Annotated in this window: 99 protein-coding genes and 2 riboswitches (1 of these 101 running past the window's edge); of the genes, 36 read left to right on the forward strand and 63 right to left on the reverse strand. The window is 72.2% G+C overall.

The window, feature by feature from the left end; genetic code table 11:
- Positions 1 to 162: 162 nt before the first annotated feature.
- A complete protein-coding gene (locus tag ADK86_RS21900; protein ID WP_053698118.1) occupies positions 163 to 1,470 on the reverse strand; it encodes an NYN domain-containing protein in 1,308 nt (435 codons plus the stop codon).
- 273 nt (positions 1,471 to 1,743) lie between these two features.
- On the opposite strand from ADK86_RS21900, the gene ADK86_RS43860 reads away from it, so the two are divergent.
- Positions 1,744 to 1,920, forward strand: coding sequence for a hypothetical protein (locus ADK86_RS43860; RefSeq protein ID WP_199834452.1), 177 nt, complete (start codon positions 1,744 to 1,746; stop codon positions 1,918 to 1,920).
- A 167-nt stretch (positions 1,921 to 2,087) separates the two neighbouring features.
- Here ADK86_RS43860 and dnaE read toward each other — a convergent pair whose 3' ends face one another.
- Positions 2,088 to 5,630, reverse strand: a complete 3,543-nt coding sequence (gene dnaE / locus ADK86_RS21905) for a DNA polymerase III subunit alpha (RefSeq protein ID WP_053698119.1) — start codon at positions 5,628 to 5,630, stop codon at positions 2,088 to 2,090.
- Positions 5,631 to 5,820: 190 nt separating this feature from the next.
- On the opposite strand from dnaE, the gene ADK86_RS21910 reads away from it, so the two are divergent.
- From ADK86_RS21910 to ADK86_RS21935, 6 genes are all read left to right on the forward strand, one after another.
- Positions 5,821 to 7,164, forward strand: coding sequence for a DUF2252 domain-containing protein (locus tag ADK86_RS21910; protein WP_053698120.1), 1,344 nt, complete (start codon positions 5,821 to 5,823; stop codon positions 7,162 to 7,164).
- Between the two features lie 127 nt (positions 7,165 to 7,291).
- The gene (locus tag ADK86_RS21915; RefSeq protein ID WP_030371873.1) at positions 7,292 to 7,951 is read left to right on the forward strand and encodes a hypothetical protein; all 660 of its coding nucleotides are present in this window, start codon (positions 7,292 to 7,294) and stop codon (positions 7,949 to 7,951) included.
- A gap of 62 nt (positions 7,952 to 8,013) precedes the next feature.
- Positions 8,014 to 8,856, forward strand: coding sequence for a thioredoxin domain-containing protein (locus ADK86_RS21920; RefSeq protein ID WP_053698121.1), 843 nt, complete (start codon positions 8,014 to 8,016; stop codon positions 8,854 to 8,856).
- 126 nt (positions 8,857 to 8,982) lie between these two features.
- Positions 8,983 to 9,684, forward strand: a complete 702-nt coding sequence (locus tag ADK86_RS21925; protein WP_053698122.1) for a hypothetical protein — start codon at positions 8,983 to 8,985, stop codon at positions 9,682 to 9,684.
- Positions 9,685 to 9,728: 44 nt separating this feature from the next.
- Entirely contained in the window at positions 9,729 to 10,607 is an 879-nt protein-coding gene (locus ADK86_RS21930) for a thioredoxin domain-containing protein (RefSeq protein ID WP_053698123.1), read from the forward strand.
- Positions 10,608 to 10,701: 94 nt separating this feature from the next.
- Positions 10,702 to 12,366: an alkaline phosphatase D family protein gene (locus ADK86_RS21935; protein ID WP_053698124.1), complete on the forward strand. Its 1,665-nt coding sequence runs from the start codon at positions 10,702 to 10,704 to the stop codon at positions 12,364 to 12,366.
- 25 nt (positions 12,367 to 12,391) lie between these two features.
- Here the strand turns inward: ADK86_RS21935 and ADK86_RS21940 are convergent, their stop codons facing one another.
- Positions 12,392 to 13,006 (reverse strand): dienelactone hydrolase family protein, encoded by a 615-nt coding sequence (locus tag ADK86_RS21940; protein ID WP_050503464.1) that lies wholly within the window; start codon positions 13,004 to 13,006, stop codon positions 12,392 to 12,394.
- Between the two features lie 104 nt (positions 13,007 to 13,110).
- On the opposite strand from ADK86_RS21940, the gene ADK86_RS21945 reads away from it, so the two are divergent.
- A complete protein-coding gene (locus ADK86_RS21945) occupies positions 13,111 to 14,226 on the forward strand; it encodes a mechanosensitive ion channel family protein (protein WP_053698214.1) in 1,116 nt (371 codons plus the stop codon).
- A 22-nt stretch (positions 14,227 to 14,248) separates the two neighbouring features.
- Here ADK86_RS21945 and ADK86_RS21950 read toward each other — a convergent pair whose 3' ends face one another.
- From ADK86_RS21950 to ADK86_RS43865, 4 genes are all read right to left on the reverse strand, one after another.
- Positions 14,249 to 15,850: a Na+/H+ antiporter gene (locus tag ADK86_RS21950; RefSeq protein ID WP_053698125.1), complete on the reverse strand. Its 1,602-nt coding sequence runs from the start codon at positions 15,848 to 15,850 to the stop codon at positions 14,249 to 14,251.
- Between the two features lie 137 nt (positions 15,851 to 15,987).
- Positions 15,988 to 16,929, reverse strand: a complete 942-nt coding sequence (locus tag ADK86_RS21955; RefSeq protein WP_030592999.1) for an RluA family pseudouridine synthase — start codon at positions 16,927 to 16,929, stop codon at positions 15,988 to 15,990.
- 93 nt (positions 16,930 to 17,022) lie between these two features.
- Positions 17,023 to 17,667: a signal peptidase II gene (gene lspA, locus ADK86_RS21960; RefSeq protein ID WP_053698126.1), complete on the reverse strand. Its 645-nt coding sequence runs from the start codon at positions 17,665 to 17,667 to the stop codon at positions 17,023 to 17,025.
- A 157-nt stretch (positions 17,668 to 17,824) separates the two neighbouring features.
- Entirely contained in the window at positions 17,825 to 18,712 is an 888-nt protein-coding gene (locus tag ADK86_RS43865; RefSeq protein ID WP_053698127.1) for a TraR/DksA family transcriptional regulator, read from the reverse strand.
- Between the two features lie 604 nt (positions 18,713 to 19,316).
- On the opposite strand from ADK86_RS43865, the gene ileS reads away from it, so the two are divergent.
- Positions 19,317 to 22,457 carry an isoleucine--tRNA ligase gene (gene ileS, locus ADK86_RS21970; RefSeq protein ID WP_053698128.1) on the forward strand — a complete coding sequence of 1,047 codons (3,141 nt, stop codon included), beginning with the start codon at positions 19,317 to 19,319 and terminating at the stop codon, positions 22,455 to 22,457.
- Between the two features lie 389 nt (positions 22,458 to 22,846).
- Here ileS and ADK86_RS41195 read toward each other — a convergent pair whose 3' ends face one another.
- The 16 genes from ADK86_RS41195 to rsmH all read right to left on the reverse strand — a co-directional run bounded on the left by ADK86_RS41195 (position 22,847) and on the right by rsmH (position 41,214).
- Complete coding sequence (locus ADK86_RS41195; RefSeq protein WP_030180128.1) at positions 22,847 to 23,974, reverse strand: DivIVA domain-containing protein; 1,128 nt, start codon at positions 23,972 to 23,974, stop codon at positions 22,847 to 22,849.
- Positions 23,975 to 24,023: 49 nt separating this feature from the next.
- Positions 24,024 to 24,317: a YggT family protein gene (locus ADK86_RS21985; RefSeq protein ID WP_003986336.1), complete on the reverse strand. Its 294-nt coding sequence runs from the start codon at positions 24,315 to 24,317 to the stop codon at positions 24,024 to 24,026.
- A gap of 71 nt (positions 24,318 to 24,388) precedes the next feature.
- Complete coding sequence (gene sepF / locus ADK86_RS21990) at positions 24,389 to 25,009, reverse strand: cell division protein SepF (protein ID WP_030371863.1); 621 nt, start codon at positions 25,007 to 25,009, stop codon at positions 24,389 to 24,391.
- A 124-nt stretch (positions 25,010 to 25,133) separates the two neighbouring features.
- A complete protein-coding gene (locus ADK86_RS21995) occupies positions 25,134 to 25,865 on the reverse strand; it encodes a YggS family pyridoxal phosphate-dependent enzyme (protein ID WP_053698129.1) in 732 nt (243 codons plus the stop codon).
- Complete coding sequence (pgeF, locus tag ADK86_RS22000; protein ID WP_053698130.1) at positions 25,862 to 26,617, reverse strand: peptidoglycan editing factor PgeF; 756 nt, start codon at positions 26,615 to 26,617, stop codon at positions 25,862 to 25,864. Before pgeF ends, ADK86_RS21995 begins: the two co-directional genes overlap by 4 nt.
- Before the next feature lie 13 nt (positions 26,618 to 26,630).
- Positions 26,631 to 27,860, reverse strand: a complete 1,230-nt coding sequence (gene ftsZ, locus ADK86_RS22005; RefSeq protein ID WP_053698131.1) for a cell division protein FtsZ — start codon at positions 27,858 to 27,860, stop codon at positions 26,631 to 26,633.
- 275 nt (positions 27,861 to 28,135) lie between these two features.
- Positions 28,136 to 29,005, reverse strand: a complete 870-nt coding sequence (locus ADK86_RS22010; RefSeq protein ID WP_053698132.1) for a cell division protein FtsQ/DivIB — start codon at positions 29,003 to 29,005, stop codon at positions 28,136 to 28,138.
- A 60-nt stretch (positions 29,006 to 29,065) separates the two neighbouring features.
- On the reverse strand, positions 29,066 to 30,151 hold the full coding sequence (gene murG, locus ADK86_RS22015) for an undecaprenyldiphospho-muramoylpentapeptide beta-N-acetylglucosaminyltransferase (protein WP_053698133.1): 1,086 nt from the start codon (positions 30,149 to 30,151) through the stop codon (positions 29,066 to 29,068).
- A gap of 6 nt (positions 30,152 to 30,157) precedes the next feature.
- The gene (gene ftsW, locus ADK86_RS22020) at positions 30,158 to 31,498 is read right to left on the reverse strand and encodes a putative lipid II flippase FtsW (protein WP_030180131.1); all 1,341 of its coding nucleotides are present in this window, start codon (positions 31,496 to 31,498) and stop codon (positions 30,158 to 30,160) included.
- A gap of 61 nt (positions 31,499 to 31,559) precedes the next feature.
- On the reverse strand, positions 31,560 to 32,978 hold the full coding sequence (gene murD, locus ADK86_RS22025) for a UDP-N-acetylmuramoyl-L-alanine--D-glutamate ligase (protein ID WP_030593034.1): 1,419 nt from the start codon (positions 32,976 to 32,978) through the stop codon (positions 31,560 to 31,562).
- Complete coding sequence (gene mraY / locus ADK86_RS22030) at positions 32,975 to 34,039, reverse strand: phospho-N-acetylmuramoyl-pentapeptide-transferase (protein ID WP_003986880.1); 1,065 nt, start codon at positions 34,037 to 34,039, stop codon at positions 32,975 to 32,977. The genes murD and mraY overlap by 4 nt, the downstream gene beginning before the upstream one ends.
- A 5-nt stretch (positions 34,040 to 34,044) precedes the next feature.
- Positions 34,045 to 35,478, reverse strand: a complete 1,434-nt coding sequence (locus tag ADK86_RS22035; RefSeq protein WP_053698134.1) for a UDP-N-acetylmuramoyl-tripeptide--D-alanyl-D-alanine ligase — start codon at positions 35,476 to 35,478, stop codon at positions 34,045 to 34,047.
- Positions 35,479 to 35,540: 62 nt separating this feature from the next.
- Positions 35,541 to 37,244, reverse strand: a complete 1,704-nt coding sequence (locus ADK86_RS22040) for a UDP-N-acetylmuramoyl-L-alanyl-D-glutamate--2,6-diaminopimelate ligase (protein WP_053698135.1) — start codon at positions 37,242 to 37,244, stop codon at positions 35,541 to 35,543.
- Between the two features lie 17 nt (positions 37,245 to 37,261).
- A complete protein-coding gene (locus tag ADK86_RS22045) occupies positions 37,262 to 39,547 on the reverse strand; it encodes a peptidoglycan D,D-transpeptidase FtsI family protein (protein ID WP_078952178.1) in 2,286 nt (761 codons plus the stop codon).
- Positions 39,548 to 39,655: 108 nt separating this feature from the next.
- Positions 39,656 to 40,258: an FtsB family cell division protein gene (locus tag ADK86_RS22050; protein ID WP_053698136.1), complete on the reverse strand. Its 603-nt coding sequence runs from the start codon at positions 40,256 to 40,258 to the stop codon at positions 39,656 to 39,658.
- On the reverse strand, positions 40,255 to 41,214 hold the full coding sequence (gene rsmH, locus ADK86_RS22055; RefSeq protein ID WP_053698137.1) for a 16S rRNA (cytosine(1402)-N(4))-methyltransferase RsmH: 960 nt from the start codon (positions 41,212 to 41,214) through the stop codon (positions 40,255 to 40,257). The genes ADK86_RS22050 and rsmH overlap by 4 nt, the downstream gene beginning before the upstream one ends.
- A 494-nt stretch (positions 41,215 to 41,708) precedes the next feature.
- On the opposite strand from rsmH, the gene ADK86_RS22060 reads away from it, so the two are divergent.
- The 4 genes from ADK86_RS22060 (at position 41,709) to ADK86_RS22075 (ending at position 47,688) form a co-directional block, all read left to right on the forward strand.
- On the forward strand, positions 41,709 to 42,266 hold the full coding sequence (locus tag ADK86_RS22060) for a beta-class carbonic anhydrase (protein ID WP_053698138.1): 558 nt from the start codon (positions 41,709 to 41,711) through the stop codon (positions 42,264 to 42,266).
- Positions 42,267 to 42,623: 357 nt separating this feature from the next.
- Entirely contained in the window at positions 42,624 to 43,682 is a 1,059-nt protein-coding gene (locus ADK86_RS22065; protein WP_053698139.1) for an AAA family ATPase, read from the forward strand.
- Complete coding sequence (locus ADK86_RS22070) at positions 43,682 to 45,148, forward strand: DUF58 domain-containing protein (RefSeq protein ID WP_078952187.1); 1,467 nt, start codon at positions 43,682 to 43,684, stop codon at positions 45,146 to 45,148. Before ADK86_RS22065 ends, ADK86_RS22070 begins: the two co-directional genes overlap by 1 nt.
- Entirely contained in the window at positions 45,145 to 47,688 is a 2,544-nt protein-coding gene (locus ADK86_RS22075) for a transglutaminase TgpA family protein (RefSeq protein WP_053698140.1), read from the forward strand. The genes ADK86_RS22070 and ADK86_RS22075 overlap by 4 nt, the downstream gene beginning before the upstream one ends.
- Before the next feature lie 488 nt (positions 47,689 to 48,176).
- Here the strand turns inward: ADK86_RS22075 and ADK86_RS22080 are convergent, their stop codons facing one another.
- The 3 genes from ADK86_RS22080 to ADK86_RS22090 form a co-directional block, all read right to left on the reverse strand.
- Positions 48,177 to 48,590, reverse strand: a complete 414-nt coding sequence (locus ADK86_RS22080) for a DUF3040 domain-containing protein (RefSeq protein WP_030593063.1) — start codon at positions 48,588 to 48,590, stop codon at positions 48,177 to 48,179.
- A gap of 259 nt (positions 48,591 to 48,849) precedes the next feature.
- Positions 48,850 to 49,605, reverse strand: a complete 756-nt coding sequence (locus ADK86_RS22085; RefSeq protein WP_003983729.1) for a methyltransferase — start codon at positions 49,603 to 49,605, stop codon at positions 48,850 to 48,852.
- 124 nt (positions 49,606 to 49,729) lie between these two features.
- Positions 49,730 to 50,215, reverse strand: coding sequence for an SAV_6107 family HEPN domain-containing protein (locus ADK86_RS22090; protein WP_003983728.1), 486 nt, complete (start codon positions 50,213 to 50,215; stop codon positions 49,730 to 49,732).
- 227 nt (positions 50,216 to 50,442) lie between these two features.
- Between ADK86_RS22090 and ADK86_RS22095 the strand changes: the two genes are divergently transcribed.
- The 5 genes from ADK86_RS22095 to ADK86_RS22115 all read left to right on the forward strand — a co-directional run bounded on the left by ADK86_RS22095 (position 50,443) and on the right by ADK86_RS22115 (position 56,720).
- On the forward strand, positions 50,443 to 51,222 hold the full coding sequence (locus ADK86_RS22095) for an ATP-binding cassette domain-containing protein (RefSeq protein ID WP_053698141.1): 780 nt from the start codon (positions 50,443 to 50,445) through the stop codon (positions 51,220 to 51,222).
- Complete coding sequence (locus tag ADK86_RS22100; protein WP_053698142.1) at positions 51,194 to 53,401, forward strand: YhgE/Pip domain-containing protein; 2,208 nt, start codon at positions 51,194 to 51,196, stop codon at positions 53,399 to 53,401. Before ADK86_RS22095 ends, ADK86_RS22100 begins: the two co-directional genes overlap by 29 nt.
- Positions 53,402 to 53,436: 35 nt before the next feature.
- Entirely contained in the window at positions 53,437 to 54,048 is a 612-nt protein-coding gene (locus ADK86_RS22105; protein ID WP_053698217.1) for a TetR/AcrR family transcriptional regulator, read from the forward strand.
- A 369-nt stretch (positions 54,049 to 54,417) separates the two neighbouring features.
- Positions 54,418 to 55,053, forward strand: a complete 636-nt coding sequence (locus ADK86_RS22110) for a DUF4126 domain-containing protein (RefSeq protein WP_053698143.1) — start codon at positions 54,418 to 54,420, stop codon at positions 55,051 to 55,053.
- 80 nt (positions 55,054 to 55,133) lie between these two features.
- Positions 55,134 to 56,720, forward strand: a complete 1,587-nt coding sequence (locus ADK86_RS22115) for a phytoene desaturase family protein (RefSeq protein ID WP_078952179.1) — start codon at positions 55,134 to 55,136, stop codon at positions 56,718 to 56,720.
- 43 nt (positions 56,721 to 56,763) lie between these two features.
- Here the strand turns inward: ADK86_RS22115 and ADK86_RS22120 are convergent, their stop codons facing one another.
- The 5 genes from ADK86_RS22120 to ADK86_RS22140 form a co-directional block, all read right to left on the reverse strand.
- Positions 56,764 to 57,816: a hypothetical protein gene (locus ADK86_RS22120; protein ID WP_053698145.1), complete on the reverse strand. Its 1,053-nt coding sequence runs from the start codon at positions 57,814 to 57,816 to the stop codon at positions 56,764 to 56,766.
- A 51-nt stretch (positions 57,817 to 57,867) separates the two neighbouring features.
- Positions 57,868 to 58,785, reverse strand: a complete 918-nt coding sequence (gene metF, locus ADK86_RS22125; RefSeq protein WP_030593089.1) for a methylenetetrahydrofolate reductase [NAD(P)H] — start codon at positions 58,783 to 58,785, stop codon at positions 57,868 to 57,870.
- Between the two features lie 129 nt (positions 58,786 to 58,914).
- Positions 58,915 to 59,565: a thiamine phosphate synthase gene (thiE, locus tag ADK86_RS22130; protein WP_053698146.1), complete on the reverse strand. Its 651-nt coding sequence runs from the start codon at positions 59,563 to 59,565 to the stop codon at positions 58,915 to 58,917.
- Positions 59,566 to 59,705: 140 nt separating this feature from the next.
- Positions 59,706 to 60,071 (reverse strand): Rv2175c family DNA-binding protein, encoded by a 366-nt coding sequence (locus tag ADK86_RS22135; protein WP_053698147.1) that lies wholly within the window; start codon positions 60,069 to 60,071, stop codon positions 59,706 to 59,708.
- A gap of 102 nt (positions 60,072 to 60,173) precedes the next feature.
- A complete protein-coding gene (locus ADK86_RS22140; RefSeq protein ID WP_078952180.1) occupies positions 60,174 to 61,454 on the reverse strand; it encodes an FAD-dependent oxidoreductase in 1,281 nt (426 codons plus the stop codon).
- A 175-nt stretch (positions 61,455 to 61,629) separates the two neighbouring features.
- Positions 61,630 to 61,743, forward strand: a riboswitch (TPP riboswitch).
- Here ADK86_RS22140 and thiO point away from each other — a divergent pair.
- The 6 genes from thiO (at position 61,741) to ADK86_RS22170 (ending at position 67,730) form a co-directional block, all read left to right on the forward strand.
- Positions 61,741 to 63,018 carry a glycine oxidase ThiO gene (gene thiO / locus ADK86_RS22145; protein WP_078952181.1) on the forward strand — a complete coding sequence of 426 codons (1,278 nt, stop codon included), beginning with the start codon at positions 61,741 to 61,743 and terminating at the stop codon, positions 63,016 to 63,018. It overlaps the preceding riboswitch by 3 nt.
- A complete protein-coding gene (gene thiS / locus ADK86_RS22150; protein WP_053698148.1) occupies positions 63,015 to 63,233 on the forward strand; it encodes a sulfur carrier protein ThiS in 219 nt (72 codons plus the stop codon). Before thiO ends, thiS begins: the two co-directional genes overlap by 4 nt.
- Before the next feature lie 9 nt (positions 63,234 to 63,242).
- Positions 63,243 to 64,037, forward strand: a complete 795-nt coding sequence (locus ADK86_RS22155) for a thiazole synthase (RefSeq protein ID WP_053698149.1) — start codon at positions 63,243 to 63,245, stop codon at positions 64,035 to 64,037.
- A gap of 184 nt (positions 64,038 to 64,221) precedes the next feature.
- Positions 64,222 to 66,228, forward strand: coding sequence for a Stk1 family PASTA domain-containing Ser/Thr kinase (pknB, locus tag ADK86_RS22160; protein ID WP_053698150.1), 2,007 nt, complete (start codon positions 64,222 to 64,224; stop codon positions 66,226 to 66,228).
- A gap of 113 nt (positions 66,229 to 66,341) precedes the next feature.
- Positions 66,342 to 67,232, forward strand: a complete 891-nt coding sequence (locus ADK86_RS22165; protein WP_053698151.1) for a deoxyribonuclease IV — start codon at positions 66,342 to 66,344, stop codon at positions 67,230 to 67,232.
- A 21-nt stretch (positions 67,233 to 67,253) separates the two neighbouring features.
- Entirely contained in the window at positions 67,254 to 67,730 is a 477-nt protein-coding gene (locus ADK86_RS22170; RefSeq protein WP_053698152.1) for a DUF4396 domain-containing protein, read from the forward strand.
- Positions 67,731 to 67,782: 52 nt separating this feature from the next.
- On the opposite strand, the gene ADK86_RS22175 is transcribed toward ADK86_RS22170, so the two are convergent.
- A complete protein-coding gene (locus tag ADK86_RS22175; RefSeq protein ID WP_003983711.1) occupies positions 67,783 to 68,415 on the reverse strand; it encodes a sulfite oxidase-like oxidoreductase in 633 nt (210 codons plus the stop codon).
- Between the two features lie 146 nt (positions 68,416 to 68,561).
- Between ADK86_RS22175 and bfr the strand changes: the two genes are divergently transcribed.
- The gene (gene bfr / locus ADK86_RS22180; protein WP_003983710.1) at positions 68,562 to 69,041 is read left to right on the forward strand and encodes a bacterioferritin; all 480 of its coding nucleotides are present in this window, start codon (positions 68,562 to 68,564) and stop codon (positions 69,039 to 69,041) included.
- Between the two features lie 61 nt (positions 69,042 to 69,102).
- Here the strand turns inward: bfr and ADK86_RS22185 are convergent, their stop codons facing one another.
- The 3 genes from ADK86_RS22185 to ADK86_RS22195 form a co-directional block, all read right to left on the reverse strand.
- Positions 69,103 to 69,414 (reverse strand): (2Fe-2S)-binding protein, encoded by a 312-nt coding sequence (locus tag ADK86_RS22185; protein ID WP_053698220.1) that lies wholly within the window; start codon positions 69,412 to 69,414, stop codon positions 69,103 to 69,105.
- 145 nt (positions 69,415 to 69,559) lie between these two features.
- A complete protein-coding gene (locus ADK86_RS22190; RefSeq protein ID WP_053698153.1) occupies positions 69,560 to 70,909 on the reverse strand; it encodes a class II 3-deoxy-7-phosphoheptulonate synthase in 1,350 nt (449 codons plus the stop codon).
- Positions 70,910 to 71,024: 115 nt separating this feature from the next.
- Positions 71,025 to 72,407 (reverse strand): PLP-dependent aminotransferase family protein, encoded by a 1,383-nt coding sequence (locus ADK86_RS22195; protein ID WP_053698154.1) that lies wholly within the window; start codon positions 72,405 to 72,407, stop codon positions 71,025 to 71,027.
- Positions 72,408 to 72,533: 126 nt separating this feature from the next.
- Here ADK86_RS22195 and ADK86_RS22200 point away from each other — a divergent pair, with 126 nt between their 5' ends.
- Both ADK86_RS22200 and ADK86_RS22205 read left to right on the forward strand, forming a co-directional pair.
- Complete coding sequence (locus tag ADK86_RS22200) at positions 72,534 to 73,355, forward strand: alpha/beta fold hydrolase (RefSeq protein ID WP_078952182.1); 822 nt, start codon at positions 72,534 to 72,536, stop codon at positions 73,353 to 73,355.
- Between the two features lie 163 nt (positions 73,356 to 73,518).
- Positions 73,519 to 75,444, forward strand: a complete 1,926-nt coding sequence (locus tag ADK86_RS22205) for an anthranilate synthase family protein (RefSeq protein ID WP_053698155.1) — start codon at positions 73,519 to 73,521, stop codon at positions 75,442 to 75,444.
- Here the strand turns inward: ADK86_RS22205 and ADK86_RS22210 are convergent.
- The 5 genes from ADK86_RS22210 to ADK86_RS22230 all read right to left on the reverse strand — a co-directional run bounded on the left by ADK86_RS22210 (position 75,410) and on the right by ADK86_RS22230 (position 80,665).
- Complete coding sequence (locus ADK86_RS22210; protein WP_053698156.1) at positions 75,410 to 76,426, reverse strand: 2-hydroxyacid dehydrogenase; 1,017 nt, start codon at positions 76,424 to 76,426, stop codon at positions 75,410 to 75,412. The genes ADK86_RS22205 and ADK86_RS22210 overlap by 35 nt on opposite strands.
- A gap of 189 nt (positions 76,427 to 76,615) precedes the next feature.
- Positions 76,616 to 77,644, reverse strand: coding sequence for a 6-phosphofructokinase (locus tag ADK86_RS22215; protein WP_030593133.1), 1,029 nt, complete (start codon positions 77,642 to 77,644; stop codon positions 76,616 to 76,618).
- A gap of 242 nt (positions 77,645 to 77,886) precedes the next feature.
- Positions 77,887 to 78,558: a response regulator gene (locus ADK86_RS22220; protein WP_030593135.1), complete on the reverse strand. Its 672-nt coding sequence runs from the start codon at positions 78,556 to 78,558 to the stop codon at positions 77,887 to 77,889.
- Positions 78,555 to 79,793, reverse strand: coding sequence for a MacS family sensor histidine kinase (macS, locus tag ADK86_RS22225; protein WP_053698157.1), 1,239 nt, complete (start codon positions 79,791 to 79,793; stop codon positions 78,555 to 78,557). The genes ADK86_RS22220 and macS overlap by 4 nt, the downstream gene beginning before the upstream one ends.
- A 107-nt stretch (positions 79,794 to 79,900) precedes the next feature.
- Entirely contained in the window at positions 79,901 to 80,665 is a 765-nt protein-coding gene (locus ADK86_RS22230) for a lysophospholipid acyltransferase family protein (RefSeq protein WP_053698158.1), read from the reverse strand.
- 252 nt (positions 80,666 to 80,917) lie between these two features.
- Between ADK86_RS22230 and ADK86_RS22235 the strand changes: the two genes are divergently transcribed.
- The 3 genes from ADK86_RS22235 (at position 80,918) to ADK86_RS22245 (ending at position 83,829) form a co-directional block, all read left to right on the forward strand.
- Complete coding sequence (locus ADK86_RS22235; RefSeq protein ID WP_053698159.1) at positions 80,918 to 81,715, forward strand: alpha/beta hydrolase; 798 nt, start codon at positions 80,918 to 80,920, stop codon at positions 81,713 to 81,715.
- Positions 81,702 to 82,421, forward strand: a complete 720-nt coding sequence (locus tag ADK86_RS22240; RefSeq protein WP_053698160.1) for a hypothetical protein — start codon at positions 81,702 to 81,704, stop codon at positions 82,419 to 82,421. The genes ADK86_RS22235 and ADK86_RS22240 overlap by 14 nt, the downstream gene beginning before the upstream one ends.
- A gap of 130 nt (positions 82,422 to 82,551) precedes the next feature.
- Positions 82,552 to 83,829: a hypothetical protein gene (locus tag ADK86_RS22245; RefSeq protein ID WP_063789057.1), complete on the forward strand. Its 1,278-nt coding sequence runs from the start codon at positions 82,552 to 82,554 to the stop codon at positions 83,827 to 83,829.
- A 4-nt stretch (positions 83,830 to 83,833) separates the two neighbouring features.
- On the opposite strand, the gene ADK86_RS22250 is transcribed toward ADK86_RS22245, so the two are convergent.
- From ADK86_RS22250 to ADK86_RS22275, 6 genes are all read right to left on the reverse strand, one after another.
- Positions 83,834 to 84,631 carry an endonuclease/exonuclease/phosphatase family protein gene (locus ADK86_RS22250; protein WP_078952183.1) on the reverse strand — a complete coding sequence of 266 codons (798 nt, stop codon included), beginning with the start codon at positions 84,629 to 84,631 and terminating at the stop codon, positions 83,834 to 83,836.
- Positions 84,632 to 84,637: 6 nt separating this feature from the next.
- Positions 84,638 to 85,579, reverse strand: coding sequence for an ROK family glucokinase (locus ADK86_RS22255; protein ID WP_053698163.1), 942 nt, complete (start codon positions 85,577 to 85,579; stop codon positions 84,638 to 84,640).
- 99 nt (positions 85,580 to 85,678) lie between these two features.
- Entirely contained in the window at positions 85,679 to 86,230 is a 552-nt protein-coding gene (locus tag ADK86_RS22260) for a DUF5304 domain-containing protein (protein WP_053698164.1), read from the reverse strand.
- A 98-nt stretch (positions 86,231 to 86,328) separates the two neighbouring features.
- Positions 86,329 to 87,537, reverse strand: coding sequence for an ArsA family ATPase (locus ADK86_RS22265; protein ID WP_053698165.1), 1,209 nt, complete (start codon positions 87,535 to 87,537; stop codon positions 86,329 to 86,331).
- A gap of 2 nt (positions 87,538 to 87,539) precedes the next feature.
- Entirely contained in the window at positions 87,540 to 88,016 is a 477-nt protein-coding gene (locus ADK86_RS22270; protein WP_003986813.1) for an SRPBCC family protein, read from the reverse strand.
- 140 nt (positions 88,017 to 88,156) lie between these two features.
- Positions 88,157 to 88,933 carry a metallophosphoesterase family protein gene (locus ADK86_RS22275; protein WP_003986814.1) on the reverse strand — a complete coding sequence of 259 codons (777 nt, stop codon included), beginning with the start codon at positions 88,931 to 88,933 and terminating at the stop codon, positions 88,157 to 88,159.
- Between the two features lie 285 nt (positions 88,934 to 89,218).
- Between ADK86_RS22275 and ADK86_RS22280 the strand changes: the two genes are divergently transcribed.
- Complete coding sequence (locus ADK86_RS22280) at positions 89,219 to 91,015, forward strand: AMP-dependent synthetase/ligase (protein WP_053698166.1); 1,797 nt, start codon at positions 89,219 to 89,221, stop codon at positions 91,013 to 91,015.
- A gap of 85 nt (positions 91,016 to 91,100) precedes the next feature.
- Here ADK86_RS22280 and ADK86_RS22285 read toward each other — a convergent pair whose 3' ends face one another.
- Positions 91,101 to 92,243, reverse strand: coding sequence for a glycosyltransferase family 4 protein (locus ADK86_RS22285; RefSeq protein WP_053698167.1), 1,143 nt, complete (start codon positions 92,241 to 92,243; stop codon positions 91,101 to 91,103).
- A gap of 162 nt (positions 92,244 to 92,405) precedes the next feature.
- Between ADK86_RS22285 and ADK86_RS22290 the strand changes: the two genes are divergently transcribed.
- Positions 92,406 to 93,827: a glycosyltransferase 87 family protein gene (locus ADK86_RS22290; protein ID WP_053698168.1), complete on the forward strand. Its 1,422-nt coding sequence runs from the start codon at positions 92,406 to 92,408 to the stop codon at positions 93,825 to 93,827.
- Here the strand turns inward: ADK86_RS22290 and ADK86_RS22295 are convergent.
- From ADK86_RS22295 to ADK86_RS22315, 5 genes are all read right to left on the reverse strand, one after another.
- Positions 93,784 to 95,055 carry a hypothetical protein gene (locus ADK86_RS22295; RefSeq protein ID WP_078952184.1) on the reverse strand — a complete coding sequence of 424 codons (1,272 nt, stop codon included), beginning with the start codon at positions 95,053 to 95,055 and terminating at the stop codon, positions 93,784 to 93,786. The two genes, ADK86_RS22290 and ADK86_RS22295, sit on opposite strands and share 44 nt — an antisense overlap.
- A 40-nt stretch (positions 95,056 to 95,095) precedes the next feature.
- The gene (locus ADK86_RS22300; protein WP_053698169.1) at positions 95,096 to 96,124 is read right to left on the reverse strand and encodes a C40 family peptidase; all 1,029 of its coding nucleotides are present in this window, start codon (positions 96,122 to 96,124) and stop codon (positions 95,096 to 95,098) included.
- 235 nt (positions 96,125 to 96,359) lie between these two features.
- A complete protein-coding gene (locus tag ADK86_RS22305; protein ID WP_053698170.1) occupies positions 96,360 to 97,394 on the reverse strand; it encodes a C40 family peptidase in 1,035 nt (344 codons plus the stop codon).
- A gap of 462 nt (positions 97,395 to 97,856) precedes the next feature.
- Positions 97,857 to 99,233 (reverse strand): NYN domain-containing protein, encoded by a 1,377-nt coding sequence (locus ADK86_RS22310; RefSeq protein WP_420718873.1) that lies wholly within the window; start codon positions 99,231 to 99,233, stop codon positions 97,857 to 97,859.
- Positions 99,234 to 99,264: 31 nt separating this feature from the next.
- A complete protein-coding gene (locus ADK86_RS22315; protein ID WP_003982413.1) occupies positions 99,265 to 99,504 on the reverse strand; it encodes a hypothetical protein in 240 nt (79 codons plus the stop codon).
- 273 nt (positions 99,505 to 99,777) lie between these two features.
- On the opposite strand from ADK86_RS22315, the gene ADK86_RS22320 reads away from it, so the two are divergent.
- Together ADK86_RS22320 and ADK86_RS22325 are read left to right on the forward strand one after the other, a co-directional pair.
- Positions 99,778 to 100,497: a rhomboid family intramembrane serine protease gene (locus ADK86_RS22320; protein WP_053698224.1), complete on the forward strand. Its 720-nt coding sequence runs from the start codon at positions 99,778 to 99,780 to the stop codon at positions 100,495 to 100,497.
- Positions 100,494 to 100,775: an Lrp/AsnC family transcriptional regulator gene (locus ADK86_RS22325; RefSeq protein ID WP_030593194.1), complete on the forward strand. Its 282-nt coding sequence runs from the start codon at positions 100,494 to 100,496 to the stop codon at positions 100,773 to 100,775. The genes ADK86_RS22320 and ADK86_RS22325 overlap by 4 nt, the downstream gene beginning before the upstream one ends.
- Positions 100,776 to 100,873: 98 nt before the next feature.
- Here the strand turns inward: ADK86_RS22325 and ADK86_RS22330 are convergent, their stop codons facing one another.
- From ADK86_RS22330 to ADK86_RS22355, 6 genes are all read right to left on the reverse strand, one after another.
- Positions 100,874 to 102,256 (reverse strand): aminotransferase class V-fold PLP-dependent enzyme, encoded by a 1,383-nt coding sequence (locus tag ADK86_RS22330; RefSeq protein ID WP_053698171.1) that lies wholly within the window; start codon positions 102,254 to 102,256, stop codon positions 100,874 to 100,876.
- A gap of 172 nt (positions 102,257 to 102,428) precedes the next feature.
- A riboswitch (SAM riboswitch) is annotated at positions 102,429 to 102,546 on the reverse strand.
- Between the two features lie 84 nt (positions 102,547 to 102,630).
- The gene (gene trpD, locus ADK86_RS22335) at positions 102,631 to 103,695 is read right to left on the reverse strand and encodes an anthranilate phosphoribosyltransferase (RefSeq protein ID WP_053698172.1); all 1,065 of its coding nucleotides are present in this window, start codon (positions 103,693 to 103,695) and stop codon (positions 102,631 to 102,633) included.
- A 147-nt stretch (positions 103,696 to 103,842) separates the two neighbouring features.
- Positions 103,843 to 105,480, reverse strand: a complete 1,638-nt coding sequence (locus tag ADK86_RS22340; protein ID WP_053698173.1) for a cytochrome b — start codon at positions 105,478 to 105,480, stop codon at positions 103,843 to 103,845.
- Positions 105,477 to 106,541, reverse strand: a complete 1,065-nt coding sequence (locus tag ADK86_RS22345; RefSeq protein WP_053698174.1) for a ubiquinol-cytochrome c reductase iron-sulfur subunit — start codon at positions 106,539 to 106,541, stop codon at positions 105,477 to 105,479. The genes ADK86_RS22340 and ADK86_RS22345 overlap by 4 nt, the downstream gene beginning before the upstream one ends.
- Complete coding sequence (locus ADK86_RS22350; protein ID WP_003982404.1) at positions 106,538 to 107,347, reverse strand: c-type cytochrome; 810 nt, start codon at positions 107,345 to 107,347, stop codon at positions 106,538 to 106,540. Before ADK86_RS22350 ends, ADK86_RS22345 begins: the two co-directional genes overlap by 4 nt.
- A 79-nt stretch (positions 107,348 to 107,426) precedes the next feature.
- Positions 107,427 to 108,047 (reverse strand): cytochrome c oxidase subunit 3, encoded by a 621-nt coding sequence (locus ADK86_RS22355; RefSeq protein ID WP_053698175.1) that lies wholly within the window; start codon positions 108,045 to 108,047, stop codon positions 107,427 to 107,429.
- Between the two features lie 298 nt (positions 108,048 to 108,345).
- On the opposite strand from ADK86_RS22355, the gene ADK86_RS22360 reads away from it, so the two are divergent.
- Positions 108,346 to 108,747 carry a hypothetical protein gene (locus ADK86_RS22360; protein ID WP_003982401.1) on the forward strand — a complete coding sequence of 134 codons (402 nt, stop codon included), beginning with the start codon at positions 108,346 to 108,348 and terminating at the stop codon, positions 108,745 to 108,747.
- A 31-nt stretch (positions 108,748 to 108,778) separates the two neighbouring features.
- Here ADK86_RS22360 and ADK86_RS22365 read toward each other — a convergent pair whose 3' ends face one another.
- The 4 genes from ADK86_RS22365 to coxB all read right to left on the reverse strand — a co-directional run bounded on the left by ADK86_RS22365 (position 108,779) and on the right by coxB (position 113,245).
- Entirely contained in the window at positions 108,779 to 110,053 is a 1,275-nt protein-coding gene (locus ADK86_RS22365; protein WP_053698176.1) for a L,D-transpeptidase, read from the reverse strand.
- A 107-nt stretch (positions 110,054 to 110,160) separates the two neighbouring features.
- A complete protein-coding gene (locus tag ADK86_RS22370; RefSeq protein WP_030593216.1) occupies positions 110,161 to 110,559 on the reverse strand; it encodes a cytochrome c oxidase subunit 4 in 399 nt (132 codons plus the stop codon).
- Positions 110,556 to 112,286: a cytochrome c oxidase subunit I gene (gene ctaD / locus ADK86_RS22375; RefSeq protein WP_053698177.1), complete on the reverse strand. Its 1,731-nt coding sequence runs from the start codon at positions 112,284 to 112,286 to the stop codon at positions 110,556 to 110,558. Before ctaD ends, ADK86_RS22370 begins: the two co-directional genes overlap by 4 nt.
- Entirely contained in the window at positions 112,283 to 113,245 is a 963-nt protein-coding gene (coxB, locus tag ADK86_RS22380; protein ID WP_030593220.1) for a cytochrome c oxidase subunit II, read from the reverse strand. Before coxB ends, ctaD begins: the two co-directional genes overlap by 4 nt.
- 281 nt (positions 113,246 to 113,526) lie before the next feature.
- Between coxB and ADK86_RS22385 the strand changes: the two genes are divergently transcribed.
- Positions 113,527 to 114,915 carry a cysteine desulfurase/sulfurtransferase TusA family protein gene (locus ADK86_RS22385; protein ID WP_053698178.1) on the forward strand — a complete coding sequence of 463 codons (1,389 nt, stop codon included), beginning with the start codon at positions 113,527 to 113,529 and terminating at the stop codon, positions 114,913 to 114,915.
- A gap of 48 nt (positions 114,916 to 114,963) precedes the next feature.
- On the opposite strand, the gene ADK86_RS22390 is transcribed toward ADK86_RS22385, so the two are convergent.
- Positions 114,964 to 115,343: the 3' end of a carbohydrate kinase family protein gene (locus ADK86_RS22390; protein ID WP_053698179.1), read on the reverse strand. It continues 595 nt past the right edge of the window; 380 of the gene's 975 nt are visible here — the last part of the coding sequence; its start codon lies beyond the right edge, outside the window; the stop codon is at positions 114,964 to 114,966.

Consider the following 115,343-nt stretch of genomic DNA (forward strand, 5'->3'; position numbering starts at 1 on the left):
AGGGGGTGTGCAGGGGGACACTCCCCGCAGGCGACCGAAGCCCCGGTTGCGTCCATACACTTCGGCCGCTCCAGGCGCCGAGGAGATGGCCCCCTGCGCGCCCCCGCCCCACAGACCAGCCAATGCGCACCCGCGCGACAGCGCATGCGCGGGCCAGGCCCCCTACTCCCCCACGGGAACCTCCGCCGCGGTCCGCAGATCAACTTCGCGCCAAAACCCAGCGCGAATCGCATATCGATCATGCTCATCGATCTGATCGTCCTTATGGGCCAGCAGCCCGAACCGAGCCGCATACCGCAGCAGCTCACCGTCGATCCGGTGCGGAATCCGGGGATACTCCGTAGAGATCTGCTGAAGATGCGCCGCATCGGACAACCGCTCCGTCCAGCGGCGGGCGAACACCTGCCCCACTTCGAACGGGTCGCCGCTGACCGCCGTGATGTCCTCCTCGCGATCCGCCCACCGCTGCTCCGCACTCGTGAGCTGGGCCAGGGTCGGCAGGGACGCGGTTTCGGGGGGTTCGCCGACGGGGCCGCCGCGCTCGACCCAGCCCTTGTCGGAGGACCACCGCAGCGTCGCGCTCGGTACGGGTGCCGGCGTCGCGGTGGCCCCGCCGGGCCCGGTGCCGGGGCCGCGGTTGAGGCCGGCGAGGTCCTTCGGCGTGGGGACCGGAGCGCCCCGGCCTCCGGCCGGACCGCTCTCGCCGTCCCGTTCACCCGCGCCCGACCGGGCGCATGTACGTGCGGGCCGAGCCGTACCGTTCGCACCGTTGCGCTCGTGTCCATCGCCCCGCTCCGCCTCGTGCGCGGCGGACGCCGCGGCCGCCGCCGCGGCGGCGACGGCGGATTCGGGCAGCGGGGCCGAGAGGATCGCGGCGATCTCGGGCCGCGGCACGGGCGGCGGCGCGCAGGGTCCGCCGAGTTCCTTCAGGCGTACGGCGCGGGTGATCCATTCCCGGTCGAGCACCCGCCGCTCATCGGCCTCGGCGACCAGGTCCTCGGACTGGTTGTAGTCGCCGTCGGCCGCCTGGACGGCCCACAGGTGCACGGCGACGCCGTGTTCCTTGGCGGACATCAGGCCGGGCAGCAGGTCGCCGTCGCCGGTGACGAGCACGATGTCGGAGCAGGCGCGGTTGCGCGCCAGTTCGGTCAACTCCGCGTGCATCGCGGCGTCGACACCTTTCTGGGCCCAGCGTCCGTCGCTCCGGGTCAGGGCGCCGAGCCGGACCGTGACGCGGGACATGACGCGCAGCCGCCGGTGCTCGGGCTGCGGTACGCGGTCGGGCGCGCCGTCGAACCAGTAGATGCGCAGCAGCGGCCGTTCCGTGTCGGCCTCGGCGCGCTGGCGCAGGCCCTGGATGAGCTCGGCGTGATCGACGGTGATCCGGGAGCGGGTGGGCTCTCCGGCGAGCAGGCTCGCGGCGGCGCCCAGCAAGTATCCGGCGTCCACCAGGACGACGCAGCGATCCACGTTCCACCCTCTTCCCTGAGGTGCTGAAGTCGGACGCCCCCCGGCTCGGCCTGTGGCACGAGGTTTTCCTACGGCTTTCCTTCGAGTCTGCCCGACCGTACGGGGGTTAACTGCCCGAACTCGATCATCGGCGTGGCGGATTCGCCGCCGAGGGCGAACACACCACGTGACGCACCGTATAACTGACGGTAATTGTCCAAAATGCGTCCCTCAACGTCGCGTGTAAGCCTGGTCACGGCCCCGATCCCAGGATCCCCCTCAGGAGGCACGATCATGGCCAAAAACAAGAATCGCGACCGCAATCGGCAGCAGAAGAGTGCGCAGGACGCCGAGCGCGGCCGCGAGGAAGCACAGAAGTCGGCGATGGAGGCCCAGGCGTCGGCCCAGGCGTTCGAGGCGACCCCGAGCGATGTTGCCCGTAAGCACCAGCGCCGTTTTGGTCACAACTGATCGCTGCCGCGCGGCAGTAGCAGTAGAGGGGCGCACCCGTCCGGGGTGCGCCCCTCTTCGCGCTCCATGCGCCACCGGGTCGCGCCGTCCGGTGGACGCCCCCGATTTTGTTCCCGGAGTGAATAAACGGGAGGGGCGGGCAGCCTCGGCCGCCCGCCCTCACCGGCTCACCCCGCCAGGCAGGACGGGCCCAGCAGCACCTTCAGGTCACCGAAGAGCGACGGATCGGGCGTGACCCGGTGCCGGTCGAGCCGGAGCACCGTCGTCTTGCGCGTGCCCTGGAGCTTGATGCGGACCTCGGTCGCGCCGCGGTGGCTGGTGAGCACCTCGCCGAGCTTCTCGACCAGCGGCGGGGTGACCTTGACCGTGGGGATCGTGATCGTCACGGGCGCGTTGGCACCGGCCTCGGAGAGGTCGGGGACCATCATCTCCATGGCGACCAGCCGCGGGATGTCCTCGCGCTTGTCGAGGCGTCCCTTGACGAAGACCACGGTGTCCTCGACGAGTTGGGTGGACACCAGCTGGTACGTCGCCGGGAAGAACATGCACTCGATGGAGCCGGCCAGGTCCTCGACGGTGGCGATGGCCCACGCGTTGCCCTGCTTGGTCATCTTGCGCTGGAGGCCGGAGATGATGCCGCCGATGGTGACGATCGAGCCGTCGGAGTAGTCGCCGCCGGTCAGCTGGGAGATCGCCGCGTCCGCCTTGTCGGACAGCACGTGCTCCAGGCCGAACAGCGGGTGGTCGGAGACGTACAGGCCGAGCATCTCGCGCTCCTGCGCGAGCAGGTACGTCTTGTCCCACTCGATGTCGGAGAACTCGATGTCCAGACCGAAGCCGGGGCCGTCGTCGGAGCTGTCGTCGCCCATGCCGCCGAAGAGGTCGAACTGTCCCTCGGCCTCCTTGCGCTTGACCTGCACCACGTTGTCGATCATGGCTTCGTAGTGCGCGATCAGGCCCTTGCGGGTGTGCCCCATCTCGTCGAAGGCGCCCGCCTTGATCAGGGACTCGGTGGTGCGCTTGTTGCACACGACCGCGTCGACCTTGTCGAGGTAGTCGGGGAAGGAGGCGTACTTCCCCTTGGCCTTGCGGCAGCGGATGATCGAGTCGACGACGTTCTGGCCGACGTTGCGGACGGCGGTGAGGCCGAAGAGGATCACGTCGTCGCCCTGGGCTGCGAAGTTCGCCAGGGACTCGTTCACGTTCGGCGGGAGCACCTTGATGCCCATGCGGCGGCACTCGTTCAGATAGACCGCCGACTTGTCCTTGTCGTCGCGCACCGAGGTGAGCAGCGCGGACATGTACTCCGCCGGGTAGTTCGCCTTCAGGTAGGCGGTCCAGTACGTGACGAGGCCGTACGCGGAGGAGTGGGCCTTGTTGAACGCGTAGCCGGCGAACGGGACCAGCACGTCCCACAGGGCCTGGATCGCCTCGTCGCTGTAGCCGTTCTTGCGGGCACCGGCCTGGAAGATGGTGAAGTTCTTCGCCAGCTCCTCGGGCTTCTTCTTGCCCATGACGCGACGGAGGATGTCGGCCTCGCCGAGGCTGTACCCGGCGATGATCTGGGCGGCCTTCTGCACCTGCTCCTGGTAGACGATCAGGCCGTAGGTCAGGCCGAGGGTCTCCTTGAGCGGCTCCTCCAGCTCCGGGTGGATCGGCGTGATCTCCTGGCGGCCGTTCTTGCGCTCGGCGTAGTTGATGTGCGAGTTCATGCCCATCGGGCCCGGGCGGTACAGGGCCGATACGGCGGAAATGTCCTCGAAGTTGTCGGGCTGCATCTGGCGCAGCAGCGAGCGCATCGGGCCGCCGTCGAACTGGAAGACGCCGAGGGTGTCACCGCGGCAGAGCAGTTCGAAGGTCTTGGGGTCGTCCAGCGGGACTTCCAGCAGCTCCAGGTCGACGCCCTTGTTCGCCTTCACCATCTTCAGGGCGTCGTCCATGATGGTGAGGTTGCGCAGGCCCAGGAAGTCCATCTTCAGCAGGCCGAGCGACTCGCACTGCGGGTAGTCCCACTGGGTGATGGTGACGCCGTCGGTGTGCCGCACCCAGACGGGGGCGTGGTCGATGATCGGCTCGCTGGACATGATCACGCCGGCCGCGTGCACACCCATCTGCCGGACCAGGCCCTCGACGCCCTTGGCGGTGTCGATGACCTTCTTCACGTCCGGCTCGTTCTCGTACATCGACCGCACCTCGCCCGCCTCGTTGTAGCGGGGGTGCTGCGGGTTGGTGATGCCGTCCAGGTCGATGCCCTTGCCGAGGACGTCGGCGGGCATGGCCTTGGTGATGCGGTCGCCCATCGCGTACGGGTAGCCCAGCACGCGCGCGGAGTCCTTGATGGCGTTCTTCGCCTTGATCTTGCCGTACGTACCGATCATGGCGACCTTGTCCTCGCCGTACTTCTCGGTGACGTACCTGATCACCTCGACGCGCCGACGCTCGTCGAAGTCGATGTCGACATCGGGCATGGACACGCGCTCGGGGTTCAGGAACCGCTCGAAGATCAGGCCGTGGGTGACCGGGTCGAGGTCGGTGATGCCCATGGCGTACGCGACGATCGAGCCGGCCGCCGAGCCACGGCCGGGGCCCACCGCGATGCCGTTGCGCTTGGCCCACATGATGAAGTCGGCGACCACGAGGAAGTAGCCCGGGAACCCCATCTGGATGATGACGTCCATCTCGTACTCGGCCTGCTTCTGGCGGTCCTCGGGGACGCCGCCCGGGTAGCGGCGCTCCATGCCGCGGCGGACCTCCTCCTGGAACCAGGTGACCTCGGTGAAGCCCTCGGGGATGTCGAACTTCGGCATCAGGTCGCGCTTCTCGAACATGCCGGTGGTGTCGATCTGCTCGGCGACCAGGAGGGTGTTGCGGCAGCCCTCCTGCCAGGCGTCCGAGGAGTCGATGGCGTACATCTCGTCCGTGGACTTCAGGTAGTAGCCGGTGCCGTCGAACTTGAAGCGGTCCGGGTCGGTGAGGTTCTTGCCGGTCTGGATGCACAGCAGGGCGTCGTGGGCGGTCGCCTCGTGCGCGTAGGTGTAGTGGGAGTCGTTGGTGACCAGCGGGGGGATGCCGAGCTTCTTGCCGATCTCCAGCAGGCCGTCGCGGACCCGGCGCTCGATCTCGATGCCGTGGTCCATCAGCTCCAGGAAGTAGCGGTCCTTGCCGAAGATGTCCTGGTACTCGGCCGCCGACTTCAGGGCCTCGTCGAACTGGCCGAGGCGCAGCCGGGTCTGCAGCTCACCGGAGGGGCAGCCGGTGGAGGCGATCAGGCCCTCGGACCACTGGGAGATCGTCTCCTTGTCCATCCGGGGCCACTTCTGCAGCCAGCCTTCCTTGTACGCGTCGGAGGAGAGCTTGAAGAGGTTGTGCAGCCCGGTCTTGTTCGCCGCCCAGATCGTCTTGTGGGTGTAACCGCCGGAACCGGAGACGTCGTCGCGCTTCTGGTGCGGCTGGCCCCACTGGATCTTGCGCTTGGTACGCCGCGACTCGGGCGCCACATACGCCTCGATGCCGATGATCGGCGTCACACCGGTCTTCTGCGCGGCGTGGAAGAAGTCGTAGGCGCCGTGGAGGTTGCCGTGGTCGGACATGGCGATGTGCGTCATGCCCATTTCCTTGCACGCCTCGAACATGTCCTTCAGCCGCGCGGCACCGTCCAGCAGGGAGTACTGGGTGTGCACGTGCAGATGCGTGAAGGGCGGCTTGGCCACGGTGGACGACCTCCGGACGGGGAGCGGCGGGGATTCTCAGGACGGTCTCGAAGTCTACGACCCTCCACCGACACCCCGGGGGCCCGGCACGCGGTCCGGGCGACCGGCCGCCGGGCACCCCTGAGTAGCCTCGGCCGTTGGAAGAGACGGCACACCCGTCTGCATCATCTGCCCCAGGAGGCACACCGCGATGTCGTCCCAGCACGTCCCGGCGCCGGACGCCGATCGGCGCGGCGAGGAGATCCTCGCCGTCTTCGACACCGCCTTCGGACAGCTGCTCGCCGCCGACCCGGCGGCCTTCCGCGTCAAGTTCCGGAAGATGGCCGCGTCCGCCTTCGCCTTCTACCGGGGCACGGCCTGCCTCTTCTACCACGACCTCCAGGCGCAGGACGGCGGCGCGGGCAGCGGCCCGTACGAGGACGAGCAGACCGGCCGGGTGTGGATCCACGGCGATCTGCACGCCGAGAACTTCGGCACGTACATGGACGCCACCGGCCGGCTGATCTTCAACGTCAACGACTTCGACGAGGCGTACGTAGGCCCCTTCACCTGGGACCTGAAGCGCTTCGCCGCCTCGGTGGCCCTGCTCGGCTACGCCAAGGCGCTGAGCGACGGGCAGATCGGCGAGCTGGTGGGGATCTACGCCACCGCCTACCGCGAGCGCATCCACGCGCTGGCGACGGGGGCCAAGGACGACGACGTGCCGCCCTTCACCCTGGACACGGCCGAGGGCCCGCTGCTGGGCGCGCTGCGCATGGCCCGCTCGCTGACCCGCTTCGGCCTGCTGGACTCGATGACCGAGATCCGCGACTTCGAGCGGCGCTTCACCGAGGGCGGCGGCACGGTCGAGCTGGACGCGGCGACCCGCTACAAGGTCCTGGCGGCCTTCGACGGCTATCTGGAGACGCTGCCCGAGTCCAGCCTGACCCGCCCGGACTCCTACCGGGTCAAGGACGTGGTGGGGCGCCGCGGCATCGGCATCGGCTCGGCGGGCCTGCCCTCGTACAACATCCTGCTGGAGGGCAACAGCGACGCCCTGGAGAACGACGTCGTGATCTACATGAAGCAGGCGCAGACCCCGGCGGTCTCGCGCCACATCACCGACCCGCGGGTGCGCGGCTACTTCCACCACGAGGGCCACCGCACGGTGATCTCGCAGCGCGCCCTCCAGGACCACGCCGACCCGTGGCTGGGCTGGACCGAGCTGGACGGCGCCGGTCAGCTGGTCGCCGAGATCTCGCCGTACGCGGTCGACCTGGACTGGTCGGACATCGACGAGCCGGAGCAGATCGCGGCGGTCGTCGCGGACCTGGGGCGGGCCACCGCGACGATGCACGCCGCCGCGGACGACGAGAGCGGTCACTCCCTGGTGCCGTTCTCCACCGAGCGCGCCATCGACGCGGCGATCGCCGCCGACGAGGAGGGCTTCGGCCAGCTCCTGGTGGACTTCGCGCACGCGTACGGTGCCCGGGCCCGCGCCGACCACCAGATCTTCGTGGACCTCTTCCGCAACGGACGCATCCCGGGGCTGTGAGCCCGCCCACCGGGTGAGCCGGGTCACGGGGCGCGGCGGGCCCGCACGGGGCCGGGGCGAGAGTGCGCGACACCGTGTTCACGCCTCTTAGTCCCCGCTTACACCGGACCATGGCAGACTCGCAGCAATGGACATCTCGGCGGCACACCTGCGGGCACTGCGCGCGGCGCTCTTCACGGCGCTGTGCGTGACGCTGTCCGCCGCGGGCCATGTGCTGCTGTCCCGGATGCCGCTGCCGCTGACCCTCGTCGCCGCCCTCTCGGCCGCCGTCTTCACCGTCGCGTACGCGCTGGCCGGCCGGGAGCGCGGCTTCTGGCGCATCGCCGCGCTGCTCGTACCGCTGGAACTGGCCGCCGACACGGTCTTCTCCGCAGGTCAGCACACCTGTTACGGACGGGCCGGCGGGCCGGTCACCGGTCCGCTGCGCTCCCTGGGCGTGGACCTGCTGTGCGGCGGCGGCAATGTGGGCACGCCGCTGGCGCACCTGTCCGGCGACGATCCGGCGCCCGTCTCGACCTGGCTGCTGCTGCTCGCCGTGCACGTCGCGGTGGGGCTGCTCGCGGCGGCCTGGCTGCGGCGGGGCGAGGCGGCGCTGGCCCAGCTGCTGGGGGCCGTGACCGCGTTCGCGTTCCGGCCGCTGCTGCTGGCGGTGGCGGTCGTCCGGGCGCTGCCCGTACCGCACCGCCCGGCCGCCCGGCCCACGCGCACCGAACCGGTCCCGCGGGCCGTCCCCCTCCTCGTGCACTGCGTCGTACGGCGTGGACCGCCCTGTTCCCTCGCCGCGTAGCCTTCGGGCCGCGGCTCACCGGACAGGCACCCGTTCACACCTTTCCCAGGAGCAGGACAGTCATGAGCAACCGCAACAGCCAGGCCAACAAGCAGGCAGCCCGCGAGCGGCTGCGCATCGAGCGCGAGCGGCAGAAGAAGAAGGAGAAGGTCCGCCGGCAGCTGACCGTCGGCGGCGCGATCGTCGCGGTGCTGGCCATCGCGGGCGGCATCGGTGTCGCCGTGGCCAACTCGGGCGGCGGCGATTCGGGCGGCGGCGCCGACAAGTGGGCCAAGGCCGCGAGCGCCAAGCTGGTGCAGCCGGCCAACACGTCCGGCAAGAACGGCCTGGACATCGTCATCGGCAAGAAGGACGCCAAGCACACGCTGACGCTCTTCGAGGACGCCCGCTGCCCCGGCTGCGCGAGCTTCGAGCAGAACGTCGGCGAGACGGTCCAGAAGGACATCAAGGCGGGCAAGTACAAGGCGTCCTTCCACCTGGGCACCTTCCTGGACAACAACCTCCAGGGCACCGGCTCCAAGAACGCGCTCAGCGCGATGGGGGCCGCGCTCAACGTGAGCCCCGACGCGTTCCTGAAGTACAAGGAAGCGCTGTTCTCGAAGAAGTACCACCCGGAGGAGACCGGCCCGGACAAGTTCGCCGACAACGACTACCTGCTCAAGGTGGCCGGCACGGTGCCGGACCTGAAGGGCAACGCCAAGTTCGAGAGCGCCGTGAAGGCCGGTACGTACAACCGCTGGGCGCTGGAGATGTCGGAGAACTTCAACTCCTTCAAGGACGTCAAGAGCACGCCGACGATCAAGCTGGACGACACGGTGCTGGGCACCGACTCGCCGAACGGCAAGGTCGCCCCGTCCTCGCCGGACGCCTTCAACGCGGATGTCGACAAGGCGATGAAGGGCTGACCGCGCACGCCTCTCCTTGAGCGCCCTTTCCGGAGCCCCGGACCGACGCCCCGGTCCGGGGCTCCGGCGTTCGCCGATGCCAAATCTTGACCCGGCGACTCGCCGTGCCCATGGCAGACTCCGGGCATGGAGCGGACCGGGGCACGGCCGGGGACACCCTCGGGTGTCCCGCTGCGCGCGGTACGCGCCGCGGTGTTCGCCGCGCTGTGCCTGACGCTGTCCGCCGCCTCGCACGTCCTGCTCACCCGCACCCCGGTGGCGCTGTCCACGCTCGTCCCGGCCGGCGCCGCGGTGTTCGCCCTCGCGTACGCCCTGGCGGACCGCGAGCGCGGCTTCCGACACATCGCCGGGCTCCTCGTGCCACTGGAACTGGCCGCCGACACCGTCTTCACCTCCGGCCAGCACACCTGTTACGGGCCGGGCGGCGGCCCGGTCACCGGGCCGCTGCGCTCGGTCGGCGTGGACCTGCTGTGCGGCGGCGGTGAGCTGGGCCCGGACAGCTCCCACGCCCTTCGGGCCGTGGAAGACGCCCCGAAAGGCGCGGTGGTACTCCCCTGGCTGCTGCTCGCCGCGCACATCGCCGTCGGCCTGCTGGCCGCGGCCTGGCTGTGGCGGGGTGACGCCGCGCTGGACCGGCTGCTGTACGCCGTACGGGCCTGCGCGTTCCGGCCGCTGCGGCTCATGGCCGCCGCGTCCGCCGCCGGTCCGTGCGCGGTACGCCGCCGGGTACGCCCCTTGCGTCCTCTCCCCCGGCCCCGGCCGCTCCCCCGGCTCGGCCACTGCGTCGTACGGCGCGGTCCGCCCCGGCCCCTGACCGCCGCGTACTGACATGCACGTACCAAGGGAACCGGGACAGGGAGTCGGGAAGCACCATGAGCGACCGCAACAGCCAGGCGGGCAAGCAGGCGGCCCGCGAGCGGATACGCGCCGAGCGTGAGCGGCAGAAGAAGAAGGAGAAGGTCCGCCGGCAGCTCATCGTGGCGGGCTCGGTGGTGGGCGTCCTCGTCGTCGCCGGCGGGATCGCCTTCGGCATCATGAAGGCGAACGAGCCCACCGGGTGGGAGGCGGCCAAGGAGGCCGACCTGGTCAAGCCCGCCAACACCGGCGGCAAGAACGGCACCGAGATCGTCATCGGGAAGCCGGCGGCGAAGGAGACCCTGGAGGTCTTCGAGGACATCCGCTGCCCGGCCTGTGCGAGCTTCGAGCAGAGCGCGGGCCCGGCCCTCCTGAAGGGCATGGAGGACGGCCGCTACAAGATCCGCTTCACCATGTACACGTTCATCGACGGCGGGCAGGGCGGCGAGGGCTCCAAGAACGCGCTCAGCGCGCTCGGCGCGGCCCTGAACGTGAGCCCGGAGGCGTTCCTCAAGTACAAGACCGCGCTGTACTCCGAGAAGAACCACCCGGAGGAGGCCGACGACGCGTACGCCAAGGACGCGAAGCTGCTCGCGGTGGCCGACCAAGTGCCGGAGCTGAAGGGCAACGAGAAGTTCCGGGCGGCGGTCAAGAACGGTACGTACGACCGCTGGACGATGGAGATGACCGCGCTCTTCGGCCGCAAGGGCGTGACCGGCACGCCGGCGTTCCTGCACGGCGACAAGAAGCTCAAGCTGCCGCCGGTCCCGCAGCAGCAGATGACCAAGCAGCAGTACTACGAGCTGGCCACCGCCAACTTCAACAAGATGATCGACGACGAGTTCGGCCCGGCGAAGAAGGAGGGGGAGGACCAGAAGAAGGACGCGGCGAAGTAGCCGCGGCCCGTTCGGCGGACGGCGGTTTACGGATCGGCGAACTTTGTGCCGCGGGCCTCCCCACTTGCCCTACGCGACAGTATGGTCATCGGCCGTGACCGACCATGACCAGATATCGCGCCGTACCGCCGTCACGGCCGCAGCCGCCTCCGCCGCCCTGCTGCCCTTCGCCACCGCGGGCCCCGCCCACGCCGCCGGGACACGCGCCACCGACCGGGCCCGTACGGGCGCGCCGCAGGTCTTCCAGCACGGCGTGGCCTCCGGCGACCCGCTCCCGGACGGCGTCCTGCTGTGGACCCGCGTCACCCCCGAGCCCGGCGCTGTGCCCGGCTCGGGCCTCGGCCGGGACACCACGGTGGGCTGGGAAGTGGCGGCGGACCAGGACTTCGGCTCGGTGGTCGCGCGGGGAACCGCGACCACCACGGCCGCGGCCGACCACACCGTCAAGGCCGACGTACGCGGCCTGGCGCCCGCCACCACCTACTACTACCGCTTCACCGTCGAGGGCACCCGCTCGCCCGTCGGCCGCACCCGTACCGCCCCCGCGCACGACGCCAAGGCCCCCAACGTCCGCTTCGGCGTGGTCTCCTGCGCCAACTGGGAGGCCGGCTACTTCTCCGCCTACCGGCACCTCGCGGCCCGCCGCGACCTGGACGCGGTGCTGCACCTCGGCGACTACATCTACGAGTACGCGACCGGCGGCTTCCCCTCCCCGGGCAAGGTCGTACGGCAGCACTCCCCGAAGCACGAGATCATCACGCTCGCCGACTACCGGACCCGGCACGGCGTCCACAAGACCGACCCCGACCTCCAGGCCCTGCACGCCGCGCACCCGATGATCGCGATCTGGGACGACCACGAGTTCGCGGACAACGCCTGGTCGGGCGGGGCGGTGAACCACACCCCGGGCACCGAGGGCGACTGGGCGGCACGGATGGCCGCCGGCAAGCGCGCCTACTTCGAGTGGATGCCGGTACGGACCTCGGTCGCGGGCACCACCTACCGCCGGCTGCGCTTCGGCAAGCTGGCCGATCTGCACCTGCTCGACCTGCGCTCGTTCCGCGACCAGCAGGCCGGGGTGGGCAGCGGGAAGGTGGACGACCCGGACCGTACGATCACCGGGCGGGCCCAGCTGGACTGGCTCAAGGCCGGGCTGGAGCGCTCGGACACCGCCTGGCGGCTGGTCGGCACGTCCGTGATGATCTCCCAGGTCGCCTTCGGGTCCGTACCGGCCCATCTGCTGGCGCCGCTCGCGAAGCTGCTGGGGCTGCCCAAGGAGGGCCTGGCGGTCAACACCGACCAGTGGGACGGCTACACCGACGACCGGCGCGAGCTGCTGACGCACCTGCGCGACCGGGGCATCGGCAACACCGTCTTCCTGACCGGCGACATCCACATGGCCTGGGCCAACGAGGTGCCGGTCAAGGCCGCGACCTACCCGTCCGCGCCGCCGGTCGCCACCGAGTTCGTGGTCACCTCGGTCACCTCCGACAACGTGGACGACTTCCTGCACGTCGCCCCGCACACCGTCTCGCTGGTCGGCGTCGCCGCCGTCCGGGCCGCCAACCGCCACGTGAAGTGGGTGGACATGGACTCGCACGGCTACGGGGTCCTGGACGTGACGGCGGAGCGCACCCAGATGGACTACTTCACCGTCTCCGACCGCACCGACCCGCACGCCACCACCGCGCCGGCACGCTCCTACCGGACCCTCTCGGGCACCCAGCGGGTGGAGCGGGTCCGGCAGCCGGTGCGCTGACCCGCCGCCGGGCCCGGCACCACCGTTACAGCGAGTCGAGGAAGCCGAGGGCGACCTTCCAGGCGCTCTCGGCGGCCTCCGCGTCGTAGTCCGGCAGGTCGGGGTCGGTGAACAGGTGTCCGGCACCCTGGTAGCGGTAGACCTCCACGTCCGCGCCGGCCCGCCCCATGCGCAGGTACCAGGCGTTCAGCCAGTCGTGCGGCTCGAACGGGTCCGGGTCCGCGACGTGCAGCTGTACGGGCAGCTCGTCGACCGCCGCGTCGTCGGCGATGTCCGAGGTGCCGTGCATCAGCAGCAGCCCGCGTGCCTTGTCGTCCGCCAGGGCCAGGTTCTGGGCGACCGCGCCGCCGAAGGAGAAGCCCGCGTAGACCACGCCCCGGTCGGAGTACGGGGCCACGGCCACCACCGCGCGGCGCAGCAGCTCGTCCTTGCCGATCTCGTCCTTGATCACCACGCCGTCCTCGACGGTGTCGGCGGTCCGCCCGTCGAAGAGATCGGGCACGACGACCTCGTGCCCGGCCTCGCGCAGCCGGTCGGCGGCGGCGTGCACAGCGGGACGCAGACCGCACACCGAGTGGAACAGAACAACCGTCGAGGGTTTCGCGGACGGCGCGGACGGCGAGGCGGGCGAAGAGGCCACTGAGTTCACTTCCCTGTCATTGAATCGCACTTCCACCATCGTGCCAGTTACGGTCGGGAGGAACCGGCACGAAGCTGACCACAACTAGGAGGACCGAAGTGTCCATGGAGGACGTGCTTCGTCCGCTCATCGTCGTAGGCGGCTCCATAGTCGTGACGCTCATTCTGGGCTGGCTGGTCGATCTGGCGCTGCGCCGGGCCGACACCGCCCGCCCCGACACGCCACTGTGGGGCCTGCTGCGGCGCTGCCGCGTCCCCCTGCAAGTGGTGCTGGTCACCGCGCTGCTGCGCGGGTTCTACGACAGAACCGGCGTGGAGTTCATCGAGGACCACGAAGCCGGTCTCGGCCAGGTCCTCTCCCTCATACTGATCGCGGCCACCGCCTGGCTGGCCATCCGCGCCGCCGCGGCCATCGTGGAGTCCTCGTACTCCCGCTACGCGGCGGGCGCGCGCGACGCCGCCCGGGTGCGCCGGGTCCGTACCCAGGTCACCCTGATCCAGCGGGTGGTCACGGCGATCGTCATCGTCGTCGCGGCCGCCTCGATGCTGCTGACCTTCCCCAAGATGCAGACCGTCGGCCAGTCCATGCTGGCCTCGGCCGGACTGGTCGGCATCGTCGCCGGTGTGGCGGCGCAGTCCACGCTCGGCAACCTCTTCGCCGGCCTGCAGATCGCCTTCGGCGACATGGTCCGCATCGGTGACACCGTGGTCGTGGACAAGGAGTGGGGCACGGTCGAGGAGATCACCCTGACCTTCCTGACCGTACGGACCTGGGACGAGCGCCGGATCACCATGCCGGTGTCGTACTTCACCAGCAAGCCGTTCGAGAACTGGTCGCGCGGCGGCGCGCAGATGACCGGCACCGTCTTCTTCCACCTCGACCACGCCGCGCCGGTGGAGAAGATGCGGCACCGGCTGCACGAGATCCTGCAGAACAGCGCCGACTGGGACGGCCGCGGCTGGAGCCTGGTGGTCACCGACACCACCCCCACCACGATCCAGGTACGCGCCCTGGTCACCGCCCGGGACTCGGACGCCATCTGGTCGGTGCGCTGCGAGGTCCGCGAGCGGATGATCGACTGGCTGCGCGCCGAGCACCCGTACGCGCTGCCGCGGGTCGTCACCGCCGCCGCCCCGGACGGCGGGGAGCACGCCGCCCGGCTGGCCGACGGGCAGCGGACCCCGGGCACCCTGGACAAGGGGCCGGGGCTGGACGGCTGACGGGCCGGGGGCGACGGCGCCCTTACGGCAGCGGTGCCCCCCGCAGGCTGCGCATGTCGAGCTGGCGCAGCACCCGGTCCACGATCTCCGGGTCGGCGCCCGGCTCGCTGCGCGCCGACAGCACCTCGTGGCGGGCGGCGGAGAGCATCTCGCCCTGGATGCGCTGCACCTTCTTCATCCGGGTGATGCGCTTCTCGAAGTGCTCGCGCCGGTCGTCGTCCACGATGTCCGGCGCGATACGGGCCCCTATGTCGTACGCGCGCCGGGCCAGCTGCTCGCTGATCTCCTCCGGCATCTCCTCGACCTCCAGGATCTCCTTCAGCCGCCGCTTGGACGCCTTGATCACCCGCAGCGCCAGCTCGTGCTCCAGCTTCTCCTCGGCCTCCGAGTCGGCCCGTACGCGCAGCTTCTTGACCAGCGTGGGCAGCGACAGGCCCTGGACGACGAGGCCGGAGAGCACCACGGCGAAGGCGATGAAGAGGATTTCGTCGCGGGCCGGGAAGTCCGCGCCGCCGTCGATCTGGTACGGGATGGCCAGCGCCAGCGCCACGGACGCCACGCCGCGCATCCCGGACCACCACATGATCACGGTCTCCCGCCAGCTCAGCGGGATGTCCTCGTCGAAGTCCCGGCGCTTGTGCATGCGCTTGGCCAGCCAGGCGGCGGGCAGCAGCCACAGCAGCCGGACGCCCACCACGACCACCACGACGGCGGCCCCGATGCCGAGCATCTCGCCCCAGCGGCCGGACGCGGCCTTGATGACGTTGTGCAGCTCCAGGCCGATCAGGCCGAAGGCGACGCCGGTGACCAGGGTGTCGACGATCTCCCAGAAGGTGTAGCCGGCCAGCCGGCCCATCACATCGTCGGCGTCCACCGCGTACTCGGCCAGGAACAGCGCGGTGGTCAGCACCGCCAGCACGCCGGAGCCCTTGAACTCCTCGGCCAGGACGTAGGCGACGAACGGCACCAGCAGCGTCAGGCCGATCTGCAGCGTCGGGTCGCCCAGCAGGCCCATCAGCTTGTTGGCGGCCCAGCCCAGCACCAGGCCGACCGCTATGGCGACCACCGCGGACAGCACCAGCGAGCCGACCGCGCCGGGCACCGAGAAGGAGCCGCTGACGGCCGCGGCGAGCGCGACGTGGTAGAGCACGATCGCGGTGACGTCGTTGAACAGCCCCTCGCCCTCCAGGATGGAGACCATACGGCGGGGCAGCCCCAGCTTGCCCGCGACGGCGGTCGCGGCGACCGGGTCCGGCGGCGCGACCAGGGCGCCGAGCACCACCGCGGCGGCGATCGGCATGCCGGGGACGACGGCGTGCGCGACGGCGGCGACGGCGGCCGTGGTCGCGAAGACCAGGGCCACCGCCAGCAGGAAGATGGGCCGGATGTTGGCCGTGAACTGCCGCCAGGAGGTGCGCTGCACGGCCGCGTACAGCAGGGGCGGCAGCACCAGCGGCAGGATGTACTCCGGCGGCACCTCGACGTTCGGTACGAACGGCAGCAGCGCCAGCACCGCGCCCGCGAGCGTCATCAGGACCGGCGACGGCAGGCCCAGCCGGTCACCGACCGGGACCATCACCACGGCCCCGAGCAGTAGGACGAACATCAGGGCCAGCTGATCCACGGTGGCGCGCTCCGGGGTCGAAATCGATCACGTTCCGCCCCCAGCCTGCCATGGACCGCGCAAAAAACGCTCGGACGAGCGTTCCGGCCGCTCGTCCGTCCGGCCTATCTCCGCGCCCGCGTCTCAGGCCGCGCGGGTCAGGCGCTCTCCGCCCGCACCCGGTCCAGGGCGCGCTGGAGATCGTCGGGGTAGGCGCTCTCGAACTCCACCCGGCGGCCGTCGGCCGGGTGCTCGAAGCCGAGCTGCACGGCGTGCAGCCACTGGCGGGTGACGCCGAGACGCTTGGCGAGGGTCGGGTCCGCGCCGTAGGTCAGGTCGCCGACGCACGGGTGGCGGTGGGCGGACATGTGCACGCGGATCTGGTGCGTACGCCCCGTCTCCAGCTTGATGTCCAGCAGGCTGGCGGCGCGGAACGCCTCGATGAGGTCGTAGTGCGTCACGGACGGCTTGCCGTCGGCCGTCACCGCCCACTTGTAGTCGTGCTGCGGGTGGCGCCCGATGGGGGCGTCGATCGTGCCGCTGAGCGGGTCGGGGTGGCCCTGCACCAGGGCGTGGTAGCGCTTGTCGACCGTACGCTCCCGGAACTGCTGCTTGAGCAGGGTGTACGCGCGCTCCGACTTGGCCACCACCATCAGGCCGGAGGTGCCGACGTCGAGGCGGTGCACGATGCCCTGGCGCTCGGCGGCGCCGGAGGTCGAGATCCGGAAGCCCGCGGCGGCGAGCCCGCCGATGACGGTGGTGCCCGTCCAGCCGGGGCTGGGGTGCGCCGCGACGCCGACCGGCTTGACGATCACCACGATGTCGTCGTCGTCATGGACGATCTCCATGCCCTCGACGGGCTCCGCGACGATCTCCACCGGCGGCGCGGCCTGCGGCATCTCCACTTCCAGCCAGGCACCGCCGTGCACCCGCTCGGACTTCATGACTTCGGCGCCGTCCACCCGGACCTTCCCGCCGGCCGCCAGCTCGGCGGCCTTCGTACGGGAAAAGCCGAACATCCGGGCCAGCGCGGCGTCGACGCGCTCGCCCTCCAGGCCGTCCGGTACGGGCAGGGTGCGGATCTCGGGAATCGTGCTCACCCCACCGAGTATGGCAGTCCCCGGTGACACTCCCGCCGGGGACCGTGTGCCCGGCGGCCCGCCGGACCTTCGGGCCGTCAGTCCCCCGGGCCGTCAGTCCTTGTGGACCGTGCCGTCCGGGTCCAGGCCGCGGAAGGACAGGATCACGATCAGGATGCCGCCGCAGACGATCGCCGAGTCCGCGAGGTTGAACACCGCGAAGTGGGTCGGCGCGATGAAGTCCACCACCGCGCCCTCGAAGACGCCCGGCGTACGGAAGATCCGGTCGGTCAGGTTGCCGAAGGCGCCGCCCAGCAGCAGGCCGAGCGCGATGGCCCACGGCAGGCTGTAGAGCTTGCGGGCCAGCCGCGCGATCACCACGATCACGATCACCGCGATCAGGGTGAGGAAGATCGTCAGCGCCTCGCCGATCCCGAAGGCGGCGCCGCGGTTGCGGATCACCTCCAGGCGCAGCAGCGAGCCGATCACCTCGATCGGGGCGTGGTGCTCCAGCTTCGCGACCACCAGCGCCTTGCTGCCCAGGTCGAGGAGGTAGACGATGGCCGCGACCAGGAGCAGCGCGGCGATCCGCCGCTTGCCCCGGCGCGCGGTGGCGCCCGCCTCCGCTTCCTGCTCCGGCCGCTGTTCCCGCGGCGCCGCCCGGTCGCCGTCGCACCCGGGTCCCGGCACCGCCGCCGCTTCCGGCCCGGATTCAGGACCGGTCTCCGGCGTACCGGTGATGCGCTCCGCCTCTGCCACGTTGTGAGCCCCTCAGCCCGTCGAGTCCGCACGCCAGGCCGCCCCCGGCTGAGGACGAGAGTACGGCACAGGCGTGCGGACACCGCCGGTACGGGGGCCATCGGCCTCGGGTGATGTCCCCGCGCCCGGCCGGACGGCCCGTCCGCCGGGCCGCCCGTCACTGGCGCCGTTCCTGTTTCTGCTTGCACTCCACGCACAGCGTGGCCCGGGGAAACGCCTGCATACGGGCCTTGCCGATCGGCTTGCCGCAGTTCTCGCACAGGCCGTACGTGCCCGCGTCCAGCCGTTCCAGCGCGCGCTCGGTCTGCAACAGCATCTCGCGCGCGTTGGAGGCCAGCGCCATCTCGTGCTCGCGGGTGATGTTCTTGCTGCCGGTGTCGGCCTCGTCGCCGGTGCCTTCACCGGTGTCCCGCATCAGCCCGGCGAGCGCGTTCTCGGACGCCTCGATCTCGGTACGCAGCCGGGTCACCTCGTCGTGCAGTTCCGTACGCGCCTCGGCGACCTCCGCCGGGGTCCACGGGTCCTCGCCGGGCCGTACCGCCAGCTCGCCGGGGGCCGCCGCGGCGCGCGCCTTGGGCACCGCGCCCGCCGTCCCGTCCTGTTCCGCCTCGGCGGTCGGTGCCCCGCCCGGAGTCTGCTTCTCCACCACCGTCTTGGCTCCCGTCTTCTTCGCCGGCACCGCCTTCCCGGCGGGTGCGGTCTTCTTCGCCGCCTTCCTCGGCGCGGCCTTCCCGGCCGGGGACTTGCCGTTCGGAAGGGGATCCCCGGCCTCCTCCAGTGCCCCGGCGGCCGCCGTCTTCCCGGCCGCCGTCTTTTTCGCAGGTGTCTTCCCGGCCGCCTTTTCGGCCGTTTTCTTGGCCGTTTTCTTGGCCGCTTTCCGGGCCCCGGGCTGCTCCGGCGCTCCGTCCGGCGCGTCCGGTACGGCCTCCGTGCTCATCGCCGCGGCGGCGGACACCCGCTTCTTCGCCGCCGGGTCCGGCTTGCCTGCCGCGGCCTTGCCGGCAGCCGCCGTGCTCTTCTTCGCGGCGGTCTTCTTCGCCACCATGGCCGCGACCCCTTCACGTATGTGATCATGCTCGCGAATCGTGACCGGAACGATAAATCGCCTCAAGGCACGCGGCAACGGGACGCACCGCCCTTTCCCACCCGGTCCCCCCACGCGGGAGCCCGGTCTGCATCCGTTGTGCCCCCCTGCCCGCCCGGTAATCCGCCAGCCCACGGCGCGCGTGGCCGCCGGCGCGGCCCGCCCGCCGCGCGGGCGCCGACTCCCGCGCCCTGCGTATCGCCATTCGGGTCACGCCCTCGGCGCCCGCTACCTCAGTCGGCGCAGCCCGGGAAACCGGTCGGCCCGCACCCCCGGTGCCCCGTACACTGGGGGAAGCGAAAGGCGCGGATGGGACGAGTAGCGTCGTACGCAGCCACCAGCGATCCGGGGACGGTGCGAGCCCGGAGGCGTGCGCGATGTGAAGATCACCCCGGAGCCGCCGGAAGAAAGCCGCACTTAGCCCCGCGGTGAGTAGAACCGGCCTCGCGACCCCAATGAGGGGGCGGTGGAGCGCTCACCGCCAAGGAGGGTGGTACCGCGGGAGTGCAGACTCTCGTCCCTCCGGACGGAGAACGCAGCAGGTGTCCGCCGGAGGAACGCCCCGATGTCACAGCCTCAGTACCGCCAGGTACCCGCCCAGGTAGACCTGCCCGCCCTTGAGCACGCGGTGCTCGACTTCTGGCGGGAGCAGAAGGTCTTCGCCCGTACCCTCCAGCAGTCCGAGGGACGGCCCGAATGGGTCTTCTACGAAGGTCCGCCGACCGCCAACGGCATGCCCGGCGCCCACCACATCGAGGCCCGCGTCTTCAAGGACGTCTTCCCCCGCTTCCGCACCATGCGCGGCTACCACGTCGGCCGCAAGGCCGGCTGGGACTGCCACGGCCTGCCGGTCGAGCTGGCCGTCGAGAAGGAGCTGGGCTTCAACGGCAAGAAGGACATCGAGGCGTACGGCATCGCCGAGTTCAACGCCAAGTGCCGCGAGTCGGTGACCCGCCACACCGACGCCTTCGCCGCCCTGACCACCCGGATGGGCTACTGGACGGATCTGGACGAGCCGTACCGCACCATGGACCCCGACTACATCCAGTCGGTCTGGTGGTCGCTCAAGCAGATCTTCGACAAGGGCCTGCTGGCCCAGGACCACCGCGTCGCCCCCTGGTGCCCCCGCTGCGGCACCGGCCTGTCCGACCACGAGCTGGCCCAGGGCTACGAGACCGTCGTCGACCCCTCGGTCTTCGTCCGCCTCCCCCTCACCTCGGGCCCGCTGGCCGGCGAGGCGGCCCTCCTGATCTGGACGACCACTCCCTGGACCCTGGTCTCCAACACGGCGGTCGCCGCCCACCCCGACGTCACCTACGTCGTGGCCACCGACGGCCAGGAAAACCTGGTCGTCGCCGAGCCCCTGCTCGAAAAGGCCCTCGGCGAGGGCTGGACCGCCACCGGCCGCACCTTCACCGGCCGCGAGATGGAGCGCTGGGCCTACCGCCGCCCCTTCGACCTGGTCGAGCTGGAGGACGCCAACTTCGTCGTCAACGCCGAGTACGTCACCACCGACGACGGTACGGGCCTGGTCCACCAGGCCCCGGCCTTCGGTGAGGACGACCTCAAGACCTGCCGCGGCTACGGCCTGCCGGTCGTCAACCCGGTGCGCCCCGACGGCACCTTCGAGGAGGGCCTCGCCCTCGTGGGCGGCCAGTTCTTCAAGAAGGCCGACGAACGCCTCGTCGCCGACCTCGACGCCCGCGGCCTGCTCTTCCGGCACCTCGCCTACGAGCACAGCTACCCGCACTGCTGGCGCTGCCACACCGCGCTCCTCTACTACGCCCAGCCGTCCTGGTACATCCGCACCACCGCGGTCAAGGACGCCCTGCTGCGCGAGAACGAGCACACCAACTGGTTCCCGGAGTCGGTCAAGCACGGCCGCTTCGGCGACTGGCTGAACAACAACATCGACTGGGCGCTCTCCCGCAACCGCTACTGGGGAACCCCCCTCCCCATCTGGCGCTGCGCCGAGGACCACCTCACCTGCGTCGGCTCCCTGGCCGAGCTCACCGAACTCACCGGCACCGACCAGTCGGACCTGGACCCCCACCGTCCGTACATCGACGCCGTCACCTTCCCCTGCCCCACCTGCCAGGGCACCGCGACCCGCGTCCCCGAGGTCATCGACGCCTGGTACGACTCGGGCTCCATGCCCTTCGCCCAGTGGGGCTACCCCTACAAGAACAAGGAACTCTTCGAGAAGCGCTACCCGGCGCAGTTCATCTCCGAGGCGATCGACCAGACCCGCGGCTGGTTCTACACCCTCATGGCCGTCGGCACCCTGGTCTTCGACAAATCTTCCTACGAGAACGTCGTCTGCCTGGGCCACATCCTCGCCGAGGACGGCCGCAAGATGTCCAAGCACCTGGGCAACACCCTGGACCCGATCCCGCTGATGGACCAGCACGGCGCCGACGCGGTCCGCTGGTTCATGGCAGCGGGCGGCTCCCCCTGGGCGGCCCGCCGCGTGGGCCACGGCACCATCCAGGAGGTCGTCCGCAAGACGCTCCTCACCTACTGGAACACGGTCGCCTTCCAGGCCCTGTACGCCCGCACCTCCCACTGGGCCCCGAGCGCGTCCGACCCCACCCCGGCCGACCGCCCGCTCCTGGACCGCTGGCTCCTGTCCGAACTGAACGCCCTCACCCAGGGCGTCACCGACGCGCTCGAAAGCTACGACACGCAGCGCGCCGGCAAGCTCCTCTCCTCGTTCGTCGACGACCTCTCCAACTGGTACGTACGCCGCTCCCGCCGCCGCTTCTGGCAGGGCGACAAGGCGGCCCTGCGCACGCTCCACGAGGTCATCGAAACGGTCACCCGCCTGATGGCCCCCATCACCCCGTTCATCACCGAACGCGTGTGGCAGGACCTGATCGTCCCGGTCACCCCCGAAGCCCCCGACTCGGTCCACCTGAGCACCTGGCCCGAGGCGGACCGGTCGGCGATCGACCCGGAGCTGTCCAAGCACATGCTCCTGGTCCGGCGCCTGGTCGAACTGGGCCGCGCCACCCGCGCCGAGTCCGGCGTCAAGACCCGCCAGCCCCTCTCCCGGGCCCTGGTCGCAGCCGCCGGCTTCGAAGCCCTCTCCCCCGAACTGCGCACCCAGATCACCGAAGAGCTGAACGTCTCCACCCTCGCCTCCCTCTCGGAGGTGGGCGGCTCCCTGGTGGACACCACCGCCAAGGCCAACTTCCGCGCCCTCGGCAAGCGCTTCGGCAAGGGCGTCCAGGCAGTGGCCAAGGCCATCGCCGAAACCGACGCGGCAGCCCTCTCCCTCGCCCTGCGCGAGGACACGGCGACCATCACCGTCAACGACGAAACGGTCCCCCTCTCCCCCGACGAGGTCATCATCACCGAGACCCCGCGCGAGGGCTGGTCGGTGGCCTCCGACGCGGGCGCCACCGTGGCCCTCGACCTGGAGATCACCCCGGACCTCCGCCGCGCCGGCCTGGCCCGCGACGCCATCCGCCTCATCCAGGAGGCCCGCAAGAACAGCGGCCTGGACGTGGCTGACCGTATCGCCCTGCGCTGGCAGACCACCGACGAAGAGGTCCACAAGGCCCTGACCGACCACCAGTCCCTCATCAGCGAGGAAGTCCTGGCCACCGACTTCGCCCAGGGTGAGGCCGACGACACGTACGGCCCGGCCTTCGAGGACGAAAGCCTCTCCCTGAAGTTCCGGCTGAGGAAGACGGAGGCGTAAAGCCCCCGGTCACCACGCCCAACGGCCCCCGACGCGCGATGCGTCGGGGGCCGTTCTCGTACAGGCCAAGCGAATCCGTTGTGGCACACCAGCCCGAACCGACCGGAAAGCCGCAATACGGCCGGGCTCGGGGACACGTAGGGGTCTCCCCGCAGGCGACCGAAGCCCCGGTTGCGTCCAAACTATTCGGCCGCTCCAGGCAACGTGGGGGCACCCCCGGCCGGAGGCTGGGGGAGAGAGACCCCGTCAGCGGGGCCCCGAGCCCCCACCCACGGGCAGCCCGCGCAGACGCGCGCCCCACACAAGGCCCACGCAAAAGAACCGGGCCCCCGGGGAAAACCCCCGGGGGCCCGGCCCTGATTGCCGACTACGCGCACACCGCGCCTACGTCAGTTGTCGTCCTCATCGATCAGAAACCCACGCATAGGCGACGGCGCCTGCTGCATCGGCTGCTGCCCCTGCGGCCGAACCGGAGCCATCGGCTGCGTCATCGCCGGCGACATCTGCTGCTGCCCACCGTACGACGGAGCACTGCCCGAGCCCCCACCGTGACCGCCCATCGACTGCCCGCCGCCCATGGAGTGGTTCCCACCCATGGACCCCGCACCGGCCGAAGCCATCGACGGCGACGGCGGCAGCGAGGCGGTCGCCGGCGTCCGCGGCGGCGCCAGCGAGTCGTCGGCCTGGTTCTCCAGCTGGCGCAGCTGGCTCTCCAGGTAGGACTTCAGCCGCGTACGGTACTCGCGCTCGAAGCCGCGCAGGTCTTCGACCTTGCGCTCCAGCGTGGCGCGGGCCGACTCCAGCGACCCCATCGCGACGCGGTGCTTCTCCTGCGCGTCCCGCTCCAGCGCGTCCGCCTTGGCGCGGGCGTCCCGCTCCAGGCCCTCCGCGCGCGACCGGGCCTCGCCGACGATCTTGTTGGCCTCGGAACGGGCCTCCGCGATCGCCTGGTCGGCGGTCTGCTGCGCGAGCGAGAGCACGCGAGCGGCGCTGTCACCGCCCGGTCCCTGTCCCGGCTGCGGCAGCTGCGGGCCGCCGTGCCCACCGGGACCGCCCATGGGGCCGCCCAGCGGACCACCAGGGCCCATCGGACCAGGGCCGTGCGGGCCCTGCGGGCCGGGACCGTGGCCACCGGGCCCGGCCGGCAGCTGCGGGGCCCCTCCGGTCAGCTGCGGTGGGCCGCCCAACTGCTGCTGTTGCTGCTGTTGCTGCGGCGGCACCGGCTGCGGTCCGGATATGGCGGCGGGCACAGGAGCGCCGGGCCTGCCCTGCTGGTGCTGCTGCCCCTGGTCCTGCTGCTGCTCCTGCTGCTTGCGCATGTTCTGCTGCTGGTTCTGCGCGGCAGCACGCGTCGCGGCGGCCAGCTTGGCGCGCAGGTCCTCGTTCTCGCGCAGCAGGCGGGTCAGTTCGGCTTCGACCTCGTCGAGGAAGGCATCGACCTCGTCCTCGTCATAGCCTTCTCGGAGGCGGACGGTCGTGAACTGCTTGTTCCGCACGTCCTCGGGGGTCAACGGCATCTCTACTTCACCTCAACGTAGTCGTCGGCAATCGGCAAGACCGTATCGTTCACACCAACAACACCGACCTCACGACGGTGATCAGGATGTACACGATGATCATCAATACGAAGAAGGACAGGTCGAGCGCCACGCCCCCGAGACGCAGCGGCGGAATGAACCGCCGCAAGAGCTTGAGTGGCGGATCAGTGACAGTGTAGGTGGCCTCCAGAACGACCACCATCGGCTTGCCGGGTTGCCATGAACGGGCGAACTGGAAGACGTAGTCCATCACCAGCCGGAAGATCAACACGATGAGGAAGCAGTACAACGCGATGTAGATCACCTGCCCAGCAATGCTCATCCGCGCTGTCCTCTCCCCTTGCCTTGCTGTCGTGTTGGGGCCTTTCGGCCTGGTGTGCCCGGTGTTGCGTCTCAGCTCTGGTTGAAGAACCCGCCCTCTGCGATGCGGGCCTTGTCCTCCGCCGTGACATCGACGTTAGCAGGCGACAACAGGAACACCTTCTGCGTCACCCGCTCGATGCTGCCGTGCAGACCGAAGACCAGACCGGCGGCAAAGTCGACAAGTCGCTTCGCGTCCGTATCGTCCATCTCCGTGAGATTCATGATCACCGGAGTGCCCTCACGGAAGTGTTCCCCGATGGTACGGGCTTCGTTGTAGGTCCGGGGGTGCAGCGTGGTGATGCGGTAGGGCTCCCGCTCGGACACAACCTTGGGCATGATCACCGGTGCGTTCTTCTCCAGGTTCGGACGGTCGGGTGTGATGGACGCCACGGGGGCGATTCGGGCGGGTCGTCCGCTTTCGGCGGCCGGCGGTGCGGACTCACGCTGCGCGGGAGGCTGGGTGACCCGTACCGGTTCGTCCCGTTCCGGGTGCGGTTCGGTGGGTACTTGGGTCTGCTGTCGCCGTCCCCGGTCGGGCTCCGGGTCAAGCTCGGGCTCGAACTCGTCGTCGGGGTCGAACCCCCGGCCGTCGTACCCATCGTCCTCCACGAGGCCGAGGTAGACCGCCATCTTGCGCATCGCGCCGGCCATTCTCTGCGTCCTCCGCTCTGTGGTGGATCGGCTCCGTCACCGGGCGCCTTGAATCCACGTGGTCTGCCCTCCTTTTGGGGGCAATGACCATATTTTGTGCTGTGGTCCGACTTGCTTGGCGACGTTACCCGAGCCGTGGTCGGACTCCGAGTACCGCGGTGCCGACGCGCACATGTGTCGCACCGGCGGCCACGGCATCATCAAGGTCCGCGCTCATCCCTGCTGACACCATGTTCGCAGCAGGATGGTTCCCGCGCAGGCCGGATGAGATTTCCATCAAACGCTCGAAAGCCGCCCGCGGATGCCCCGCGTACGGGCCGGCCAGCGGAGCAACCGTCATCAGACCGTCCAGGCGCAGCCCTTCGGCGGCGGCGACCGCGTCGGCGAGGGCGTCGACCCCGGCCGGGGTCACCCCGCCGCGCCGGCCGAGCTGCCCCTCGTTGTCGCCCGACTCGGCGTCAAGTGCCACCTGGATCAGGCAGCCCAGCTCCCGGCCGGCCCGTACGGCTTCCTTCGAGAGCGCCGTCACCAGCTTGGGGCGGTCGACCGACTGCACGACATCGGCGTAATTGACCACAGACCGTACTTTGTTGGTCTGGAGCTGTCCGACGAAGTGCCAGTCGAGGGACAGATCCGAGCACTCGGCGGCTTTCGGTGCCGCGTCCTGGTCGCGGTTCTCCGCCACATGGCGGACGCCGAGTTCCGCGAGCAGCCGGACGTCGCTCGCCGGATAGGTCTTCGTGACCACGACGAGGGTCACGTCCGCACGGTTGCGACCGGCTTTGGCGCAGGCGGTGGAGATTCGTTCTTCCACGTGCGCCAGGTTGTCGGCCAGTTCGGCCCTACGATCCGTCACAGCTCAGCATCCAGCCATACATAGCTCGCGAGCCGCCCGGTGATGCGGTCGCGCCGGTACGAGAAGTGGTCCGCCGACTCCAGCGTGCAGGTGTGGGAATGTTCACCCACCCGCACGCCGTACGCGGCGAGTTGGGCACGGACCCCGGCGGCCATGTCGACCGCGGGCGTGCCCCGGGAGGTGGTGGCCCACGCTTCGGGCACCACCGCGGCGACCTCGGCGCGCATCGCCTCGGGCACCTCGTAACACCGCCCGCAGACCGCGGGTCCGGTACGGGCGATGATGCGCTCCGGGTCGGCGCCGAGCGCGGTCATCGCCTCGACGGTCGCCGGGACCACCCCGGCCACCAGGCCCGGGCGCCCCGCGTGGGCGGCGCCCGTGACCCCGGCGACCGGGTCGGCCAGGAGGACCGGGGTGCAGTCGGCGGTCAGGACGGCGAGGGCCAGGCCCCGGCGGGCCGTCACCACCGCGTCCACGCACGGGATGTCCGTGTCGTCGCGCCACGGGCCGTCGACCACGGCGACGTCCCGGCCGTGCACCTGGTTCATCCACACGACCCGGGCCGGGTCCAGGCCGAGCGCCTTGGCCGCCAGTTCGCGGTTGGTCCGTACGGACTCCGGGTCGTCGCCGACCGCGCCGCCGAGGTTGAGCTCGGCATACGGAGCGGCGCTCACCCCGCCCCACCGGTCGGTGAAGGCGAAGTGCGCGCCGCTCGTGTCGTTCGTCAGCACCGGGTGCTGCTGCCCTATCACGTCGGGACTTCGGTTATTTCAGGAAGTCGGGGACGTCCAGCTCCTCGGCCGTGGTGTCCGAGTACGGACGGGCCGGCGGAACCTGCGGCGAGGTGGTCGGGGGCGGCGGCACCTCGCCCAGCGGGGACGGGTCGGCCGGGGCCGGCTCCTCGTCCCGTACGGGCACCGAGCCCAGGCCGCCGAAGGACGACGGCCGCGGTTCGGCCTGCGGGGCCGGGCGGCTGGGGGCCGGGGCCGGCTCGTCGCGCTTGCCGTTGTTCTGGCTGCCGAGCACGGTCTGCTGACGGGCCGGCGGCTGGCCGCCGTCGAAGCCCGCGGCGATGACCGTCACCCGTACCTCGTCGCCGAGCGCGTCGTCGATGACCGCGCCGAAGATGATGTTCGCCTCGGGGTGGGCTGCCTCGCTGACCAGCTGCGCGGCCTCGTTGATCTCGAAGAGACCGAGGTCGGAGCCGCCGGAGATGGAGAGCAGCACACCGCGTGCGCCGTCGATGGAGGCTTCCAGCAGCGGCGAGGAGATCGCCATCTCCGCCGCGGCCACCGCGCGGTCGTCGCCGCGCGCCGAGCCGATGCCCATCAGGGCCGAGCCCGCCTCGGACATCACGGACTTGACGTCGGCGAAGTCGAGGTTGATCAGGCCGGGGGTGGTGATCAGGTCGGTGATGCCCTGGACACCCGACAGCAGTACCTGGTCCGCGGACTTGAACGCGTCGAGCACGCTCACCTGGCGGTCCGAGATGGACAGCAGTCGGTCGTTGGGGATCACGATGAGGGTGTCGACCTCGTCGCGCAGGCCGGCGATGCCGTCCTCGGCCTGGTTCGCGCGCCGGCGGCCCTCGAAGGTGAACGGGCGGGTGACCACACCGATCGTCAGGGCGCCCAGCGAACGCGCGATGTTGGCGACGACGGGTGCGCCGCCGGTGCCGGTGCCGCCGCCCTCTCCCGCGGTCACGAAGACCATGTCGGCCCCCTTGAGGACCTCCTCGATCTCCTCGCGGTGGTCCTCGGCCGCCTTGCGGCCGACATCGGGGTTGGCGCCGGCGCCCAGGCCACGGGTGAGTTCCCGGCCGACGTCCAGCTTGACGTCGGCGTCGCTCATCAGCAGGGCCTGTGCATCGGTGTTGATCGCGATGAACTCGACGCCCTTGAGCCCGACCTCGATCATCCGGTTGATGGCGTTCACGCCACCGCCGCCGATGCCGACGACCTTGATGACTGCGAGGTAGTTCTGCGGTGCTGCCACGTCGAAGGCCTCTCGCCTCGAGTTACGTGTCGCCGCCGCACCCGGGGTGCGGTCGCCGACTGATGCCGATGGGACGGTTCGTTGTGCCGACCCGAACCCTAACGCTGAAGTTTAGGGTTACCAGTGCCTGTGTTCCTGGGACTCTTTGGAACGAGACACTAAGTCGACAAGTGGCGCACGTTCAACGAACACGCCGAACCTCCCGTTTTTCTTTTCACCCTATGTGATCACCCATAGTGGTAGCCATCCAGGGTGCTGGCCTGCGGGTACGTACGTCAACTACCGGACACCGCGGGCGCGGTGGGCACACTCACATCGAAGTGGCGCGCGTCACGCGCCGCTTTCAGGGCGGCGGTGAGCACCTTGGCCTTGGCCGTACTGCGTTCCGCACTCCCCCAGACGACGGTACGGCCGTTTGTCAGCCGCAGTGTGATGGAGTCGTAGGAGCGCACCTGAACGGTACGAACGTCCTGGTGAACCGCCTTGGGCAGGGCGACCACGACGGTCGCGGCCGCGGCGCGGATCCGGTCGGGACCGAACCGCTTCAGGCTCGGACTGTCGCGTACGGCCATTTCCAGAAGCGGAACGCCCTTCGGGGCGGTGGCGACGGTGGCGAAACGGATGCCTTCGGCGTCCACTTCGACGAACTTTCCGCCCGTTTGAATAAGGAGTTCCGGCTGCCTTTCGGTCACTTTCAAGCTGACCGTGTGCGGCCAGGAGCGGGACACCTCAACGGACTTGATGCGCGGGAGTTTCGCGCGCAGCCGCTCGGCGATGGCCCTCTTGTCCACGGAGGCGAGGGGGATGTCCATCGGGACCGCGGCGGCCCGTACGACCTCATCCCCCGTCAGAATCTCGGTGCCGGTGGCCTTGACCTCTTCCGTACGCAGCCAGGTGGAGCCGTACAGGGCCCAGGCGCCGAAACCGGCCAGCAGCGCGGCGCCGGCCAGTGTGATGATCAGGACGCGGCGGGGCGGCAGCCGGAACCGGCCGCGCAGCGCGAACCGGCCGCTCTTCGGGCCGGACGGCTTTGCGGACTTCTTGCCTCCGCCGCGGGCGCCGGAGCCGCCGGACTGCCCGGAAGCGGGCGGGCGGGAGCGCGCGGGCTTCTTCTCACCGCGCCGGGCGGTCGTCGGTCCGGCCACGCTCCCTCTCCTTCCGGCCGCCGCCCCGGGGTGTGCCCGGGGCGGCGCCGCACTTTTCCGTCAGCGGCCGGCGACCGCCTCGTACACCATGCCGACCAGCAGTTCGTCCGCGTCCCGGCGGCCGAACTCGGACGCCGCGCGGGACATCTCGTACAGCCGGTGCGGATCGGCGAGCACCGGGAGCACCTGGCTCTGCACCCACTCGGGCGTCAGCTGCGCGTCGTCGACCAGCAGGCCGCCGCCGGCGTTGACCACCGGCTGGGCGTTCAGCCGCTGTTCGCCGTTGCCGATGGGCAGCGGGACGTAGGCGGCGGGCAGTCCGACGGCGGACAGTTCGGCGACGGTCATCGCGCCCGCGCGGCAGAGCATCATGTCGGCCGCGGCGTACGCGAGGTCCATCCGGTCCACATACGGTACCGGTACATACGGGGGCATCCCGGGCATGTTGTCCACATGCGGCATTTCATTCTTCGGGCCGACCGCGTGCAGCACCTGGATACCGGAGCGCTGGAGCGCGGGCACCGCGGCCTGGATGACCTCGTTCAGCCGCCGGGCGCCCTGCGAGCCGCCGGAGACCAGCAGCGTCGGCAGGTTGGGGTCCAGCCCGAAGGCCGCCCGCGCCTCGGGGCGGACCGCGGCCCGGTCCAGGGTCGCGATGGAGCGGCGCAGCGGGATGCCCACGTACCGGGCGTCGCGCAGCTTGCTGTCCGGCGTGCTGACCGCGACGTACCTGGCGTAGCGCGAGCCGATCTTGTTGGCCAGCCCGGGGCGGGCGTTCGCCTCGTGCACGATGATCGGCACCCCGCGCCGCTTGGCGGCCAGGTAGCCGGGCAGCGCGACATAGCCGCCGAAGCCGACGACGCAGTCCGCCTTGGTGCGCTCCAGGATCTGCTCGGCGGCCTTGATGGTGCCGCGCAGCCGCCCGGGGACGGTGATCAGTTCGGGCGTGGGCTTGCGCGGCAGCGGTACGGCCGGAATCAGGCCCAGCTCATAGCCCCGCTCCGGCACCAGCCGGGTCTCCAGCCCCTTCTCCGTGCCGAGTGCCGTGATCCCCACGGTCGGGTCCTGCCTGCGCAGGGCGTCCGCGAGGGCGAGCGCGGGCTCGATGTGGCCGGCGGTCCCCCCACCGGCGAGTACGACATGCACCGAAATTCACCGCTCTCCGGACGGCCGCTTCTTGACGCGCCGTCTCATCGTCTTCCGTCTCACCCCAGCCAGTTTCCTGCCGAAAACAGGCTGCCGCATGGCCAGTGCCGCCCGTGCAGCGGGCTCGTCACGCGCGAAGGCGATCAGCAGACCGATGGCGAACATCGTCGGCAGCAGGGCGGAGCCCCCGAAGGAGAACAGCGGCAGCGGGACCCCGGCGATCGGCAACAGACCGAGCACCGCACCGATGTTGATCACGGCCTGGGCCGTGATCCAGGTGGTCACGCCTCCCGCTGCGTACCTCACGAAGGGATCCTCCGTGCGTCCGGCCACGCGGATACCCGCATAGCCTAGAGCCGCGAAGAGGGCGAGCACCGACAGCGTCCCCGCAAGCCCCAGTTCCTCCCCGGTGATGGCGAAGATGAAGTCGGTGTGCGGTTCAGGGAGTTCACCCCATTTTTCCATACTGGCGCCGAGCCCCGAACCGAAGAAGCCGCCGGAGGCCAGCGCGTAGATGCCGTGCACGGCCTGCCAGCACTGGTCCTGCGGTCCCGGATCGGTCGCGCCGATGCAGGCGAGCCGGGCCATCCGGTTGGCGCTGGTCTTGATCAGCAGCGCCCCTATCACGGTGGCGGCGCCGAGCACGCCCACGAAGAGCCGGGTGGGGGCGCCGGCCAGCCACAGCAGCCCGAACAGGATCGCGGTCAGGATGATCGCGGTGCCCATGTCGCCGCCGAGCATGATCAGACCGAGCAGCAGGAAGGCCACCGGGATCAGCGGCACCAGCAGGTGCTTCCACTGCATCAGCAGCTTCTTGTCCTGCTTGCGGGCCAGCAGGTCGGCGCCCCACAGGACCAGCGCCAGCTTGCCGAACTCGCTGGGCTGCATCTGGAAGGGGCCGCCCAGGTTGATCCAGTTCTGGTTGCCGTTGACCGCGACCCCTATCCCGGGGATCTGCACCAGGGTCATCAAGAAGACCGAGACGGCCAGCAGCGGATAGGCCAGGGTGCGGTGCACCCGTACCGTCATCCGGGCCGCCACCAGCATCAGGATGCCGCCGAGCACCGCCGCGAGCAGCTGCTTGCGGAAGAAGTACGTCGGCGCCAGCCCGAGCTGGAGCGCCTTGATCTGGGAGGCCGAGTAGACCATCACCAGACCGAGCACGGTGATCAGCAGACTGCCGCCGACCACCAGGTAGTAGGCGGTCAGCGGCCGGTCCCAGGCCCGTCTGAGCCGGGTGTACGGCCCCCGCGGGGTGCGGGGGCCGCCGCCGCGCGCCGGGCGCGGGCCGAAGCCGGTGCGCCGGGCCGGGCGCGGCGGCGCCGCCTTCGCCGATCGGGCCGTCATCGTCGTCCCCTCCACAGGTGCGCTGCGCCGTGCGTCCTCGACGGCGGCGGGGACGTACGGACTACTGTTCCTGAGCGGCCAGCGTGCGGACCGCGTCGGCGAAGGCTTCGCCCCGCTTGTTGTAGTTCAGGTACATGTCCATCGAGGCGCAGGCCGGGGCCAGCAGGACGGTATCGCCCGGCCGGGCCAGGCGGGCGGCTTCCCGGACGGCTTCGGACATCGCCCCAGTGTCGGTCCGGTCGAGGTCGACCACCGGCACATCCGGCGCGTGTCGCGCCAGGGCCTCCCGAATGAGCCCCCGGTCGGCGCCGATGAGGACCGCGCCGCGCAGCCGGCCGGCCGACTTCTGTACGAGTTCGTCGAAGGTGGCGCCCTTGGCCAGGCCGCCGGCGATCCAGACGATGTGCTCGTACGCCGCCAACGACGCCTCGGTGGCGTGGGTGTTGGTGGCCTTGGAGTCGTCCACGTACGCGACCCCGGCGACGTCCGCGACGTGCTCGATGCGGTGCGCGTCCGGGTGGAAGGCGCGCAGGCCGTCCCGTACGGACTGGGGGCGCACGCCGAAGGCGCGGGCGAGGGCCGCCGCGGCGAGCGCGTTGGCGATGTTGTGCGGGGCCGCGGGCGTCACGTCCGAGACCTCGGCGAGTTCCTGCGCCTGCTTCTGCCGGTTCTCGACGAAGGCCCGGTCGACGAGGATGCCCTCGACGACGCCCAGCTGCGAGGGGCCCGGGGTGCCGAGGGTGAAGCCGATGGCGCGGCAGCCCTCCTCGACGTCGGCCTCGCGCACCAGGTCCTCGGTGGCCTTGTCGGCGACGTTGTAGACGCAGGCCACGGTGTTGCCCTCGTAGATGCGGCCCTTGTCGGCGGCGTACGCCTCCATGGAGCCGTGCCAGTCGAGGTGGTCCGGGGCCAGGTTGAGGACGGTGGCGGAGTGGGCGCGCACGGAGGGCGCCCAGTGCAGCTGGTAGCTGGAGAGCTCGACGGCGAGGACGTCATACGGCTCGTCGGAGAGCACCACGTCCACCAGGGGGACGCCGATGTTGCCGACGGCGGCGGTGCGCAGCCCCTCGGCCTCCAGGATGGCGGCGAGCATCCGTACGGTCGTGGTCTTGCCGTTGGTGCCGGTGACCGCGAGCCAGGGCGGAGCGTCCGGGCCGCGCATCCGCCAGGCCAGCTCGACGTCGCCCCATACAGGGACGCCGGCCGCCTCGGCGGCCTGGAAGAGCGGGCTGGTGGGCTTCCAGCCGGGGGTGGTGACGACCAGGTCGGTGCCCTCGGGAAGGGTGTCGCCGTCGCCGAGGCGGACGGTGATCCCCAGCTCTTCCAGGGGTGCGGCCTGGGCGCGCTCCCGCTCGCCGTCGCTGCCGTTGACGACGGTGACGACGGCGCCGAGGCCGGCCAGGGCGCGGGCGGCGGGGACGCCGCTCACACCGAGGCCGGCCACGGTCACGTGCTGTCCGGCGAGGTCCAGGGCACTCACTTGGCCGCCTGCCAGCCGCCGTAGAAGATGCCCAGACCGACGATCACGCACATGCCCTGGATGATCCAGAACCGGACCACGACAAGGACTTCGGACCACCCCTTCAATTCGAAGTGGTGCTGGAGCGGCGCCATCCGGAAGACCCGCTTGCCGGTGAGCCGGAAGGAGCCGACCTGGATGACCACCGACATGGTGATCAGAACGAAGAGGCCGCCGAGCACGGCCATCAGCAGCTCCGTACGGGAGCAGATGGCCAGGCCCGCCAGCGCGCCGCCCAGGGCCAGCGAGCCGGTGTCACCCATGAAGATCTTGGCGGGCGAGGTGTTCCACCACAGGAAGCCGAAGCAGGCGCCCATCAGGGCGGAGGCGACGACCGCCAGGTCGAGCGGGTCGCGCACCTCGTAACAGGCCGGTCCGGCGCTGATCTGGTTGGCGCAGGACTCCTGGTACTGCCAGATGCCGATGAAGGTGTACGCGCCGAAGACCATCACCGAGGCGCCGGTGGCCAGGCCGTCCAGGCCGTCGGTGAGGTTCACGCCGTTGGACATCGCCAGGATCATGAACAGCGCCCAGATGACGAAGAGCACCGGGCCGATCTGCCAGCCGAAGTCCTGGGTGAAGGAGAGCCGGTCGGAGGCCGGGGTCTGGCCGCGCAGGTCGGCGAACTGGAGCGAGAGCACCGCGAAGGCGATGCCGACGATCAGCTGGCCGGCCATCTTGGCCTTGGCCCGCAGGCCCAGCGACCGCTGCTTGACGATCTTGATGTAGTCGTCGAGGAAGCCCACCAGGCCCATGCCGGCCATCAGGAACAGCACCAGCACACCCGAGAAGCTGGGGTCGCTGCTGGTGATGACCTTGGTCAGCGCATACGCGATGAGCGTGGCCAGGATGAAGGCGATACCGCCCATGGTGGGCGTACCGCGCTTGCTGTGGTGGTCGCGCGGGCCGTCGTCGCGGATGTACTGCCCGTACCCCTTCCTCGCCAGCAGCTTGATCAGCAGCGGGGTGCCGATCAGGGTCAGGAAGAGCCCGATCATTCCGGAGAAGAGGATCTGCTTCATCGTGTTCATCGGGTGGCGGCCCCGCCCTTGACACCGTCGTCGTCCAGCAATGCCGCGGCGACCCGTTCCAGGCCGACCGACCGGGACGCCTTCACCAGCACGACGTCACCCGGCCGCAGCTCGCTGCGCAACAGGTCGATCGCCGCCTGCGCGTCGGACACGTGCACCGACTCCTCACCCCACGAACCCTCGTTCTTGGCGCCCATGTCGAGCCAGGCCGCTTCCCTGCCGCCGACCGCCACGAGCTTGCTGACGTTGAGCCGGACGACCAGGCGCCCGACCGCGTCGTGTTCGGCGAGTGACTCCCCGCCGAGCTCGGCCATCTCACCGAGCACCGCCCACGTACGGCCTCCCGTTGTCTTGGAGGCTTCGCCCATCGCCACGAGCGCGCGAAGCGCCGCCCGCATCGATTCCGGGTTCGCGTTGTAGGCGTCGTTGACGACCGTCACACCGTCCGCGCGCTCGGTGACCTCCATGCGCCAGCGGGAGAGCGTGCCGGCTTCGGAGAGCGCGGCGGCGATCTCGTCCACGGGCATGCCCAACTCATGGGCGACGGCGGCCGCGGCAAGCGCGTTCGACACGTGGTGCTCACCGTACAGCCGCATGGTCACGTCGCTGCACCCGGAGGGTGTGTGAAGCGTGAAGGAGGGCTGTCCGAGCGCCGTGAGCCGGACATTCTCGGCACGTACGGCGGCCTCGGCACACTCGCCGAAGAAGACCGTGCGGGCCTTCGTGCGCGACGCCATGGCCCGTACGTACGGATCGTCCGCGTTCAGTACGGCGATGCCGCCCTCGTCGGCGGTGGGCAGCACCTCGACCAGCTCGCCCTTGGCCTGGGCGATCTGCTCGCGGCCGCCGAACTCGCCGATGTGCGCGGAGCCGACGTTGAGCACCACACCGATCCGCGGCGGGGTCAGCTCCGCCAGGTAGCGGATGTGGCCGATGCCGCGGGCGCCCATCTCCAGGACGAGGAACTTGGTGTCGGCGTCCGCGCGGAGCGCGGTCACCGGCAGCCCGATCTCGTTGTTCAGGTTGCCCACCGGGCACACGGTCGGCCCGCTGCGCGACAGCAGCTGGCCGATCAGGTCCTTGGTGCTGGTCTTGCCGGCCGAGCCGGTCAGCCCGACGACGCTGGTGCCCAGGCGGCCGACGACGGCGCGGGCCAGCGCGCCGAGGGCGGCGACCACGTCGTCCACGACGATCGCGGGGACGCCGACGGGGCGGGCGGCCAGGACCGCCGCGGCGCCCGCCTCGACGGCGCGCCCGGCGTAGTCGTGGCCGTCCACGCGCTCGCCGGCGAAGGCCGCGAAGAGGCTGCCGGGGCGGACCTCACGGGAGTCGAACACGACGGGGCCGGTGACCCGGGCCTGCGGGTCCGGTATGTCGTGCTGCTGCCCGCCGACGATGCTCGTGATCTCGGCGAGGGACAGGGAGATCACTTCTCACCCCCGGCCGTGGGCAGGAAATGCCGTTCGAAGGGTTTTGCGCGCATGGCGGTGTGTCATCCCTGGTGGTTCGGCTGCTGCGAGTTCAACGAAGCCTCGATGGCCCGGCGCAGCACCTGACGGTCGTCGAAGGAGCGGACCACTCCGGCGATGTCCTGGCCCTGCTCGTGGCCCTTGCCCGCGACGATCACGGTGTCGCCGGGCTCGGCGCGGGCCACGGCGGCCGCGATGGCGGCGGCCCGCTCCTCCTCGACCAGCACGGTGCCGCGCTCGTGGACGGGCACCTCGGCGGCGCCCGCGAGCATGGTGGCGAGGATCGCGAGGGGGTCCTCGCCGCGGGGGTTGTCGGAGGTCAGTACGGCGGTGTCGGCGAGGCGGGCGACCGCCGCGCCCATCGGCTTGCGCTTGTGCGGGTCGCGGTCGCCGCCGCAGCCCAGCACGGCGTGGATACGGCCCTCGGTGACCTTGCGCAGGGCGCGCAGCACCGATTCGACCGCGTCGGTCTTGTGGGCGTAGTCGACGACCGCCAGGTACTTCTGGCCGGCGTCCACGCGCTCCAGGCGGCCGGGGACGCCGGGCACCGCGGCGACGCCGTCGGCGGCGGTCTGCGGGTCCACGCCGGCCACGGCCAGGGCCGTGATGGCGGCCAGCGCGTTGGCGACGTTGAAGGGGCCCGGGATGGGCGCGGCGGCCCGTACGGACACGCCGTCGGGGCCCAGCACGGTGAAGGTGGAGCCGAGCGCGCCGACCTCGACGTCGGCGGCGCGCCAGTCGGCGTCCGGGTGGCCCTCGGCGGAGAACGTGGTGACCGGCACCTCGGACTCGCCGGCGGCCAGCCGCTTGCCGTACTCGTCGTCGATGTTGACCACGCCGGCCTTGCTGCGGGCCTTGGTGAACAGCTGGGCCTTGGCCTGGAAGTAGTCCTCCATCCCGGAGTGGAACTCCATGTGCTCCGGGCTGAGGTTGTTGAAGATCGCGACGTCGAAGACGCAGCCGTCGACGCGGCCGAGGACCAGCGCGTGGCTGGAGACCTCCATGGTCACCGCGCGCACGCCGCGCTCGCGCATGACGGCGAACAGCGCCTGGAGGTCGGTGGCCTCGGGGGTGGTGCGCTCGGACTTCAGGCGCTCGTCGCCGATCCGGGACTCGACCGTGCCGATCAGGCCGGTCCTCCCGCCGCCCGACTTCTCGGCGGCGGCCCGCAGCCCGCCGTCGATCAGGTACGCGGTGGTGGTCTTGCCCGAGGTGCCGGTGATGCCGATCTGGAGGAGGTCCTGGCCCGGGTCCCCGTAGATCGAGACGGCGAGGGCGCCCATCCGGGCCCGCGGCTCGTCCACGACCAGGACGGGCAGACCGGTGGCGGCGGCGCGCTCGTGGCCCGCCGGGTCGGTCAGGACCGCCGCGGCGCCGAGGTCGGCCGCCTGGCCCGCGAAGTCGGCCCCGTGGAAGCGTGCACCGGGCAGCGCGGCGTAGACGTCACCGGGGCGCACGGCCCGTGAGTCGTGGGTGATGCCGGTGACGGCGGCGTCCGCCGTGGCCGGCACCGAGGTGCCCAACTGCTCGGCGAGGTCCGTCAGGGGGGTGGGACGGACCCGCTCTGGGCGGGGCGCCCCCGGGAATTTCCCGGCGGCGTCCTTCTGGGCGTTGTGGGACTGATCAGCGTGTGACACGGCGGTGAGCGTACCGGGCGCGGCACCCTCGGGGCGAAGTGAGGGCCGGGTCCCGGAGCGGTTCCCGGGGTCGGGGGTGATGGTCGTCACGGCGGCCTGCCTCGTTTTCATTCGCCTGGCTTGAAGGTGACGGGCAGGCGCGGGGGCTGGGCGCCGCTCGGCGGGACCTGGAGCGTCTTGAGCGCGAACTCCATGACCTGCTGGTAGATCGGGCCGCACACCTGGCCGCCGAAGTAGCTGCCCTTCGTCGGGTTCTGGACGGCGCAGTAGACGGTGATACGGGGCTGGTCGGCGGGCGCGAACCCGGCGAAGGAGGCGGTGTAGCCGTGGTAGCGGCCGGTCTTCGGGTCCACCCGGTTGGACGTGCCGGTCTTGCCGCCGACGCGGTACCCGTCGATCTTCGCCTTGGCGCCGGTGCCCTCCTTGTCGTCGACCACCGATTCGAGCATGGTGGCCAGCGTCCTGGCGGTCTTCTCGCTGACCACCCGGGTCTTCTCCGGCTTCGGCGCGGCCTGGTACCGGCCGTCCGGGCCCGTACCGCCCCGTACGAGCGTCGGGGCGATCCGCTCGCCCCCGTTGGCGATGGTCGAGTAGACCGAAGCGGCCTGGACGGCGTTGAGCGACAGCCCCTGTCCGAAGGGGATGGTGTACTGCTGCGAGGTGCTCCACTTCAGCGGCGGGGCCAGCAGGCCCGCGGTCTCGCCCGGGAAGCCGAGCCCGGTGGGCTTTCCGATCCCGAACTTGCGCAGGTAGGAGTAGAGCACCTGGTTGGCCTCCTTACGGGTCTTGCCGAGCTGTTCGGTGGCCAGGATGGTGCCGATGTTGCTGGACTTGGCCAGGACGCCGTTGAGCGTCAGGTGCCAGGTCGGGTGGTCGATGTCGTCCGAGAAGTTGCGGTCGCCGCGGTGCAGCCGGTTGGGGACGGTGACGCGGGTGGCGGGGGTCGCCGCGCCCTCCTCCAGGACGGCGGCCATCGACATCAGCTTGCTGGTGGAGCCGGGTTCGAAGGCGTCGGTGAGGGCGGCGTTGCCCAGCGCGTCCGGGTCCGCCTTGGAGATGTCGTTGGGGTCGAAGCCGGGGGCGTTCGCCAGGGCCAGGATTTCGCCGGTCCTGGTGTCCTGGACCACGACGTAGCCCCGGTCGGCCTGCGACTCGGCGACCTGCTTGGTGATGGCCTGCTGGGCCATCCACTGGATGTCGCGGTCCAAGGTCAGCTCTATGTCGGTGCCCGGGACGGCCGGGTGCTCCTGGGTGTCGGCGGTGGGGACGCGGCGGCCGCCGGACTGGGCGTAGACCAGCTTGCCGTCCTTGCCCGCCAGCTGCTTGTCGAGCCGGGCCTCCAGGCCGCCGCCGCCCCGGCCCTCGCTGTTGACGAAACCGAGGACGCCGGAGGCCAGATCCTTGTTCGGGTAGACGCGCTTGCTGTGCTTGTCCGCGAAGATCCCGACGAGCACGTTGGGGCGGGGCCTGCTCTTGGGCGCCTTGGCCGCCTTGGCGTCGAGCGCCTTGCGCAGGTCCTTGATCTGCTTCCAGACCTGCGGGGTCCGCTGCCGGGCGAGCCGTACGTAGCGGGAGCCGGGCGTGGCGAGCTTCTTGGCCAGTACGGCCTGGTCCTCGCCCAGGATCGGCGCGAGCAGCCCGGCGGCCTGCTGCGGGGCGTCCTTGATCTTGATCTTGTCGGGCGCGAGCAGGCTGGGGTCGGCGGTGATGTCGTACGCGTCCACCGTGGTCGCCAGGTCCACGCCGTCCCGGTCGGTGATCGCGCCGCGCTCGGCGGCCAGCTTGACCGGGACGTAGCGGTTGACGTTGGCCTTGGCCGCGTATGCGCCGGCGTCCACGGCCTGCACCTGGAACAGCCGGATCACGAAGATCAGCATGATCAGCGTGAGCGCGAGGGAGACCATGCGCAGCCGGGGGCGCGGGCTGCCGAGCCGCAGGGTCGAGGCGCCGGAGCGGGGGCGGGAGGCGCGGGCGGCCGGGGCGCGCTTGGGTGCGGAGCGCTGGGCGGCGGGGCGCGGAGTGCTGCGGGACTGGCCGGTACGGGCCTGACCGGCGCGCGCCTGGCCGCCTCGGGACTGGCCTGCGCGGCCGTCGGGCGGGGTGGGACGGGGGACGCGGCGGGGGGCCGGGGTGGCGGAGGGTTTGGTGCCGGAAGCTTTGGCGCCGGTCGCTTTGGCGTCGGACGGCTTGGTGCCGGACGGTCTGGCGCCGGCGCCGGGGCTCTTCGCTCCGGTGCTTCTCGGGGCGGGGCTCTTCGGGCCGGGGGTGCTCGCGCCTGTGCTCTTCGGGCCGGGGGTCTTGCCGGGCGTCTTCCCGCCCGTGCTTCTCGCTCCGGAGCCCTTCGGGCCGGAGCCGGAGCCGTTTCCGGAGCGGGGGCCCTTGGGGTCGGTCATACGGCGTCCTCCTCCGGTGCGGCCGTCCGTACGGCGGGGGCCGCGGGCGCGGCATGGGGCAGGGCGTCGGCGTTCTCGTACGTCACGGTGTTCTCGTACGTCACGGGCTCACCTGCCGGAGGTCGTCGGTGCGGACCCGGGCAGCGGGCGGCCGGGCGCGGTGAGGGCGGGCATGGGGTGGTCGGGCAGCGGCGCGTCCGGAGCGGTGGGCGCGGCGGAAGGACGCGGTCCGGCGGACGGCCGGGGGCCGGCGGCCGGTCCGGCCGCGGGGCCCGGCGCGGGCCGCGGTGCGGGGACGGCGAGCCGCGACGGGCCGGGCGCGCTCATCGGGCCGACGCCGCCGCCCGCGGCCTTGCTCGGCTTGCCCCGTACGGTGCCGTCCGGCTCCAGGAACGCCGGGCTGCCGCCCGGGACCATGCCCAGCTCGCGAGCGCGCTGCTCCAGGGCGCCGGGCGCGGACAAGGCGTCCACCTCTTGCTGGAGCGCCTGCTGCTCGTCCTTCAGCTCGTCGGTCCGCTTCTCCAGCTTGCTCAGCTCGAAGGAGCCCTGGTTGAGCGCGGAATTGAGCAGCAGCAGCGTGATCAGCCCGGAGCCGAGGAGCACCACCACCAGGAGCACGAACGGCGTACGCGCCGGTGTGCCGCCGGGGCCGGAGGCGAACAGGCCCGAGAGCCGGCCCGGCCCCGAGCGCACCCGCCCCGGCCGGTTCACGCGATGTCCTCGCGGATGCGCTCGGCGCCGCGCAGCCGGGCGGGGGCCGCGCGCCGGTTCTCGGCGATCTCCTCCTCGGTCGGCAGTTCGGCGCCGCGGGTGAGCAGCTTCAGGCGCGGCTGGTACTGCTCGGGGACGACGGGCAGGCCGGGCGGCGCGGTGTGCGCCGCGCCCGCCGCGAGGACCTGCTTGACGATCCGGTCCTCCAGCGAGTGGTAGGCGAGCACCGCGATCCGGCCGCCCACGGCGAGGGCCCGCACGGCGGCCGGTACGGCGCTCTCCACGGCGGCCAGCTCGGCGTTGACCTCGATGCGCAGCGCCTGGAACGTGCGCTTGGCGGGGTTGCCGCCGGTGCGCTTGGCGGCCTGCGGCAGCGCGTCGCGGATCAGCTCCACCAGGCGCGCGCTGTTCGTGAAGGGCTCCTTGGCGCGCTCCCGTACGACCGCCTCGACGATCCGCTTGGCCTGCTTCTCCTCCCCGTAGGCGCGCAGGATGCGGACCAGTTCGCCGGGCGGGTAGGTGTTGAGGACCTCGGCGGCGCTGATGCCGGTCGTCTGGTCCATGCGCATGTCGAGCGGCGCGTCCTGCGCGTACGCGAAGCCGCGGTCGGCCTCGTCCAGCTGCATGGAGGAGACGCCGAGGTCGAACAGCACGCCCTGGACGCGCGGGACGCCGAGGCGGTCCAGGACCTCCGGCAGCTCGTCGTAGACGGCGTGCACGAGGGTGGCGCGGTCCCCGTACGGGGCCAGGCGCTCCCCCGCCAGCTTCAGCGCGGCCGGGTCGCGGTCGAGGGCGATCAGGCGGACGGCCGGGAACGTGGCGAGCAGCGCCTCGCTGTGCCCTCCGAGGCCGAGCGTGCAGTCGACGACGACCGCGCCGGGCTCGGCGAGCGCGGGGGCGAGCACGTCCAGACACCGCTGGAGCATGACGGGTACGTGGCGATCGTTGCTGCTCATGCGCCTTCCGATGGGGTGGGCGGCAGGTGGGTCCCCCCGGCCGCTGGCTGGGGGAATGCCGCACGTACCGCTTGGTCCCCGCCCGCTCTGAAGGGGAAGTGGCCCTCCGACGACGGGGAAGTGCCGTCGGCGGACCGGTTGGAGCGGGAGGAGGCCGAGCCGTACGTGCAGATCGCACGCGAAAGATTCGGGATCCAAGGAGAGCGTCACGCCTCCCACTTCGCGCCACTTTAGTCCACTGCCGCGCGGGGTCAATCAACCGGTTCCGCGCGTCCCGCACCGGCCGCCGGGGTGGTTCCGCGCGGTTTTCGGATGGCCCGGGAGAGCCGCGGGACGGGCCGGGCGAGCGCCCGCGACCGGGGCGAAAAGGGCTCTTTCACCCGATCGGCGGCGCCCGGCGGGGCGTGTGGAAAACCTCACAGGACGCCGTAGTGCCCCCCTATGCCCCGCTCCCACGTGCAGCCTTACCGGCCGGTGCCCCTTACCGTGTTGCTATGTCGATACCTGCCTCTCAGCCGCTGCCCCCGTCCGCCGACAGCGCCCTGGCCCCCGCGGCCGGCACGGTCACCGACCGCCTCGTCGAGGCCAACAAACAGTACGCCGCCGCCTTCACCGACCCGGGGATGGACGCCCGCCCCGTCCTCAAGGTCGCCGTCGTGGCCTGCATGGACGCCCGGCTGGACCTCCACGACGCGCTGGGCCTCTCGCTCGGCGACTGCCACACCATCCGCAACGCGGGCGGCGTCGTCACCGACGACATCATCCGCTCCCTGACGATCAGCCAGCGGGCGCTGGGCACCCGCTCGGTCGTGCTCATCCACCACACGGGCTGCGGCCTGCTGAACCTGACCGAGGAGTTCCGCCACGAGCTGGCGGCCGAGGTCGGCCAGCGGCCCAACTGGGCGGTCGAGGCGTTCAAGGACCTCGACGAGGACGTCCGCCAGTCCATCGAGCGGGTGCGGACCTCGCCGTTCCTGCTGCACACCGACGATGTGCGGGGCTTCGTCTTCGATGTGACGACCGGTCTGCTGCGGGAGGTCCACCCGAAGTAGGCGCCGGGGGACGACGGTGAGCCGCGGCCGGGAGGCCGCGATCCATGACAGCGGGGCCGGGCGGTCCGTCCGTCCGGCCCCGTCGTTCGCGCTGCTCAGCGGGGGGCCGCAGGAAGCCGGCGCCGGTCGGCGTGGGTGCGCGGGCGGGTGCGCGGCCGTGCGGCGGGGGCCGGCGCGCGAGTTATCCACAGGCCATGACGCGAAGCGGCGTGGACGGCGAGAATGCCTACGTGGCGTTGCCGCGGCCGAGGGGCCCGGCGGCGCTCGACGGGGAGGGCCGGTCCGTACGGAGGACGTGCGCCCGCAGTTGGGTGTCCCGCGTGCCGCGGGGCGCGGGGAAGGGCCGAGGAGGGCCGGGTGACGACCTTTGACGAGCAAGCGAGCCTTGGGGGTCCCCCCGCGCGGACGGAGCCGGGCGCGCGGGGCGATCTGACCACCACGGCGGAGCGGGTCCGCAGGTCGGTGGAGGGCGTGATCGAGGGCAAGCCGGAGGTCGTGCGGCTCGCGCTGACCGTGCTGCTCGCGGAGGGCCATCTGCTCATCGAGGACGTGCCGGGCGTCGGCAAGACGATGCTCGCCAAGGCGCTGGCCCGCTCCATCGACTGCTCGGTGCGGCGCATCCAGTTCACCCCCGACCTGCTGCCGTCGGACATCACCGGCGTCAGCGTCTTCGACCAGCAGCGCCGCGACTTCGAGTTCAAGCCCGGCGCGGTCTTCGCCCAGGTCGTGATCGGCGACGAGATCAACCGCGCCTCCCCCAAGACCCAGTCGGCGCTGCTGGAGTCGATGGAGGAGCGCCAGGTCACGGTGGACGGCCAGACCTACGAGCTGCCCGCCCCCTTCATGGTCGTCGCCACCCAGAACCCGGTCGAGATGGAGGGCACGTATCCGCTGCCCGAGGCGCAGCGGGACCGCTTCATGGCCCGCGTCTCGATCGGCTACCCGAGCCCGGACGCCGAGCTGCGGATGCTGGACGTGCACGGCGCCGCCTCGCCCCTGGAGGACCTCCAGCCGGTCGCGCACGCCGACGAGATACTGAAGCTGATCGATGCGGTCCGCACGGTCCACGTCGCCGAAGCGGTGCGCAGATACGCCGTGGACCTGGTCGCCGCCACCCGCAACCATCCCGAGCTGCGCCTCGGCGCCTCGCCGCGGGCCACGCTGCACCTGCTGCGCGCGGCGAAGGCCGCGGCGGCGCTGGCCGGCCGGGAGTACGCCCTCCCGGACGACGTGCAGGCGCTCGCGGTGGCGGTGCTGGCCCACCGGCTGCTGCCGACCGCGCAGGCCCAGCTCAACCGCCGTACGTCCGAGCAGGTCGTGGCCGAGATCCTGCGCCGCACACCGGTGCCCGACCCCTCGGCGCAGCAGTGGCCCAGGCCCCACCCGGGGCAGCCGCCCGGCCTGCGGGGGTACTGATGACGGCCGGGGGGATCGAGGGCGTGCCGGAGCGCGGCGGTCTGCGGGCCGCCTTCGCCGGGCTGACGACGCGCGGCCGGTCCTTCCTGGCGGCGGGCGTCGCGGCCGCCGTGTGCGCGTACGCCCTCGGGCAGACGGACCTGCTCCGCGTCGGGCTGCTGCTGGCCGCGCTCCCCCTGGTGTGCGCGATCGTGCTGTACCGCACCCGCTACCGGGTCGCGGGCAGCCGTACCCTCTCCCCCGCCCGGGTGCCGGCCACCGCCGAATCGCGGGTGCGCCTGCGCGTCGAGAATGTCTCGCGGCTGCCCACCGGCGTGCTGATGCTCCAGGACCGCGTGCCGTACGTATTGGGCCCGCGCCCGCGCTTCGTGCTCGACCGCGTCGAGGCCGGGGGCCGCCGGGAGGTGTCCTACCGGGTCCGTTCCGACCTGCGCGGGCGCTATCCGCTGGGGCCGTTGCAGCTGCGGCTCTCCGACCCGTTCGGCATGTGCGAGCTGACCCGCTCCTTCAGCGACCACGACACGCTGACCGTCGTGCCACGGGTCGAACCGCTGCCACCGGTCCGGCTCGCGGGCGAGGCGTCCGGTTACGGCGACGGCCGGCAGCGCTCGCTCGCCCTGGCCGGCGAGGACGACGTGATCCCCCGCGGCTACCGCCACGGCGACGACCTGCGCCGCGTCCACTGGCGCTCCACCGCGCGCTACGGCGAGCTGATGGTCCGCCGCGAGGAGCAGCCGCAGCGGGCCCACTGCACGGTCCTGCTCGACACACGGCGCACGGCCCATCAGGGAGCCGGTCCCGACTCGGCGTTCGAGTGGGCGGTGTCGGGCGCCGCGTCGGCGGCGGTCCACCTCCTGGAGCGCGGTTTTTCGGTCCGCTTTCTGACCGACTCCGGCATGTCCGTACGTGGCCCCGACGGAACCGGCGGCTGGGCGGGCGGCACCGAATCCGCCGACACCGCCGGCCTCCTGCTGGACACCCTCGCCGTGGTCGACCACTCCGACGAACCCGGCCTGGCCAGGGCGTACGACGTCCTGCGCGGCGGCAACGAAGGGCTGTTGGTGGCATTCTTCGGCGACCTCGACGAGGAGCAGACCGCGGTGGCCGGACGCATGCGGCGGCGCGGCGGCGCGGCGGTCGCCTTCGTCCTGGACGGCGACGCCTGGTCGCGGGGCACGGGATTCCGCTCCCCCGGAGGCCACCCGCGGCTGCCGCTGGAGGAGCGGTTGCGGATGCTCCAGGAGGCGGGCTGGAAGGCACTGCCGGTGCGCCCCGGTGACTCGCTGGCGGCGCTGTGGCGGCAGGTGGAGCGGGCGGGCGTTTCGGAGGGGTCGGTGGCGGGGGCGTCCGGGGTTTTCGGTGCGGGTGGTGCTGGTGCTGCCGGTACGGGTGGGGGCGTCAGTGCTAGTGGCACGGGCGGCGGCGCTGGGCCGGTTGCGGGGTCGGGGAGCGGGGCGGAGTCATGAGCGGGCGGGCGCGGCTTACGGTTTGTGCGGTGGTGGCGACGCTGGGCGCGTCGTGCGCGCTGTTGCCGCTGGTGGATCCGGTCGGCTGGATGCTGCAGGCGGCGATTCTGCTGACGATCGTGTCCGGGGTGGGGGCGCTGGCCCGCCGGGTGCCGCTGGCCCGGCCGCTGACGGTGGCGGCGCAGGCCGTGGTGGCGCTGCTGCTGCTCACCGTGCTCTTCGCGCACGACAAGGCGATCGCCCTGGTCCTGCCCGGCCCGGACGTCTTCGCGGAGTTCGGCGAGCTGGTGCAGGAGGGCGTCGCCGACGTCAGCCGGTATGCGATACCGGCTCCGGTGACGGCCGGCATCCGTCTGCTGCTGGTCGGCGGGGTGCTGGTGGTCGGCCTGGTCGTGGACGCGCTGGCCGTGACGTACCGCAGCGCGGCGCCCGCCGGACTGCCCCTGCTCGCGCTGTATTCGGTGGCGGCGGGCCTCTCGCAGGGCGGGGCGGGCTGGCTGTGGTTCCTGGTCGCGGGGGCCGGATATCTGCTGCTGCTCCTTGCCGAGGGGCGGGACCGGCTCTCGCAGTGGGGCCGGGTGTTCGGCGGCCGGAGCGCCGGCTCCGGAAGGCCGTCGTTCTCCGGCGGGCAGAGTTACGCGGGCACGGTCGGCGGCCCGGCGCAGGCCCCGGTCCGTACGGGCCGCCGGATCGGCGCGCTGGTGCTGGGCGTCGCCCTGGTGGTGCCCGCGGTGCTGCCCTCGCTCGGCGGCGGGCTGCTGGGCCAGGCGGTGGCCGGCCGCGGTCCGGGCGGCGGAGGCGGCACGATCTCCGCGGTGAACCCGCTGGTGTCCTTGCAGAACAGCCTGAACCAACCCGAGGACCGGCAGGTCCTCAACTACCGCACCACCGCCTCCGACACACGTGACATGTATCTGCGCATCGTCGCGCTCGATCAGTTCGACGGCACGGCGTGGAAGCCGTCCGAGCGCGCCGTCAAGGACGTGCCGGACCGGCTGCCCGACCCTGCCGGACTGAGCCCGGAGGTGGACGTCACCCCCGTCAACACGAGCATCTCCACCGCCCCTTGGTACGCGCAGAACTGGCTGCCCCTGCCCTACCCCGCCTCCCGCGTGGACATAGCCGGGCGCTGGCGCTTCGAGCCGGAGGGCCGCACGCTGGTCGGCGACCGCGGGCAGAACACGCGGGGCGTGCAGTACCAGGTCGAGAGCCTGCTCGTACGGCCCACCGCGCGACAGTTGGAGGAGGCGCCCGCGCCGCCCGCCGAGCTGGCGCGCGAGTACACCAAGGTCCCGGACTCGCTGCCCCCGGTCGTGCGCGAGACCGCGAAGCAGGTGACGAAGGGCGCCGGCACGGCGTACGACAAGGCCGTCCGCCTCCAGGACTGGTTCTCGCTCAGCGGCGGCTTCACCTACAACACGGAGGTGCGGGCCGGCAGCGGCACGGAAGCCATCGCCCGGTTCCTGGAGCAGAAGGAGGGCTTCTGCGTGCACTTCGCCTTCTCCATGGCGGCGATGGCGCGCACGCTGGGCATACCCGCCCGGGTCGCGGTCGGCTTCACCCCCGGCACCCGGCAGAGCGACGGCTCGACCTCGGTCGGCCTGAAGGACGCCCACGCCTGGCCCGAGCTGTACTTCGAAGGCACCGGCTGGACGCGGTTCGAGCCGACGCCGAGCCGGGGCACGCTGCCCGACTACACCCTCACCGACACCCCGTCCAACGGCGGTACGAACTCCCCGGCCCCGCAGCCGTCGCGCTCGGCGGCGGCGCCCGTCGGGCCGTCCCCCGCACAGAGCTGCGCCCCTGCCGAGCGGCGCGTCGGCCCGTGCTGGACGCCGCCCGCGCAGTCGACGAGCGGCCCGGCCGAGGGCGGGCCGTCGCTGTGGACCGTCGCGGCGCTCGTCATCGGCGTTCCGCTCCTGCTTCTGCTGCCGGTGCTGCCGGTGCTGTGGCGACTGCGGGCCCGCTCCCGGCGTCTCGGCGGCGGCGTGGCCGGCCGGCACCGTCCGGGGCCGGCCGCCGCGCCGGACTTCCGCACGGCCCACCTCGAACCGGACGACTCCGGCTGGGACGGCGGCGCGCCGGAGTCCCGTGGCGGCATACCGACCGGGGCCACGCGCACGCTCGCGGCCTGGCAGGAACTGGTCGATTCCGGTTGGGATTACGGCATCCTGCCGGACGAATCGCTCACTCCCCGCAAGGCGGCGGAGCGGATCGTGCGGATAGGCGAGTTGCGGGCGCCGGCGGCGGAGTCGGCCCACCGGGTCGCGACGTCGGTGGAGCAGGTACTGTACGCACCGCATCCGCACCCCGCGCCCGGCCTCGCCGACGACGTGCGCCGCGTCCGTACCGGCCTGCACGCCGCCGCGTCCCGGCGCCTGCGGCTGCGCGCACTCCTGGCGCCGCGCTCCGCCGCACGGGCCCTGTGGACCCTGTCGTCCCGCTGGTCGGCCTTCCTCGCCCGCTGCGCCACGAGCCCACCGGCCACCGCGGTGCGCAAGGTAGCGGGCGCTCTGCGGCTGTCCCGGGAGCGGACGTAGAGGTACGGCTCTGACGTAGAGATACGGCTCTTACGTCTCTTTCGCGAGCGGACGTCAGGGCGTCAGCGAGCGCGCGTCAGCGTACGGGCGCGCGCGTGGGCGCCCGGCGAACCTGGGCGCGGCTAGAGCGCGGAGCGCGCGGAGGGCGGAGCGCGTGAAGGCGGAGCGGAGGGCGGAAACCAGGAGGTGCGGCCAGGAGGGGACGGCCAGGCTGCGTACCGAGGCAACAGCGGCCTGATAGCGGCGCCCTGGCACGTGGCTCGCACCGCGACCGGCACCGCGACCGGCAACCGCGACCGCACCCCGCCTCGACACCCTCCGCTTTGCTCTCGCGTATGCAAAGAGCGAAGCGAACCGGTGACCGGCCGCCGACCCCGGCCGTCGCGCCCCCGCACACGAGAAGCGGCCGTCCGGATTCCGGACGGCCGCTTCTCCTCAGATTTCGGGCGTGGCAGGGCGAGCAGGAGGTCGGGGAGCCGACGGGCCGGTCAGTGGCCCTGTTCGTCGCGGCGGCGCTGCCACCGGCTCTCGATCCGGTCCATCATCGAGCGGCGCTGCCGGGCCTGGCGCCTGGCCTGAGCGCCACCGGGTCCTGCGCGGCCGCCCGCCGCGGCCTGCTGCTCTCCCGGCTTGGGCGCCTTGCGCCAGCCGGTGACCGCGAGCACCGCGCAGCCGAGCATGACGAGGAAGCCGACCACGCTGATCCAGATCTGCTGGGCGACCATACCGGCCATGAGGAGCGCGATACCTACCAGGAAGCCCGCGACCGCTTGGTAGACCCGTCGCCGGGTGTACGTACGCAGCCCGCTTCCCTCAAGCGCTGTCGCGAACTTCGGATCTTCGGCGTACAGCGCTCGCTCCATTTGCTCGAGCATGCGCTGCTCGTGCTCCGAGAGCGGCACGGAGTCCTCCTACTCGTCGGTCGCGGGGGGCGACCGGGTGCGACCCTTTCAGGATAGGCAGGGAATCGCCCCCGTGAAACCCGCCCCTCTACGCCAATTCACCGCCCGGGCCGCCGAGGCGGTCGGTGGTGCCTGCAGCCTGCATTCCCCACCCGCCGATCCGTCATGCCGGGCGTTGTACCCCCGATCATACGGGGCGAAGCGGCTGATCGGGTGGCCTGTGGCCGACTGCACGCACAGCGTGAGCGGCTCAGGGAAGTCAGCCGCGCTCGGCGAGCACGTGCAGCTGGGTGGCGACCGAGTGGAACGCGGGGTTCTCGGCGGCGGCTGCCTCCAGTTTCAGCAGGGCGTCCATGGCGCCGGGCTCGGTGTCCACGAGGACGCCGGGCACCAGGTCGGCGAAGACCCGTACGCCGTGCACACCGCTGACCTTCAGGCCGGTGTCCGAGACCAGTGCGGTGAGCTGCTCGGCGGTGAAGCGCCGGGGCACCGGGTCCCCGTCACCCCAGCGGCCCGCCGGGTCCGTCAGGGCGTTCCTGGCCTCGGTGAAGTGGCCCGCCAGGGCGCGGGCGAGCACGGCGCCGCCCAGCCCGGCGGCGAGCAGGCTCAGGGTGCCGGCCGGGCGCAGCGCGCCGACCGCGTTGCGTACGCCCTCGGCCGGGTCGTCGACGTACTCCAGCACGCCGTGGCACAGCACGGTGTCGTAGCCGCCGGGCTCGACCACGTCGAACAGGCCGTGGGCGTCGCCCTGCACGGCGCGCACCCGGTCGGCGACGCCCGCTTCGGCGGCCCGCCGCTCCAGGGCGAACAGGGCGTTGGGGCTGGGGTCCACGACCGTGACGCGGTGGCCGAGGCGCGCGACCGGCACGGCGAAGTTGCCGGTACCGCCGCCGGTGTCCAGGACGTCGAGGACGTCCTGCCCGGCGGCCGCGGCCCGGCGCTCCAGGGCCTCTACGAGAACCTCCCAGACCACGGCGGTACGAAGGGATGCGCGCGGGCGCAGCGGGTCAGACACGGCGGGTGGCTCCTCGACGGGGGCATGGAACTGATGGGTACCACCCTAATGGGACGCGAGGGGACGGCCCGGCCTCCCGATACCGGCCGACCGGGCCGGATGCCCCGCTCCCCTTACCCGCCCGTCACCCCGCCCGCTGGGACGGCAGCGTGGGCTGGAGGAGCAGCATCCGTTCGACCAGGCGCAGGAACATCGCCACGTCGCGGATCAGGTCGTCGGCGTCGCGCGGGCCGGCCGCGCCGGCTATGCCCGCCTCGGCGCGGGCGCGGCGCTGGGCGCCGGAGGCGAACAGGGCGCTCCACTCGGCGAGTTCGGGGGCGACCTCGGGCAGCACCTCCCAGGCGCTGCGGATGCGCTGCCTGCGGCGGAGGCTGGTCTCGGGGCGGCCGCGCACGGCGAGGACGGCGGCCGCGGTGCGCAGTGCGGCGAGGTGGGCGGTGGCGTAGCGCTCGTTGGGGGTTTCCAGGTCGCGGGCTTCGTCGATGCCGCGCTGGGCCTGGGCGAGCAGGTCGAGGGCGGCGGGCGGCGCTGCCGCCCGGCGCAGGACGGGGTGGACATCGCCCGGAGGGCCGTACGCCGCGGAGCTGCCCGCGGCCGAACTGGCTGCCATGACGAACCTCCTGTCGTCGCATGACGGTTCGGGGACCGTATGGGGCCATCGTGCGGCACACCACTGACAATCGGCTCTGACCAGCTCTTTCCCTGTGCGGGGCGGGTAATTCGGGGAGATCGCGGCTTTCCCCGGAAAGCGGGCGGACGGCCGGTACCCCCTTGCGGAGACATGACAAGCCTGCGCATACTTTTTTGAACTGACTGGTCAGTTCAGAGGAGGGGATCGTGCACAGCACCCCGCACGGGGCGGCCGTCACCGCCACCGGGCTCGGCGTCCGGGGCCCCCGCGGCTGGGCCTTCAGGGACATCGGCCTGACGGCCGGGCCGGGCTCGCTGATCGCCGTCGAGGGCCCGTCCGGTTCGGGACGCACCTGCCTGCTGCTCGCGCTCACCGGCCGGATGACGCCCTCCGCCGGTACGGCCGAGGTCGCCGGGCTGCCGCTGCCCAAGAAGATGGCGGCGGTACGGGCGGTCACCGCACTGGCCCACGTACCCGGCGTCACGGATCTCGAACCTGCCCTGACGGTGGCCGAGCACCTGCGCGAACGCACCCTGCTCCAGCACCGGTTCGGCGACTCCCTGCGCGCGCTGCTGCGACCGCGCCGGGAGCGTACCGCGTCGGCCCGCGCCCGTACCGACGCGGCCCTGGAGGCGGCCGGTCTGGACGTGCAGGCCCTGCCCAAGGGCGTACGGACGGCCGTACGCGACCTGGAGCGCGCCGAAGCGCTGCGCCTGTCGCTCGCCCTGGCGCTGATCGGGAAGCCACGCCTGCTCGCCGTGGACGACACCGACATGAAGCTCTCCGACGCCGAACGCGCAGGCGTCTGGTCGACGCTGCGCGCCCTGGCGGAGTCCGGGACGACCGTCCTCGCGGTGTGCAGCCAGGCACCCGAGGGCGCGGTCGTGGTGCGTACCGGCGCGCGCGGCGAAGAGAGCGCCGGTCCGATCACCCGGGACGACACGAAGGGAGCGGCGGATGCGCTCGCCGAGGCTGGCCGCGCTTGAGCTGAAGCGGTTCGGGAGGGGCAAGCTGCCGATGGCGGCGCTGATCGCCCTCCTCCTGCTGCCGCTCCTGTACGGCGCGCTCTACCTGTGCTCCTTCTGGGACCCGTACGGGCGCCTGGACAAGATCCCGGTCGCGCTCGTCAACGAGGACACCGGCGCGGAGGTCAAGGGCAGGAAGGTCGCAGCCGGTGACAGCATCGTGGACGGGCTGCGCGACAGCCACACCTTCGACTGGCACCGGGTGAGCGCCCAGGAGGCGGACCGGGGCGTCGAGGACGGCTCGTACTACCTGTCGCTGACCGTTCCCGAGGACTTCAGCAAGCGCATCGCGTCCAGTGGGGGCGACCGTCCGGAAACCGGCGCCCTTCAGGTCCATACGAACGACGCCAACAACTACATCGTCGGGCAGATCTCCCGCACGGTCTTCTCCGAGGTGCGCTCGGCGGCCTCCGCGAAGTCCTCGCGGAGCTTCTACGACAACATCTTCGTCTCCTTCTCGACGCTGCACGACAAGACCCAGGAGGCCGCGAACGGCGCCGGGAAGCTCAAGGACGGCATCGGGCAGGCCCAGGACGGCACCGGAAGGCTCAAGGACGGCCTGGGTACGGCGAAGAACGGCAGCGGCACCCTGGCCGACGGCCTGAAGGACCTCGACGCGGGCGCGGGGCGGCTCTCCACGGGCACCGCCGAACTCGCCCGGGGCGCGACCGCCGCCTCCCGGGGCGCGGACCAGCTGGCCGGCGGTTCCGGGCAGGTCGCCCAGGGCACCCAGCAGCTGGCCGACAAGGTCAACGGGGTGGCGGCGGAGGTGGGCCCGTTCGTCCGGGCGCACGGCAAGGAGATCGGCCGGGTCGCCCGGGTGGTCGCCGACGGCGCCCGGGCCGTACGCGAGAACCTGGACAAGCTGCCGCGCGCCGCCGACGCGGGCGCCAGGCTCTCCCGGGGGATGGCCGACCACCTCGCGGCCTTCTACCGGCAGCGCTGCGGGGACACGGCGCGGCCCGACGCCTCCTGCGCCGAGCTGAAGCAGCTCAAGGAAGAGGCGGCGCGCGCGGCGGCCAAGGCCGAGGAGATCAGCGGCTACGTACACGACCAGAAGAACCTCGACCGTCTCGCCCGCGACCTGGACTCGCTGCACCGCCTGGCGGACGAGCTGGCGCGGCGCGGCCCGCATCTCGGCGCCGACCTGGACGCCGCCGTCAAGAAGATCAACCAGCTCAACGCGGGCGCCCACCAGGTCTCCGCCGGCGCCGGCAAGCTGGCCGCCGGGACCGGGAAGCTGGCGGACGGCGCGGGGCAGGCGGCCGACGGGGCCAGGAAGCTGCACGACGGTGCCGGACGCGCCTCCTCCGGGGCGGACGCTCTCGACCAGGGTGTCGGCAAACTGAAGGACGGCGCGCAGACCCTGTACAGCGGCATGTACAAGCTCTCCGACGGCTCGCAGAAGCTGGCCGGCGGCCTGCACGACGGTGTGCGGCAGATCCCCGACTACGACAAGCACGACCGGGACGCCCGTACGCGTGTCATGTCCGACCCGGTGCAGCTCGCTTCCGAGGCGACGCACCGCGCGCCCAACTACGGCACCGGTTTCGCCCCGTACTTCATCCCGCTCTCCCTCTGGGTCGGCGCGATGGTCGCCTACATGCTGATCCCGCCGCTCAACCGGCGCGCGCTCGCCATGGGCGCGGGCGCCTGGCGGATCGCGGTATCCGGATGGCTGCCGGTCTTCGCCCTCGGGGTGCTCCAGACGGCCGCCCTGATGACCGTGCTGCGCTTCGGGCTCGGCCTGCACATGGAGCGGGCGGCCGGCACGGTCGGGTTCCTGCTGCTGGCCACGGCCTGTTTCGCGGCGATCGTGCAGTGGCTCAACGCCCGGTTCGGGCCGGCCGGCCGCATCCTGGTGCTGGCGCTGCTGATGCTCCAGCTGACGTCGGCGGGCGGTACGTACCCGGTCCAGACCAGCCCCGGCTTCTTCAACGCGATCCACCCGTTCCTGCCGATGACCTACATCGTGGAGGGGCTGCGGCGGCTCATCACGGGCGGCGAGCTGACGCCCGTGTGGCAGGGCAGCGTGGTGCTGCTCGCCTTCACCGCGGCGGCGCTCGCGCTGACCGCCTGGGCGGCGCGCGGGAAGCAGGTCGTACGGCTGAAGGACCTCCACCCGGAGCTGAGCCTGTGAGCGCGCGGGCCGCCGGGGGCGGCACAATCACTCCCATGGACAGCTCCAGCACGCGCCGCCAGGCCACCCGGCGCAAGCTCTTCGAGGCCGCGGTCACGCTCATCGCCGAACAGGGCTTCTCCTCCACGACCGTGGACGAGATCGCCGAGCGGGCGGGGGTCGCGAAGGGCACCGTGTACTACAACTTCGCGAGCAAGAACGAACTCTTCGAGGAGTTGCTGCGGCACGGCATCGAGCTGCTGGCCACCTCCCTCCAGGAGGCCGCGGACGGGGCCGCCGCCCGGGGCGGCACCCGGGTGGACGCGCTGGACGCGATGATCCGCGCCGGGCTGGACTTCATCGCCCGCTACCCGGCGCTGACCCAGCTGTACGTGGCCGAGCTGTGGCGGACCAACCGGGCCTGGCAGTCCACGCTGATGGTGGTGCGGGAACGGGCGATCACGGTGGTGGAGGGCGTGCTCCGGGAGGCGGTGGCGGGCGGCGAGCTGAGCGAGGACATCGACATCCCGCTGACCGCGTCCGCGCTGTTCGGGATGGTGCTGGTGGCGGCGCTGGACTGGCAGTCCTACCAGCCGCACCGGTCGATCGACGATGTGCACGCGTCCCTGTCGCGCCTGTTGCAGGGCCGGGTGAGCGGGCACCCGTAGGCGCGCCGCGCGCATACGGAAGCGGCGGCGGTGGCCGGCATCGTGTGCCGGCCACCGCCGCCGTCGTACTGGCGCGCTGCCCCGGAGCGGATCGTTCCCCCGGCGATCCGTCCAGGACAGCGCTTCCCCCGTGGGGCCCCGCACCCCCGTGCACTCCCTCGTGGAGCCCCCGTGCTCCCCCGTCACGTCCGGGCTGCCGTGCCGTTCCGCCGCCCCGTGTCGGCGGTGCCGGCCCGGCTTCCCTTCCGTGGCCCCCACTCTTCCGTCCGCGCAGGTGGCGGCCCATCCGCGTACCTACTCATCTCGGGGACTGAGTACGGGTACTCAATCCTGAGCACCGGCGCGCAGCGGCTGGTTACGATCTCCTGCGTGTCTGTACTCCCTCTCGTCTTCACCAGCGGCTGGGCCAGCGGCATCAACGCCTACGCCGTTGTCCTGCTGCTCGGCGTGCTCGGGGCGACCGGCGTCGCCGACGAGGTGCCCGAGGCGCTCCAGCGTCCCGATGTGCTGATCGTCGCGGGGGTGCTCTTCCTGTGCGAGGCCGTCGCCGACAAGATCCCGTACGTGGACTCGGTGTGGGACGCCGTGCACACGGTGATCCGGCCGGTGTCCGGCGGTGTCGTGGCGGCGCTGCTGGCCGGCCACGACGGGTCGCTGCCGCAGCTGGCGGCGGGCGCGGTGGGCGGCTCCAGCGCGCTGGTGAGCCACCTGGTGAAGGCGGGCACGCGGATGGCGGTGAACACCTCGCCCGAACCGGCCAGCAACTTCGTGCTGAGCACGCTGGAGGACCTGGGGGTCGCGGGCATCGTCGTCTTCGCGGTGTTCCACCCGGTGGCCGCGGCGATCATCGCCGGGGTGCTGCTGGTCGGCGGGATCCTGCTGGTGGCGTTCCTGTGGTCCCGGGTACGGCGTTTCCTGCGGCGCAGGAGGCAGCGGCGCGAGGAACGGCGGATGGCGGCGGCGCACGGGGCGGGGACGCGCGGGACAGGCACGCCGGTGGGCTGAGCCGGGGCCTGTGGCGTTCCGGCCCAGGTCACGGGCAGGCCCCGGCCGGATTGTCGGTGCCGCCGGATAAAGTCGCAGGCATGGCACGGATTGCGGTGATCGGCGCCGGGATGGGCGCGATGGCGGCCGCCGCCCGGCTGGCCGTCGCGGGCCACCGGGTGGCGGTGTACGAACGTAACGGCACGTACGGCGGCGCGGTGCGCCGCTTCGAGCGCGCGGGCTTCGGCTTCGACACCGGCCCCGGGCTGCTGCACCTCCCCGCCGTCTACCGCGACCTGTTCGTCAAGACCGGCCGCGAGCCGCTGGAGAGCGTGCTGGAGCTGTCCCAGGTCGACCCCGCCGCCCGCCATGTCTTCGCGGATGGCACCGCCGTCTCGCTGCCGAACGCCTCCCGGGCCGGCGTCCTCGCGGCGCTCGACGGCGCGCTGGGCGCGGGCGCCGGTGAGCGCTGGAGCGACTTCCTGGGCCGCGCCCGCGAGGCGTGGGACCGCACCCGCCGGCCGCTGCTGGAGGAGCCGCTGTGGCCCGACTGGCAGGTGCTGGGGCGCGACCCGTATCCGGCGCTGCCGAAGCGCGGCCTGTTCGGGCGGCGCAGGCCCGCGGCGGACGGCACCCTCGCCGAGGTGGCCCGCCGCGAGCTGAAGGACCCCCGGCTGACCGCCCTCCTGGAGAGCTACGCCGTGGCGTACGGCTTCGACCCGCGCACCGCCCCCGCGAGCGCCGCGATCCTGCCGTACATGGAGCAGACTTTCGGAAGTTGGTATCCGCATGGCGGCATCCGGGCGCTGGCGGACGCGCTGTACGAGCGCTGCCTGGCCCGGAAGGTGGAGTTCACCTTCGGCGCCGAGGTCACACGGATCGTCGAGGCGGACGGCCGGGCGGCGGGCGTCGAGCTGCGCGACGGGAGCTGCGCCGAGGCGGACACGGTCGTCGCGGGCATCGCCCCCGACCTGCTGACGGCGCTCCTGAAGGGCCGCGAGCCGTGGGGCGCGGACGACGTACGGCCCGCGGCGGACGAGTGCCCCCGGGCGCCCGGCCGGTTCACGGTCGCGCTCGCGCTGCGCGGCCCCCGCCCGGCGGACGCGGCACACCGCACCGTGGTCCACGCGGCCGATCCCGCCGCGGAGTTGGCGGCCGTCTTCGGCGCGGGTCCGGGCACGCTGTGCGACCGTCCGACGGTGACGGTGCTGCGCCCGGACGACCCGGAGTCCCGGCCCGACGACGACCACGAGGCCGTGACGCTGAGCGCCGCGATCGCACCGTACGGGGACCTGGCCCGGTCCCCCGCCGCTGCCGGGAGCGGCGCACCGGCCGCGTCGGCCGAGCCCCGAAGTGACGCGCACGAGACGGCAGTTGAGGAGACGGCCGCGCTGGCGGCCGCCGCCGACCGGCTGATCGAGGCCGCCGAAGCGGCGATACCCGGGCTGCGGGAGCGGGTGCTGTGGCGGGCCGTGCTGCCGCCCGCCGAAGGCGAGTCGGTGCCGGGCCCGGCGCTGGCCGGTGCCGGGGGCCGCTTCCTGCGCCCCGCCAACCGCACCCGCATACCCGGGCTGTACGCGGTCGGCGGCTGGACGCACCCGGGCGGCGGGCTGGCACATGCCGGGATGTCCGGCGCTCTCGTCGCGGGCCTGATCGTGAACGGGGACGACTGGCGCGGCTCCCAGTGACCCGGAGCGCGCCCGCCCGCTCGCCGGCGCTGCCGCCGCCCGCTCAGTAGCGGTACTGCTGCCCGTCGAAGCCCTGGTTCTGCGGGGGCTGGTAGGGCGGGTACGGCTGCTCGGGGGCGGGCTCGTTGCCGCGCTGCTGGGGGACCCACACCCCGCCGGGCGGCGTCTCGCCGTACGAGGACTGCGGGTCCTGCACGCCGGTGTACTGCTGCCCCGGGTAGCCCGGCGAGCCCCCGAAGGCGTCGGGCTGCTCGTACGGGTCGTACTGCCCGGCGTACTGCTGCGAGCCGAGGTACGGATCGGAGTAGGGCGCCTGCTGGCCCGACCCCTGGGCGTGGGGCTGGTGGGCCTGGCTCTGGTCCTGGCCGGTGCCGTAAGCGCTGTAGTGGTCGGTGTAGGCGTCCTGCCCGCCCTGGGCGGCGGCGCCCCCGTAACCACCGTCGTAGCCGTAGCCGCCCTGGCCGTAGTCCTGGTAGCCGTCGTACGCGGCATAGCCGGGCTGCTGCGGGCGCGCGTCGGAGCTGTATATGCCGTACTGGCCGGTGTCCTCGGGGATCGGCTGGGGCGCGTAGACCTCGGTGGGGTCGGTGCCGGCGTAGCCGTCGTGGGCTCCCGTCCGGGCCGGGAAGCCGTCCTGCGGGGCGAAGGGATCCGTGCCGTCGTACGCGGCCGGGGCGGCATCCGCTCCCCCGGCGCCCGCGCCCTCCATGGCCGGGACGGCTTCCAGGTCGGAGACCTGGAGCGTCGGACCGGCGGCCGCGGCCCGGCCGCCGCCCCGGGCCCGGCGCCGCCGGTTGTCAGCGCGCTTGCCGCTCTCCCCGCGCTTGCCGCTGTCGCCCCGCTTGCCGCGCAGCGCCCAGCCCTCGGAGAAGCCGCTGCGGAAGGAGAGCGTGACGTAGGTCTGCCCGACGGCGAAGGCGATGGCGCCCACCGCTATGACGATCACCGACGGAATGACGACACCGACGACCACGCCGAGGAAGCCGGTGAAGGCCAGCAGCCGCCACCGCAGCCGGGCCTTGTACTGGAGCAGCACTTCGCCGAGGAGCCAGAGCGCGACACAGGCAAATGCGATGTACAGGACCACCAAGCCCATATACGCCCCTCTTCCGCCGCTCCACAGCCGGCGTGGTGCGGCAAACCGCCGTCAGGACTGCTGGTGCAGCCCCAGGTTCTCGTAGATTTCCAGCGTCGCCGTGGAGTGGTTCAGGGTAATGAAGTGCAACCCGGGACTTCCCTCGGCCATCAGGCGCGCGCACAGCTGTGTCGCGTACTCGATGCCAATGGAGCGTACAGCCGCCGGGTCGTCCTTGACGGCGAGGATGCGCTCGGCGAGCTCGGGCGGGAAGGCCGCGTTGCTGAGCTGGGCGAACCGTTCGATCTGGCGGACGTTGGTGACCGGCATGATCTCCGGGATGATGGGCGTCTCGCAACCCGCGGCGGCGACCCGGTCGCGCAGCCGCAGATAGTCCTCGGCGTAGAAGAACATCTGGGTGATGGCGAAGTCCGCGCCGGCCCGGCACTTGTCGACGAAGTGCCGTACGTCGGTGTCCCAGTCCGTCGAGCGGGGGTGCATCTCCGGGAAGGCGGCCACGCCGACGCAGAAGTCGCCGGACTCCTTGATCAGCCGGACCAGTTCGGCGGCGTACAGCACGCCTTCGGGGTGCTGGACCCAGTCGCCCATCGGGTCGCCGGGCGGGTCGCCGCGCAGCGCGAGCATGTTGCGGATGCCGGCGTCGGCGTACTGCCCGATGATGTTGCGCAGCTCGGCCAGCGAGTGGTTGACGGCGGTCAGGTGGGCGACCGGGGTGAGGGTGGTGTCGGTGGCGATCCGCTCGGTGGCGCGCACGGTGCCCTCGCGGGAGGTGCCGCCCGCGCCGTAGGTCACCGAGACGAAGGTCGGCGAGACGGCCTCGATGCGGCGGATGGCGTTCCACAGCGTCCGCTCGCCCTTCTCCGTCTTCGGGGCGGCGAACTCGAACGAATACGACTGCTTGCCGGAAGCGAGCAGGTCGCGCACGGTCCGCGCGCGATCAGTCCTGGTGGAAGCTGTGCCAAGGGCCATACGTGCAGATTATCCACGGGTGCAGCGCACACCAACCAGCTCCGACGAAATGCCCGGATAGCCGCATTCCGGTCCACGCCTTGGACACCGGGCGGCCATCTCACGTCCAGGCGGAGCGCCCCGAACGGCTCATGCTCCGTGGGCGCGCACCCGCTTCGCCAGGGCGGCGGCAGCGGCTCCGGGGTCCTCGGCCTCGGTGATCGCCCGTACGACGACGACCCCGCGGGCGCCCGCCGCCAGCACCTCGTCCAGGTTGTCCGCGTCGATGCCGCCGATCGCGAACCAGGGGCGCTCGGGGCGCCGCGCGGCGGCGTACCGGACGAGGCCGAGCCCGGGGGCGGGGCGGCCGGGCTTGGTCGGGGTGGGCCAGCACGGACCGGTGCAGAAGTAGTCCACGCCGGGCTGGGCCAGCGCGGCGTCCACCTCCGCCTCGGCGTGGGTGGACCGGCCGATCAGGACGTCGTCGCCGAGGATCGCGCGGGCGGCGGGCACCGGCAGGTCGCCCTGCCCCAGGTGCAGCACGTCCGAGCCGATGGCGTGCGCGACGTCGGCGCGGTCGTTGACGGCCAGCAGCTTGCCGTGCCGGCGGCAGGCGTCCGCGAAGACCTCCAGGTGGTCCAGCTCCTCGCCGGCCTCCATGCCCTTGTCGCGCAGCTGCACGATGTCCACACCCGAGCCGAGCACCGCGTCCAGGAACTGCGGCAGGTCGCCCTGGCGCCTGCGGGCGTCCGTGCACAGGTAGAGCCGGGCGTCGGACAGGGCGTCGCGTGCGGTGGTCATCGGGCGGGTCCCCCCAGGTCTGCGGCGTACGGGCCGGGCCTTCCGGCCCGTACGCCCTCGTGGTGCGAAACGGTCGCGGCCGCGGGTGCGGCAGCGACGGCGAACGGCCGCGGACGTGCCCGCGGCCCGGTCAGGCGCTGCTAGACGGCGAGCGCCTGGGCTCGGCGCTTCACCTCCGTACCGCGATTCTCACGCAGGGCCTGGGCGGGGGTGCCGGGCAGTGTCTCGTCGGGGGTGAAGAGCCACTCCAGCATCTCCTCGTCGGCGAAGCCGTCGTCCCGCAGGAGCGTGAGCGTCCCGACGAGTCCCTTGACGACCTTGCCGTCCTTGATGAAGTCGGCCGGCACATGAAGGGCACGGTTCTCGCCACGGCGCACCGCGATCAGCTGGCCCTCCTTCACCAGCTGCCGCACACGCGTCACCTCGACGCCGATCATCTCGGCGATGTCGGGGAGGGTGAGCCAGGCGGGAACGAGTCCATCGATCTTTGCGTCAATCTCGGTCACGGGACAAGCCTGCCACCTCCCACTGACAGCCGGTAGCGGGGCATCGCCATCGGTGCAGGCAGGCACCCGTACGAGACCCCTGCCCGGGCCCGTCGCCGGGCCTCAGACGGCCGCCGACTTCAGCGGTACGGACGCGTCGGCGGCCAGCTGCCGGTCCAGCGCCGCGCCCCGCTCGATGAGCTTGCGGCCCTGCGCCAGGTCGCGCGGCCGGCCCACCGCCAGCAGCGCGACGAGCACGCCGTCGCGCAGCCAGATCACCGACCAGGCCGCGCTCTCCGGGTCGCCGCGCCAGACCGTCTCGTCGGCGCCGGTGTGGTGCCCGGCGTACTGCACGAAGCGGCCGAACTGCTCGGACCAGAAGTACGGGACCGGGTCGTACACCGGGCCCTCGGCCTCGCCGCGGACGAGGGTGGCGGCGACCGTGCGCGGGCCCTGGAGGGCGTTGTCCCAGTGGTGGACGAGCAGGCGGCTGCCGTAGCGGGCGGACGGGAAGGAGGCGCAGTCGCCGACCGCGTACACGTCGGGCAGCGAGGTGCGCAGCCGCTCGTCGGCCAGTACGGAGCGGTCCTCGGGCGACAGTTCGACGCCGGAGCCGGCCAGCCAGGCGGTCGCGGGCCGGGCGCCGATGCCGACCACGACCGCGTCGGCGGCGAGCGTCGCGCCGTCGGCGAGCGTGACCGTGCCCTCGGTGAGGGCGGCGACCCGGGCGTTGGTGCGCAGCTGGGCGCCGCTGTCCTCGTACCAGGCCGCCATCGGGGCGGCGACCTCGGCGGGCAGCGCCCCGGCCAGCGGCCGGTCGGCGGCCTCGACGACGGTGACCCGGCAGCCCGCCTCGCGCGCCGCGGTGGTGAACTCGGCGCCGATCCAGCCCGCGCCGACCACCACGACCTGGCGCTGCTCGGCCAGCACCGGCCGCAGCCGCTCGGCATCGTCGATGGTGCGCAGCACATGGACGTCCGGCAGGCCGTCGCAGCCGGGCAGGGTGACCGGTTCGGCACCGGTCGCGATCACCAGATGGTCGTACTCGACCGGTCCGGCATCGGTCTCGACCACCTTCGAGGCGGGCGCGAGTCCGGTGGCGTGCCGGCCCAGGAGCAGGTCGATGCCGAGCGCCTCGAAGTCCACGTCGAAGGTCGAGCCGTCGGCCTTGCCGAGCAGCACGGCCTTGGACAGCGGCGGGCGGTCGTACGGCCGGTGCGGCTCGTCGCCGAGCACCGTGATCACCCCGCGCCAGCCCTGTTCGCGCAGGGCGACGGCGGTCTGTACACCGGCCAGGCCGGCGCCGACGATGACGACGCGCCGGGCGCGTTCGGCGGCGCGCTCGGCGGGTTCGCCGCCCTGGCGCGCGCGGGCGGGGTCCTGGGGCTGCGTCTGCTCGGTCACCCGATCACTCTAGGACGGCGTGTCGCGCGACCCCGAGCTCCGCGCAACGAGATCTATGACACAACGTCACGGCCGGTCACCCTCAGGTGGCCGCGCGACGCCCCGTGTTCACACCCCGTTCCCCGCCCCCGGTGTTCCCTTACGGCGCGTCGGCGGCCCGTACTAGGGTTGCGGGGAACGCACTCGCGGGAGCCCGGACGCACCGGGCTGAGAGGGAGGCTGCTGCGGCCTCCGACCGTACGAACCTGATCCGGGTCATGCCGGCGAAGGGAGGGGCTGGACGCCCATGCATCCACCTGCACAGCCGTCCGTACGGACCTCGGAGCCCACCTCGGTACCGACGTCCCCTGAGGTACCGGCGTCCCCGGACGTCCTCGTCATCGGCGGCGGCATCATCGGCCTGGTCACGGCCTGGCGGGCGGCCCAGCGCGGGCTGCGCACCGCCGTCGCCGACCCGGCGCCCGGCGGCGGCGCCGCCCAGGTCGCGGCCGGCATGCTGGCCGCCGTCACCGAACTGCACTACGGCGAGCAGACGCTGCTCGGCCTCAACCTCGCCTCCGCCCGCCGCTATCCGGACTTCGCCGCGGAGCTGGCCGAGGCGAGCGGCCGGGACCTCGGCTACCGCCGGTGCGGCACGCTGGCCGTCGCGCTCGACGCCGACGACCGCGCCTATCTGCGCGATCTGCACGCCCTCCAGCGCCGCAGCGGACTGGACTCCGAGTGGCTGAGCGGGCGTGAGTGCCGGCGCCTGGAGCCGATGCTCGCGCCGGGCGTGCGCGGCGGGCTGCGCGTGGACGGGGACCACCAGATCGATCCGCGCCGGCTGGCCGCCGCGCTGCTCGCCGCCTGCGAGCGGGCCGGGGTCGCCTTCCACCGCACCACCGCCGAGCGGCTGACCGTCGAGCGGGGCCGGGCCACCGGCGCGGAGCTGGCCGACGGGAGCCGGATCGCGGCCGGGCAGGTCGTGCTCGCCGCGGGCAGCCGCAGCGGGCGGCTGGCGGGCGTCCCCGAGGAGGTGCTGCCGCCGGTCCGGCCGGTCAAGGGCCAGGTGCTGCGGCTGCGCATGCCCGAGGGGCTGCCCGGCGGCGTACCGTTTCTGTCCCGCACCGTACGGGCCGTGGTGCGCGGCGGCCCGCTCTACCTCGTACCGCGCGAGGACGGCGAGCTGGTCGTCGGCGCCACCACCGAAGAACTCGGCTGGGACACCACCGTCACCGCGGGCGGGGTCTACGAACTGCTGCGGGACGCCCACGAACTGGTGCCCGGCATCACCGAACTGCCGCTGGTCGAGACCCGCGCCGGGCTGCGCCCCGGCTCGCCCGACAACGCGCCGCTGCTCGGCCCGACCGCGCTGCCCGGCCTGCTTCTGGCCACCGGCCACCACCGCAACGGGGTGCTGCTGACGCCCGTCACCGGCGACGTGCTGGCGGCGGCGCTGACCGGCGGCCCGCTGCCGGAGGAGGCCCTGCCGTTCGCCCCGGACCGCTTCACGACGCAGCCGTACGGTGCCCGGCCGGGCGCCGCGCCCATGCCCGCACCCGCCCCTCAGGAGCAGCCCGCATGACCGTCAGCACGTCCATCAGCGTCTCCGTGAACGGCGAGCCCCGCGAGGTCCCCGGCGGGCTCACCCTGGACCGGCTCGTCGCCGGGCTCACCTCGGCCTCCAGCGGCGTGGCCGCCGCCGTCAACGAGACGGTGGTGCCGCGCGGCCAGTGGCCCGCCACCCCGCTCGGCGACGGCGACCGCGTCGAAGTTCTCACCGCAGTCCAGGGAGGCTGATCCGCGGACATGGCCGACGATCTCTTCACCATCGCCGACACCACCTTCGACTCCCGTCTGATCATGGGGACGGGCGGGGCGCCCAGCCTGGACATCCTGGAGCGGGCGCTGCTCGCCTCCGGTACGGAGCTGACGACGGTCGCCATGCGCCGCCTGGATCCGACCGTGCAGGGCTCGGTGCTGTCCGTGCTCCAGCGGCACGGCATCCGCGTCCTGCCGAACACCGCCGGCTGCTTCACCGCCGGCGAGGCGGTGCTGACCGCGCGGCTGGCCCGCGAGGCGCTGGGCACCGACTGGATCAAGGTCGAGGTGGTCGCCGACGAGCGCACGCTGCTGCCCGACCCCATCGAGCTGCTGGACGCCGCCGAGACCCTGGTGGACGACGGCTTCACCGTCCTGCCGTACACCAACGACGACCCGGTGCTCGCCCGCAAGCTGGAGGACGTGGGCTGCGCGGCGATCATGCCGCTGGGCGCCCCCATCGGCTCCGGTCTGGGCATCCGCAACCCGCACAACTTCCAGCTGATCACCGAGCGGGCCGGGGTCCCGGTGATCCTGGACGCGGGCGCGGGCACCGCCTCGGACGCGGCGCTCGCCATGGAGCTGGGCTGTGCCGGGGTGATGCTGGCGACCGCGGTGACCCGCGCGCAGGAGCCCGTCCTGATGGCGGAGGCGATGCGGCACGCGGTCGAGGCCGGCCGCCTGGCGTACCGGGCGGGCCGCATCCCGCGCCGCCACTACGCGGAAGCCTCCTCGCCCACCGAGGGCGTCGCCGTGCTGGACCCGGAGCGGCCCGCCTTCTGAGGCGCGGCGGGCGGCACCCCGTACGGCCGATGGCTTACGACTGCCGCCCGCGCCCGGCGAAACGGACATCCGGCGCGTCCCGCCCCGGCCCGCGGCACCCGCCTGTCACCGTTCGGTCGCAGAAAGGCGCTGGTCGCGGGCGGGGCGTGGGCCATCACCGCGGCGGCTCGTAGACTCCTCTGCCGTGGATACGACCCTTCAGGACCCGCTGGTCGGACAGCTGCTCGACGGCCGGTACCAGGTGCAGGCGCGCATCGCCGCCGGCGGCATGGCCACGGTCTACCGGGCCATGGACACCCGGCTGGACCGGGTGCTCGCCCTGAAGGTGATGCACCCGTCGCTGGCGGCCGACGCCGCGTTCGTCGACCGCTTCATCCGCGAGGCGAAGTCCGTGGCCCGCCTCGACCACCCCAATGTCGTCGGCGTGTACGACCAGGGCACCGACGGAACGTATGTCTACCTGGCCATGGAGTACGTCGCGGGCTGCACGCTGCGCGACGTGCTGCGGGAGCGCGGCGCCCTCCAGCCGCGCGCCGCGCTGGACATCCTGGAACCGATGCTGGCCGCGCTGGGCGCCGCCCACCGGGCCGGGCTGGTGCACCGCGACATGAAGCCGGAGAACGTGCTGATCGGCGACGACGGCCGGGTCAAGGTCGCCGACTTCGGGCTCGTACGGACCGTGGGCACCCACACCACCGCCTCGACCGGCTCCGTCCTGGGCACCGTCTCCTACCTGGCGCCCGAGCAGATCGAGGACGGCAGCGCGGGGCCGCCGGCGGACGTGTACGCCTGCGGTGTGGTGCTCTTCGAGATGCTGACCGGCGGCAAGCCGCACTCGGGCGGCAGCGCGGCGCAGGTCCTCTACCAGCACCTGCACGAGGATGTGCCGCCGCCGTCCACGTACGCGCCGGAGCTGGCGCCGCAGCTCGACGACCTGGTCGCGGCGGCCACCGCGCGCCGCCCCGAGCTGCGTCCGCAGGACGCGGTGACGCTGCTCGCGCAGGCCCGCACGGTCCGCACCGACCTGACCGACGCGCAGCTGGACGCGGTGCCGCCGCAGGCCAAGGAGGCGCCGGAGGGCGGTTCCGCCGCGGGCTCCGAGGACCGTACGAGCGTGCTGCCGCGGGCCGTCGCCGTACAGCCGCCGCTGCCGCTGGAAGAGCCGCAGCCGGGCGGGGAACCGCTGAACCGCACCAGCAGGCTGGAGCTGCCGCAGACGGAACCGGCTTCGGCGGCCGAGCCGACCACCCGGCTGCGGCCGGCCGCCCCGTCCCGGTCCGGGGCGGTGGCCGGGCTGCTGCGGGCCCGGCGCAAGGCCGTCTCCATCGTGGCGGCGGTGCTGCTGGTCCTCGGGGTGGGCGCGGGCGTCTGGTACATCAACTCCGGCCAGTTCACCACCGTCCCGGCCGTCCTGGACATGACGCAGGCGAAGGCGGAGAAGACGCTGCGGGCCGAGGGCCTGGACGTGCAGGTGAAGCACGCCTTCAGCCCGAACGTCGAGCGCGGTCATGTCATGGCCACCACCCCGGAGAACGGCAAGCGCATCCGCGGTACGGGCACGGTCACCATCACCCTGTCCAAGGGCCCGGAGATCGTCCAGGTGCCGGAGCTGGCGGGCACGCCGGTCGCGGACGCCAAGCGCAAGCTGCGTGACCTGGGGCTGACCGTCGGCACGGTGCGCAAGGAGTTCTCCGACGAGGTCGCCAAGGGCTCGGTGATCGGCACCGACCCGGCGGCGGGCAGCAAGCGCCGCCCGGACACCGCCGTCGCGCTGACCGTCAGCCGCGGCACCGCGGTGGACGTGCCGGACGTGACCGGCCGGGACCGGGCGGACGCCGAGGCCACGCTGCGCGGCGCGGGCTTCGATGTGAAGATCGCGGACGGTACGGCGCACTCGCCGCACGAGGCGGGCAAGGTGGCCCGGCAGTCGCCCGGCCAGGGCAGCAAGCAGGGCAAGGGTGACACCGTCACGCTCACGCTCTCCTCGGGCCCGGAGATGGTCGCCGTCCCGGACGTGACGGGCAAGAGCACCGACGAGGCCAAGCGGGCGCTGACCGGCGCGGGCTTCGAGGTCGAGGTCAAGAAGCCGTTCCTGTTCCCGCGGGACAAGGTCGAGAGCCAGTCGGTCGCGGGCGGCGAGCAGGCGGCCAAGGGCAGCAAGATCACCATCCGGCTGGAGAGCGCGCTCTGAGCGCGGGCGCGCGGCGTGTGTCCCCGCGGGTACGGCCGCACCGCGCGCCCACTGTGAGCAAGGACGCCCGCCCGCGCGCCGGGCGGGCGCCGTGCGCCTGGCACCCTTGACGGGTGAGCACTTCCCCCTCCCCGCAGCACGCCCGTGAGCGCAATCCGGTCGGCAGCCATGTGCCGGTGGCCGGCGGCCTGGCCAAGGTCGGCATCCCGTACGCCCGTGACATCGGCGGCGAAGCCGTGCAGGTCTTCGTCGCCAACCCGCGCGGCTGGGCCACTCCGGCCGGTGTCCCGCAGCAGGACGAGGCGTTCCGGGAAGCGTGCGAGCGGGAGGCGATGCCGGCGTATGTGCACGCGCCCTACCTCATCAACTTCGGCTCGCACAACGACGGGACCGTCGAGAAGTCCGTGGTCTCGCTGCGCCACTCGCTGCTGCGCGGCCGGGCGATCGGCGCGCTGGGCGTGGTGGTGCACACCGGCTCGGCGACCGGCGGACGGCCGCGCGCGGAGGCGCTGGCGCAGGTGCGCGAGCGGGTGCGCCCGCTGCTGGACGAGCTGACGCACGACGACGACCCGTGGCTGCTGCTGGAGCCGACGGCGGGGCAGGGCGCGTCGCTGTGCGCGCTGGCCGAGGACCTGGGCCCGTACTTCGACGCGCTGGACCGGCACCCGAAGCTGGGCGTCTGCCTGGACACCTGCCACGCCTTCGCGGCCGGGCACGACATGGCGGCGCCCGGCGGGACGAAGGCACTGCTGGACGAGCTGGTCGACACGGTCGGCGAGGGACGGCTGAAACTGATCCACGCCAACGACTCCAAGGACGTCGTCGGCGCCCACAAGGACCGCCACGAGAACATCGGCTCGGGGCACATCGGGGCCGGCCCGTTCGGCGAGCTGTTCCGGCACCCGGCCACGGCGGGTGTGCCGCTGGTGATCGAGACGCCGGGCGGCAAGGAGGGCCACGCGGCGGACGTGGCGCGCCTGAAGGAGCTGCGCCACCCGGTCTGAGGTGACAGCCTGGGCGTACCGATGCACCAGGCACCCGACGAGCACGAGCACGGCGGGCACGCGGCGTCCGGCTGGGGCGCCGCGGCCCGCGCGACGCTGCACTGCCTGACCGGCTGCGCCCTCGGCGAGATCCTGGGCATGGTCGTCGGTACCGCCCTGAGCTGGCACAACGCCCCGACGATGGTGCTCGCGGTGGTGCTCGCCTTCGTCTTCGGCTACGCCCTCACCCTGCGCGGCGTGCTCCGCTCCGGGCTGGGCCTGCGGACCGCCGTACGGGTCGCGCTGGCCGCCGACACGCTGTCCATCGCGGTCATGGAGCTGATCGACAACGGGGTGATCGCGCTGATCCCCGGGGCGCTGGACGCGGCGCTGTCCGACGCCCTGTTCTGGTGGACGCTGGCCCTGTCGCTGGCCCTGGCGTTCGTCGTGACCACGCCGGTGAACCGGTGGATGATCTCCCGCGGCAAGGGACACGCCGTAGCACATCAGTACCACTGAGCGCGGCCCGGATTCCGGCCGTTCCCGGACCGCCGTCGGGCGGCGCGGCGCGCTACAGCTCGGGCCCGTCCCCCGGCTCCTCCTGGTAGGAGTAGCGCTGCTCGCGCCACGGGTCACCGAGGTTGTGGTAGCCGCGCTCCTCCCAGAAGCCGCGGCGGTCGGCCGTCATGTACTCGATGCCGCGCACCCATTTGGGCCCTTTCCAGGCGTACAGGTGCGGGACGATCAGCCGGACCGGGAAGCCGTGCTCGGCGGTGAGCGGCTCGCCGGAGCGGTGGGTGGCGAACAGGCACTTGGCGTCGGCGAAATCGGCCAGTTTCAGGTTCGAACTGAATCCGTATTCGGCCCACACCATCACATGGGTGACGTCCGGAGCCGGTGGTGCGAGATCGAGGACGGTGCGGGTGGACACGCCGCCCCATTCGGCGCCGAGCATGCTGAACTTGGTGACGCAGTGCATGTCGGCGACCACGGTGGTATAGGGCAGCGCCGAGAATTCCTCGTGCGTCCAGCAGTGCTTGCCGCCGTCCGCGGTGGCGCCGAAAGCCCGGAACTCCCAGCGTTCCGGCCGGAATTTCGGCACCGGGCCGTAATGCGTGACCGGCCATCCCCGTTGCAGTCGCTGCCCCGGAGGCAGCTGAGGATGCTCCGCTTCGCGGCTTTCGGGCTGACCCATGCTCCCCATGGTGTCAGACCCTCGGGGGTGCCGATGACCAGGGCGGCAGCGATTCGGGCAACTCGTACTAAGCGTGCACTTACTGGACGCCCCGCGCGCGACGGTGCAAGGATGCGCGGCACCTGCCAGTACTCGCGTGGAAGGAGCCCGCCGTCATGCAGGGCGACCCCGAGGTCATCGAATTCCTCAACGAGCAGCTGACCGCCGAGCTGACCGCGATCAATCAGTACTTCCTGCACGCGAAGATGCAGGAGAACTTCGGCTGGCACAAGCTGGCCAAGTACACCCGGCACGAGTCGTTCGACGAGATGAAGCACGCGGAGATCCTCACGGACCGCATTCTCTTCCTGGACGGGCTGCCCAATTACCAGCGGCTCTTCCACGTCCGGGTGGGCCAGACGGTCACCGAGATGTTCCAGGCGGACCGGCAGATCGAGGTCGAGGCGATCGACCGGCTCAAGCGGGGCATCGAGCTGATGCGGGCCAAGGGGGACATCACGTCGGCCAATATCTTCGAGAGCATCCTGGCCGACGAGGAGCACCACATCGACTATCTGGACACGCAGCTCGATCTGGTCGAGAAGCTGGGCGAGCCGCTCTACATCGCCCAGGTCATCGAGCAGCCGGACAGCTGAGCCGGTCCGGCAAACCGTTCCTGCGGGGCCGGGCGGGGCGCGGCCACCGGCCGGGCCGGCGTCAGGCCGCTTCCGGCAGGGCGCCGGGCGTCGCCTCCGGGACCGCGCCGGGCGTGGTGCCGTAGGTTCCGCGCGCCCCGGCCGCCGGCAGCTCGGGCACCTCGGCGCCCAGCGGTTCCGGCGCGCCCTGGTCGATCAGCTCGCGCCGGGGGCACGCGCCGCGGCCGAGCAGCGCCTGGATGCGGCGTACGCAGCCGCCGCAGTCGGTACCGGCCTTGCAGGCGGAGGCTATCTGGCGCGGGGTGCAGGCGCCGGATTCCGCGTGGTCACGGACCTGCTGCTCCGTGATGCCGAAGCACGAGCAGACGTACACGCGGGTCACCTCCGTCGACCTGTTCCGCGGTGAGGTTACCCTTACCTTACCCGGGACGGAAGAGCGGTAACAACGGCGATGGGGCGCGAATCCTTGTGATCCGCGCCCCATCGGGTGTCCGCAGGGCCCTGCCGGGCCTGCCGGGCTACTGGTCCCGGTACATCTCCGCCACCAGGAACGCCAGGTCGAGCGACTGGCTGCGGTTGAGCCGCGGGTCGCAGGCGGTCTCGTAGCGCTGGTGGAGGTCGTCGACGAAGATCTCGTCGCCGCCGCCGACGCACTCGGTGACATCGTCGCCGGTCAGCTCCACGTGGATGCCGCCAGGGTGCGTACCGAGGCCCTTGTGCACCTCGAAGAAGCCCTTGACCTCGTCCAGCACGTCGTCGAAGCGCCGGGTCTTGTGACCGGAGGCGGCCTCGAAGGTGTTGCCGTGCATCGGGTCGCAGATCCAGGCGACCTTGGCACCGGAGGCGGTGACCTTCTCGACCAGCTCGGGCAGCTTGTCGCGGATCTTGTCCGCGCCCATGCGGGTGATGAAGGTCAGCCGGCCCGGCTCGCGCTCCGGGTCCAGACGCTCGATGAGGGTGAGCGCGTCCTCGGCGGACGTCGTCGGGCCCAGCTTGACGCCGATCGGGTTGCGGATGCGGGAGGCGAACTCGATGTGCGCGCCGTCCAGTTGGCGGGTGCGCTCACCGATCCAGACCATGTGCCCGGACACGTCGTACAGCTTGCCGGTGCGGGAGTCCGTACGGGTCAGCGCGGACTCGTAGTCCAGCACCAGCGCCTCGTGGGAGGAGTAGAACTCCACCGTCTTGAACTCCTCCGGGTCCACCCCGCAGGCGTTCATGAAGTTCAGCGCGCGGTCGATCTCGCGCGCCAGCGCCTCGTAACGCTGCCCGGACGGGGAGGACTTCACGAAGTCCTGGTTCCAGGCGTGCACCTGGCGCAGGTCGGCGTAGCCGCCGGTGGTGAAGGCGCGCACCAGGTTCAGCGTCGCGGCGGAGGCGTGGTACATCCGCTTCAGGCGCTGCGGGTCCGGGATGCGGGCCTCGGCGGTGAACTCGAAGCCGTTGACGGAGTCGCCGCGGTAGGTCGGCAGCGTCACGCCGTCGCGGGTCTCGGTCGGCTTGGAGCGCGGCTTGCTGTACTGACCGGCGATCCGGCCCACCTTGACGACCGGGACCGACCCGGCGTACGTGAGGACCGCGCCCATCTGGAGCAGGGTCTTGAGCTTGTTGCGGATGTGCTCGGCCGAGACGGCGTCGAACGCCTCCGCGCAGTCGCCGCCCTGGAGCAGGAACGCCTCACCCCGGGCGACCGCTCCCAGGCGCTCGCGCAGCTGGTCGCACTCGCCGGCGAAGACGAGCGGCGGATAGGACTCCAGCTCGGCGATCACATCGCGCAGAGCCTCTTGGTCCGGCCATTCGGGCTGCTGCGCCGCGGGCAGGTCTCGCCAGGTGTTGCCACCGGCGTGGATTTCAGCGTTCACGGTCACGCGTCAAACTTTACGGGGTCGGGACAGGGGTCCATCTCGCCGACCGGGATGTGAGACGAAGCTCCCACTGCCGTGGACGCCCGCGCACACGGCAACAGGGGCCGGGCGCGGGCTCTCAGTCCGGTACGCAGTCCTCCGGGGCGCCCCGGGCGATGGCGGCCAGCGCCGTGAGCGCGTACGCCAGCTCGCCGGCGGCCGGGGCGGCGAGGGCGACGCGGACGGCGCCCGGGGCGGGTGCGGCGCCGTGCGCGCCCTCCGGGCCGACGGCGAACGCGGCGCCCGGAGTGACGGCGATGCCGCGCCGGGCGGCGGCCGCGAGGAAGGTCTCGGCGCGCCACGGCGCGGGCAGCTCCCACCAGGCGAAGTAGGCGGCCGGGTCGGCGTGGACACGGAATCCGGCCAGGTGCTCGCGGACCAGGGCCTGCCGGGCGGCGGCGTCCCGGCGCTTGGCCGCAACGATCGTGGCGACCGCGCCGTCGCACAGCCAGCGGACCGTGGCGTTCAGGGCGAAGGCACCGGCCGTCCAGCCGCCGGAGCGCAGGGCCGCGGCGACCCGCTCGGTATACGCGGGCGGCGCCAGCACCAGGCCGACGGTCAGGCCGGGCGACAGGCGCTTGGAGAGGCTGTCGACCAGGAGCGTGCGTTCGGGGACGAGGGCGGCCAGCGGCGGGAGGCCGGCCTGCCGGTCGTCGTCGAGCAGGAAGGACCAGACGGCGTCCTCGACGGCCCACAGGTCCAGCGCACGGAGGGTGCCAGCCAGCTCGGCCCGGCGTTCGGCCGGCATGGTCACGCCGAGCGGGTTGTGCAGCGTCGGCTGGAGGTAGACGGCGTGCAGCGGGGCGCTGCGGTGGGCGGCCCGTACGGCGTCGGGCAGCAGGCCGTACGCGTCGCAGGCCAGCGGTACGAGGGTGACGCCGAGGCGGGCGGCGACCGACTTGACCAGCGGATATGTGAGCGCTTCGACGCCCAGGCGCCCGCCGGGCGGCACCAGCGCGGCGAGGGCGCCCGCGATGGCCTGGCGCCCGTTGCCCGCGAACAGCAGGCCGTCCGGGGCGGGCCGGAAGTCCCCGCGGGCCAGGAGGGCGGCGCAGGCTTCGCGGGCGGCCGGGGAGCCGGTGGCGGGGGCGACGGTCAGGGCCGCGCTCAGTACGTCGGGGCGCAGCAGGGGCGCCAGGCCCTGGGCGAGGAGGGCGGCCTGCTCGGGGACCTCGGGGTAGTTCAGTTCGAGGTTGACGCGGGGGCGGCGGGCCGGGTCGGCGGGCTCGGCCAGCGCGGGTCCGGGGCTGTGCTGCGCGGCGCGTACGTACGTGCCGCGGCCGACCTCGCCGACGGTCAGCCCGCGGCGGGCCAGCTCCCGGTAGACGCGGGTGGCGGTGGAGTTGGCGATGCCGTGGGCGCGGGCGAAGGCGCGCTGGGTGGCGAGCCGGTCGCCGGGGCGCAGCCGTCCGGCGGCGATGTCGGCCGCGACGGCGTCGGCGATGCGCTGGTAGTCCTCCACGGGCCTTCTCCTCAGAACCGCATCATTGCACCGAGAGCAATGATTCCATTGCGCCGAGATCATGCGCCCCCTAGCATCGGACCGTCAACAGGCCAGAGGCCAAGTTCCAGGGAACAGGGGCGAGTTGTGCTGCGTACCGCTGCCGTCAACGGCATCACCCTCACCTACGAGGACACCGGCGAAGCGGACGGCGCGACCGTCCTCCTCGTCCACGGGCACCCCTTCGACCACACGATGTGGGCCCCGCAGACCGCCGCCCTGGCCGCCGCCGGGCATCGCGCGATCGTCCCCGACCTGCGCGGCTACGGCGCTTCCCAGGTCGTGCCGGGCACCACCCGCCTGGAGGTCTTCGCGGCCGACCTCGCCGCGCTCCTGGACCACCTGGGGGTGACGGAGCGGATCGTCCTCGGCGGGCTGTCGATGGGCGGCCAGATCGTCATGGAGTGCGCCCGCCGCTTCCCCCACCGGCTGCGCGCCCTCGTCCTCGCGGACACCTTCGCCCACGCCGAGACGCCCGAGGGCCGCCGGGCCCGCAACGCCATGGCCGACCGGCTGCTGCGCGAGGGCATGGGCGGCTACACGGAAGAAGTCCTCGACAAGATGATCGCGCCGCGCACCATCGCCGCCCGGCCCGCGGTGGCGGATCACGTACGCCGCATGATGCTCGGCACACCGCCCGAGGGCGCCGCCGCCGCGCTCCGGGGCCGCGCCGAACGCCCCGACTACACCGATACGTTGGCCCGCCTCGCCGTCCCGGCCCTGGTGGCCGTCGGCCGCGACGACACGTACACACCGGTCTCCGACGCCGAGTTCCTGCGCGACCGCATCCCGGACGCCCGTCTCACGGTCGTCGAGGACGCCGCCCACCTGCCCAACCTGGAGCAGCCGGACACCTTCGGCGCAGCGCTGACCGCCTTTCTCGCGGCGCTCCCGGAACGCGTCGGGTAGGGTGACCCGCATGTACGCGCAACCGGCAACCATGACCTGGTGGTGGACCGCTCATCCGGCGGCCCACTGATCGCGCGTACGCACCGACATCGCGAAGGCCGCCCGAGGGGCGGCCTTTCTGTTTGTGCGGGCCGTTCCTCCCCTCCTGGAAGGAACCGCCGACATGCCTCGCTCCACCGATGACATCCTGCGGCGTCTGCTGTCCCCCGGCTGCCCGCCGTTCGCCCTGCTGCGCCGCCGCACGCCCGGCCGACCGGCCGCCGACACCGTCGAGGTGCTGGTCGGCGAGGTGACCGAGGTGCCGCGGCTGGCGGACATCCCGCTCGGGGAGGGCGTGCCGGACGGCGGCACGGCGACCGCCGACGCGCTGGCGCTCGTACCGTTCCGGCAGATCCGCGAGCGCGGCTTCGACGTCCGCGACGACGGCACGCCGCTGGCCGTGCTGCGCCCGGACGAGGCGTACGAGCTGCCCCTGGAGGAGGTGCTGGCGCAGTTGCCCGCGCACGAGGTGCGGGTCGAGGACGGTGCCTTCGATGTCTGCGACGACGCGTACGCCGGGATCGTCGAGCGCGTCCTGAAGGACGAGATCGGCACCGGGGAGGGCGCCAACTTCGTCATCCGGCGCACCTTCCAGGGCGAGATCCCGGGTTTCGGCGCGGCCGACGCGCTGGCCCTGTTCCGGCGGCTGCTGGCCGGTGAGCGCGGCGCGTACTGGACGTACGTCGTCCACCGGCCGGGCCTGCGCACGCTGGTCGGCGCCAGCCCCGAGGTGCACGTCCGGATGTCCGGCGGGACGGTCGTGATGAACCCGATCAGCGGCACCTACCGCTACCCGGCCGGCGGCCCCAGCGCGGAACACCTGCTGGAGTTCCTCGGCGACCGCAAGGAGGTGGAGGAGCTGTCCATGGTCGTGGACGAGGAGCTGAAGATGATGTGCACCGTCGGCGACAAGGGCGGCGTGGTGATCGGGCCGCGCCTGAAGGAGATGGCGCACCTCGCGCACACGGAGTACGAGCTGCGCGGGCGCTCCTCGCTGGATGTGCGGGAGGTGCTGAAGGAGACGATGTTCGCGGCGACCGTGGTCGGCTCGCCGGTGCAGAACGCCTGCCGGGTCATCGAGCGCCACGAGGTGGGCGGCCGGGGCTACTACGCCGGGGCGCTCGCGCTGATCGGCCGGGACGCGGGCGGCGCGCAGACGCTGGACTCGCCGATCCTGATCCGTACGGCCGACATCGACGCCCGCGGCGGGCTGCGGGTCGCGGTCGGCGCCACGCTCGTACGGGCCTCCGACCCGCGCGGCGAGGTCGCCGAGACGCACGCCAAGGCCGCCGGGGTGCTCACCGCGCTCGGTGTGCGCCCCGCGCCGGACCGTACCGAGAACGCCGCCGGACGGCCGCGGCTGGCCGACGACCCGCGGGTGCGCGCCGCCCTGGACGCCCGGCGCGCGGACCTCGCCCCCTTCTGGCTGCGGATGCAGAGCAGCGCGCCGACGGCCGCGCTGTCCGGCCATGCGCTGGTGATCGACGCGGAGGACACCTTCACCGCGATGCTGGCGCACCTGCTGCGCACCTCCGGGCTGACGGTGACGGTGCGCCGCTACGACGAGCCGGGGCTGCGGGAAGCCGCGGCGGCCCACGAGGGGCCGGTCGTGCTCGGCCCCGGGCCCGGCGACCCGTCGGACACCGCCGATCCGAAGATGCGCCTGCTGCGCGCGCTGACGGCGGAGCTGGTCCGCGACCACCGGCACGGCCTGCTCGGGGTCTGCCTCGGCCATGAGCTGATCGCCGCCGAGCTGGGCCTGGAGATCGTGCGCAAGGAGGTGCCGTTCCAGGGCGCGCAGGAGCGCATCGACTTCTTCGGCCGCCCGGAGACGGTCGGCTTCTACAACACCTTCACGGCCCGCTGCGACGAGCCGGCGGTGACGGAACTGGCCATGCACCGCGTCGAGCTGAGCCGGGACGCGGCGACCGGCGAGGTGCACGCGCTGCGCGGTCCGGGGTTCGCGGGGGTGCAGTTCCACCCGGAGTCCGTGCTGACCCTGGACGGGGCCGGGATCACCGCGCGGCTGCTGGCCGCTGTCCTGGTGTGACGAGGAAGTTCTCGTTGACGCGGCCGGCCAGGTGGTCCTCGACGTTGCGTACGGTGGCGCCGATGATCTGGCCGACCGCGTCCTCGGTGAAGTACGCCTGGTGCGAGGTGACCAGCACGTTCCCGAAGGTCATCAGGCGGGCGAGGGTGTCGTCGTGGATGACCTCCAGGGACTTGTCGAAGAAGAAGAGCCCGGCCTCCTCCTCGTAGACGTCCAGGCCGACACCGGCGAGCCGGCCCGCCTTGAGGGTCTCCACGAGCGCCGCGGTGTCCACCAGGCCGCCGCGGCTGGAGTTGACCAGGATCGCGTCGTCCTTCATGGCGGCCAGCGCGGCGGCGTCGATGAGGTGGCGGGTGGACTCCAGCAGCGGCACATGCAGGCTGATCAGGTCCGACTCGGCGAACAGCCGGTCCAGGCCGACGTACTTCATGCCCAGCTCGGCGCAGCGCGGGTTCTCGGCGATGTCCCAGCCCAGCAGGTCCATCCCGAAACCGTGCGCGATACGGGTGAACGCCTCGCCGATCTTGCCGGTGCCGAGCACGCCGGCGGTGCGGCCGTGCAGGTCGCGGCCCATCAGCCCGTCCAGCCGGAAGTCGAAGTTGCGGGTCCGGTTGGCGGCCCGGACGATCCGGCGGTTGACCGCCATGGCCAGGCCCCAGGCGAACTCCGCGACGGAGTACGGCGAGTAGGAGGAGACCCGGCCGACGGTCACGCCGAGGTCGGCCGCGGCCTCCAGATCGATGTTGTTGTAGCCGGTGGAGCGCTGGGCGATCATCTTCGTGCCGCCGGCGGCCAGCTCCTGGATCACCTCGGCGCACAGGTCCGCGTTGACGCTGACGCTGACCACCTCGTAGCCCGCGGCGATGGGGGCGGTGTCGCGGTTGAGGAAGACGTCGAGACAGCGGACCTGGTGGCGGCCGGCGAAGGCCCTGACCAGCAGCGGCCGCTCGTCCGCCTGCACGCCGAATGCGATGATCTCCACGGTGTCTCCCGACGTTGCCGGTCACTCGGTCCGGTCACCGGCGCGCCCGTCACGCCACTCCGCGCGCATTTCGGGCATATGCGGTGACACGGCCGAATATACGGCGCCGGGCCCGGCCGGGCCGTCCAGGTGCCGGGCGCGGCGGCATCCGGCACCGCGACGAGGCGTCCGTACCGGTGGAAGGCCCGCTCAGCCGAAGAACACCCCGGCTTCCGCGTACAGCTTCGGATCGACGGTCTTGAGCTTCGCGGTGGCCTCCGCCAGCGGCACCCGCACGATGTCGGTGCCGCGCAGCGCCACCATCTTCCCGAAGTCGCCGTCGCGCACCGCGTCGATCGCGTGCAGACCGAAGCGGGTGGCCAGCCAGCGGTCGAAGGCGCTGGGCGTGCCGCCGCGCTGGGTGTGGCCGAGCACCGTCGTACGGGCCTCCTTGCCCGTACGCTCCTCGATCTCCTTGGCCAGCCACTCGCCCACACCGGTCAGGCGCACATGCCCGAAGGAGTCCTTGGTGCCGTGCTTGAGGACCAGGTCGCCGTCCTTGGGCATGGCGCCCTCGGCGACCACCACGATCGGCGCGTAGCGCACCTTGAAGCGGGACTCGATCCAGCCGCAGACCTGGTCCACGTCGAAGCGCTGCTCGGGGATGAGGATGACGTTGGCGCCGCCGGCCAGCCCGGAGTGCAGCGCGATCCAGCCCGCGTGCCGGCCCATCACCTCGACGACCAGGACGCGCATGTGCGACTCGGCGGTGGTGTGCAGCCGGTCGATGGCCTCGGTGGCGACGCCGACGGCGGTGTCGAAGCCGAAGGTGTAGTCGGTGGCGGACAGGTCGTTGTCGATGGTCTTGGGCACGCCGACGCAGGGGATGCCGTATTCGCCGGAGAGCCGGGCCGCGACGCCGAGGGTGTCCTCGCCGCCGATCGTGATCAGCGCCTCGACCTCCTCCTTGGCGAGGGTCTCCCGGATCCGGCGGATGCCGTCCTCGTGCTTGAGGGGGTTGGTCCGCGAGGAGCCGAGGACCGTGCCGCCGCGGGGCAGGATGCCGCGTACGGCGGGGATGTCGAGCGGTACCGCGTCGCCCTCCAGCGGCCCGCGCCAGCCGTCCCGGAAGCCGACGAAGCCGTAGCCGTACTCCTGGACGCCCTTGCGCACCACGCCCCGGATGACCGCGTTCAGACCGGGGCAGTCACCGCCGCCGGTCAGTACTCCGACCCGCATCGCTTCATCACCTTCATCCCGTCAGGGGCCGCGCACCCGCCGGTGGCCGCGCGCGGCCGTGCTGTGCCGACGCCGGTCACGCTAACGGCGCGGGGCGTCACCCAGGGATGGGGCGGAAGGCGAATTCCCCGCGAATGCCGGGGAGTTGGCGCGATGCGTTCACTCGTACGAGCGGATGGCACAGGGCGCGTACGGCGTCCCGCGCGCCGCACGGACGGCATCGCGCCCCGGGCGGCGCGGGCTCACGCCTCGTCCAGGCCGCGTTCTATCGCGTACCGCACCAGCTCGACGCGGTTGTGCAGCTGGAGCTTGCCCAGGGTGTTCTGCACGTGGTTCTGGACCGTGCGGTGCGAGATGACCAGCCGCTCGGCGATCTGCTTGTACGACAGGCCCTTGGCGACCAGGCGCAGCACCTCGGTCTCCCGCTCGGTCAGCCGGGGCGCGCCCGGCTCGTCCTCGGCGGCCGGTGCGGGCTCGGTCGCCAGCCGGCGGTACTCCCCCAGGACCAGTCCGGCCAGGCCCGGCGTGAACACCGGGTCGCCCGCCGCCGTACGCCGCACCGCGTCCAGCAGCTCTTCCGTGCTGGCCGACTTGAGCAGATAGCCCGTCGCGCCGGACTTGACGGCCTCCAGCACATCGGCGTGCTCGCCGCTGGCGGAGAGCACCAGCACCCGCAGCGCCGGGTTGGCGCCGACCAGCTCCCGGCAGACCTCGACGCCGGGCAGGCCCGGCAGGTTCAGGTCCAGCACCAGGACGTCGGGCGCCGCGGCCTGCGCGCGGCGCACCGCCTGCGGCCCGTCCCCGGCGGTGGCCACCACCTCGAACCCGGCCTCGGCCAGGTCGCGGGCGACCGCGTCCCGCCACATCGGGTGGTCGTCGACCACCATCACCTTCAGGCTTGCGGCCTCGCTCATGCCGTGCTCCTCCCCCGCTTCCCGCCCCCGGGCACCACACCGGCCTTGGGGACCTTCAACTCCACTTCCGTGCCCTGGCCGGGGACCGAGATCCAGTCGGCGCTGCCGCCCAGGTCGCGCAGCCGGCCGCGGATCGACAGGGCGACCCCGAGGCGGCCCTCGCGCTCGGCGTCCGCGAGCCGCCCCTCGGGGATGCCCGGGCCGTCGTCCCGCACCGTCACGATCACCTCGTCCGGCTCGTCCTCCACCAGGATCCACGCCTGTGCCGTGGCACCCGCGTGCACCCGCACATTGTCCAACGCGGCACTGACAGCGGCGGCCAGCTCCGCCGCGGCGGCGGCCGGGAGCACCACGGGCGCGCCGGGCTCGGAGAAGGTGACGCGCGCCCCGGCGTGCGGCGCCAGCAGGGCCCGTACGTCACAGGGGCCCGCGTCGGAGGCGCCCTCGGCGCACGGCACCGGTGCGGCCAGTGCCTCCTGCGGGGTGCGGACCGCATCGTCCGCGGCGCCGGAGACCTCCGGGCGCGACGGCGGGACCAGCCCGCTGGAGACCAGCGTGCGCAGCGCGATCTCCTGCTCGCCCGCCATCCGGCCCAGCTCGGCCGCCTCGCCGCCGATCGCGGCGCCGCGCCGCTGCACCATGGCCAGGACCTGCAGGACGCTGTCGTGGATGTCCCGGGCCAGCCGCTCCCGCTCGCGGGTGGCGGCCTCGATCTGGAGCGCGCGGGCGAGGGTGCGCTCACTGGCGCGGGCCACCTCGACCACGTAACCGATCGCGACACTGGCCACCCACACGAGCACCACGTTGTGGATGGTGTCGCGGGCCGGCTCCTGGCGCTCGACCAGGTTGACCACGGCGACCAGCGCGGAGGCCACCGCGGCCCAGCGCCAGCCGCCCTTGATCGCGAAGCCGAGCACCGCGCCCGCCGTCCAGATGGAGGGCAGGGTCGCCGCGCCGTCCATGATCCGCTCATGGCTGTCCGCCACCAGGGTGAGCAGGATGCCGCCGAGCGCGAAGGACAGGTCGCCGATGAGGAAGGCGCGGGTGCAGCGCTCCGCCGAGGTCGTACGGCGCCAGGTGAAGGCCATCCACACGGTCAGCGCCGTCATGTAGGCGGCGGCGACGAGGGGGTGGGCGTACTTCTTGTACGAGACCACGAACAGGACCAGGACGTAGACCAGGGTCAGGACGCGGTACCCGGTCAGCGCCCGCCACAGCGGGAGCTCCACGGACATCCGGACCGGCCGGCCCGGCCGACCCGTGCCCCGGCCCGCCGCCCCGCCGGCCGCGGACCGTATCTCTGCCTCTGCCATTTCGCCCCCACCCCTGTGCCGGGGCGCGACTACGCCCCGGATCCGGTCCGGCCCTGCTGCCCCTTGCCGGTCTTGGCCGCCTTTTCGGCCTTCTCGGCCTTCTCGGCCTCGGCCTTCTTCTTGGCGGCCTCCGCGATCTGCCGCTTGGCGGCGGTCGCGTAGATGTCCACGTACTCCTGGCCCGACAGCTTCATGATCTCGTACATGACCTCGTCGGTCACCGAGCGCAGGATGAAGCGGTCCCCCTCCATGCCGTGGTACCGGCTGAAGTCCAGCGGCTTGCCGATACGGATGCCCGGCCTGATCATCTTCGGCATGACCTTGCCGGGCGGCTGCACCTTCTCGGTGTCGATCATCGCGACGGGGATGACCGGGGCGCCGGTGGCCAGCGCCACCCGGGCCAGGCCGCCCGGCTTGCCGCGGTAGAGGCGGCCGTCCGGCGAGCGGGTGCCCTCCGGGTAGATGCCGAACAGCTCACCGCGCTCCAGCACCTCGATACCGCTCTTGATCGCCGCCTCGCCCGCGCCGCGCGCGCCCGAGCGGTCCACCGGCAGCTGGCCGACCCCCTTGAAGAAGGCGGCGGTCAGCTTGCCCTTGACGCCCGGCGTGGTGAAGTACTCGGCCTTGGCGATGAAGGTGACCTTCCGGTCGAGCACCGCGGGCAGGAAGAAGGAGTCCGAGAAGGACAGGTGGTTGCTCGCCAGGATCGCGGGTCCCGTCGCGGGGATGTTCTCCAGGCCCTCCACCCAGGGACGGAAAGCCAGCTTCAACGTCCCGCCGACGGAAAACTTCATTGCGCCGTAGATCAACCCACTGCCTCCTGTGTCTGACGCAAAGACCTTAACCTGCCCCGACGCCCCCCTCTCCTCGAAGGTCCGCTCCGCCGGCGGTGAACGGGCCCCGCCGCGTACGGCCCGGGGCGCCTCCCGGCGACGGCCGGGGCACGGGGTGCCTTTGGACCTATCCGCCCGGCGCCGCTCCGCGTACGCTTCCAGTAACCCGCACAAACCGTTGCCGCCCGGCCCCTGACCGATCGGAGTTCCCCGGTGCCGCTGCTTCCCGGAGCCGAGCCGTTCCGCCGCGACTGCGGCCCGACCGGCGTCCTCGTCTGCCACGGATTCACCGGCTCCCCGCAGTCCGTGCGTCCCTGGGCGGAGTATCTCGCCGACCGCGGCCTGACGGTCTCGCTGCCGCTGCTGCCGGGACACGGCACCCGCTGGCAGGACATGCAGCTCACGACCTGGCAGGACTGGTACGCCGAGGTCGACCGCGAGCTGCGGTCGCTGACCGAGCGCTGCGAGCGGGTCTTCGTGTGCGGCCTGTCGATGGGCGGCGCGCTGGCGCTGCGGCTGGCCGCCCAGCACGGCCCCGCCGTCAGCGGCCTGGTCCTGGTCAACCCCGGCAACAAGGTGCACGACGCGGCCGCCCCGCTGCTGCCGGTGCTGCGGCACCTGGTGCGCACGACCAAGGGCGTGGCGGACGACATCGCCAAGCCCGGCGCCCATGAGCTGGGCTACACCCGGGTGCCGCTGCACGCCGCGCACTCGCTGCGCCGTTTCTTCCAGGTCGTCGACGCCGAACTGCCCCGGGTGACCCAGCCGTTGCTGGTGCTGACCAGCCCGCAGGACCACGTCGTGCGGCCCGCCGACTCCGAGCGCATCCTGAGCCGGGTGTCGTCCACGGACGTACGGCAGACGCTGCTGGAGCGCAGCTACCACGTCGCCACGCTCGACCACGACGCCGAGCGGATCTTCCAGGAGACCTACGACTTCATCGCCCGCCTGGCGCCGAGCGTGCGCGGGGGCGTGGAGAGTGAGGAGACGGCCCCCAGTGGTGGAGCGTAGCCCCCGCGACCCCCGCGACCCGCTGGACGAGGAAGCCGCCTGGGCCGAGATAGTGGCCGGGTACGGCGAGGCGCCCGCCTTCCCGGACGAGGACGGGCCGGTCTCCAGCACGGGCCGCGGCGGCGCCGTTGGCCCGTCCGGCGACCGTGCTCCCGGCGACCGCGCTTCCGGTACGGGCACGGACCGCGCGGACCGCGGCCGTACGGACGAGGACCGCCCGGACAGTACGGCGCGCGCCGACGGGAAGCCGCCCGAGAAGGCGGGCCCGGGGCGTGCGGACGGGGACGACGGCGGCCTGACGGTCGAGGAGCGGTCGCGCAGCGAGCCCTCCCCCGGCGCGCCCGGCCGGCCCGGCGGCGACTCCGTCGGCAGCTTCGTGGTCTTCGCGCCCGGCGTCGGGCCGCGCGACTGGTCGGCGAAGGAAGCGTCCGACGACGACTTCGACGACTCGGACGAGGGCCACTTCGAGCCGCCCGAGCCGCCCCCGCTGCCCAAGGCCGACGTGACGGCGAAGTTCGCCTGGATCGCGGTGCTCGGCGGGCCGCTGCTGCTGGTGCTCATGGTGCTGTTGCAGCAGCCCGTCACCTGGTGGATCACCCTGCTGGGCATCGGCGGCTTCCTGGGCGGCTTCGCCACGCTCGTGGCCCGGATGAAGCACGACGACGAGTACGAAGACGACCTGCCGGGCGGCGGCGCGGTCGTCTGACCGCGCCCGCACCGCCGTCCCGCCTTCCTTCGGGCGGTTTACCCCGGTCCGCCGGGTGTCCTGACCGCCGGTGACCCTCCGACCGGAGATGATCACGCCGAGTGTCCGGCCGTGTCTCCGGGAGGCCCCCATGCGTCATCCGCTCGCGTCGTCATGCCCACGTCCGCGCCGTCGCACCCGGGTGGCCGCGGCCGCCGCCACCGCCGCCGCGGTCACCGGGCTGCTGGCCACCGCCCCGGCGGCGGCCGGCCCGCCGCGGGCGCGGCAGCCCGCCGGGCCGGGGGCCGTGGTCTCCCTCGGCGACTCCTACATCTCCGGCGAGGCCGGACGCTGGGCGGGCAACTCCGACGCCAACCCGGCCAACCACCCCCGTATCGACGCGCTCGGCCCGACCGCGTACTACGACAACGCGCGCCGTACCGCCGAGCGGGTCCCGAAGTGCCACCGCTCGCGCTCCGCCGAGATCCACCTCGGGCTGCCCGGCACCGAGAGCGAGAATCTGGCCTGCTCCGGAGCCCGTACCGACTCCTTCCTCGCGCCGAGGGGCGTCGCCAAGCCGGGGCTGGACTTCTCGGACGCGGCGGGCGTGCCGGGCCAGGCGAAGCAGCTGGAGGAGTACGCCCGTGACCACCCCGTGCGGATGGTCGCGGTGTCGGTCGGCGGGAATGACTTCCGCTTCGCCGACGTGGTGCAGTCCTGCGTGCTGGCTTACCTGAGCCCGCTGCCGAAGGCGTGCAGCCAGGACGCGGCCAACCGGGCCCGGTTCACCGACCGGGCGGTCGAGCAGCGGGCGGGCGACATCGCGGCCGGTCTGCAGAACGTACGGCGGGCGATGCAGCGGGCGGGCCACGACCCCGACGAGTACGACGTGATCGTGCAGAACTACCCGGCGCCCATCCCGCACGGCCGCGACTTCCGCTACCCGGCGCCGCTGGGCGCGCGCCAGACACTGGGCGGCTGCGCGTTCAACGACCGGGACGCCGACTGGGCGGTGGACAGCGTGCTGCCCGCGGTCAGCCGCGCGGTCGAACGGGGCATCGACAGGAGCGGGCTGACCAACGTCCGCTTCCTCGACCTGACGCACAGCTTCGACGGGCACCGCCTGTGCGAGCGGGGCGTCGGGCTGGTCGATCCGGCGCGCGGCACGGTGAGCCGGTGGACCGATCCGGGGGCGTCGGACAAGACGGAGTGGATCAGCTGGGTACGGACGATCAGCGCGGTGCTGCCGCCGTTCCAGGTGCAGGAGGCGCTGCACCCCAACTACTGGGGCCAGTTGGCGCTGCGCAACTGCCTGCGGCAGGCGTACGCCTTCACCGGCACCGACAAGGCCCCCAAGAGCCGGCTCACCTGCACCGGCGGCGGTCCGGGCCGCAACGAGCGCGGCGAACCGCGGATGCGGCTGACCTGAGGGGTTACGCGGCGGCCGGGACCCGGATGGCGGCCAGCACCGGCAGGTGGTCGGTCGCCGCGAGGAGATCGCCGTGGCTGACGCCCGGCAGATCGCGCGGCACACCGCAGCCCAGCACCTCGACGCCCTCGGTGGTGAACACCGCGTCGATGCGCTGGTGCGGGTCGTGGGGTGTGGAGGTGAACTCCCCGCCCCACGGCGCCGCCGCCCAGGCATCGGTGAGCGAGCCCGCCAGCCGCCGGAAGGCACGCCCGTCCGGCCGGTCGTTCAGGTCACCGGCCGCGACGGCGTACGGGGTGTCCAGCGCGCGCAGCCGCTCCAGCAGCAGGCCCGCCTGGTCGTGGCGCTCGGCCGCCTGGAGGCTGAGGTGGCAGCTGAGCAGGCCGAGCCGGGCGCCCCCGACCCGTACCACCGCGGTCGCGAAACCGCGCTGGTGCAGGCCGGGGGTGCGGGGCAGCAGCACGTCCTCCGTGCGCTCCACGTGGGCGCGCAGCGAGGACAGGATCATCGGGCCGGCCGCGGTGGCGCCGCCCGTCACATGCACCAGGTCCGTGGCGCGGCAGAGCTTCGCCACGCTCTTGCGCCAGCGGAAGAAGCGCGGCGCCTCCTGCACGAACACGACGTCCGGGGCGCAGGCCCGGATCACCCGGGCCAGCGCCGCGCGGTCGTCGCGCAGCGAGCGGACGTTGTAGCTCAGCACGCGGAGCACGGCCGAGCTCCGCTTCGCTCCGCCTCCGCTCGATGCAAAGTCCTCGGAAGCGGAGCCCGGCTCGGTGCGGGAGGCGGGCAGTGCGGCCGGCACCGCGGGTCAGCCCTGGCGCGCCAGGTCGGCGGCGCCGACGAGACCGGCCTTGCCGCCGAGCTGGGCGGCGAGCACCTGGGCGTGCGGGCGCCACTGGTTGCCGACCAGCCAGCGCCGGAAGGACTTGCGGATCGGGTCGAGGACCAGTTCGCCCTCGTCCGAGACGCCGCCGCCGACGATGAAGGCGGACGGGTCGAAGAGCGAGGCCAGGTCGGCCAGGCCGGCGCCGGCCCAGCGGGCCAGCTCGCGGAAGGAGTCGATGGCGACCGGGTCGCCCTGGCGGGCGGCCTCGCTGATGTGCCGGCCCTCGATGCCCTCGGAGGTGCCGTCGCCCATGGAGAGCAGCACCTTGGCGTTCTCGGGGGTGGCGAAGGCGCGCTGGCGGGCGTAGCGCAGCAGGGCGCGGCCGGAGGCGTACTGCTCCCAGCAGCCCTGGCTGCCGCAGCCGCACAGCAGGCCGTCCGGTACGACGCGGATGTGGCCGAACTCGGCGGCGACGCCGAACCGGCCGCGGCGCAGCTTGTTGCCGATGATGATGCCGCCGCCCAGGCCGGTGCCCAGGGTGATGCAGATGACGTCGCTGTGGCCCTGTCCCGCGCCGAAGCGGTACTCGCCCCAGGCCGCCGCATTGGCGTCGTTCTCGACGACGACGGGCAGGCCGACACGCTGTTCGACCTTGTCCTTCAGCGGCTCGTGGCGCCAGTCGATGTTCGGTGCGAACAGGACGGTGGCCCGCTTCTCGTCCACGTAGCCGGCCGCTCCGATGCCGACGGCCTCGACCTGGTGGTCGGCGCTGATGGTGCGGACCGCGTCGGCGATGGCCTCCGTCAGCTCGTCGGTGGCCTGCGGGGTCGGCACCTTGCACGTTTCGAGGATCGTGCCCTCTTCGTCGACCACGCCGGCCGCGATCTTCGTGCCGCCGATGTCGACGCCGATGGTGAGTCCCATGTGTCCCTCAGTTATTGGTCGTACCCCGCCGCGTCCAACGGTACCGGAGTGAGGGGCGCCACCCGCGCCCTCCCGACCAAGAGGGACCGTCCGCCACTTTCAGTCGAGGTCGATCCGCTCGGTGCCGGCCGGGCCGTCGTCGTCCCGGCGGGGGCCGTCCGGGGTGTCGCGCTTGTCGCGGAGATCACGGACGTTGCCGCCGTCGCGGCCCGTCTCCGGGCCGGCGGCGTCGCGCGGGTCGGCCGCCGCGGCCTCGTCGGCGGCCTCGCGGGTCCAGCGGCTCTCGCTGTTCTGGACGGCGGAGCGGTAGGCGGCCAGCAGCTCGGAGCCGGCGGCGGCGAGGTGGTCGAAGACCTCCGGGTTGCGCTCGACGACCGGCTCCACGACGGCCTTGGCCTGCCGGAACAGCTGCTGTACGGCGCCCTGCGCGGCCATTCCGGCGAGCGCGCCCGGCAGCTGGATGCCGGCGAGCTTGTCCGTGACGGCCTCGGCGAGGCGGCGCAGTTCCTCGGCGGCGCTGCCGGGCGGCGGGCCGTACTGCGCACGGCGGCGGGCCTTCTCGGCGGCCAGGTCCTCGGCGCAGGCCGTCTCCCAGGCATCGGCGTCGAACCGGTCCGTACGGTCGGCGGGGCGCTCGGTGGCATCGCTCATGGCGGACTCCTGCGGCGAGGCGGTTCGGCCGCCGCGCGGCGCGGCGGGTTCGAGGCGGTGCTGCTTCTCCCGACGTTACCCGAACGGCGGTGTGCCGTTCACAGACCGCGGGGCCAGAGGGCGGGGTCGGGGGTGAAACGGATGTGCAGCGCGCCGTCGCGCAGCCCCGCCCCGGAGACCGAGCAGCGGCGCAGCGCGGAGGGCAGGGTCCGTATCCGCCGGAAGCGGCCGGCCGTCACGATCACCTCGTCGCCGCGCCGCAGCAGCCCGAGCCCGTCGCGTTCGGCGCCCGGCAGCGGCACCCGCCACACCAGCAGGCCGTCCGACGCGAGGCGGTCCTCCACGGTCCAGGGGTCCGCGGCGTCGCCGGGCGCGGCCGGTTCCCCGGTCGCGCCGCTGATCAGCGCGTCCAGTTCCTCGACGCCCTCGGGGTCGCGGCCCAGGTGCGGCACCTCGACGACCGGCGCTTCGGGGAACTCCTCGCGCAGCGCCTTGAGCGCGCTCTGCTGCTGTCCGGAGAGCCCGGCCAGGAAGGGGTCGGACGAGCCGGTGGGCAGCAGCCGGTTGGCGACGACGGCGTCGGTGCGGTGTCCGTACAGGGCGAGGCCGGAGCGCACCTCGCGCAGGTCGGCGACGGCGCCGGGGCCCGCGTCGGTGACGATCCGCACGGTCGTGCCGGGGTGGTCGATGACGGCCTGTACGGCGGCGAGTTCGTGCTCCCAGCGCTCGGCGGCCTCGTACAGCTTCTGCGTGGGCAGCTGCACGCCCGCCAGCTGGGCGAGCACCGGCCGCAGCGCGCGGGCGGCCTGGCGCTCGGGCGGCAGCAGGCGGCGGAGGTAGCGTCGGGCCTGCTCGGGCAGGGCGAGCAGGGCGACGGTGTCGGCGGCGGGCGGCATGTCGACGACGACCGTGCCGGGCCCGTCGGGCTCCCCGCCCGCCTGGTGGGCCGCGCGCAGCTCGTGGAGCAGGGCGAACGCCTCGGCGCCGGGGAGTTCGGTCAGTTCGTCCTCGTCCAGGGGCGCCGCGCCGAGCAGGTCGAGGGCGGCTTCCGCGCGCTCCTGGAAGGCCAGCGCCTCGCGGCGGAAGTGGTCACCGGCGTCGACGCAGCGGACGTGCAGGCCGGGGGCGACGGGCACCGGGCCGTCACCGGGGCGGACGGACCGGATGCCCAGGGCGCGTTCCGCCGCGCCGCCGCGGGCGGTGAGCAGCAGGACGCGCTCGCCGCGCCGGGCACCGGCCAGGGCGGTCGCGGCGGCGATGGTGGTGCGGCCGGCGCCGCCGGGGCCGGTGACGAGGACGGTGCGCATGGTCAGAGGCTCTTGGCCGCACCGTCGGCCGGGGCGGCGGGGCCGCTCTCGACGCGCTTCTTCAGCCCGTCCAGCGCGCGGTCGATGATGACCTTCTCCGCCTTGCGCTTGATCATGCCGAGCATCGGGATCTTGACGTCCACGGTCAGCTGATACGTCACTTCGGTGTGCGCCCCTCCGGCCAGCGGAACCAGCCGGTAGGAGCCGTCGAGGGTGCGCAGCATCTGCGACTTCACCAGCGACCAGCTGACCTCGTGGTCGCTGATCCAGTTGTACGCGAGGGTGTGGTCGTCCTTGATCGCGCCGGCGTCCAGCAGCAGCCGGACCTGCTCGGCGCGGCCCTGCTCGTCCTTGCTGAGGATCTCGGCTTCCTTGACCTCGCCGGTCCAGTCCGGATAGCGGGCAAAGTCGGCGATCACTCCCATCACCTCGGCGGGTGCCGCCTCGATCGTGATGCTAGAGCTGGTGTGTTCGGCCATCGCCGTGACTCCTCCATGCCGATTCGTGCCGGTCCGCCAGACGCGTATCCCTGCTGCTGAAGGCTACCGCGCGGGGGAAGCGCCCCGGACAGGCTCCCCGCTGGTCCCGGCCGTCCCCGGAGAAGGTCCCGGGAAGGCCGTCACCACTCCATGACGTACGGCGTTCCCGTCGCGTTGAAGTGCCCGACGTTCACGCACTCGGTGGCGCCGACGCGTACCCGCGGGGCCAGCGGCTGGTGCACGTGGCCGAACAGCGCGTAGCGGGGGCGGGTGCGGCGGATCGCGTCCAGGAGGGCGGCGCTGCCGCGCTCGAAGCGCCGGGCGACGACGTCGTAGCACAGCTCGGGGACGTCCGGCGGGATGTGGGTGCACAGCACGTCCACCTCGCCGACGGCCTCGATCTTGGCGGCGTACTCCTCGTCGCTGATCTCGTACGGGGTCTTCATCGGTGTCGTCAGTCCGCCGCCGACGAATCCGAAGACCCGGCCGCCGATCTCCACCCGCTCGCCGTCCAGGACGGTGGTGCCGGGCCGCGCGTACTCGGGCCACAGGTGGGGGAGGTCCACGTTGCCGTACGTGGCGTACGTCCGGTCCGGGAACGCGGCGAACAGTTCGGCGTACTGCCGGCGGACGGCTTCCTCGATGACGGCCATCCGGCCGCCGCCCTCGCGTTCGATGTCGCCCCACAGCCGCCGGCCCAGCGCGCGTGCTTCCTCGAAGCGGCGGGCGGTACGCAGTTCGACCAGCCGGTGGGCGTTCTCGACGCCGAAGAGGTCGGGGAAGATGCCGCGCGAGTGGTCGGCGTAGTCGAGGAAGAGGACGAGGTCGCCCAGGCAGACCAGGGCGTCGGCCCCGTCGCCCGCCCTGGCGAGGTCCGTTCCGTTGCCGTGTACGTCGCTGACCACATGCACTCGCATGGCGTCACCCTAGATCGAACGGCGTACCGCCGGGAGAGGGGTCCGACCTGCGGTTACTTCCCGGTCACCGAAAGCCTGGTCTACTCTGCGCTGAGCAGTCCCCAGGCGTGTCCCACGGCGCGGCACACCGCTGTGACGCATCGAACATCTGGGCGTACACCCCTATGCCAACAGCGATACCGGTGGGTAACGTCCGGGCAGTCCAACACCCCCCCTGCCTGATCATGGACCGCAGCCGGCCGGCACACAGCGTCGTGACGCCGGCGCCAATGAGGAGCAGCAGTCTTGCGCGAGTTCAGCCTTCCGGCCCTGTACGAGGTCCCCGCGGACGGCAATCTGACGGATCTGATCCGCCGCAATGCCGCGCAGCACCCCGATGTCGCCGTCCTGGGCCGCAAGGTCGACGGGCGGTACGAGGACGTCACGGCCACCGAGTTCCTCGCCGAGGTGCGGGCCGTCGCCAAGGGCCTGATGGCCACCGGGATCGAGCCCGGCGACCGGATCGGCCTGATGTCGCGCACCCGCTACGAGTGGACGCTGCTGGACTTCGCCATCTGGAGCGCGGGCGCGGTCACCGTCCCCGTCTACGAGACCAGCTCCGCCGAGCAGGTGCAGTGGATCCTCGGCGACTCCGGCGCGGTGGCCTGCCTGGTGGAGACGCCCGCGCAGGAGGCCGCCGTCGAGTCCGTACGGGACCGGCTGCCCGCGCTGGAGAACATCTGGCAGATCGAGCGGGACGCGATCGCCCGGCTGCGCGCGGCCGGCGAAGGGATCACCGACGCGGAGGTGGACGAGCGCAGCGCCGCCGCCGACGCGGACTCCCCCGCCACCATCGTCTACACCTCCGGCACCACCGGCCGCCCCAAGGGCTGTGTGCTCACCCACCGCAGCTTCTTCGCCGAGTGCGGCAACGTCGTCGAACGCCTCAAGCCGCTCTTCCGCACCGGCCACTCCTCGGTGCTCCTCTTCCTCCCGGTGGCGCACGTCTTCGGGCGGCTGGTGCAGGTGGCCTCGGTCATGGCGCCCATAAAGCTCGGCCACGCGCCCGACATCAAGAACCTCACCGACGACCTCGCCGCCTTCCGCCCCACGCTGATCCTCGGCGTCCCCCGGGTCTTCGAGAAGGTCTACAACTCGGCGCGGGCCAAGGCGCAGGCCGAGGGCAAGGGCAAGATCTTCGACCGGGCCGCCGAGACGGCCATCGCCTACAGCCGCGCGCTGGACACCCCGGCCGGGCCCGGCCTCGGCCTGAAGCTCCGGCACAAGCTCTTCGACAAGCTGGTCTTCGGCAAGCTGCGCGCGGTGCTCGGCGGCCGGGCCACCCACGCCATCTCCGGCGGCGCGCCGCTGGGCGAGCGGCTGGGCCACTTCTACCGGGGCATCGGCTTCACCGCCCTGGAGGGCTACGGCCTGACGGAGTCCTGCGCGGCCACCGCCTTCAACCCGTGGGACCGGCAGAAGATCGGCACGGTCGGCCAGCCGCTGCCCGGCTCGGTGGTCCGCATCGCCGACGACGGCGAGGTGCTGCTGCACGGCGAGCACCTGTTCACCGAGTACTGGAACAACGAGGCCGCGACCAAGGAAGCGCTGTCCGACGGCTGGTTCCACACCGGTGACATCGGCACCCTGGACGAGGACGGCTACCTCGCGATCACCGGCCGCAAGAAGGAGATCCTGGTGACGGCGGGCGGCAAGAACGTCGCACCGGCCGTCATCGAGGACCGTATCCGCGCGCACGCGCTGATCGCCGAGTGCATGGTGGTCGGCGACGGCCGCCCGTTCGTCGGCGCGCTGGTCACCCTCGACGAGGAGTTCCTGCCGCGCTGGGCGGCGGAGAACGGCCGCCCGGCCGGGCAGAGCGTCACCGAGCTGAGCCGGGACCCGGAGCTGCTGGCCGCGGTGCAGCGGGCGGTGGACGACGGCAACGCGGCGGTCTCCAAGGCCGAGTCGGTGCGCAAGTTCCGCATCCTGCCGACGCAGTTCACCGAGGAGTCCGGGCATGTGACGCCGTCGCTGAAGCTGAAGCGCAACGTGGTGGCGAAGGACTTCGCCGAGGAGATCGAGGCGATCTACCGCCCGTAGCGGGCGGGGTGACGCTGCGACGAAGGCCGGGCGGCTGGTTCCTCCAGTCCGCCCGGCCTTCGCCCATACCGCCGTTGTACGCCGCTTACAGAAGCTCCTTCAGCCGCTCCGCCAGCAGGTCCCAGCGCCACTTCTCCTCCACCCAGGCCCGGCCGCGCTCGCCCATGCGGCGGCGCGCTTCCGGGTCCTTCAGGAGGGCGATGACGCGCTCGGCCGCGACCGTCGGGGAGCCGCCCGGGACGACGTACCCCGTCTCGCCGTCCAGCACCGCGTCCGGCGCGCCGCCGGAGTCGCCCGCGACGACCGGGAGTCCGGTGGCGGACGCCTCCAGGTAGACGATGCCCAGGCCCTCGACGTCCAGCCCGCCGCGCCGGGTGCGGCACGGCATCGCGAAGACGTCCCCGGCGCCGTAGTGGGCGGGCAGTTCCTCCCACGGGACGGAGCCGGTGAAGCGCACCGAGTCCGCGACGCCCTTCTCGACGGCGAGGGCGTGCAGCTGCTTCTCGTACGGGCCGCCGCCGACGATGAGCAGCACCGCGTCCGGCACTTCGGCCAGGATGCGCGGCATCGCCTCGATCAGGGTGTCCTGCCCCTTGCGCGGCACGAGCCGGGAGACGCAGACGACGACCGGCCGCTCGGCGAGCCCGAGGCGGGCCCGTACCTCGTCGCCGCCCGAGCCGGGGTGGAACGTCTTCTCGTCCACGCCGGGCGGCAGTTGGACCATGCGGCCGGCGGCGGCCGGCGTCAGCGCGGCGGCGATCCGCGAGCGGGTGTACTCACCGAGGTAGGTGATCGTGTCGGTGCCCTCGCCGATCCGCCGCAGCAACTGGCGGGAGGCGGGCAGCTGCGCCCAGCCCGCCTCGTGCCCGTGGGTGGTGGCCACGATCCGGCGCGCGCCCGCCCGGCGCAGCGCCGGAGCCATCAGGCCGAGCGGCGCCGCGGCGCCGAACCACACCGAGGAGCAGCCATGGCGGCGCAGCAGGGCGGTGGCGGTGCGGGTCACCCGGGGCGTCGGCAGCAGCATCGTCGTACGGTCCCGTACGACCGGGAAGGGCTGCTCGGCGTCGAAGCGGGCGGTGGCGGCGACGCCCTCCTTGCTCCGCTTCCAGGTGGAGGCGTAGACCACGACCCGGTCCGGGTCCAGGCGCAGCGCCATGCTGTGCAGGAATGCCTGGATGCCGCCGGGGCGGGGCGGGAAGTCGTTCGTGACGATCAGCGTCTTGTCCATTGCCCTCGCACAGTACCGGGTCGCCGGACACGGCCGGTGCGGACGGCCCCGGCGCGGACGGGTCTCGTCTACGGTCGTGCCAGGCCGTCGTGCGCGCGTGCGGACGCGGGCGGCAAAACGATGGCGGACGACGGAGGACGGAGGACGGCGGACGAGGTGCCGATGACCAGGGCCGGCAGCCGGCCCTTGTGGGACGCCGCGCGTGTCCTGGCGCCGCCGGTGGCGGTGTGGGCCGCGACCCGGGCGGTGCTCCTGCTGTGCGTGTTCAAGGTGCTGGTGCTGCCGGGGCCGGACGTGACCAGCGACATCACGGGCATCTACCACGGCTGGTCCGAGGTCCTGAAGTCCGGCAGCTTCCCGCAGGACGACGTGACCTGGCAGTATCCGCCGGCCGCCGCGCTCGCCGTGCTCTCCCCCGGCCTGCTGCCCTTCCTGGACTACGCCTCGGCCTTCTTCCTGCTGGCCTGTGCCGCCGACGCGACCGCCTTCGCGCTGTTCCTGTACGCGGGCCGGCGGCCGGGCAGACGTCTCACCGGCGTCTGGGTGTGGACCGCGGGCGTCGCCCTGCTCGGCCCGACCGCGTACTCCCGGTACGACCTGATGGTCACGGCCGTGGCCGTCGCCGCGCTGTTCGCCGCCGCCAGCCGGCCGCGCCTCTCCGGCGCGCTGGTGGCCTTAGGCGCGCTGCTGAAGGTCTGGCCGGTGCTGCTGCTGACCGGCGCTCCCCTGCGGGGCCTCCGGGCCCGCAAGTTGTGGGGCGCGGCGGCCGTCGGCGCGCTGGCGCTCACGCTGCTGCTCGTCGCGTGGGCCCCTGGCGGGCTGGCGTTCCTCACTTTCCAGCGCGATCGGGGTACGGAAGTGGAGTCGCTGGGCGCGCTCGTCTTCCACCTGGCCCGGCAGTTCGGCTGGGACGGCGAGGTGCTGCTGCATTACGGCTCGGTGGAGTTCGTCGGCCCGTACGTACCGCTGGTCAGCTTCCTGGCGCTGGTCCTGACCGCGGCGGCCTTCGGCTGGCTGCTGCTGTGGCGGCTGCGCGCGCGGGAATTCACCTCCGCCACGCTCGCCGACGCCGCCTTCACCGCCGTCCTCCTCTTCGTCACCACCAGCCGGGTCATCAGCCCGCAGTACATGATCTGGCTGGTCGGTACGGCAGCCGTGTGCATGACGCTGCGGGCGAGCCGGATGGCACTGCCCGCCTCCCTGGTGCTGCCGGCGGCCGGGGCGACGCTGCTGGAATTCCCCGTCTGGTTCGCGGACGTGGTGACCAGTCAGGCGCCCGGCGTCGTCATGCTGACCGTACGCAACGGCCTGCTGGTGGCCGCCTCGCTGACCGCCTGCCGCAGGCTGTGGCGCTCTACGGTCACCGGGCCACGGCGGCAGCGCGCGGGCGGCGCCCGTCGGCGGACCGCCGGGACGGGGCACGGACCGGACGCCGAACCGGAGCCCGGAACCCGGCGCGGGGCCGATGCCGAGCCGGAGCCCGGCACCGTCGCCACCTCCCGTACGGAGGAGGCGGCCGCCCCGGCGCCCGTGCCGGCCGTCAGCCCAGCTGCTCGGCCACGTACGCCCGCCACCGCCGGGTGAACTCCGCCGGGCCGACGCCCAGCTGGTCCCGCATCGCCCGCCCGGCGCTCTCCGTCCCGCCGTGCCCCGCCGCCCGGTAGAACGCGCCGAGCTTCCGCTCGCCCCACCTGTCGGCGATCATGCGGCAGGCCAGCCAGCCGCCCTCGTACGCGCGGGCCAGCTGCCGCGCGCTGCGGCTGAAGCGGAAGTCGCCGTCGGCCGGGAGCCGGGACGGCGGCGCGCCCTTGGCGACCGCGTGGGCCAGTTCGGGGGCGGTGGTGGCGGCCGGGCGCCCGCCGCCGCGGTAGGCGGCCCAGTCGGCGAAGCCCTCGGAGAGCCACATCGGGGTGTCGGACGTGGTGGCCGTACGCGTCGCGACATGGGTGGCCTCGTGCGTCAGCACGATCTGCCGGCCGGCCGCGGACAGTTCGCCGTACGCCTCCGGGTTGACGACGACCCGGTCGGCGGGGGCCGCCGGGCCCGACTCGCCGGTCGTCACGGCCGCTATGCCCCGGTAGCCCGACGGATCGGTGGCGTTCAGCAGCTCCGCCATCCGCTCCAGCGACTGCGGCGCCTCGACCACCACCCGCCCGGCCCACTTCCCCGGCCACGCCTTGCCGACGGCGGGCACCGCCGCGTCCGTACGCTCGGCCAGCTCGCGCAGCGCCGCGGTGCCGCGCCCGACCCCGAGGACCAGGCTGTAGCGCCCCCGGACCACCTCGACCGGCCCCTGGTCCCACAGCCGGCGCGCGCTGCGCCGCCCGCTCGGCGCGCCGTCCGAGTCCGAGCTGATCCGCCACCGGCCGCCGCGGTCGGTGAGGGTCAGGTACTGGACGGCGGTGACCGGCGCGGTGTCGTACCCGGTGAGCCGGTAGCGCAGCCGCACCTCGGCCGCGACCCGCCGCCCGTCCGCGCCGACGACCGCGGGCAGCCCGAACGCGTCGGTCCGCACCAGCTCGTACGACCAGGCGGCCAGCGGCACCCGCGCGAGGTTGGCGAACATCCGCCGCTGCTCGGAGCGGTACCCGGCCGCGCGGGGGTCGACCGAGGCGAGGAAGGCCCCGGCGTCCCGGTTCCGTACGGCCGCGGCGCGCTGGTCCAGCATGCGCTGGATGCCCGGCGGGGCGGCCTGCGCGCCGGCCGGGTCGTCGCAGCCGGTGAGGAGCGCCAGCAGTGCCAGCGGCAGGGCCGCGCACAGTGCCGCCCTGATCCCCCGGACCGCCCGCCGCCGTACCTGATGACCTGCCACGCGGCTGATCGTAAGCACCGTCCCGGAGCGCGGACAGGGGTCAGGGGCGGGTTACGGACGAGATCGGCATCATGCCGACGGGGTCGGACCGCACCCGCGCGCCCGGATACGGCGCGTGCACCACCTGTCCGTTGCCCACATACATGGCGACATGACTGGCATCGTCCCGGTAGATGACCAGGTCTCCCGGCTGGGCCTGGCTGACCTGAACCTGCCGTCCCGCGCCGCGCTGGGCTTGCGAGGTGCGCGGGATGCCGACTCCGGCGCGCGCGTAGGCCCACTGCATCAGCCCGGAGCAGTCGAACGCGGACGGGCCGGAGCGCCCCCACGCGTACGGCGCGCCGATCGCCGCGCGCACCGCCTGGACGGCGGCCCCGGCGCGGCCCGAGGGGTGCGCCGCCCCGGACGGGGCGGGCAGCGACCGCCCGACGCCGCGGTTCGCCCGGTCGTAGGCCGCCCGGTCGGCGCCGGTCAGGGCGTTCAGCAGGTGCTGCGCCGCGGCCAGTTTGCGCTCGATGTCCTTCTTGTGGCTCGCCACCTCGCGCCGGCTCGCCTCCAGGTCCGTCAGCTTGCCGGCTGCCGCCCGGCGCTCCAGCTCCAGCCCGCGCTGGGCGCCCTGGAGTTCGCGCAGCTGCCCGGCCTGGTTGCCGTGGACGCGGTCGAGGACGGACGCCTTGTCGAGGTAGGTCGACGGGTCCTCGGACAGCATCAGCTTCAGGGCCGGGTCCAGGCCGCCCGAGCGGTACTGGGCGGAGGCGACGGCGCCGAGCCGGGCGCGCAGCCGGTTGACGCGCTCCTGGCCGCGGGCCACCCGGTCCTGGAGGGCGGTGACTTCGCCCCGTAGCTTCCGGGTCCGTTCGGAGGCCCCGTTGAACTCCTCGGTGACCTTCTCGGCCTGCTCGTAGAGAGCGTCGACGCGCGAGGTGACCTCGGCGGGCGCCGGAGCCGGGGCGGCGCCCGCCCCGCCCGCCGACAGGGCCGCGGCCGCGGTGACCGCGGCGGCCGACAGGACGGTGATCCTGGTCGCACCGGCCAGGCCGGACTGTGAGACACGGCGGTGGGACACCACGAAAGCCGCACTCCCTTCCGTGCAGCCGCTGCCGCCCGGACGGACGGTCGATGACCGGCGACTGCGAGGGCAGACAGTAACGGCGCCGGTGGCCCGTATCCAAAGACCCGCAACGCGCCCTGCCGGTACGCAAAAAGCCGCCCCGCCGGTGACTGCGCAGGTCACCGGCGGGGCGTGAAGTCAGCGGCGGCCACCGCAATTCGCCCGATCGGGCGGCAGCGGCGGCCGGTCCGCGTCAGACGCGGACGCCGAACTGGAAGGGCATGTTGTTGATCGACTCGTAGCGCACGGACGCGCCCGGCTTCGGCGCGTGCAGCACCTGGCCGTTGCCCGCGTACAGGCCGATGTGGTGCAGGTCGCCGTAGAAGAGCACCAGGTCGCCCGGCTTGAGGGCGCTCTGCGAGCTGATGCGGGTACCGGCGTTGGCCTGCGCCTGCGAGGTGCGCGGCAGCGACTGGCCGGCCTGCTGGTAGGCCCAGGAGGTCAGGCCCGAGCAGTCGAAGGAGGACGGACCGGTGGCGCCCCACACGTAGGGCGAGCCGATCTTGGAGGCGGCGGCGGACAGCGCCGCGGCGCCACGGCCGGAGGCCGGTGTGTCGTTGCCCAGGTCGGGGCGCTCGTTGCCGCGGCTGGAGCGGTTCTTCTGCTGCTCCTCCTTCTGGAGCGCTTCCTTCTCCTTGGCGGTGAGGGTGTTCAGCAGCTCCTGCGCCTTGGCGAGCTTGCCCTTGATCTCGTCCTTCTTCTCACCCAGCGCCTTGCGGGTTTCCGAGAGGTCCTGGATCTTGGACGCGGCCTCCGCGCGCTCCTGCGCGAGCTGCCGCTGCTTGTCCGCGATGGTCTTCAGCTGCTCGGCCTGCTTGCCGCTCAGCTGGTTGAGCGTGGCGGCCTTTTCGAGGTAGGTGTCCGGGTCGCCGGACAGGAACAGCTGCACGGACGGGTCTATGCTGCCGCTGCGGTACTGGCCGGAGGCGACCGAACCGAGGCCCTTGCGGAGCTGGTTCAGCTCTCCCTGGCCGCGGGCGACCTTGTCCTGGAGGCTGTCCACCTCCTTCTGCAGCTTCTCCTGGTCCTCCTTGGCCCCGTTGTACTTCTCGGTGGCCTGCTCCGCCTGCTCGTAGAGCTTGTCGACCTCGGACTTGACGTCTTCCTTCTTCGGCTTCGGGTCGGCATGGGCGGCCTGGGACGAGAGGGCGACGGCCGCGGCCGCGGTCGCGGTGAGCACAGTGACACGCGTGCGGCTCGGCTGCTTGGGTCGACGGTGGGACGCCACGGAGGCGAGCTCCTTCTTCCTTCAGCCGCCTACCGGGAGTGGGGGGTAGCTGGACCCCGGCTCCGCGCCAACGCCGCGGATCTGGCGGTTCCTTCACTGTTCATCCCGGATGGATGATCAACTGCATGAAGGGTCGAGGCATGACCTTAGTAACCGAGTTGTGATCGCTTCAAATCCTCACCGGAAAAAACTCCCGGATGCTCCTCATCCTTTACCAACATCACACAGGCAGTAGCGGTCACTTGACACTCAGGCACGAACGGCAGGCATGAGATGCCTCATTGATGGGTACACCTTTACCTCCGTCCCGCGCGCCGCACCGGCCTCGAACCCCCCGGCGGCACTTCCCGGAACCTACCTCCCGCACCACCCCGGCTGTCCCGCGTTCCGGACAAGTCGTACGCATAGTACGGATCGCACGAATCGCACGAACGGACCGTACGACCCGCAGCCCACGGTGGTTCAGGTGCGGGCGAGCCGCTTGAGCAGCAGGGCGGAAGCCACCGGCCGCGCCCCCGCCTTGGCGACGCCGTCGGCCACCTCGCGGTCCGTGGAGACCACCACCACCGGGCGGCCGGGCGGCTCGGCCCGTACGAGCTGGCGGATCAGCTCATCGGCCGTCACACCCGGCTTGCTGAACAGGACCCGCACCCCGCGCGGCGGCGCGAGCAGCACCGGCGCGGCCAGCTCGGCGCCGTCGAAGACACACGTCATCTCCGCGCCCGTCTGCGCCGCCAGCACCGCCAGGCCCCCCAGCAGCCGCAGCCGCTGCTTGTCCAACGGCATCGTGGGATAGCCGGTCTTGGTGACGTTGTAGCCGTCCACCACCAGGTGGGCCTGCGGCAGCGCCAGCAGTTGGTCGAGCAGCGCGGGGTCGGTCTCCGACAGCGCGCGCGTGGCGATGTCCTTCGGCGTCATCTTCCCCGGCGCCACGGCGTCGACGGTGTCGGCCGGGTGTGTGTCGGCGGGCGGCAGCGCCAGTTCGCGGCGCAGGCCCTGGGCCGCATCCAGCACGGTGTCCAGCAGCAGCCGCAGCCGCATGTCCTCGACGCTGCGGCCCTCCCGCGTGGCGCGGCGGCTGGCCTCCAGCGAGCCCTCGGCCTCCGCGATCCGGGCCTTGAGGCGGCGCACCTCACTGTCGGCCGCACTCTTCTCCTGCGCGGCGGCGGCCCGTACGGACTCCGTCTCGGCCACGGCCTTGCGCACCGCCGCCTCACCGCGCTTGACGTCGCTGAGCGCGCTGCGCAGCTTGCGCTGCAACGACTCGTTCTCCTTGCGCAGCGCGTCCAGGTCGCCGCGGACGCGCTCGGCCTCGCTCCGCGCCTCCGCGCGGGCCCGCGCCAGTTCCTCGCGCAGCGCCGCCAGCTCGCGCTCCGCCTCCTCGCCGGCCCGCTCGGCGCGGGCGCGCTGCGCCTCCTCACCGGCCGCCGCGACGAGCTTGACCCAGCCCTCGGGGCGCAGCACATAGGCCGCCGCCGCGACATCGAGCGGGTCGGCGGCGGCGGGCGGGGTGCCGTTGTCCAGCGCCTCGGCCAGCTCCGGCTGGGCCTCGCGCAGCCGGCTCGCGATCCGCTGCCGGAAGACCGCGTCGTTCTCCAGCGCCGCCGCCATCGCGTTGCCCGCGAACTTGGCGCGGCGGCTGGGGGTGAACCGGGCGTACTGCCGCAGCGGCGGCGGAAGTTCGGTGACCGTCAGGCCGCCGAACGCCTCCGCGGTGAGCGCCACGACGCGGCGCCGCACGCCCTCGGGCAACGGACGGTCGAGCACCTCGTCCGCCGCGGCCGCACCGGCCTCGGCATCGCGCTCCGCCCCCGCAGGCCCATCTGGACGCTCCACCACTGCTGCATCGCTCCGATCTCAGGCGCTCGACTCAGGCGCTCGCGCCCGGCCGGTCCACCAGCTCGATCTGGTCGACCGCGTTGCACCAGCGGCAGCGCACGGACTCGATGCTCTCACTGCGCACCTCGCGCTCCTCCACCTTCGCTTCCCCGGCCAGGTCGAAATGGAGGTACTCCACGGCCTCGGACCGGCGGGTCACATCGAAGCGCGTCAGGTTGCCGCACAGCGTGCAGCGCCACCGGGTCCCGTCCGTCGGCAGGGGAACAGCCATGGTGTCGTCCTCTTTCGTCACGCTCGGGCGAGCGGGGCTCGTGCTGTCGTTCGGGGGCTTCCCGCGGTGCGCCGTCGGACTGCGGAAGTACGCGGGGTACTGCCCGTACCCTACGGCCTGATGCCGGTACGGTGCGGGCCCCGGCCGAGAGGCGGGACGCGGCGAGGCGCTCTGTCCCGAATGCCCCCATTGAGCCATGATCACTTCATGACGGCCCCGCCCCTGATCCCCCGGACGCCCCGCGTCCGCTCGGTGCTGACCGTGTTCTCCCGCATGACGAACGTCCTGATCGCCGTGTGCTGTGTCCTCTTCGTCCTCGGCCCCGCCTCCGGCCTCAACGGCATATACGGCACCGGCGACGCCGTCGTCCAGGCCCAGACCGCGTACTTCGAACGGTGGGGCGTCATCCCGCGCGACCTGTGGAGCGGCTCGCCGCGCGCACTGCTCACCCCGCTGACCGCCCTGTTCGTACACGGCAGCTGGCTGCACCTGCTGGGCAACGTGCTCTTCCTGTACGTCTTCGGCGGCATGGCCGAATCCCGGATGGGCCGGCTGCCGTTCACCGTCTTCTACGTCGTGACCGGCTACCTGGCCCTGATGGGCTACGCTGCCGCGCACGCCGCCTCCGGCCAGACCCTGGTCGGCGCCTCGGGGGCGATCTCCGGAGTGCTGGGAGCCTTCCTGTACCTGTTCCCCAGGGCCCGGGTCACCAGTCTCTACCCGTTCCTCTTCTTCCTGCCGCTGCGCTTCCCCGCCTGGATCGTGCTGCTCTTCTGGTTCGTCCTCCAGTGGCTCGCCGCGCAGCGCGACCCCAGCACCCCGGGCGTTGCCTACCTGGCCCATGTCGTGGGCTTCGCCCTGGGCTTCCTCTACGCCTGGGTGCGCTACCGGCCCGCCCCCTGTCCGCCGCGGGACGCCGTCGCGGCCACGGGTAGTGTGGGGTCCGCCGGAACGGCGAAGCAGCAGGCGACCGAGGGAGAGAGCCAGCCGTGATCACTTCGATCGTGCTCATCAAGACCAGTGTGGACCGCATCCCGGAGATCGCGGAGAAGATCGCCGCGCTGGAGGGCGTCAGCGAGGTCTACTCGGTCACCGGTGCGCACGACCTGATCGCGATGGTGCGGGTCGCCCAGCACGACGAGCTGGCGGACGTCATCCCCGGCCGGATCAGCAAGATCCCGGGCGTCGCCTCCACCGAGACGCACATCGCCTTCCGTACGTACTCCCAGCACGACCTGGAAGCGGCCTTCGCCATCGGCCTGGACGCCTGAGAGCCTGGCCGGCGCGGGCGGCTGTGCCCGCCCGCGCCGGCGTCACCCGCGCCGCGGCGCCCGGACAGCGGAGCGCCGCGGCAGGGTGGTCCTGAGGGCTACGCCGCCGTGTCCGGCACGCAGCGCCCGTCCTCGGTGCGGTAGCTCCACCGCGCGCCGTCCGCGACCAGCTCCTTGACGGCCCGTACGAAGCGGTCCACGTGCTCGTCGGGCGTACCGGCGCCGAAGCTCACCCGGATGGCGTTCAGGCTCTTCTCCCCCGGCGCGCCCTCCGGCGCACCGCACTCGCCGGGCGCCTGCGACTCGGCGCCCAGCAGGGTCCGTACGAGCGGGTGCGCGCAGAACAGCCCGTCGCGGACGCCGATTCCGTACTCCGCCGAGAGGGCCGCCGCGAAGTGCGAGCTGTTCCAGCCGCGGACCACGAAGGACAGCACGCCCACCCGCGGCGCGTCGTCCCCGAACAGCGACAGCACGGTCACCTCGGGCACCTCGGCGAGGCCCGCCCGTACCCGCTCGACCAGGTGCTGCTCCCGGGCGACCAGGTTCTCGAACCCCGCCTCGGTGAGGGCCTTGCAGGCGGCGGCGATGGCGTAGGCGCCGATGACGTTGGGCGAACCGGCCTCGTGGCGGGCGGCGGTGGTGTGCCACTCGACGTCCACCCCGCCGTCGGAGCGGCGCGCGACCGTACGGCTGGCGCCGCCGCCCGCGAGGTACGGCTCCGCCTCCTGGAGCCAGTCCGCGCGCCCGGCCAGCACACCGGCGCCGAAGGGCGCGTACAGCTTGTGGCCGGAGAAGGCCACCCAGTCCACATCCAGTTCCGCGATGTCGACCGGGTGGTGCGGGGCGAGCTGGGCGGCGTCCAGCACGATCCGCGCGCCGTGCGCGTGCGCCGCCGCGGCCAGCTCCCGTACGGGCCACAGCTCACCGGTCACATTGGACGCACCCGTCACGCAGACCAGGGCGTTCTTGTACGGCTCGCGCTCCGCGAGCGCCCGCTCCAGGGTGTCCACCGCCTGCCCCGGCGTGCGCGGCGCGTCCAGGTAGGTCACCTCGACGTCCGTGCGCTGCTCCCAGGGCAGCAGCGAGGCGTGGTGCTCGGTCTCGAAGACGAAGACCCGGGTGTCCGCGGGCAGCACCGCGGCCAGCAGATTGAGCGAGTCGGTGGTGGAACGGGTGAAGACCACCTGGTCTCCTTCCCGGACCCCGAGGAACCGGGCCACCTCCGCCCGGCTGTTCTCGAACAGGTCGGTGGACAGCTGCGAGAGGTAGCCCGCGCCGCGGTGCACACTGCCGTAGTACGGGGCGTACGCGGCCACGTCGTCCCAGACGCGCTGGAGCGCGGGGGCGCTGGCGGCGATGTCCAGCGCCGCGTACTCGACCTCGCCGCCGGTGACGAGCGGGACCAGGACGTCGCGACCCAGCACGGGCAGCGGGGCGCAGACGGCGGAAGCGGAATCGGTGGCGGCAGCGGAAACAGGCATGGCGAACTCCCGTGAAGGCAGGGCGACTTCGCTGCGGGGCGCACACGCCTGAGCGGGGCCGGCCGACAGCGGTGAAAGAAGAAAAGGGTGCGGAAAACGGGGCCGGACGGCCCTAACGCATTCGCTGCATCACGAGAGATCTCCCTCAAGGACCAGGATCCCTGGCACGAGGGATCCGCGCTTGCCGCAGACCTCGCTGCCTGCGGCCTGGTCATCACCCGGGGCACCCCGCCACGGACGGAGGGTTGCCGGACAGCGGGCCGGGGCCGTAGTCGCTGTCACTCGTGACCTGCGCAGCATCATGCCACACGAACAGACGCGCGCAAGGCCCGGTCCGCGATCCGGACCGAGCCCTGCGTCACATCACCGCCGGCTCAGGCGTTGCTGGCCGCCACCCACCGCTCCAGGGCCCGGCGGGCCGCGCCGGAGTCGATGGCCTCGGCGGCCCGCTCGATGCCCGCCGCGATCTGCTCGGCCAGCGGCGCCCCGGTCGGCGCCAGCGCCACCAGCGCCGCCGCCGAGTTCAGCAGCACCGCGTCGCGCACCGGCCCGTGCTCGCCGCCCAGCAGGCGGCGCGCCACGTCGGCGTTGTACGAGGCGTCGGCGCCGCGCAGCGCCTCCACGGGCACCAGGTCGATCCCCACGTCCCGCGGGTCGAAGGTCTCCTCCCGTACGGCGCCGTCGCGCACCACCCACACCTTGGAGGTGGCGGTGGTCGTCAGCTCGTCCAGCCCGTCGTCGCCGCGGAAGACCAGCGCGGAGGAGCCGCGCTCGGCCAGCACACCGGCCAGGATCGGGGCCATCCGCGCGTCGGCGACGCCGGTGGCCTGGGCGCGGACCTTCGCCGGGTTGGTCAGCGGGCCCAGCACGTTGAAGGTCGTACGGATGCCCAGCTCGCGCCGTGCGGCGGCGACGTGCCGCAGCGAGGGGTGGAACTTCACCGCGAAGCAGAAGGTGATGCCGGCCTCCGCGGCCACCTCGACGACCCGGCGCGGCGTCAGGTCGAGGTTGACGCCCAGCTTCTCCAGCACGTCGGACGCGCCGCTGGCCGACGAGGCGGCGCGGTTGCCGTGCTTGACGACCTTGGCGCCGGTGCCGGCGACCACGATCGAGGACATGGTGGAGATGTTGACGGTCTTGGCGCCGTCGCCGCCGGTGCCGACGATGTCCACGCTCGGCCCCGGCACCTCGATGAGGTTGGCGTGCGCGTACATCGTCCGTACCAGGCCGGAGATCTCGGCGACGGTCTCGCCCTTGGCGCGCAGCGCCACCGCGAACCCGGCGATCTGCGCGTCGGTGGCCTCGCCGCGCATGATCCGGTCCATCGCCCACGCGGTGTCGTCGGCGCTGAGGTCACGGCCCTGGAGGAGCGCGTCCAGTACGGCCGGCCAGGTGTGGGCCGCCACGCTGTCGCCGCCGTTCGGGGTCGCAACGTTCATGGTCCACACTCCTGGATTCGTGTCCTGCTGATGCGCAAAACCCTATCCGGCGTCCGGGCATGCCGAAGGGCCCCGTCCGATCCTCGAACGGGGCCCTCTGGGTGGCGTACTTACGCGGTGGTACTGCCGTGCGTCACACGGCGGGGATCAGTGGTGGCCGTGGCCGCTGGTGATCTCCTTGTACTCCTCCGGGGTCGGCTTCGGGATGACGTTGTCCTCGCCGTAGTAGCTCTTGGAGAGCTTGGCGCGGAGCTTCGTCGACCGCTTGACCTTCCGCTCGACACCGTTCTCGTCGACCTCCGGGCCGATCTCGAACGGCTTGGGCTGCTCGTGCTGCGTGAGCACGTGCAGCTGCTCCTGGTTGAGCGGCTCGTGCACCTCGATGAACTCACCGTGCGGCAGCCGCTTGATGATGCCGGACTCGCGTCCGTGCAGCACCTTGTCGCGGTCGCGGCGCTGGAGGCCCAGGCAGATCCGCTTGGTGACGATGAAGCCCAGGATCGGGCCCGCGAAGAACGCGATCCGCACGAACCAGGTGATCGAGTTGATCGACAGGTGGAAGTGGGTGGCCCACAGGTCGTTGCCACCGCCGACCAGCATCACCAGGTACGCGATCAGCCAGGCCACACCGAAGCCGGTACGGGTCGGGGCGTTGCGCGGGCGGTCCAGGATGTGGTGCTCGCGCTTGTCGCCGGTGACCCAGGACTCGACGAACGGGTAGACCGCGATCGCCACCAGCACCAGCGGGAAGATCAGGATCGGGATCAGCACACCGAAGTTGATGGTGTGGCCCCAGATGTCCCACTCCCAGCCGGGCATCACACGGACCAGACCCTCGGCGAAGCCCATGTACCAGTCGGGCTGGGCGCCGGTGGACACCTGGTCGGGCCGGTAGGGGCCGATGGCCCACACCGGGTTGATGCTGGCGACCGCCGCGATCACCGAGATCACGCCGAAGACCAGGAAGAAGAAGCCTCCGGCCTTGGCCATGTAGACCGGCAGCAGCGGCATGCCGACGACGTTCTTGTTGGTCTTGCCTGCACCCGGGAACTGCGTGTGCTTGTGGTAGAAGACCAGGATCAGGTGCGCCACCAGCAGGCCGAGCATGATGCCCGGCAGGAGCAGCACGTGGATCGTGAAGAACCTCGGGATGATGTCGTGCCCCGGGAACTCCCCGCCGAAGATGAACATCTGCAGGTACGAGCCGATCAGCGGCATCGCCAGGATGACACCCTCGATGAACCGGACGCCGGTGCCGGAGAGCAGGTCGTCCGGCAGCGAGTAGCCGGTGAAGCCGGTGAACATGCCGAGCACCAGCAGCAGGAAGCCGAACAGCCAGTTGACCTCGCGCGGCTTGCGGAAGGCGCCGGTGAAGAACACCCGCATCATGTGCACCATCATGCCGCCCAGGAAGACCAGGGCCGCCCAGTGGTGGATCTGCCGGATGAGCAGACCGCCGCGCACGTCGAAGCTGATGTCCAGCGTCGACTCGAACGCCTGCGTCATCCGGATCCCGTGCATGGGCACGTACGAGCCGTGGTAGGTCACCTCGGCCATGCTCGGGTGGAAGAACAGCGTCAGGTAGACGCCGGTCAGGATGATGATGATGAAGCTGTAGAGGCAGATCTCGCCCAGCATGAAAGACCAGTGGTCCGGGAAGATCTTGCGCATGTTGGACTTGGCGAGGCTGTAGATGCCCAGCCGGCCGTCCGCCCAGTCGGCGATCCGCTCGCCCCGCGGCGCCTGGCCGCGGCGCGTGGTGGTCGCGCTCGTCTCGTTACTCATCCGCGCTCCCAGAAGCTCGGGCCGACGGGCTCCGCGAAGTCGCTTACGGCTTCGAGGAAGCCGTCCTTCACCGTGATGTGCAGCTGCGGCAGGGCGTGTCCGGCGGGGCCGAAGATGACGCGTCCGCCGTCGGACAGGTCAAAGGTCGACTGGTGGCAGGGGCACAGCACGTGGTGCGTCTGCTGCTCGTAGAGGCTGATCGGGCAGCCCACGTGGGTGCAGATCTTCGAGTAGGCGACGATGCCCTCGTGCGACCAGTCCAGTTCCTGCTTGTCCTTGATGTTCTGCGGCTGGATCCGCACGAGCATCAGGGCGTCCTTGGCGATCTTGGTGTTGAACTCCTCGTCGTCCTCCTCCAGGCCCTCGGGCTTGGCGAACGTCAGGGAGCCGACCGCGATGTCCTCGGGACGCAGCGGGAGGTTGGTGGACTGGTTGACCAGGCGGACGCCCTTCTTCCAGCCCGTCGTGCGCAGCTTCTTCTCCGGCAGCGGACCGAGGTCGCGCAGCAGCACGACACCGGACAGCGGCACCACGGCCAGCGCACCGAACATGGTGTTGCGGATCAGCTTGCGGCGGCCGAAGCCGGACTCCTTGGCACCCTGCCGGAAGTCCTCCATGACCTTGGCCTTGACCTCGGGGGCCGCCTCGATCGGGTGCCGGTCGTCGGCGACCTCCTCGTCGGACATCAGCGTGCGGGCCCAGTGGACCGCGCCGGCGCCGATGCAGAAGAGGGCCACACCCAGCGTCAGGCCCAGCGCGAAGTTCAGCGCGCTGACGTGGCCGAACGGCCAGATGTAGACGATCTTGTCGACCGGGAAGATCACGTACGAGGCGATGAAGCCGATCGTCGCCAGCATCGACACCGTGAACAGCAGGGCGACGGTGCGCTCGGAGCGCTTCGCGGCCCGCTCGTCGATGTCCTGGATGCGGTGCTCGTGGGGCGGCAGCCCCGGGTCGGCGAAGGGATTGTCCGCCGTGTCCACCGCGCCGCCGTGAGCCGTGTCCCGCTCACCGGGGAGGTTCTTTTCTGGCACGTCTTCGTGTCGTCCAGTCTCACTCATGACTTCTTGGCCTTCGTAGTCCGGGCTGCGACCCAGATGGCGACCGCGATCAGCGCGCCCAGGCCGGCGATCCAACCGAAGAGGCCCTCGGTGACAGGTCCGAGACCGCCCAGGCCCAGACCACCGGGGCTGGGGGTGTCGTCGCTGTTGACGGCGCCGAGGTAGGACACGATGTCCTTCTTGTTCTGCGGGGACAGCGAGCCGTCACCGAACGAAGGCATGTTCTGCGGGCCGGTCTCCATGGCCTCGTAGATGTGCTTCGGGTCCACGCCCTCGAGCGTCGGTGCGAACTTGCCGTTGGTCAGGGCACCGCCCTTACCGGTGAAGTTGTGGCACTGCGCGCAGTTCGTACGGAACAGCTCACCGCCCTTGGCGATGTCCGCGCCGTCCTTGCTGTACTGGTCCTTGTTCGGCACGTTGGGACCGGCACCCAGCGACGCGACGTACGCGGCGAGCTGGTCGATCTCGGCCTGGCTGTAGATGTTCTTCTTCCGCGGCACCTGGGCGCCGGGCTGCTGCGCCGGCATCCGGCCGGTACCGACCTGGAAGTCGACGGCGGCGGCGCCCACGCCGACCAGGCTCGGGCCGTCGGAGGTGCCCTGACCGCCGGTGCCGTGGCAGCTGGCGCAGCCGACGGCGAAGAGCTTCTTGCCCTCCTTGATGGCAAGAGACTGGGCGGTGTCATCGGCCTGGGCCTTGTCCGCAGGCGCGAACGCGGCGTACAGCCCCCCAGTGACCGCCAGCGCGAAGAGTAGGACGACGAGCGCCGCCAGCGGATGGCGCCGTCGTGCGGAGAGCTTTTTCACGGATTACCCCGGTGTCAGGATCTTCTGCGTCGATGCTTTGGCTATGTCTGTCTGAAGTGCGGTTCCGGTACGGGACCGGTCACCGGATCAGGTAGATCGTGGCGAAGAGGCCGATCCAGACGACATCGACGAAGTGCCAGTAGTAGGACACGACGATGGCCGCGGTGGCCTGTTCGTGGGTGAACCTCTTGGCCGCGTACGTCCTGCCCAGGACCAGCAGGAAGGCGATGAGTCCGCCCGTCACGTGCAGTCCGTGGAAGCCGGTGGTCAGGTAGAACACCGAGCCGTACGGGCTGGACGAGAGCGAGAGGCCCTCTTCCTTGACCAGATCGGTGTACTCGAAGACCTGCCCACCGATGAAGATCGCCCCCATGATGAAGGTGATCACGAACCAGGTCCGGAGCTTCTTGACATCGCCGCGCTCGGCCGCGAACACACCGAGCTGGCAGGTCAGCGAGCTGAGTACCAGGATCGTGGTGTTCGTCGCGGAGAACGGAAGATTCAGCGCATCGGCGGATTCCTTCCAAGACTCGGCCCCGGTCACCGATCGGAGGGTGAAGTACATCGCGAAGAGGGCCGCGAAGAACATCAGCTCGGAACTCAGCCAGATGATGGTTCCGACGCTGGTGAGGTTCGGCCGATTGACCGACGGGTGCGCGTGCCCGGTTTCTACTGTCGTTGCTGTCGCCACGACCGACATTATGTCGGTCGCTTATCCCGCCCTCACTCCGGGGGGTGCCGTTCGGTGTGTCAAGGGCGTATGCCCTGCTCGTACGGCCCACCCCGGCCGTCGCCCGAAGGAGGTAGGCGCTGCCCGCCGGGTGGCCGCACACCCCCGCCGTGACCAGTCCTGACGGCCCGTCGGCCAGATCTTGGATCGCGCCGAACCCTCCTGCGCACGGCCGTACGAGCAGTAGCATCCGCGCAGGAGGCACCTCCCGGCGGCGTCCGGGCGTGGCCCCGTCCGAAGCCGTACTGCCGAGATGCGTGGAGGAACGATGCAGGCGACTGCCACGGTGCTGGTCTACAGCGACAACGCCGACACCCGCGAGCAGGTACGGCTCGCGACGGGCCGCCGGCCGGCCGCGGACGTGCCGCCGGTGGAGATCCTGGAGTGCGCGACCCTGCCGGCCGTCCTGGAGGCCCTGGAGCAGGGCGGGATCGACGCGTGCGTGCTGGACGGGGAGACCGCGCCGGCCGGCGGCATGGGCGTGTGCCGGCAGATCAAGGACGAGATCTTCCACTGCCCGCCGGTGCTGGTGCTCATCGGGCGCCCGCAGGACGCCTGGCTGGCGACGTGGAGCCGCGCGGACGCCGCTGTGACGCACCCTGTGGACCCGGTGGAGTTCACGGACGCCCTGGCCGGGCTGCTGCGCCGCAGGCTCCTGACGGGGGCCTGAGCGGCCCTCTGAGGGCCCTCCTGAGGGGTCCTCAGACCTGGGGGCGCAGCCGGGCAGCATTCTCAGGACCCGGCCGCTGCTCCTGCTCACCCGTGGTGCTGGGCTTGTTCTTGTCCAGCGCGCTGCCCGCGCGCCATTCCTTCCACGGCATGTTCCAGTCGCCGAAGCCGTTGTCGAAGGGCGTCATGGTCTCGCCGCCGCTGTTGACGACCTTGACGAGGTCGCCGACCTGCACGGTGTCGAAGAACCACTTGGCGTTCTCGGTGTTCATGCCGGTGCAGCCGTGGCTGACGTTGGCGGCGCCCTGCGACCCCACCGACCAGGGCGCCGCGTGTACGTACTCGCCGCTCCACGTCACCCGGGTGGCCCAGTAGACCGGCAGGTCGTAGGAGTCGGAGCTGCCGGACGGGATGCCGATCGTGTCGCCGCGCATCCGGACGAAGCCCTCCTTGCCCAGCACGACCTTGGTGCCGTTGCGGGTGGAGTAGCCCGGCTTGCCGGTGGTGACGGGGATGGTGTTGATCACCTCGCCGTTGCGGGTGACCGTCATGGTGTGCGCCGCGGCGTCCGTGACCGCCTCCACCCGGTCCCCCGTACGCAGCTTCACCGGCTTGGCGGGGCCCCCGTACAGCCCGCCGGCGATCTTCAGGCCCTCCAGGTTGCTGTGCACGTCGACGGTGGCGTGCGTGGGCCAGTACTCCTTCGGCCGGAAGTGCAGCGTCTTGCTGTCGACCCAGTGCCAGGAGCCCTCGACGCGTGGCGTGGACTCGACCTTGAGCGCGCCCTCCACGACCGCACGCGCCTTGGGGTCCTTGACCGGCTTGCTCAGCTGCGCGGTGACGGGCTGGCCCACCCCGTACGTGCCGTTGTCGGGCCCGAACTTGACGTTCAGCCGGTCGCCGGTGTCCTTGGTGTCGATCTGGAGGATCTTGCGGCCGGGCGCGCCGTCCTCGTCCTCGGTGCTCACCCGCACCGTGTAGCGGGTGCCGGCGGCCAGCGGGACGGTGGTGTGCCACTGCTTGCCGTCCGCGGCCAGTTCGCCCCTGATGTAGCGGCCGGAGGCGTCGGTGGCGGTCACGTCCGTGATCCGGGCCTCGTCGCCGGTGGTGGTGATCTCCAGCGGCTTGTCCGGGTCGGCCTTCTCGTCGCCGCCGGGCGCGTTGGCCGAGATCTGCCCGGCCGCGTCGTACGGCGTCTCCGAGAGCGGGTCCGCGTCCGAACCGCCGCAGGCGGTGGCGCCCCCCGCCAGGAGCGTCAGCAGGGAGGCGCAGCCCAGCGCCGTCCGGTGGCGTGGTCGGTGGCTCATGCCTTCAAAGTAGGAAGGTTCACCGGCCACGGCGCGCTGGAGGACTGCAAACGGGCGGGCCCGGACACCTGGGGAGGTGTCCGGGCCCGCCCGGTGCGGGGACCGCGTTACTGCGTGCGGTTCTCGCCGCGGTAGTACTCGAAGACCCAGCCGAACAGGCCGATCAGGATGACCGGGGCCGAGAAGTAGAGCAGCCACCAGCCGAAGACGACGCCCAGGAAGGCGAGCGCGCCGCCGACGCCCAGGGAGAGCGGCTGCCAGCTGTGCGGGCTGAAGAAGCCCAGCTCGCCGGCGTCGTCGGAGACCTCGGCCTCGTCGTTGTCCTGCGCTCCGGCGTCCACCCGCCGGGCCGTGAAGGCCAGGTAGTAGCCGATCATGATGCACAGGCCGAAGGCGAGGAACAGTGCGGTGGTGCCCGCCGGCTCCTTCGACCACACGCCATAGACGATCGCCATGGCGAGGACGAAGACGGAGAGCCAGATGAACATCTTGCCCTGGATCTTCACTTGCCGACCTCCTTGCCACCGGCCAGCGCGGTGTCCTTCTGGCCCTCGTTCTCCAGGGCCTCCAGCGCCGCGATCTCCGGGTGGTGCAGGTCGAACGCCGGGGATTCACTGCGGATGCGCGGCAGGGTGAGGAAGTTGTGCCGCGGCGGCGGGCAGGAGGTCGCCCACTCCAGCGAGCGGCCGTAGCCCCAGGGGTCGTCGACCTCGACCTTCTTGCCGTACTTGGCCGTCTTCCACACGTTGTACATGAACGGCAGCATCGACAGGCCGAGCAGGAACGAGGCGATCGTCGAGATCGTGTTCAGCGTGGTGAAGCCGTCGGCGTTCAGGTAGTCCGCGTAGCGGCGGGGCATGCCCTCGGCGCCCAGCCAGTGCTGGACGAGGAAGGTGCCGTGGAAGCCGACGAACAGCGTCCAGAACGTGATCTTGCCGAGGCGCTCGTCCAGCATCTTGCCGGTGAACTTCGGCCACCAGAAGTGGAAGCCGGCGAACATCGCGAAGACGACGGTGCCGAAGATGACGTAGTGGAAGTGCGCCACGACGAAGTACGAGTCCGAGACGTGGAAGTCCATCGGCGGCGAGGCCAGGATGACGCCGGTCAGACCACCGAAGGTGAAGGTGATCAGGAAGCCGACGGCCCAGAGCATCGGTGTCTCGAAGGACAGCGAGCCCTTCCACATCGTGCCGATCCAGTTGAAGAACTTCACACCGGTCGGTACCGCGATCAGGAATGTCATGAACGAGAAGAACGGCAACAGGACGCCGCCCGTCACGTACATGTGGTGCGCCCACACGGTGACCGAAAGGCCCGCGATCGAAATCGTCGCCGCGATCAGACCGATGTAACCGAACATCGGCTTCCGGGAGAAGACCGGAATGACCTCGGAAATGATGCCGAAGAACGGCAGCGCGATGATGTACACCTCGGGGTGGCCGAAGAACCAGAAGAGGTGCTGCCACAGCAATGCGCCGCCATTGGCCGCGTCGAATACATGCGCCCCGAATTTACGGTCCGCCTCCAGGGCGAACAGCGCGGCGGCCAGGACCGGGAAGGCCAGCAGGACCAGCACACCGGTCAGCAGGACGTTCCAGGTGAAGATCGGCATCCGGAACATCGTCATGCCGGGGGCGCGCATGCAGATGATCGTGGTGATGAAGTTGACCGAGCCGAGAATCGTACCGAAGCCGGAGAAGGCCAGACCCATGATCCACATGTCGGCGCCGACGCCCGGCGAGCGGACCGCGTCCGACAGCGGCGAGTAGGCGAACCAGCCGAAGTCGGCCGCGCCCTGCGGAGTCAGGAAGCCGGCCACCGCGATCAGCGAGCCGAAGAGGTACAGCCAGTACGCGAACATGTTCAGCCGCGGGAACGCCACGTCGGGCGCGCCGATCTGCAGCGGCATGATCCAGTTCGCGAAACCGGAGAACAGCGGCGTCGCGAACATCAGCAGCATGATCGTGCCGTGCATCGTGAACGCCTGGTTGAACTGCTCGTTCGACATGATCTGCGTGCCGGGACGAGCGAGCTCGGCGCGCATCAGCAGCGCCATCAGGCCGCCGATGCAGAAGAACGCGAACGAGGTGACCAGGTAGAGCGTACCGATGGTCTTGTGGTCAGTGGTCGTCAGCCAGCTCACCACGACGGAGCCGGGAGACTTCTTGCGTGCGGGCGGTGCTGCCTCAGCCGTTGCGGCGGCGGCACCCTGAGGTTCGTTGAGGATGCTCACTTGTTGTTGGTCTCCGCGTTCCTGGCGTGATCCGTCTGCTTGATGCCGGACGGCAGGTAACCGGTCTGGCCCTTCTTCGCCAGGTCCTTCAGGTGCTCCCGGTACTTCTCGGGGGAGACGACCTTGACGTTGAAGAGCATCCGGGAGTGGTCGACGCCGCAGAGCTCGGCGCACTTGCCCATGAAGGTGCCCTCCTTGTTGGGAGTCACCTCGAAGACGTTGGTGTGGCCGGGAATCACGTCCTGCTTCATCAGGAACGGGACCACCCAGAACGAGTGGATGACATCACGCGACGTCAGGACGAACTGAACCGTCTCGCCCTTGGGCAGCCACAGGGTCGGACCCGGGTTGCCGGTCTGCGGGTTCCGCGTGCCCGGGATGCCCTCGTCGTACACGCCGTCGGCGCCGGCGGGGACGTTCTTCTTCCACTTGTCCGGGATCGCGGAGAGTTCCTTGGAGTTGATGTTCGTGGTGTCGGCCTTGCCGTCCACGTTCTCCAGGTAGTTGAACGCCCAGCTCCACTGATAGCCCACCACGTTGATGACGTGGTCGGGCTTCTTCGAAGTCTTGAGGAGTTCGCTCTCATCGCGCGCGGTGAAGTAGAAGAGCACCGCGATGATGATGAACGGAACGATGGTGTACAACGCCTCGATGGGCATGTTGTACCGCGTCTGTGCGGGGACCTCCACCTTGGTCCGGCTGCGGCGGTGGAAGATCCAGCTCCAGATGATCAGGCCCCACACCAGCACGCCCACTGCGAGGGCGGCGGCCCAGGAGCCCTGCCAAAGGGAGAGGATCCGCGGCGCCTCTTCAGTAGCCGGATTGGGCATGCCGAGGTTGGGAAAGTCCTTGTATGTGCAACCGGTCGCGGTTGCCAGGACCAGTCCCGCAGCCAGCACCTGCGGCAGCTTCCGCCGCATCGGGCGCCGCGACGAGCGGTCGGAGCCGTTGGGACTCACGTAGCGCCTTCCCGAGAGTCTCGCCCGCGAGACCGGCTGCGGCCGTCTCGCTGGTCGGTCGCCGGCCCTGGCACGGGCAGGGGTTTGGATGTTTATGCGGACCAAACCCTACTGGACGCTATTTGGGGTCGCGCGGGGAGGGTGCCCAACGCGCCGCACCGCCCTCCGAAGGGGTGGCTGCGGCATCCGGGGGACGGCCCCCGCGCGCCGGAATGCCGGGCTCCGCCGGTCATCTGACGCCGTGCCCGGCGCCCGGACCCGAACACGCTAGCGTCAGGGGCGTGTCCTACTTCGACGCCGCCTCGGCCGCTCCCCTGCATCCGGTCGCCCGTGAGGCCCTGCTCGCCTCGCTCGACGAGGGCTGGGCCGACCCGGCCCGCCCCTACCGGGAGGGCCGCCGCGCCCGGCTGCTGCTCGACGCGGCGCGGGAGGCCGCGGCGGAGGCCGTCGGCTGCCGGCCCGACGAGCTGGTTTTCACCCCTTCGGGGACGCAGGCGGTGCATTCGGCCATGTCCGGCACGCTCGCCGCGCGTCGGCGTGTCGGCCGCCATCTGGTCCACTCCGCGGTGGAGCACTCCTCCGTCCTGCACGCCGCCGCGGCCCACGAGGCGGCGGGCGGCACGGTCACCGAGGTCGCCGTGGACCGTACGGGCCGGGTGGCCGCCGGGGACCTCGCCGCGGCGCTGCGCCCGGACACCGCGCTGGCGGCCCTGCAGTCCGCCAACCACGAGGTGGGCACCGAGCAGCCCGTGGAGGAGGCCGCCGCGGCCTGCCGGGAGGCGGAGGTGCCGCTGCTGGTGGACGCCGCCCAGTCGCTGCCCTGGGGCCCGGTGGGCGGCGCCTGGTCGCTGCTGACGGGCAGCGCCCACAAGTGGGGCGGGCCGCCCGGCGTGGGGCTGCTGGTGGTCCGTAAAGGCACCCGGTTCGCGCCGCAGGGCCCGCAGGACGAGCGCGAGTCCGGCAGGGTACCGGGCTTCGGGAACCTGCCCGCCGTGGTCGCGGCGGCGGCCTCGCTGCGCGCCGTACAGGCCGAGGCGGCGGCCGAGGGGGCGCGGCTGCGGGAGCTGGTGGACCGTATCCGGGCCCGGGTGGCCGCGTCGGTGCCGGACACCGAGGTCGTCGGCGATCCGCTGCGCCGGCTCCCCCACGTGGTGACCTTCTCGTGTCTCTATGTCGACGGAGAGACGCTGCTGCACGAGCTGGACCGGGCGGGCTTCGCCGTCTCGTCCGGGTCGTCCTGCACGTCGAGCACGCTGACGCCGAGCCATGTGCTGCGGGCGATGGGCGTGCTCTCGGAGGGCAACGTACGGGTGTCGCTGCCGGCCGGCACCGCCGAGGCCGACGTGGACCGCTTTCTGGCCGTCCTCCCGGAGGCGGTCCGTTCCGTACGGGAACAGCTGGGCGCCCCGGCGGCCGCCGAACCGAAGACCGCCGGGCCGGAGACCGCCGGCCCGGTCGTGGACGCGCTCGGCAAGCGCTGCCCGCTGCCCGTCATCGAGCTGGCGAAGGTGATCGGCGACGTACCGGTGGGCGCCACGCTGACCGTCCTGGCGGACGACGAGGCGGCGCGGCTGGACATTCCCGCGTGGTGCGAGATGCGGGGGCAGGAGTACGTGGGCGAGCGGCCGGCGGAGCGCGGCGCCGCGTATGTGGTGCGGCGCCGGGTCTGAGCGAAGCGGCGGGCCTCTCCGGGCCCGCCGCCCCGCCTGGCGACCGGATCAGGCCAGATGCGCCCGGATCTCGTCCGCGGCCTCGTGGCCGTACGCCTTGGTGAAGCGGTCCATGAAGTGGCTGCGGTGCAGCTCGTACTCCTGGGTGCCGACGGTCTCGATGACCAGCGTCGCCAGCATGCAGCCGATCTGGGCGGCGCGCTCCAGGCCGACGCCCCAGGCCAGGCCGGACAGGAAGCCGGCGCGGAAGGCATCGCCGACGCCGGTCGGGTCGGCCTTGGCCTTCTCCTCGGCCGTACCGACGACGATGTCCGGCTGTCCGGCCCGCTCGATGCGCACGCCGTCGGCACCCAGCGTCGTGACCCGGGTACCGACCTTGGCGAGGATCTCCTCGGAGGTCCAGCCGGTCTTGGACTCGATCAGGCCCT

The organism is Streptomyces sp. NRRL F-5755 (genome assembly GCF_001279365.1).
Lineage (GTDB): Bacteria > Actinomycetota > Actinomycetes > Streptomycetales > Streptomycetaceae > Streptomyces > Streptomyces rimosus.

What these genes read in the sequence shown, in the direction of transcription:
- ADK86_RS43860 (WP_199834452.1), top strand. Translation starts at nt 1,744, where the DNA reads ATGGCCAAAAACAAGAATCGCGACCGCAATCGGCAGCAGAAGAGTGCG.
- ADK86_RS21910 (WP_053698120.1), top strand. Translation starts at nt 5,821, where the DNA reads ATGTCGTCCCAGCACGTCCCGGCGCCGGACGCCGATCGGCGCGGCGAG.
- ADK86_RS21915 (WP_030371873.1), top strand. Translation starts at nt 7,292, where the DNA reads ATGGACATCTCGGCGGCACACCTGCGGGCACTGCGCGCGGCGCTCTTC.
- ADK86_RS21920 (WP_053698121.1), top strand. Translation starts at nt 8,014, where the DNA reads ATGAGCAACCGCAACAGCCAGGCCAACAAGCAGGCAGCCCGCGAGCGG.
- ADK86_RS21925 (WP_053698122.1), top strand. Translation starts at nt 8,983, where the DNA reads ATGGAGCGGACCGGGGCACGGCCGGGGACACCCTCGGGTGTCCCGCTG.
- ADK86_RS21930 (WP_053698123.1), top strand. Translation starts at nt 9,729, where the DNA reads ATGAGCGACCGCAACAGCCAGGCGGGCAAGCAGGCGGCCCGCGAGCGG.
- ADK86_RS21945 (WP_053698214.1), top strand. Translation starts at nt 13,111, where the DNA reads ATGGAGGACGTGCTTCGTCCGCTCATCGTCGTAGGCGGCTCCATAGTC.
- ADK86_RS43865 (WP_053698127.1), bottom strand. Translation starts at nt 18,712, where the DNA reads ATGGTGGCGAAGAAGACCGCCGCGAAGAAGAGCACGGCGGCTGCCGGC.
- ileS (WP_053698128.1), top strand. Translation starts at nt 19,317, where the DNA reads ATGTCACAGCCTCAGTACCGCCAGGTACCCGCCCAGGTAGACCTGCCC.
- ADK86_RS41195 (WP_030180128.1), bottom strand. Translation starts at nt 23,974, where the DNA reads ATGCCGTTGACCCCCGAGGACGTGCGGAACAAGCAGTTCACGACCGTC.
- ADK86_RS21985 (WP_003986336.1), bottom strand. Translation starts at nt 24,317, where the DNA reads ATGAGCATTGCTGGGCAGGTGATCTACATCGCGTTGTACTGCTTCCTC.
- sepF (WP_030371863.1), bottom strand. Translation starts at nt 25,009, where the DNA reads ATGGCCGGCGCGATGCGCAAGATGGCGGTCTACCTCGGCCTCGTGGAG.
- ftsW (WP_030180131.1), bottom strand. Translation starts at nt 31,498, where the DNA reads ATGACGGCCCGATCGGCGAAGGCGGCGCCGCCGCGCCCGGCCCGGCGC.
- mraY (WP_003986880.1), bottom strand. Translation starts at nt 34,039, where the DNA reads ATGAAGCAGATCCTCTTCTCCGGAATGATCGGGCTCTTCCTGACCCTG.
- ADK86_RS22045 (WP_078952178.1), bottom strand. Translation starts at nt 39,547, where the DNA reads ATGACCGACCCCAAGGGCCCCCGCTCCGGAAACGGCTCCGGCTCCGGC.
- rsmH (WP_053698137.1), bottom strand. Translation starts at nt 41,214, where the DNA reads ATGAGCAGCAACGATCGCCACGTACCCGTCATGCTCCAGCGGTGTCTG.
- ADK86_RS22060 (WP_053698138.1), top strand. Translation starts at nt 41,709, where the DNA reads ATGTCGATACCTGCCTCTCAGCCGCTGCCCCCGTCCGCCGACAGCGCC.
- ADK86_RS22070 (WP_078952187.1), top strand. Translation starts at nt 43,682, where the DNA reads ATGACGGCCGGGGGGATCGAGGGCGTGCCGGAGCGCGGCGGTCTGCGG.
- ADK86_RS22075 (WP_053698140.1), top strand. Translation starts at nt 45,145, where the DNA reads ATGAGCGGGCGGGCGCGGCTTACGGTTTGTGCGGTGGTGGCGACGCTG.
- ADK86_RS22090 (WP_003983728.1), bottom strand. Translation starts at nt 50,215, where the DNA reads ATGGCAGCCAGTTCGGCCGCGGGCAGCTCCGCGGCGTACGGCCCTCCG.
- ADK86_RS22100 (WP_053698142.1), top strand. Translation starts at nt 51,194, where the DNA reads ATGCGCTCGCCGAGGCTGGCCGCGCTTGAGCTGAAGCGGTTCGGGAGG.
- ADK86_RS22105 (WP_053698217.1), top strand. Translation starts at nt 53,437, where the DNA reads ATGGACAGCTCCAGCACGCGCCGCCAGGCCACCCGGCGCAAGCTCTTC.
- ADK86_RS22115 (WP_078952179.1), top strand. Translation starts at nt 55,134, where the DNA reads ATGGCACGGATTGCGGTGATCGGCGCCGGGATGGGCGCGATGGCGGCC.
- ADK86_RS22120 (WP_053698145.1), bottom strand. Translation starts at nt 57,816, where the DNA reads ATGGGCTTGGTGGTCCTGTACATCGCATTTGCCTGTGTCGCGCTCTGG.
- metF (WP_030593089.1), bottom strand. Translation starts at nt 58,785, where the DNA reads ATGGCCCTTGGCACAGCTTCCACCAGGACTGATCGCGCGCGGACCGTG.
- thiE (WP_053698146.1), bottom strand. Translation starts at nt 59,565, where the DNA reads ATGACCACCGCACGCGACGCCCTGTCCGACGCCCGGCTCTACCTGTGC.
- thiO (WP_078952181.1), top strand. Translation starts at nt 61,741, where the DNA reads ATGCATCCACCTGCACAGCCGTCCGTACGGACCTCGGAGCCCACCTCG.
- thiS (WP_053698148.1), top strand. Translation starts at nt 63,015, where the DNA reads ATGACCGTCAGCACGTCCATCAGCGTCTCCGTGAACGGCGAGCCCCGC.
- ADK86_RS22155 (WP_053698149.1), top strand. Translation starts at nt 63,243, where the DNA reads ATGGCCGACGATCTCTTCACCATCGCCGACACCACCTTCGACTCCCGT.
- ADK86_RS22170 (WP_053698152.1), top strand. Translation starts at nt 67,254, where the DNA reads ATGCACCAGGCACCCGACGAGCACGAGCACGGCGGGCACGCGGCGTCC.
- ADK86_RS22175 (WP_003983711.1), bottom strand. Translation starts at nt 68,415, where the DNA reads ATGGGGAGCATGGGTCAGCCCGAAAGCCGCGAAGCGGAGCATCCTCAG.
- bfr (WP_003983710.1), top strand. Translation starts at nt 68,562, where the DNA reads ATGCAGGGCGACCCCGAGGTCATCGAATTCCTCAACGAGCAGCTGACC.
- ADK86_RS22205 (WP_053698155.1), top strand. Translation starts at nt 73,519, where the DNA reads ATGCCTCGCTCCACCGATGACATCCTGCGGCGTCTGCTGTCCCCCGGC.
- ADK86_RS22215 (WP_030593133.1), bottom strand. Translation starts at nt 77,644, where the DNA reads ATGCGGGTCGGAGTACTGACCGGCGGCGGTGACTGCCCCGGTCTGAAC.
- ADK86_RS22220 (WP_030593135.1), bottom strand. Translation starts at nt 78,558, where the DNA reads ATGAGCGAGGCCGCAAGCCTGAAGGTGATGGTGGTCGACGACCACCCG.
- macS (WP_053698157.1), bottom strand. Translation starts at nt 79,793, where the DNA reads ATGTCCGTGGAGCTCCCGCTGTGGCGGGCGCTGACCGGGTACCGCGTC.
- ADK86_RS22230 (WP_053698158.1), bottom strand. Translation starts at nt 80,665, where the DNA reads ATGAAGTTTTCCGTCGGCGGGACGTTGAAGCTGGCTTTCCGTCCCTGG.
- ADK86_RS22245 (WP_063789057.1), top strand. Translation starts at nt 82,552, where the DNA reads ATGCGTCATCCGCTCGCGTCGTCATGCCCACGTCCGCGCCGTCGCACC.
- ADK86_RS22255 (WP_053698163.1), bottom strand. Translation starts at nt 85,579, where the DNA reads ATGGGACTCACCATCGGCGTCGACATCGGCGGCACGAAGATCGCGGCC.
- ADK86_RS22260 (WP_053698164.1), bottom strand. Translation starts at nt 86,230, where the DNA reads ATGAGCGATGCCACCGAGCGCCCCGCCGACCGTACGGACCGGTTCGAC.
- ADK86_RS22265 (WP_053698165.1), bottom strand. Translation starts at nt 87,537, where the DNA reads ATGCGCACCGTCCTCGTCACCGGCCCCGGCGGCGCCGGCCGCACCACC.
- ADK86_RS22270 (WP_003986813.1), bottom strand. Translation starts at nt 88,016, where the DNA reads ATGGCCGAACACACCAGCTCTAGCATCACGATCGAGGCGGCACCCGCC.
- ADK86_RS22275 (WP_003986814.1), bottom strand. Translation starts at nt 88,933, where the DNA reads ATGCGAGTGCATGTGGTCAGCGACGTACACGGCAACGGAACGGACCTC.
- ADK86_RS22285 (WP_053698167.1), bottom strand. Translation starts at nt 92,243, where the DNA reads ATGGACAAGACGCTGATCGTCACGAACGACTTCCCGCCCCGCCCCGGC.
- ADK86_RS22290 (WP_053698168.1), top strand. Translation starts at nt 92,406, where the DNA reads ATGACCAGGGCCGGCAGCCGGCCCTTGTGGGACGCCGCGCGTGTCCTG.
- ADK86_RS22315 (WP_003982413.1), bottom strand. Translation starts at nt 99,504, where the DNA reads ATGGCTGTTCCCCTGCCGACGGACGGGACCCGGTGGCGCTGCACGCTG.
- ADK86_RS22320 (WP_053698224.1), top strand. Translation starts at nt 99,778, where the DNA reads ATGACGAACGTCCTGATCGCCGTGTGCTGTGTCCTCTTCGTCCTCGGC.
- ADK86_RS22330 (WP_053698171.1), bottom strand. Translation starts at nt 102,256, where the DNA reads ATGCCTGTTTCCGCTGCCGCCACCGATTCCGCTTCCGCCGTCTGCGCC.
- trpD (WP_053698172.1), bottom strand. Translation starts at nt 103,695, where the DNA reads ATGAACGTTGCGACCCCGAACGGCGGCGACAGCGTGGCGGCCCACACC.
- ADK86_RS22340 (WP_053698173.1), bottom strand. Translation starts at nt 105,480, where the DNA reads ATGAGTAACGAGACGAGCGCGACCACCACGCGCCGCGGCCAGGCGCCG.
- ADK86_RS22345 (WP_053698174.1), bottom strand. Translation starts at nt 106,541, where the DNA reads ATGAGTGAGACTGGACGACACGAAGACGTGCCAGAAAAGAACCTCCCC.
- ADK86_RS22355 (WP_053698175.1), bottom strand. Translation starts at nt 108,047, where the DNA reads ATGTCGGTCGTGGCGACAGCAACGACAGTAGAAACCGGGCACGCGCAC.
- ADK86_RS22360 (WP_003982401.1), top strand. Translation starts at nt 108,346, where the DNA reads ATGCAGGCGACTGCCACGGTGCTGGTCTACAGCGACAACGCCGACACC.
- ADK86_RS22365 (WP_053698176.1), bottom strand. Translation starts at nt 110,053, where the DNA reads ATGAGCCACCGACCACGCCACCGGACGGCGCTGGGCTGCGCCTCCCTG.